Here is a 115343-nt window from a genome sequence, read left to right as displayed (position 1 = left end):
GAAGCTCAGCGGTGCCTTGAAGAGGCGGCTCCGCATCGCTGCATAAATGCGTGAACGGTCCACACCACTCACGTTGTGGGCACGCAATGCCAGGCGAAACGCCAGGTAAAAGCTCACACTGACGTTGAGGACGCCCAGCAAAGGAAGGGTGGCGACGGCCCACCAGAACGCACTTTGGTGAACGATGTCCCAGCCCAGTGCCGCAGTGGCCGCGCCCAACTGGCCCGAAGACAGTGTGACATGGCGCACATCCAGGCCCAACCCGAAAAACCCTGCAAACGCCGGAACCAGGCCAAGCATGAAGCCCAGCGAGATGTTGGCGGCAAAGCCCGACAGGTTGTTGCGCAGGAAGCTGGCCCAGCGCGCTGCGCGCTCCTTGCCCAGCCGGGCGGTGATGCGCGGGTTGTAGCGCACGGCCGAATCCAGCCGGTGCAGCACAAACCAGTTTTCGGTCCAGCCTGCGATGATGCTGGAGGCGAACAGCAGCACGCCCGTGAAAGCGGCGAACAGCAGCGATGGCCCCAGCAGATGCAAGGATTCGAGCACATGGCCGGCCTCGCTTGCGCTGATGGCGGGCGAGCCCTTGACCCAGGCGATCAGCAGCGCCAGGCCCAGAACCAGGGGGTACACCACGAGCACGTTGCCCAGCACGGCCGCGACCTGTGAGCGCACCAAGTGGGTCACCTCGTCCACAAAGGACTCGATGGCCTCGCCCGAAGCCAGCTCCTTGAGCTTGGCCGCCATGGCGGGCGCCGTCATGGCCGGCTGCTTGGTGGCCACGGTGAAATGCAGCAACTGCACCAGCACAAAGCTCACCGCATAGTTCACGCCCGCCCAGAAGCCGCTCCAGAACGCCGAGAGCGCCAGCGCATACAGCCCAAACTTGACCAGCGTGGTGATGGCCATCACGGCACCGCCGCCGGCGGCTTTTTTCACCATGGAGCGGTATTCGGCCGCCGTGCGCGTGATGTAGTGTTCGCCCGTTTCGGCGCTGCGCTCGGCCACCTTTGCGGCCAGCAGCGACGAATTGGATGCCAGCAGCGCCCGCAGGCTGCGCCGCTCCTGCCCCACCTCCACCAGATGCGCCAGAAGGCGGGCCGCGGTGACGGCGGGCTGGGGGGACAACAGGCAGTCGAGCAGCTCCCGCACCCGCAGGATGCGGGCACGCAGCTGGCGCAGCCGAAACACCAGATCCACGGAAATGCCGTTGTCCTCGAAGTGGGTGTACACGGTGGCCGCAGCGGCGCGGCAGGCTTCAAGGCGCTCGCGCAGGCGCTGGGCCGCCTCCAGCAGGCGGTCGGGCGTGCGCAGCGCGTGCAGCACTTCCACCCGCAGGCTCTCCACGTCGCGGATGAGCGCATGAAAGGGCTGCGCCTCGCGGGCTGATTCGCTCATGCGCAGGCGCAAGCCGGGCGCAAAGCCGGTCGAGAGGATCTGCCCTGCGCAGTAGGTGATGGCGTCGAGCAGGGCATGCTGCCAGCGGGATGCGCCTTGCGGGCTTTGCGGCGTCAGCAGGGCCGACAACCGATGCATGGTGGCTTCGTCCAGTGCGTAAAGCCACTGTGCATCAAAGGCGCTGGGCAGGGCTAGCACGAACAGTTCCGAGGCGTCGATGGTTTCCGGGCTGCGCGGCAGCAGTTTGTTGCGTATCCGCTCTGCCGCCTCGTTGAGAAGGGCTGTGCCCCTGGCGAAGCCAAAATCGGCCAGCAGCGTGGTGATGTCCACCGAGTCCACCAGTGCAGCCCACCAGGCTTGCAGTTTGAGCTGCACATCGGGGCGCGCCTCGACCGCATCCAGAAACAGCTGCACGCGCGCCGTGGCGCCCGGCACGGAATCGCCCGCGCCACGCACCCAGTTCAGCAGGTCGATCAGCCACACATGGCGCTGCGCCAGCCCGGCCTGCGGGTCCAGCGCCGCGAGCAGGCTTGCCAGGTCGGGGGCGGGCCGCGTCAATGCAGCACCCTTGCACTCATCGGCTGGCTGGAGGCGCCTGGGTGGGTCGCCTCCAGCACAAACAGGGGTATCGGGCAGCTGAACGGCTCACCGTCAACAGTTACGCAATGGAAGGTGCCATGCATGGTGCCGCTGGCGGTGCGCAGGCCGCATCCGCTGGTGTACTGGAACGACTGGCCCGGCTTGAGCAAAGGCTGCTGGCCCACCACGCCCAGGCCCTTGACTTCTTCGGTGTGGCCGCTGGCATCGCTGATGATCCAGTGGCGCGAGATCAGTTGCGCGGGCGCTTCGCCCGCATTCGTGATGGTGATGGTGTAGGCAAAGCGGTAGAGACCGGAGTCTGGCGAGGACTGCTCCGGTAGGTACTGCGGCTGTACTTTCACGTCAAACTGGTACTTGGACATAGATGCATGGTAACTGCGACAATTGCGCCATGAGCCGACCTTTTCGCATTGCCCCTTCGATCCTCTCTGCCGACTTTGCCCGCCTGGGCGAAGAAGTGCGCAACGTCATCGCCGCCGGTGCCGACTGGATTCACTTTGACGTGATGGACAACCATTACGTGCCCAATCTCACCTTTGGTCCCATGGTCTGCCAGGCGCTCAAGCCGCATGCCAGGACGGCCGCCGGGGTGGCAGTGCCGGTGGACGTGCACCTGATGATCCAGCCCGTGGATGCCCTGGCCGCCGCGTTTGCCGACGCGGGTGCCGATTTCATCAGCTTTCACCCCGATGCCTCGGGCCATGTGCACCGCAGCATCCAGGCCATCCGGAGCAAGGGCGTGAAGCCGGGTCTGGTGTTCAACCCGGCCGAGCCGCTGGATGTGCTGGACTGGGTGATTGACGATATCGACCTCATCCTGATCATGAGCGTCAACCCCGGCTTTGGCGGCCAGAGCTTTATTGACTCGGCGCTGCGCAAGATCGAAGCGGTGCGCAAGCGCATCGACGCCTGCGGCAAGGACATCCGCCTGGAGGTGGATGGCGGCATCAAGACCGACAACATCCGCCGCGTGGCCGATGCGGGCGCGGACACCTTTGTCGCGGGCAGTGCCATCTTCGGCAAGCCCGATTACCAAGGCGTGATCGACGCCATGCGCGCGCAGCTGGCCTGATCGCGCCACGGCCCTTCGCCGAGGGGCTCAAGGCGCCGGGTTCAGTTGCCGCTGCACATGCGCCAGCAGTCCGTCGCAGGCATCTTCCAGCAGGTCCAGCACATGCGCGAAGCCCTGTGCGTTGCCGTAGTAGGGGTCGGGCACCACAGGGCTGCTATTGCGCAGGCAGAACTCTGTCATGCGTCGCAAGCGATGGTGCTGTTCCGGGGGGCAACGGCGGCGCAGTTCCGCCAGGTTGTCATGGTCCATGGCCAGCAGCAGATCGAAGCGGAGGAAGTCGCCATCGGCGATCGGGCGCGACCGCAGATCGGCCAGCACATAGCCGCGCAGTAAAGCCTGGGCCTGCGCGCGCGGGTCGGGCGGCTCGCCCTGGTGGGCACTGTGGGTGCCGGCCGAATCGATGTGCACCTGGCCGGCCAGCCCGGCGCGCTCCACGCGTTGGCGAAACACGCCATGGGCCGTGGGGCTGCGGCAGATGTTGCCCATGCAGACGAAGAGAACAGCAAACTGGTCCATTGATCCAAGTATCGCCTCACCAGTGGATGCGGGCACGATGGCAGGGCTGGGCCTGCAAGGCGGGATGGCTGTGTGCCTTGTGTCGGGGGCGTGGCAAATTTCCCTGCGTGATTCATGAGGGGTATGCCATAAGATGGTTGAGCCGTATGCCTTCGTGTATGCAGCGCGGGTCATCCAGCAGCGCCGGGTTGATCCAGGGTGGTATCCATGTCTGCAGACAAACGGGAGACAAGCAAACCATGTTGATCCAGCCGGTGGTGTTGTCGGGCGGTTCGGGCACACGCCTGTGGCCGCTGTCGCGGGAAAAATATCCCAAACAATTGCTCGCGCTCATGGGCGAGGACTCGCTGCTGCAAGCAACGCTGCGCCGGTTTGACGGCGTGGCTGGTGCCGACAGCGCGCCACCGCTGGTGGTGTGCAACGAGGAATACCGCTTCGTGGTGGCAGAACAATTGCGACTGATTGGCAAGCCAGGCCGCATCGTGCTGGAGCCGGTGGGCCGCAATACCGCGCCGGCGCTCACGCTCGCGGCGCTGGCTGCGCAGTCCGACGGCGGCGACCCGGTGCTGCTGGTCATGCCTGCCGATCACGTCATTACCCAGCCCGCGGTGTTCCAGCAAGGCGTGCGCCATGCTGCCCGGCTGGCGCAGGAGGGCGCCATCGTCACTTTCGGGATCACCCCGGATCGACCCGAGACGGGCTACGGCTACATCCAGGCCGGCGCCATGCTGAACGAAGACGGTGCGCGCGCCATCGCCCGTTTTGTTGAAAAACCCGATCTCGCCACGGCCGAAGGCTACCTGCAAGCGGGCGATTACCTCTGGAACAGCGGGCTGTTTGTGTTGCGGGCCTCGGTCTGGTTGAAAGCGCTGGCGTTGTGCCGTCCCGACATCCTGGCCGCTTGTGAAGTGGCGTGGAAAAACGGCGCTGCCGACCTGTCGTTTCTGCGTGTGGATGCGGCGGCGTTTGCTGCCTGTCCGAGTGACTCTATTGACTATGCCGTGATGGAGCGTTTGGCCGGCGCGAAGGCAGTGGCCGGCCTGCCATCGGGTGTGGTGGTGCCGCTGTCGGCGGGCTGGTCCGATGTGGGTGCCTGGGATGCGCTCTGGCAAATCCTGCCCAAGGATGACGACGGCAACGTGGTGCAGGGGCGCACGCTGATGCAGGACAGCTCCAACACGCTGGCCCTGTCATCCGGGCGCCTGCTGGCTTGCGTGGGCGTGCAGGGGTTGGTCGTGGTGGAAACGCCCGACGCAGTGCTGGTGGCCGATCAGCGCCATACCCAGGATGTAAAAAAAATTGTCGATCGCCTCAAGCGCGATGGCCATACCGAGGGCTTGCTGCACCGCAAGGTGTACCGCCCCTGGGGCTGGTACGACGGCGTTGACGGGGGCGAGCGCTTTCAGGTCAAACGCATCATGGTCAAGCCCGGCGGCAAGCTGTCGCTGCAGATGCACCACCACCGTGCAGAACACTGGATTGTGGTGCGCGGCACTGCGCGCGTGACCAAGGGTGACGAGGTATTCCTGTTGTCCGAGAACCAGTCCACCTATATTCCCCTGGGCGTGACGCACCGCCTTGAAAATCCCGGCCAGGTCGATCTGGAGATGATCGAGGTCCAGTCCGGCGCCTATCTGGGTGAGGACGACATCGTGCGGTTTGAAGACCTGTATGGGCGCTGATTTTCGCGCTGGCCCGGCGCGCAGACACTATCTTTCATGACCACAGAGCGAAAGCCCCAACACATTCTTCTGACCGGCGCCGCCGGTTTCATCGGCAGCCATGTGGCCGAGCGCCTGCTGCAGCGCGGCGACCGGGTTCTGGGCCTGGACAACCTCAACGACTACTATGACCCCGCGCTCAAGCGGGCCAGGCTGCGGCGCCTCGAAGGGGCGCCGGGCTTTCGTTTCGTGCAGCGCGACCTGGCCGACCGCACGGGCATGGCCGAACTGTTCGCCGCCGAGCGCTTTGACAGCGTCATCCACCTGGCCGCCCAGGCCGGTGTGCGCTACAGCATTACCCATCCCCATGCCTATCTCGACGCCAACCTGACGGGCTTTGGCCATATCCTGGAAGGCTGCCGCGCCCAGGGTGTCGCGCACCTGGTGTATGCCTCCAGCTCCAGCGTCTATGGCGGCAACACCAAGATGCCGTTTGCTGAAACGGATGCGGTGGACCACCCCGTGAGCCTGTACGCCGCCACCAAGAAGGCCAACGAGCTCATGGCCCACACCTACAGCCACCTGTACGGATTCCCTACCACCGGGTTGCGCTTTTTCACGGTCTACGGCCCCTGGGGGCGGCCCGACATGGCCTACCACCTCTTCACCCGCGCCATCCTGGCCGGCGAGCCGATCGCGGTGTTCAACCACGGGGACATGCGGCGCGACTTCACCTACATCGACGACATCACCGAGGGCGTGCTGCGCGTGCTGGATCGGCCCGCCACGCCCGAGCGCGCGGGCGCTGCCCCTTACCGCGTGTTCAACATCGGCAACAGCGAGCCCGTGCAGTTGCTCGATTTCATCGGCTGCATTGAAAACGCGCTGGGCACAACGGCCATCAAGCAGCTGCTTCCCATGCAGCCGGGGGATGTGCCGGCCACCTATGCCAGCACCCAGGCATTGCAGGACTGGGTGGGGTTTGCGCCGTCCACGCCGCTGGCCGAAGGCATCGGGCGTTTCGTGCGCTGGTACCGCGCGTACTACGACCACACCTGACATTTTTCTGCCGATGGACGCGATGGGCTGCGTCCCGGAGATGCCCTGAAGGGTGGGCGCGGGTTGCCTGGCTGGATGGCGCGGTTGTCCGGCAATGGCGCCGCCACAACCCGCCGAATTCGCGTTGCCATAAATGCGTTTACGCGCGAGATTCGTCAGGGTATGCTGCATTGAGGTTGGGCCATATTGGCCATAGCCGTGCAAACGATATAAGGGGTTGCACCATGCAGAAATACGTTTCAGTGTTCCTGGGGGCTGCGGGCCGGGTTGTGGCAATGGCTGCGCTGGCAGCAGCGGTGGTTGGCTGTGCGGATATGCGCGCAGGGGATCATCCGGCCGCGCCGGTCAGGGCGTCCGCCCCCGATTACAACTACATCGTCGGGCCCGGCGATACGCTCAACATCATCGTGTGGCGAAACCCTGAACTGTCACAGATTGTGCCGGTTCGTCCTGATGGTCAGGTGTCTACGCCCTTGGTTGATGGGCTCGTCGCGCAAGGTAAAACCTCGGCGCAGATCGCTCGGGATGTGGAAAAGGAGCTGGGTAAATACGTGCGGGACCCAGTCGTCACTGTCATCGTGACGGGCTTCGTCGGCCCCTACAGCGAACAGATCCGCGTAGTGGGTGAGGCGGCCAAGCCGCAGTTCCTTCCCTACAAGCAAAAAATGACGGTCCTCGATGTGATGATTGCGGTAGGGGGGTTGACCGATTTTGCCGATGGCAACAGCGCTACGCTTGTACGTACGGCCGAGGGCAACAAGCGTTACACGGTGCGCCTGAATGATCTGGTCAAGCGCGGCGATATTGACGCCAATGTGGAAGTGCTTCCCGGCGATATTCTCATTATTCCCCAAGGGTGGTTTTGATTGGCCTGCGCAAGGATTGGTGGCTAGCAAGCGTCCTGCGGACTTGTTAAGGGGGAGTGAATGGATGAGTTTCTAGGCCAGATCACCACAACCGTTCGCGGCATGTGGATTTATCGCCGTCTGGCTATGCTGATCACTTGGTTGGTTGCTGCCGTGGGTGTGGGTGTGGTGCTCATGATGCCGGATCACTATCAGGCGTCGGCGCGCGTATTTGTAGACACACAGTCCATCTTGCGTCCGCTCATGACCGGCATTGCCGTGCAGCCGAACATCGAGCAGCAGGTCGCCATGCTCAGCCGCACTCTACTCAGTCGGCCTACCGTGGAGCGTCTGGTCCGCACCGTTGATCTCGATCTGGGCGCGCATTCCAAGGCAGCAAAAGATGCGGTGGTCGATACTGTGACCAAGTCCATCAGTATCCAGACCACCGGGCGAGACAATCTCTATACGCTGTCCTATCGCGACCAGAATCCCGAGAAAGCGCAGCGGGTCGTGCAGGCGCTTTTGACCATCTTCGTTGAATCCAGTCTGGGTGCTTCGCGCCAGGATTCGGACAGTGCGCGTCGCTTTCTCGATGAGCAGATCAAGAGCTACGAGGCCAAGCTCACAGACGCCGAAGGCCGCCTCAAAGCGTTCAAATTGCGAAACCTTGAGTTGCAATCGCAAAGTGGGCTGGATTCGGCCGGGCGGGCCGCAGAAATCGGCAACCTGCTAAGTCAGGCCAGGCTTGAGCTGCGCGAGGCTGAAAGTGCACGAGCGGCGGCGAGTCGTCAGTTGGAGATGCTGCGCGCGCAAACTGGACAGTCTCTCATCGGGTCTGCTGTTGGTATGCAGACGCCTGAGTTGGATGCGCGTCTTCATGAGCAAAAGCGCAATCTGGATACGCTGCTACAGCGCTACACCGACGAGCACCCAGATGTGGTCAATACACGCAGATTGATTGCGGAGCTTGAGGCACAAAAGCGCCGTGAAGTGGAGGAGCTGCGGCGTAAAGCGCAGGCAACGCAGGGATCGCCTGCAGTGGAAACCAATCCTGCGGTGGTGGAGCTCAATCGCATTTATTCGGCAGCCGAAGTTCAAGTGGCATCGCTGCGCGCGCGCGTCGTTGAATACGAGTCACGTGCCAAACATGTCCATGAGCAACTCAAGGTGGCTCCACAACTGGAGGCCGAATTGGCGCAGTTGAACCGGGACTATCAGATTAATCAGAAAAACTATGCCGATCTGGTGGCTCGCCGTGAATCGGCCATGATGTCGGGACAGTTGGAAAACACGTCCAGTGTGGCTGAATTTCGAGTCATCGACCCGCCGCGCGTTTCGCCCAAGCCTGTTGCTCCCAACCGGGTGCTGCTGATGCCAATCACCTTGCTGGCGGCCCTGGCCGCAGGGCTTGGAATGGCATTTCTCATGAGCCAGATTCGGCCAGTTTTCTTTGATGGCACTGCGTTGCGCCAGTTGACCCAACTGCCGTTGCTGGGCGTGGTGGAATTGATGCCCAGTGATGCGTTCCGTCAACGTGAATCGAGAAGCTTTAAGCGTTTCATCGCGGCCTTGCTTGCACTCGTTTTGCTCTATGCGGGTGGAATGCTTGCGTTGTCCTACTTGTCCGGCCTTTTGGGGTGACATGCAATCATGACAAGTTCCATTGAAAAAGCGGCCCAACGGCTAGAACAATTGCGAAAGGCGGGGGTGCCTGTGCCTGGTAGCGTGGTGCAGCCTGCCGAGTCCGTAGGGCCGGGCGCCGTGGCGCAGCCGGCACAAACAGTCGCGCCCGTAGAAGATGCCATCCTTGACGTGCGGCGGGGCGTGCCAACATCCAAGCTGGTTTCCAAGTCCGTACATATCGATCTGACGGCACTGGCTGCGGCGGGCTTTGTCACTCCCAATGCGCCGCGCTCAGCCATGACAGATCAGTTTCGCGTCATCAAACGGCCCCTCCTGGAAAATGCAACGGGCAAAGGAGCCTCGTTGGTGGCCAACGGCAACCTCATCATGGTCACCAGCGCATTGCCCGGTGAGGGAAAGACCTTTACAGCCATCAACCTGGCCATGAGTCTGGCCATGGAACTGAACCATACGGTGATGCTGGTCGATGCCGATGTCGCGCGCCAGTCCGTCATGAAGACAATGGGCCTGCTACCTGCACCCGGCTTGCTGGACTTGTTGCTGGATGAAAAGATCGGATTGCCCGATGTGCTGCTGCGCACCAATATTGACAATTTCACGCTGTTGCCCACGGGGCTGCCGAATCCGCGTGCGACGGAATTGCTGGCCAGTGATGCCATGGCAGGATTGCTCAACGACATGGGCAAGCGCTACCGGGATCGCATCCTCATTTTCGATTCCCCTCCATTGCTGCTGACCACGGAAGCGCGGGTGCTGGCCAGCCACATGGGCCAGATTGTCGTCGTCGTTCAGGCTGAAAAAACGCTCCAGTCCCAGGTTCAGGATGCCCTGACCACCATCGAGGCTTGCCCTATCAGGCTCATGGTGCTTAACCAGGCGCGCAGCCGGGGTTTGGGTGCATATGGCTATGGATATGGCCACGGGTATGGCTACGATCGGTTAGTCGGCGAGCCCAGCGCGGCCACTGCTGCGGTGTGACGGGAAAAAGGAGCGTCCGCGTGAACCGACCGTATCGCTATACCGCAAGTCCTTGCTTGGTTCGCTGGGCCTCGCTTGCTTTGGCAACTGCACCGGCGCTTCTTCCGGGCACCGTCACTGCACAACAAGACGATGTGCAGGCAGCACCGCGTCAACCCAGCATGGTATTTGAGCCGCGTATTTCGGTGCAGCACACCATTACCAGCAATGCACGGCTTGATGCCGCCAGTATCAGTGATCAGGTGACGGAGGTGAGTCCGGGGTTTCAGCTGATCAGCAATATGGCCCGGATCAAAGGGTTTGTCGATTATTCGCTGCACGACACTTACTACGCGCGGGAGTCACGGTTCAATGAGATTCGGCACAGCCTGAATGCCAGCGCTGTCGTAGAGGCGATCGAGCAGTGGGCTTTTGTCGATGTGGACGCCGTCGTCGCTTCGCAGCCCATATCGGCTTTTGGCGCGCCGGTGGATGGCTCACCCGCCAACGCCAACAGCTCGCAGACCTCGAGCTTTCGCCTCTCGCCCTATCTTCGCGGTCGCATGGGTAGCGTGGCCGACTATGAGGCGCGCTACAGCGTGCAAGACACCCGCACCAAGACGGACAGCCGCTCGGATGTCACCACGCAAGAATGGGTCCTGCGTCTGGGCAGCCAGGAAAGCGGGCGGGTTGTGGGCTGGTCCGTGGATGCCAGCGACCAGGTCGCCGATTATTCCCCGGGTCGGAGGATCAAAACCACCACGCTGCGTGCCCGGGTGAATGTAGCAGTGACGCCGCAAGTGCGGCTCACGGGGATTGGCGGAGCCGAATCCACCAACCAGCTTTCGCCGACACGCGAGTCGCACAGCATTACAGGTTTTGGTGCTGCGTGGCAGCCATCGGAGCGCACCCGGATGTCGTTTGAGCGGGAGAGCCGTTATTTTGGCGGCTCCCACAACGCAGCCATCGAGCACCGCACCGGGCGCACCGTCTGGCGCTACACCGATGTCAAGGCCGTCTCCAACGGGCTGGGCGCACAGTCGGCGTCGCTGGGGTCTTTGTTCGACCTGTTCGACGGCTTTTACACCCAGATCGAGCCAGACCCCGTCCGCCGCACACAACTCGTTCTGGCAGAAATTGAACGCCTGGGGCTGCCCGCCAACGTGCAGGTGTTCCAGGATTTCCTGCGCTCATCGAGCACCTTGCAGCGGGCGCAGCAACTGTCGCTGGCACTGTTGGGCCAGCGCAGTACCGTGACGCTGGCAGTTTCGCGTTCTGACAGCCGCGCACTCGGCGGTGCGCTCCAGCTGGGCGATGATTTCGATACCAACTCCCGCATCCGCCAGCGCGGCTGGAGCCTGTGGCTTGCCCATCGTCTCACGCCGAATTCATCGATCCATGCGAATTGGGGCGATCAGCGCAGCGCAGGCACTTTGCCGGGGTTGGAAACCCGGGTTCGCTCACTCGTATTGGGCTGGAATACGCTGCTGGCCCATCGCACCAGCGCAGGTCTTCAGATACGTCGCGTTGTATCGGACGGCCCCGCCAGCCCATATAGTGAATCGGCGATAGTCGGCACCATCACACACCGGTTTTGATCCATGTACGAAGCGTTCTATGGGTTGAACAGCAAACCCTTCCAACTCAATCCCGACCCCGGCTTCTATTTCAGCAGCAAGCAGCATCAGCGCGCACGCGCGTACCTGGAATACGGCGTGATGCGTTGTGAGGGCTTCATCGTGATTACGGGCGAGGTGGGGGCGGGTAAGACGACGATTGTGCGCGGCCTGATTGACAGTCTGGACCCCGGTACTGTTGTCGCGGCCCATCTGGTTAGCACGCAATTGAGTGCAGAAGACACGCTGCGACTGGTGGGCGCGGCGTTCGGGATCCCCGTGCGGGGCGTTTCCAAAGCAGACCTGTTGATGGCACTGGAAGCTTTCTTCGTTACCCAGACTCTGCAAGGAAAGCGTTGCCTGCTGATCGTCGATGAAGCGCAGAACCTTCAGCCGCAGGCGGTGGAAGAGCTGCGCATGCTGTCCAATTTCCAGAATGGCCAGTACGCACTGCTGCAGACTTTTCTGGTGGGCCAACCCGAGTTCCGTGAAATCTTGCAAAGCCCTGGCATGGTGCAATTGCGTCAGCGTGTGACAGCCACCTGCCATCTCGGCCCCCTGGAGGTTGACGAAACCCGCGAGTACATTCTGCATCGCTTGAAATGTGCTGGGGCCAGTGAAAATCCTACCTTCGATCCAGAAATATTCGACTGCATCTACCACTACACAGGCGGAATTCCCCGGCGCGTTAACACCTTGTTTGACCGCGTCCTGTTGCAGGGGTTTCTGACGGATCGGACGCACATTGACCTTGCACTGGTCAACGAGATCATTCAAGAAGTGCAAGCAGAAATGCTGGTGTCGCCCAAGGTTGCATCTCCTTGGCAGATGCCCCTGAGAGCGGCGGTGCGAGGCATCGCGCAGGAGGAGCCGCTGGACAGCGAGTTGGAGCCAGGGGCACTGGATTTGGATTTGAGTTTGGACAGTGCTCTGGCAGATAGCATGTCTCAGCAACTTGTACACGTGACGGCCGAGCAACTGAGCGCGCGTTTGCTGCGTATCGAACGCAGCGTTCTGCGCCAGGAGCGCGTGACCTTGGAAATCTTGATGAATCTGCAAAAGCTGGTGGTCGCAAGTCGTCGCCCGCGTTCTGACAGTGCCGCCGGCTAGAGCCTGGAGTCCATCGCCATGCCCAGCACGTCCTCCATCACCAACGCGCTGACCATCGACGTCGAGGATTACTTCCAGGTATCGGCTTTCGCCCCCTACATCGGACGCAGTGAGTGGGACCTGCGCGAATGCCGGGTGGAGCGCAACGTGGAGCGCATCCTGGCTTTGCTGGAAGAGCACAACACCCAGGCCACCTTCTTCACCTTGGGCTGGATCGCCGAGCGGTATCCGGCGCTGGTGCGCCGCATCGTGGACGGCGGCCATGAGCTGGCCAGCCATGGCTACGGCCATGAGCGGGTGAGCGACTTGTCGGAGGCGGCGTTCTTTGAGGACATCCACCGCGCCAAAGCATTGCTGGAAGATATTGCCGGGGTTCGGGTGCAGGGCTACCGAGCCCCCAGCTTTTCCATCGGCTCCGGCAATTTGTGGGCGCTGGACACGCTGCAGCGTGCCGGCTACCGCTACAGCTCCAGCATTTATCCCATCCGGCACGACCACTATGGCATGCCGGACGCACCACGGTTTGCCCACCAGGTGCGCGACGGCTTGATTGAGGTGCCGCCGACCACCCTGCGCATGTTCCACCGCAACTTGCCGTCCAGCGGCGGTGGCTACTTTCGCCTGCTTCCCTATGCGCTGTCGCGCTGGATGCTGCGCCAGGTCCATCGCCAGGACGGATCACCGGCCGTTTTTTACTTTCATCCCTGGGAAATGGATGTCGGGCAGCCGCGCGTGCAAGGCATCGGGTTCAAGACCCGCTTCAGGCATTACGTGAACATCGGCCGCATGGAGCAGCGGCTGGGGCATCTGCTGCAGGATTTTCATTGGGGCCGCATGGACCATATTTTTCTGTCCCCGCAAACGCCAGAGGTGGCCCGTGGCTGAAGTGGCCGCCACGCTCGCCATTCGCCGGCTCGATGCGCACAGCGCAGCCGACGCGGCGCGCTGGGACGCTTTTGTGCTGGGCTGTCCGCACGCCACGTTTTTCCACCGGGCGGGCTGGCAGGCATTGATCCGCGAGGTGTTCCGCCACGACACCTATTTTCTCTACGCCGAGGCCGGGGAAAGCATCCGGGGTGTGTTGCCGCTCGGGCATGTCAAGAGCCGCCTGTTCGGCAATGCCCTCACCAGCCTGCCTTTTGCCGTGTACGGCGGCGTTGCCGCGCTGGATGAGCAAGCCGCCGTGGCGCTGGAACGCGAGGCCGAGCAGCTGGCGCAGCGCCTGGGCGTGGACCACCTGGAGTTGCGCCATGTGCAGCGCCGCCACACCGACTGGCCGCTGCAAGACCTCTACGTCACTTTCCGCAAACCGATTGCGCCGACAGAAGAGGACAACCTGCTCGCCATCCCGCGCAAGCAGCGCGCCATGGTGCGCAAAGGCATCAAGAACGGGCTCACCTCCCATATCGACACCACGGTCGACCGCTTCTTCGCGCTGTATGCCGACAACGTGCACCGCCATGGCACGCCGGCCCTGCCCAAGGCCTATTTCAAAGGGCTGTGCCGGGTTTTCGGGCCGGACTGCGAAGTGCTCACCGTGTGCGCGCCCGATGGCCGCGCCATCAGCAGCGTGCTGAGTTTCTATTTCCGTGATGAAGTGCTGCCCTACTATGCCGGCGACGACGAGGCAGCACGCGACCTGGCTGCCAACGACTTCAAGTACTGGGAGCTCATGCGCCTGGCCTGCGCACGGGGCCTGAAGGTGTTCGACTATGGGCGCAGCAAGCAGGACACCGGCTCGTATGCGTTCAAGAAGAACTGGGGTTTTGAACCCACACCGCTGCACTACGAATACCGGCTGTACAAAAGCGACAGCGTGCCGCAGAACAACCCCGCGAATGCCAAGTACCGCCTGCTGATCGCCGCATGGAAGCGCATGCCCATTGGCCTTGCCAATTGGCTCGGGCCCAAAATCGTGCGCAACCTGGGCTGAATGCCACCAACGCATGACCACCATGGGCAACATTCTCTACCTGGTGCACCGACTGCCGTACCCCCCCAACAAGGGTGACAAGGTGCGTTCGTACCACCTGCTGCGCCACTTGCAGCAGCGCCACCGCGTGTTTCTGGGCACCTTCATCGACGACCCGGACGATGCGCAACACCTGCCCACGCTCCAGGCCATGTGCCCCGACCTGCATGTGGAGCGCATCCATGCACCCAGTGCCAAGGCCAGGAGCCTCAGCGGTCTGCTGGCGGGCGAGGCGCTCACGCTGGCCTACTACCGCAACGCCGGCATGCGGCGCTGGGTGGAGCAGACGAGCGCAGAACACAGCCTGCAGGCCTGCGTGGTTTTTTCCTCGGCCATGGCGCAATACGCGCAGCCGCTGCTGCCCAAGGTGCCCATGCTGGTGGACTTTGTCGATGTGGACTCCGCCAAATGGACCCAGTACGCCCCCGCGCACCGCTGGCCCTTGTCCATGCTGTACCGCCGCGAGGGCCGGCGCCTGCTCGCTTATGAGCGCGCAATGGCCTTGCTGGCGCGGCGCGCGTACTTCGTCACACCGAACGAAACCGCCTTGTTTTTGTCGCAGGCGCCGGAATGCGCGGGGCGCGTGCAGTCCATGGGCAACGGGGTGGATGCCGAGTTTTTCATGCCAGACCCCCTGCGGCCCAGCCCCTTCGCGGCGGGTGAGCAGGCCGTGGTGTTCACCGGCGCGATGGACTACTGGCCCAACATCGACGGCGCCAGCTGGTTCGTGGCCGACGTGCTGCCGCTGTTGCGCGCGCGCTGGCCGTTGGCGCGGTTTTACATCGTGGGCCGCAGCCCTTCTCCCCAGGTGCAAGCACTGGCCAGTGGGCAGGTGGTGGTCACTGGCACCGTGCCCGATGTGCGGCCCTATCTGCAATACGCCAGCGCGGTGGTGGCGCCCTTGCGCGTGGCGCGCGGCATTCAAAACAAGATTCTGGAGGCCATGGCCATGCAGCAGCCCGTGGTCACGGTCAGCAGCTGCGCCGACGCCATCGGCGCCACGGCAGGGCAGGGGCTGCTGCGTGCCGATACGCCGCAAGAGTTTGTCCAGGCCCTGCAGCCGCTGCTGGAGTCGCCTTACAACGCCGCCGCGCTGGGCCAGCAGGCCCGCCGCTACGTGGAGCACGAATGCAGCTGGCAGGCCCATCTGAGCGGTATCGACAGTGGCCTGGGCAGAGCGCCTGCCAATCCACCTGCCAACCCACCGGCCAACCCACCGGCCAATCAGCCCCACGCTGCCAGTGCATGAAAGTGCCCCCATGACAAGCCACCTTCAAGCCCTGCCCGTCCATTGGCGTCGGCCCCTGCTGGTGCTGGTGTTGCTGCTCGCAGCCATTGTGGTTGCGTACTGGCATTCGGCCTGGGGCATGGCGATGATCTGGGCGCGCTCCGACACCTATGCGCATGGCTTTGTCGTGCCCCTCATCTCGCTGTGGCTGGTGTGGCGCCAGCGCGCGGTGCTGGCGCCCATGGTTCCTCGCCCGGGGCGCCTGGCCTGGCTGCTCATGGCGGGCGCCGCGGCACTCTGGCTGGCGGGCGATCTGGTGGCCGTGAACGCTGCCACGCAGCTGGCGCTGGTCACGTTGATCGTGTTGTCGGTGCCTGCCGTGCTCGGTTGGCGCGTGGCCGGGGCGCTGGCTTTTCCTTTGGCTTTTTTGTTCTTTGCGGTACCGATCGGCGACTTTCTGCTACCGCGCCTGATGGAGTGGACGGCCGACTTCACCGTGATGGCGCTGCGTGCGAGCGGCATCCCGGTGTACCGTGAAGGCCTGCAATTCATCATCCCGTCGGGCGCATGGTCGGTGGTGGAGGCTTGCAGCGGCATTCGCTACCTCATCGCTTCCGTGACGGTGGGCTGCCTGTTCGCGTACCTCAGCTACCAAAGCACGCGCAAGCGCCTGGTGTTCGTTGGCGTGGCCATCCTGGTGCCGCTGCTTGCCAACTGGTTGCGCGCTTACATGATCGTCATGCTGGGGCACTATTCTGGCAACACCATCGCCACGGGGGTGGACCACCTCGTGTATGGGTGGTTGTTTTTTGGGCTCGTCATCGGCGTGATGTTCCTCATCGGTGCGCGCTGGGTAGACCCCCTGCCGCCACCGCCCAAGGCGATGGCTCCTGTTGGCCTGGCTGCAAAAAACGCCCCGCCCCGAACGGTTTGGCTTGCGTTGGCGCTGGTCTTTGCCGTGGTGCTGGCGCCGCATGGCGCGCTGGCGGTCATGGACCTGGGCACGCAGACAAGGCCTGTGCAAGTGGTCGAGCCCCTGGTCGCGGCCCCCTGGCGCGCCACGGCGCAGCCACCCAGCACCTGGCGGCCGGCGTTTGAACATGCCTCGGACACGCTGGACGCCGGTCTGATCGACGGTCAGAGCCAGCCGCTGGGCCTGCATGTCAGCTATTACCGCCAGCAAAACTACCAGCGCAAGCTGGTCAGCTCAGAGAACGTGCTGGTCAAGAGCCAGGACCCGATGTGGGCGCGGGTGGCTGGTGGCGCGGCCGATGCGCGGCTGCAGGGCCGGCCCCTGCGGGTCGACAGCGCCGTGCTGCGCCAGCACCAGCCCGGCATGGGCAACGCGGGCCAGCGCCTGCTGGCCTGGCGTTTCTATTGGGTTCACGGCGGCTTCACCGCCAGCGACTACGCGGGCAAGATACAGGGGGCGCTGGGGCGCATCGGCGGCTGGGGCGATGACGGGGCGCACATCGTGATCTACACGCCCCTGTCAGACGCGAAGGACGCCAAGGAGGCCGAGGTGGACGCTTCGGCGCGCCTGCAGTCCTATCTGGACAGCCAGGGCGGCGCACTGGTGGCGGCGCTCTTGCAAACGCGGGGGCGCGACTGACCATGTGCGGCATCTCCGGCCTCTTCGATACACAGGGAGCGCGCGCCTACTCGCGCGAACTGATTTCGCGCATCAACAATGTCCAGGCCCACCGCGGGCCCGACGAAGACGATGTGCACCTGGAGCCCGGCCTGGCACTGGGCCACCGGCGCCTGTCCGTCATCGACCTGGCCACCGGCAAGCAGCCCTTGTTCAATGAAAACGGCAGCGTGGGCATCGTCTTTAATGGCGAGATCTACAACTACCGCGCGCTGATGGCCGAGCTCAAGGCCCTGGGCTACCACTTCAAAACGCGCAGCGACACCGAAGTGATCGTGCACGCCTGGCAAGCCTGGGGCGCGGCCTGCCTGCACCGGCTGCGGGGCATGTTCGCTTTTGCCCTGTGGGACCGCAACCAGCAAACCCTGTTCCTTGCGCGCGACCGCATGGGCGTCAAGCCCATGCACTACGCGTGGTTGCCCGATGGCAGCTTCATCTTTGGCTCCGAGCTCAAAGTGCTGACTGCCCACCCCGGCTTTGTGCGCGACATTGACCCGCTGGCGGTGGAAGACTATTTCTCGTTCGGCTACGTGCCCGATCCGCGTTGCATCTACCGCCACGCCCACAAGCTGGCTGCGGCGCACAGCCTCACCCTGCGCCGGGGTGATGCGGCCCAGGCCCAGCCGGTACCGTATTGGGACGTGCATTTCAGCAATGACAACCCCATCGGCCTGGCCGATGCACAGGCCGAGCTGCGCGAGCGGGTGAAGGAATCGGTGCGGCTGCGCATGATCGCCGACGTGCCCCTGGGTGCCTTCCTCTCCGGCGGGGTGGATTCCAGCGCCGTGGTGGCCACCATGGCCGGACTGTCAGACACGCCTGTGCACACCTGCGCCATCGGCTTCGACGACCCGCGTTTCAACGAATCCGCCTTTGCCCAGCAGGTGGCCGACCGCTATCACACCGACCATCAGCTCGAAGTCGTCAGCAGCAACGACTTCGACCTCATCGACACGCTGGCCAGGCTGTACGACGAACCCTTTGCCGACAGCTCGGCCATCCCCACCTACCGCGTCTGCCAGATGGCGCGCAAGCATGTCACAGTGGCGCTGTCTGGCGACGGCGGCGACGAGAGTCTGGGCGGCTACCGGCGCTACCGCATGCACCAGGGCGAAGAGGCCGTGCGCAACTGCCTGCCGCAGGGCCTGCGCCGCCCGCTGTTTGGCGCGCTGGGGCAGATGTATCCCAAGGCCGACTGGGCGCCGCGCCCCTTGCGCGCCAAGACCACCTTGCAGGCCCTGGCCATGGACAGCGTGCAGGCCTATCACCACAGCATGTCGCACCTGCGGGCCGACCAGCGCCAGGCGCTGTTTTCGCCCGCCTTCCAGCGCAGCCTGGGCGGCTACAGTGCGCTCGACGTGTTCCGCCACCATGCCCGGCAGGCCCAGACCGACGACCCGCTGGCCCTGGTCCAGTACCTGGACTACAAGACCTGGCTGGTCGGCGACATCAACACCAAGGTCGATCGCGCCAGCATGGCGCACTCGCTCGAAGTGCGCGAGCCGCTGATGGACCACCCACTTGTTGAATGGCTGGCCACCCTGCCCAGCGCCCTGAAGATCCGTGGTGGCGAGGGCAAATACGTGCTGAAAAAAGCATTCGAGCCCTTGCTGTCGCACGACGTGCTGTACCGGCCCAAGATGGGGTTCTCGGTGCCCTTGGCCAGCTGGCTGCGGGGTCCGCTGGCGCAACGCATGCGCGATTCCGTGCTGAGCCCGCGCATGCTGGCATCGGGCTACTTCAATGCGGGCACGCTGCAAACCCTCGTCAACCAGCACCTGGGTGGGCAGCACGACCATTCGACGGCCTTGTGGATGCTCATCATGTTTGATGCGTTTTTGCGGCAAGCGCAGGAGCCCGTCCGGGCGGTTGTCACCAAAAACCCAACCGATGTGGTCGCCGCATGAGCAGCACACAGCGCCGCCGACGCATCGTTCATGTGGTGTACAGCTTCAGCGTGGGCGGGCTGGAAAACGTCATCGTGCAGCTGATCAACCGCCTGCCTGCGGACCGGTTTGAACATGTGGTGCTGTCGCTCACCACCATCAGCGATTTCAAGCACCGCATCACCCAGCCCGGCGTGCGCTTCATCGAGTTGCACAAGCCACCGGGCCACGCCGTGCGGCTCTATCCGCGCATCTATCAGCTGCTGCGTGGGCTCCAGCCCGATGTGGTGCACAGCTGCAACCTGGCCGCGCTCGAAGTCACGCCACTGGCGTGGCTGGCCCGCGTGCCGCTGCGCATCCATGCCGAGCACGGCTGGGACGCCCATGACCCGAAGGGCCAGAACCCGCGCTACCAGCGACTGCGCAAGTTCTACCAACCGTTTGTCAGCCACTACGTTGCCGTGTCGAAAGACCTGGACGACTACCTGGCGCAAGCCATCGGCGTGCCTGCCCGCCGCCGTTCGCTCATTGCCAACGGGGTGGACACCCACAACTTTGCACCGCCGCCCCAGGGGATGGCGCCCGCCGTGCCCGGTTGTCCCTTTGTGCCGGGCGAGCACTGGATGATCGGCACCGTGGGCCGATTGAAAACCGTCAAGAACCAGCCCTTGCTGGCCCGCGCTTTCGTGCGTTTGATGGAAATCCACCCCGAGGCTGCATCCCGCCTGCGCCTGGTCGTGGTGGGGGCGGGGCCGTTGCGGGCCGAGGTAGAGGCCACGCTCGCGCGGGCCCAGGTGCAGCATCTGGCGTGGCTGGCAGGCGCACGCGATGACGTGGCCGACATCTTGCGCATGCTGGGTTGTTTTGTGTTGCCCTCCCAGGCAGAAGGCACCTCCTGCACCCTGCAGGAAGCCATGGCCAGTGGCTTGCCGGTGGTCGCCACGGCGGTGGGTGGCACACCCGATGTGGTGGAAGACGGCATCACAGGGCTGCTCGTTCCTTCTGACGACGCCAATGCGATGGCACAAGCTTTGTGGAGCTTGTACACCGACCCGGCCACGGTCCGTCTTCTTGCACAGTCCGCGCGTCGGCAGGCGGTGAAAAAGTTGGGCATGGATGCGATGGTGCAGTCCTACGACCGACTGTTTTCCGGTCAGCAGCTGGGTGAGCCGGCGCACAGCGCTCCAGGTTATTCCGGACAGCCATGAAAATTCTCTACCACCACCGCACCGCTTCGAAAGATGGCCAATCCGTCCACATCGAAGAGATGATCGAAGCCCTGCGCAGCGAGGGGCATGAAGTGCGCGTGGTGGCGCCCGGAGCGCCTGAGCCCCATCCGGATACGGCGGCGCAAGGTGGTGGCCGCATGGGCGGCGACATGGGCTGGGTGCATCGCCTAAAGGCCTTGCTGCCCAAGGCCGCCTACGAGCTGATGGAGCTGGCCTACAACCTGGTGGCCTACCGCAAACTGATGACCGCCGCGCGCGAATTTCAGCCGCAGGTGATCTACGAGCGGTACAACCTGTTCCTGCTGGCCGGCCTCATGGTCAAAAAGCGCCTGGGTATTGCGCTGTTGCTGGAGGTGAACTCGCCGCTGGTGCTGGAGCGCTCGCAGCACAGCGGGGGCCTGGCTCTGCAGCGACTGGCGCGCTGGGCCGAGGGCACTGCATGGCGCGGTGCGGATGCCGTTTTACCTGTTACGCAGGTGCTGGCCGGCCATGTGCGTGCGCATGGCGTGCCGACAGAACGCATCCACGTTGTGTCCAACGGCATCAACCGCGCCCACTTTGCCGATGCGCCCCGGCCCGACGAGGCCAAGAGGCGCCTGGGCCTGCAGGGCCGGGTGGTGCTGGGCTTCACCGGCTTTGTACGCGACTGGCACGGCGTGGATCGGATCATCGACTGGATGGCCTCACCCCAGGCGCCACAAGACATGCACCTGCTGGTGGTGGGCGACGGCCCGGTGCGCGCTGCGCTGGAGGCGCAGGCGCAGCAGCTAGGCCTGGCCGAGCGCGTGACCTTCACGGGCGTGGTCCACCGCGAACAGGTGCCAGCCCATGTGGCGGCCTTCGATGTGGCGCTGCAGCCGGCCGTCACGCCCTATGCATCACCATTGAAGCTGATGGAATACCTGGTGCTGGGCAAGGCGGTGGTGGCCCCGGCCACGCCCAATCTGCTGGAAGTGCTGACCGACAACGTCAACGCCCTGATGTTCGAGCCCGCCCAGCCGGGCGCACTGGAAGGCGCACTCACACGCCTGTGCACCGACACAGCGCTGCGGCAGCGCCTGGCCCAAGGCGCTGCGGACACCATCGACCGGCTGGATCTGACCTGGATCGGCAACGCGCGGCGGGTGACCGCCCTGGTGAAGGCTGGCGCATGAAGGTCTTGTTGTTCTCTACGCTATACCCCAGCGCGGTGCGCCCCATCCACGGCATCTTCGTGGAGACGCGCTTGCGCGAGCTGCTCAAGACCGGCGAGGTGGAGGCCAAGGTAGTGGCGCCGGTGCCATGGTTTCCCTCCAAGGACCAGCGCTTCGGCGAGTATGCGCAGTTCGCAGCCACCCCGCCCGTGGAGCAGCGCAGCGGGGTGGAGGTGCACCACCCGCGCTACCTGCTGCTGCCCAAGGTGGGCATGAATCTCGCACCCTATGCCATGGCACTGGGGGCCTTGCCCACCATCCGCCGCCTGCAGCGCCAGGGCTTCGACTTCGATCTCATCGACGCCCACTACTACTATCCCGACGGTGCTGCCGCCGCGCTGCTGGCCAAGTGGATTGACAAGCCCTTTGTCGTGACGGCGCGTGGCACCGACCTGAACCTCATCCCGCAGTACCCCTTTCCACGCAAACTAATCCTGGAGACTGCCGCACAGGCCCGCGCATCCATTGGCGTGTGCCAGGCGCTCATGGACAAACTGGGCGAGCTGGGCGCCGACCGCACCAAGCTCCACACCCTGCGCAACGGTGTGGACCTGGAGCGCTTCGTGCCCGAAGACCGGGTCGAAGCCCGCCGGCGCCTGGGCCTGCCGGTCGAGGGGCGCTATCTGCTATCGGTGGGGCACCTGATCGAGCGCAAGGGTCACCACATTGCCATCGAGGCCCTGCCGCATTTGCCCGGGGTGACCTTGCTCATCGCCGGTGCCGGCCCAGAGGAGGCGGCTCTGAGAGATCTGGCCAGACGCGTTGGCGTGGCCGACCGCTTGCGCTGGGCCGGCGTGGTGCCGCAAACCGAGCTGAAGTGGTGGTACAGCGCGGCCGACGTGCTGGCCCTGTGCAGCAGCCGCGAGGGCTGGGCCAATGTGCTGCTGGAGGCCATGGCCTGCGGCACGCCGGTGATCGCCACCAACATCTGGGGCACGCCCGAGGTGGTGAGCACTCCAGCGGCCGGCGTGCTCATGGACCGCCGCGACGCTCAAGCCCTGGCTGCCGCCTGGGTGCAGTTGCACACCCAGTTGCCCACGCGAGAAGCCACCCGAGCCCATGCGCAGACTTTTTCGTGGGACGCGACAACGCAGGGGCAACTGCAGCTCTTTCAGAAGGTTGTCGATGCCACGGCCTGAGACACTGTCCATCTCTGCGCGGGAGCGCCTGCTGGCGTGGGCGCTGGTGCTGCTGTGTGTGGCGCTGCTGTTTGCGCAGGCACCCCATGGCGGGGCCTTTTATTGGAGCGATTCGCCGCGCCATGCCCTCAATGGTGTGTTCGTCATGGATCTGATCCGGGCCATGCCAGTAGATGACCCGACTGGCTACGCCTATCGCTACTACGCCCAATACCCGGCGCTCACGATCCTGTTCTATCCCCCGCTGTTCTACGCCATCAGTGCACCGTTTTACGCATTGTTCGGGGTTTCCCACGAAACGGCGCTGCTGGTGGTGGCGCTGCACTATCTGGCGCTGGGCCTGGGTTGCTGGCGCCTGGCGCGGTTTTGGCTGCCGGCTGCCCCGTCGCTCGCGTTTGCCGCGCTCGTACTCTGGTTGCCCGAGGTGGCCTTCTGGGGCCGGCAGGTGATGCTGGAGGTGCCCGCCTTTGCATTTTTGGTGTGGAGCGCGGTGGCTGTCATGGCCTATCTGCGCGGCGGGCCACCCAGGTGGCTGTACCTGGGGGCCGCGCTGCTGGTGCTGGGTATATACACCAAGATCAGCGTGGCCTACATGGGGGTGGTCTATGCGGCCTTGATCGCGCATCGCGATGGCTGGGCGGGTCTGCGCAATCGCCACCACTGGTGGGTGGCGGCCTTGGCCGTGGTCGGGTTGCTGCCCCTGGCCGTGCTCACGCTCAAGTTCGGTCAGGCCAACCTGCAGTCGGTTACCGGCGTGGCCGACGCCGTGGCCTCGCGCGCAAGCTGGCAGGGGTGGGTGTGGTATCTGCAGCAGATCCCCGCGCAGGTGGGCTGGCCGCTGACGATGCTGGCTCTGGCTGGTGCAAGCATGGCTGCATGGCGGCGCATGCCCGGCCTGGGTTTGTGGTGGTTGGGCTTCGCGGTGGGCTACCTGTTCTTCTCGTCCATCGATCTGAAGGAAGCCCGCCACAGCGTCTTCTTGCTGCCCTCGGTGGTCTTTTTTGCCGTGCTCTTGGTGCACTCCGTGGTGCCTCCCCGTCTGGGTGGCTGGGCTGTGGCCGCGCTGGCCGTGCTGGTGCTTGCCACCGCGGGCCTGTCCGTGTGGACGCGCCCGGTGTACTACGTGCAGGGCTATGCCCAGGCAGCTTCCGAGGTGGCCCGGCTGGCGCCGCGCGACAGCACGGTCATGTTCTCGGGCTATCGCGATGGCTCTTTTGTGTTCAACATGCGCGCAAGGGAAGATCGCCGCGACCTGCAAGTGATGCGGGCCGACAAGCTGTTGCTGGGTGTGGCCGTGCGGCGGGAGCTGGGCGTCGAGCAAAAGGGCCTGACCGAAGCCGAGATTGCCGAGGCCCTCAACGCCAACGGCGTGCACTACGTGGTGATGCAGCCCGGCTTCTGGACCGACCTGGAGGCCATGCAGCGCTTCGAGCGGGTGATGGCCAGCGACCAGTTTGAAGCGGTGGCGCGCATCGCCACCCCCGCCAACCACAAGGCGCACGAGACCGAACTGGTGATCTACCGGAACAAGGGGGCGGTGGTGTCCCGCCGGCAAGGCGCCGACATCGAACTGAAGATCATCAACCGGCGTATTTCTGCCGACTGAACGCGATTGGGGAAGACCATCAATGGAAGCATTTATTCTGGTGATCGACATGGGCGTCATGCTGTACCTGTGCTGGCGGCTGTTTCGCGGCAAGGGCGGGGAAAGCACCGACCTGGGTTTTCTGCGCTATGACGACGCTGACCGTCAGCGCTGAGCCACCGGCCCGACTTATTGGCGAAAAATCCCATGCGTGATTTGGCTTTTGCCCTGATGCTGCTGGCCGTATTGCCGCTGGCGCTGGCGCGTCCTTTCAATGCCTATCTGCTGTGGGGCTGGACAGGTTTGCTCGCACCGACCACATACTTCTACGGCTGGATGGTGGGCAACCGGGTCAACTTTGCTTGCGCTGTGCTCACCCTGGTGTTGCTGGCGCTCGGGCGGGTGCCCTGGCGCGACTACCAGCCCAACAAGGTGACGTGGCTCTACTTGTTGCTGGCGGCCCACGCCACTCTGGCCTTTTTACTGGCCTACCCTGGCAATCCCTATAACGACCAGTACTTTGAGTTCCTGATCAAAGGATTGCTGTTCTGTTTGGTCATGCCCTTCTTCGTGCGTGAGCGTGTGCATTTCCATGCCATGTTCATCGTCATTGCGCTGGGCCTGGGTATTCACGGCGTGCTCAACGGCCTCAAGACGGTGGCCTCGGGTGGCGGGCACAACATGATGGGCCCAGCAGGCACCATGCTGGCCGACCGCAACCACCTGTCCACCGCGCTGGCCCTGGTACTGCCGGTGCTCTTTTACCTGCAGACCTACACTGCCAATCGCCTCATGCGCCTGGTTTGCCTGGGCGCATTCTGCGTGGTGGTGCTCGCCATTCTGGGCGGTGGTTCGCGGGCCGGCTTCATTGCCGTGTCAGTGGTGGGGTTGTGGCTCATCCTCACCTCTCGGCGCAAAGGCATGGCGCTGGTGCTGGTGGCGGGTGCTGTCATTGCCTTCCTCGCGTTTGCGCCCGAAGACATCACCAGCCGCCTGACCACCATCAAAGAGGCAGACGAAGACAGCTCCTTCATAGGCCGCGTGATCGCCTGGAAAATCAGTTCGGCGATCGCCTTGGACAACCCGATTTTTGGTGGCGGGTTTCATGCCGTCCAGGTCCAGACCGTCTGGGATAGTTTCAAGATGTCCCCGGGGCTACTCGGATTCCTGAATCTGCCCATTCCGGAGTTTTCCGCCAAGGCCGCGCACAGTATTTACTTTGAAGTGATGGGCGATCTGGGCTTCGTGGGCTTGGGGCTTTATATGTTTATCCTGTTGCGGGCCCTCTGGGGCCGGCGGGTCATCAAGCGCATGACGGACCAACTGGGCGCACCATACCAATGGGCGCGCGACATGGCCGACATGCTCATGCTGGCGGTGCTGGCCTATATGGTGGGCGGCGCCTCGGTCAGCCTGGGTTACCTGGAGGTGATCTACATGGTTGTGATGCTGATGGAGCTGCTGCGCTTGCATGTGGCGCGTGCCCTTGTGCCTGCAGGCGAGGCGGCGGCACCAGGCCCTGGGAGATCAGCGTGATTTCCAGACTCCTCCTGCAATCCCTGTCCAAAGACAAGCTGTCGGTCTTCCTCTTTCACAAGGTGCCGCAGCAATGCGAACCGCTGGTGCCGGCCGACGTGAGCATGGTCCGCTTCGAGCATCTGCTGGATCACACTTTTTCTCAGTTGCAGGTGCTGCCGCTGGATGAGGCCATTGGCCGCCTGCAAACCGACACCTTGCCGCGCCGCGCCGCCTGCATCACCTTTGACGATGGCTACCCCGACTGGCTGACGGGCGCAGCCCCGGCTCTGCGCCAGCGCAACCTGCACGCCACCTTCTTCATCACCTCGGGCCAGTTCGATGGGGTGCCGCTATGGCACGAGCGTATCCTGGCGGCGGTGCGCCGCTTGCCCGGGCCGACGCTTGACCTGGGTATCCCCTTCCTGCCTGCGCAAGCCGTCTCATCGGTGGATGACCGGCGGCGCCAGGTGCAGAGGCTGGAACAAGAACTGAAGTACCTCACGCTCTACCGCCGCGAGCAGATCCTCAAGCAGCTCGAAGCCGAAGCCGGCGTACAGACGGCCGACGTGCCGGTGATGACCGAGGCACAGCTGCGCGATCTGCACAGCCAAGGCTTTGGCATTGGTGCACACACCGCGCTGCACCCCATCCTCGACTACTGCAATGCCGAGGAGGTCGAGCGCGAAATTGGTGGCGCCCGTGAGCGGCTGCAGGCCATCGTGGGCGGGGCGGTGAATGGCTTCGCCTATCCCAACGGTCGGCCATATGCCGACTTTTCGCGCCTGCATGTGGACGCCGTGAAGCGCGCGGGCTACCGCTACGCTGTCACCACCCACTGGGGCGTGGCCGGGGCGTCCACATCGCCCTTCCAGATCCCGCGTTTCACCCCTTGGGCCGAGCAAGATTGGCACGTGACCTACCAACTGTTGCGCAACCTGATGACGGAGCCGATGCAAGTGCCGGAGGTGGCTGTATGAGTCTTTCGAGAGCAATCAAGGACGTGATCCGGACAACGCTGTACAGGTCTGGTGCGCTGGGGGCTTGGCACCGGCGCCGCAACAAGCACGCGCTCACGGTGCTGATGTTTCACCGCGTGTTGCCCGCCGGTTCGGACGCGCTGGCGCAATCCGAGCGTGAGTTCGCCTTCAGTCTCGATGGCTTTCAAGAGACGTTGGACTTTGTCTCGCGCCACTACAACGTGGTCGACCTCGCCCAGGTGAAGGCGGTAATCGACGGCCGTGGACGGCTACCAGATTGCCCACTGTTGATTACGTTTGATGACGGCTGGCGAGACACCGTCGAATACGCCATGCCAGAACTGAAAAAGCGAAGTCTTCCTGGGGTGTTGTTTCTGGCGACAGAGGTGATTGACCTTGATCAGCCCCGATGGTGGCAGGATGCCGCGGGGGCCATTCTGGCAGACCCGGCGACAGCCCCAAAACTGCTTACCGCTCTTGGCATGTCAGAGGATGCGATGACTCAACCAGGGTTCAGCCAACATGTTGCAGCGAAATTGGCGGGCATGCCTGAGGTCGAAAGACGCCATGTCATTCATGAGGTGGATCCACGGGTTCTGGAAAAGATCGACGAGCGGCAAATGATGAACGTGGAGGATCTCAGTCGATGGACGGAGAATGGATTCGAATTGGGTGGTCATGGTCACACCCATTCTCCGATTGCCTACGCCAATGATCCTGAGGCTGAAGTCTCGGAATGCCGGGACCGCCTGCGGGCCTTGGGCCTGGATGTTCTGTCGCTGTCATACCCGCACGGCGTCAAGAGCGATGCATCGCGCGAACTCTTGAAAAACGCCAGATTCGATCTTGTGTTTGACAGCAATCCCTGCCTGGCGAATGTGTCAAGCCTTCAGCGCCTTCGGTTCGATTTGCCGAGAATTCATCTACCAGAAAATACGTGGACCACAAGAAACGGACGAATTGATCCTGCCAGGCTCGCCCTGTATTTGTTTCCCCGGTCTGTGATCTAGCATGGGCTTGCAGGTATCCCGCAAACGCTTCGACCAGTTGGGCGAGCGCGAATTGACCGCATGGATCGATTTGCTTCCTGCGGATGCCTTGTCAGCGAGACTGTTCATGCATCCTGAATTCTGCGAAACCGCTCACCGGGTCTTGGGGCCGGTTGAAGTCGTGGTGATCGAAGATCACGGACGTGTTGTCGGGATTGTGCCGCTGCATCGCGCCCCTGGATTGCGTGGCTGGATGCGAGGCTACACACAGGTCGCCCAGGATGTTTCCGACGGTTTCTGTTTCCCTGTCGAAGAGGCGTACCTAGACAGGGTTGCGCCTGCATTGGTGAAGGCCGGCGTGTGGTCTGGGTTCTTCACCCATTTTGCGATCGGAAAGTACATTCCACATTTGCAGGCGGGTGCCCCGACGAAAACCTATCTCGTGCGGCGCCAGAGCGGCAACCGGGACATGTGGGATGAACTCAAGGACCGCAGTCGAAAGTTCTGGAGTGACACGGAGCGATGTGCCCGCCGATTGAACGAGCTGCCCGGCGGATACGAATTTCACTGGCAAAGCCCGAACCTGGAGCGCGATCTGGAAGCCCTGATCGGTCTTAAGCTAGGTCAATATTCGCGGACAGGTATGCACGGGTCTGCGCTGTTTCGCGAGAGCATCAAAGAGTTCCTGAGAGCCCTGGCCTCAAAAAAACGGCTGAGTTTTCCGCGCCGTTGAACGTCCTTTATTGCGGCGATCAGCTTATCGCGGCTCACCTAGGGCTTCTCGGTTCCGGAAGATTGCATTACTGGTTTCCCGTCTATGAACCAACATACGCGAAATACTCGCCAGGAAAAATTCTGCTGTCTGAGGTGATGAAGCACTGTAGTTCGTTAGGCGGTGACGTGATCGACTTCGGCGAAGGTCACGCAGACTACAAAGAGGCCGCCGCCTGCGAGACGCACGAGCTGGCTAAGGTGGTGATGGCGCCGGGCGTGCGGGGAGCTTTGTCCATGCTGCCGCTTCGGTGGGCGTGGCGATTTTCCGGTTGAACATCGCATCCAATAGCCCCGCGCCCAGACGAAACGGCCTGTTCGACAAGTGATTACTTCACTCAGCGCTAATTTGACTATTTTCCCTCTGGTCAAAACGAGGGCTCGTCGGAGCGGGTAGGGCTGTGGCAACTGCTTTCGCGATTGCCTCCAGGTAACTGGTTTCAAGATGCTTGATTCTTGCGTCAAGTTGTTGCCGCTGAGTGGCTTGGCTATTGACGATTTGATCGATCAAGTTGTTGAGTTTTGAATAGTCCAGCGACTGGTTGTAAATGCAGAACTCTTCTCTCTCCAATAGCTTGAAAAATCCAAAGTGCTTGGCGTCATAGGCCAGGGCAATCGTTGGGATGCGCTGCGAACTTGCCATGATGCACGAATGAAGCATGCCACCGATGTGCAGATCCAGGCACCGGTAGTGGCTCAAGAGTGTATGCGTGTCCCCATCGCGCAGGGTCACATCAAGACCAGAGTCCCGCATTACTTCATAGACCAGCCTCTCAGAATCGTAGTGCAGGTAGTATTCAAACTTGGCATTTTTCGATTGTTGAAGCTTTCTGAGGAATTCGATGAATTCCTTGATGTTGCTGCGAATCCATTCGGTTGGCTCAATCCCGTGAAATGGGATGCTGAGTCCGATCCGAAGTTTGGTGTCTTGTCTTTGGATCGTAGGCTCACTAAATTGTTCCGAGAGGAAAAGTGCTGGATCTCCAATGATCGGAGTGTTGTAGTTGCCCAGTTGTCGAATGAATTTCTGCGATTGCTCGTCTCTCACGGTGATGGAGGAGCAAATGCCAAAAAGGGCCTCCAACACGGCACGAGAATCTGCTGTTAGGCTTGTGGCTTTGGAGTGGTCCCAGTCGAGCAATACATTAACGCCAATTCCGATGAGGGAAACTCTGCAACCTGATTTCTTGATTGCATCGTAATCGGAAAAAACTCGAGCAGGCAAATTCCCGGTTTTTTTTGGGTGAATGTAGCCGCTGCCCGCCACCATGACGATATCCTGATCGGTAAGCTTTAGTTCAGCCAGCTCTTCCCAATTGGCACGAACAATTGGTTTGGCGCATCCGATTTGACGCAGGCTCTCATGTACAGAATCGGAGATTGCAAGATCTCCCCTGTTGTACGTCCAACGCCTCTCGTAGTTCTTATAGTTTATTATCTCGGGGAAGCCGAATCTTATTGAAATTCGGTCTGCGACGAGGTGAAGATAATTTTTAATTTTGTTGAATTTATTCGGAATATCGGATGGTGCGCGTGATACAGCTCCATAGATAATGACTCGAGCGTCTTTGGAAGTTTTCATTTGAATTTCGTCTTGCGAGAGACTGGCGGGTGTATCTATGGGTTGGGTCTGATCTGATTTTTGAGCTATCTAATTTGAGTTTTGTGTGCTCAATTCCTGTGGGGTAGATAACTTATTTTGAGCTTGTCCTGAGGCATGGACGCGATTTTGAAGTGAATTTTGATATTGATGCCGTAAGAGGCATTGATCTTCTCAACCGCTGAGGCTTCCGTGAATGCTCCTATGGAGCCCTTGTTGTGTCTAGTGGCTACTGAGCCATTGGCTGGATTGGGCAAGTGCGGCAGTGCCAAATCCTTGGGCCCAGGGGTAATTTCCATGAGCGTGGGAGTAACTCCCCAGTGCTGGTGCCTCGCCTGTGGCGTGCTGAATTAATCCATTTCGCTCGGTTGATCTGAGAATTGCAAGTCTTGCGGCTTGAATTGATTTTTCCAGTGAGTTGGACGTTTTATCAATTCCTACTTTTTTTTCTTGGCGCTCGGTGGTGAGCGAAAGAATTATCATGCTTGTTGCAGACGAGTCTGCCCTGGATTTGATCAGGATAAATTCACTCCAATGGCCATCGGTGCGTTGATTTGTTATCAATGTCTGCAGAATGCGAAGGTGCCAGTCGGATATCTTCTCTGCGAAATAGGTGTCGGGCTTCATGCAGCTTTGGGCGGCAGCCATCGCAAGCATGTACCATCCGACTCCGCGGCCCCAGCCTAGATTGCCAAGTTTATTCGGGCCGCCAGCATAGTATCCATGGAATGGAAGGCCTGTTTCTGCGTCCATATTGTTTTTCCAATACAGCTCCAGTTGCTCCCTCAGGAGATCGCCTGCCTCAATAATGTTTAATGATTTGGCACACGCCCCTAGAAATGGGCAGATCATCCCAAGTGTGTCAACAAGAACCTCATCCCTGGTGGGTAAATAGAGAAAGGCCCCATTTGAGGCTCGCTTCATCTTCTTGAGCTGCGAAAAGGCATCCGTTGCAGCTTTGAGGTAGCGCTCTTCGCCAGTGAGTTCCCATAGTCTTACGACATGGGTGCACATTAAAAACTTGAAAGCGGTATTTAGGGGGTATTTCCACGCTCCAGAATGGTCTAGCTGTTTATCGATTGCCTTTTTTAGAATCTCCGCTTGTAGCGGCCTTTCTTTGGATTCAATTAGTAAAGGCCATAGAGATGCAGCAAGATACCAGTTCTCATAGGGAGAAACGACAGACAGCCTGTAGCTCAGTCGCCATCCAAGTGAGTTTAGTATTCTTTCCTTCGTCGAGGAAAGTATCGATTTGTTCTCGTAGGGGTTGCTGTTCGCTAAATTTGCGATCTTTTGAAGTCTCCCGTAGGCAAGCTGGGATGCTCCGGTCGCATTTTTTGCCTGGTTTCCTTGGTGGTGCATTTTGTTTTGTGAAATAGGTGCTCAATAATGGTGGCTCGATTTTCTTGTTATTGATTTTTGTTTCGAGTTGCGTATCCAAAGGTGATGGCTGAGCTGCAAAGGATCATGTAGATCAGGCTTCTAGTCATTTTGTGGCCGTTTGATAGCGACAGGATGAAACTTTTTTGAGCCACCCTCTTGTTGCCTCCCCAGTAATGGGCATATCCGTGCGTGAAATGGGCTTCGCCCAGTCTGCGCTTTATTTCATGCTCTGTTATGTCGTCGCCGGGGTGATAGCTCGCGCTCCATCGCAATGTTGCAACCTTGATCAGGTTGGCGAGGTGGTTTTCATCTGATAGCTTGTGCATCGCACTTGCGCCATGAATTCGATAAAGTGCGACAGGTCCGTTCAGTGAATGCATCTCTGAGATACGAGATGATTTCAGCCAGAAATCATAGTCTTCGCCTTGGCGCATTGATTCATCAAAGCCGCCAACTGCCTCATAAACACTCCTTCGAATGACTGCTGTGTTCATTCCCACCAAGAGCCCTTTAAGCAGCCGCGCATAGAGCCACCCCGACCGCTCTGGCTCTGCCGAGGTGAGGTGGTTCGCATCCTGTATAAGCGAGCTGGCCGGTGCAAACCCCCCATTGGGCAGGGCATGCCACCGAATGAACTTGCCAAAGACGACGCCTACATCCGGGTGCTCGTCAAAGTACCTGACCTGCGCCTGCAGTTTGCCGGGAAACCAGACGTCGTCGGCATCGAGAAAGGCGATCAACTCGCCACGCGACTGGGCCATGCCTGCATTGCGCGCACGCGAAACGCCAGTGCCCGTCAGGTGAATCACCTGGATGCGTTCGTCCTGGAGGGCGTATCTGTCGTAGTCGTCATCGGTGGAGCCGTCGTCGATCAGCAGCAACTCAAGGTCGGTGAACGATTGTTGCAGCACGCTGTCCAGGGCTTCCTGCAGGTAGTCCTTGCCATTGCGCACCGGGATGACGACGGAGACTCGTGGGTTGCTCATGGCTGCCTTGAGGGTATGGGCGACGGCATCATTTCTGTAAACCTTGTACTCCGTGCGATCGGGGCGGCCTAATGCTGCAAAGCGTTTGAGTGCAACCTGTTCCACGTAGAGCGGCACGGCGTCATGTCTTCTGCCTGTGCTGTAACAGGGTTTTCTGCATTCGCTTTAACTCGTCGGCCATGGGCAGCGAAAGCAGGAAGCAGCCAGCCAGGAATGCAGCCGCTGCACCAACACCCGTTATCAATATAGCCGCCCACGGGGCCAGGCCGAGGGGCAACGCACCGCGGATGCCCAGGCAAACGCCTCCCACCAGCAGTGCGTGCGCCAGCACAGGCAAGGTGCTCCGGGTCCATGTGGCCCATCCCAGGTTCAGGTGCCGCTCATGAATCCACAAGTTGTACGGCACGCTCAGCAATTGACCAAGTGCCATGGCCAGGGCGAAGGTGCCCAGGGTGCCGTCCATCAGCCACGCAGCGCACGCCACCTTGGTCACCACCAACAAGGCGTTGGGCCCGATAGCGGCATAAGGCTTGCCCACGCCGGTAAGGGCCGGGGCGCTGAGCGTAAACAAGCTGTTGATTGCATAGGCCAGGCAAAGCCACGGGATGGCGGGCACGGCCTGCAGCCACGCGCTGCCATACAGCAGACTCACGATGTCGTGCGCCAGCACCGCAATGGCGGCGAGTGCGGGCAGTATCAGCGCATTGATCAGCGATGTGGCTCGAAGGTATTCCCCGGCCACCGGTCCGTTGGCGTGGTGCACCTTGGCCATGTAGGGCAAGGCGAAGTAGTTGACGGTGGGCAGTAGGGCTGTGCTCACCATGTTCACGGTAGAGTTGGCGCGGCTGAACAGGCCCACTGCGGTGGGTGTCATCCACCGGCCGAGCAATATGTCGGGCAGGGCGCTGTCGGCGGCCTTCAACAGGGCCGTCAGCAGGTTGCCCAGGCCAAAGTGCACGATGCCCTTGAGTTGGTGGAAAGCCGGTAACCAGGGCAGGGGACGGGCTACCGCCCAGCGGGCCATGGCCCCGGTGACGAGGATGTTGATCAGGTTGGCCCAGGCCATGGTCATAGGGCCAAACCCATCCAGGGCCAGTCCCACCGAGGCTCCGAAATACACCACGGTGGTCACCGCGGTGATGCGTGCCGACTTCTCCACGGCCATCTCGCGCGAAATGATGGCCATGGGAATGGCCCCAAAGGGAATGAACACAAAGCCCAGGGCCAGCACCTGCACTACGGGCACAACCCGCGCCTCGTGGAAGAAGTACGCCCAGTAGGGTGCGCTCAGGTACATGGCCGCCGCCACGCTCCAGGAGGTGACCAGCAGCACGCCGAGCGCGTTGCGCAGGCTGTCGGAGGTCAGTTCCTTCTCGCGCCGGATGAACGCAGTGACGCCGAAGTCGCGAAACACATGGGCCACCGTCATGAGCACAGCGCTCATGGAAAAAATGCCGATATCTTGTGGGCTGAGCAGGCGTGCCAGCACGATGGTCAGTACAAAGTTGGCCGCCAGGGCCAAGTTGCTGACGATGAATTGCAGGGCGACTTTTTGGCGAACCGAGGACACGTGGGCAGTTTCCAAAGACCAGATGGGCCACCTGAGCGCTGCTCAGACAGCGAATGCTACAGGGTTAGTCTTGGCGCACACATCTTTTCCTGAGCCGATCGGTTTTGTCGCGAGAAAAATAGCGCACTCCACTTGCTTACTAGTTAAAGTGGCTCCCGTGCTCAAGACAACCCTTGTTGGGGCTGCCTCACGAGACTCGTGCAAGGCTGACTCCGTCAAGGTTGTGAACCCAGTTTTTAGCGCATCACACGTAGTGGCCTGTGCCACCTTGTTTGCGAGCGGGATGCGCTGACTCAACGCTAGGCAAGAAGATGGACAAACGGTCTACTGAATACCGACGAGGAATGGGCAACTGGGAGGCTTGGGGCGACGACGTTGCACCCATCTTTCGTGCCGCCGAAAAATGGGCGACGGCATTGTCGGGGGTGCAACGCCCGTGGCTCTGTTGGAACGTCGACTCGGACTGGTGTCTTTTGCAGCAGAGATTGGTGAAGAACGCTGGATGGACCCCAGTGGTGGGGTTTGACCCGAGGGTGGGGGTGCCAGAGCATGTGGTGCCGGGCGCGGTGGTGGTTGATTTCAACGCCGATCTGCAGTTGCCGGTGCTGTACCCGCACTTTCCCCTGGAGTTCGCCTTTTTGTTTGTGGACCGCATTGCTTTTTGGCACTCAGATCTCTTGCTGCCAGAGTTCAAGATGCGTGAGATGGCCAAGCTGTTCGCTGATCTTCCCGATGGCGCCACTGTGGCTGTCAGCACTGCTGGGTGGCGCGACCTCTTTTTCCTGAGCCACCGCCGTTATTGGGAGTTGATCGGTTGCACCACGCGTTCAGCTAGCCGTGATCAATACGAGAGGGGTTGTGGTTGGTGGCTCAATTTCCAGTCTCACCGAAATCGCTCGGTCAACTCAGATGATCCGCAGCTTTCTGATTACTACTGGGATCATGGAACCGGTATTTATTACTGGAAACGGCGCTATGGTGGCAAGGTCTTGGCTGTGAAGGAAAATGAATTTAGTGCAGGGCATTTTTCTCAGATCAAATTTGAAGGATACAAGCGGATATCTCCAAATAATGAGTTTCGTGATTTGTCTCGTGATTTGAATGGAAATTTTGAACTAAAAGCTTGTGCACAAAAAGTTGGCGTCGCACACTTGCTTGATGGTGTTGGAGTGATTAAATGAGTGTTCGGGTCTCTGTCGTCATTCCCACCTTCAATCGATCTGATGATATTGCTGCTCTGTTGATGGATATATCTGCTCAGAGTGAAAAAGACATAGAGGTTGTGGCTGTTGATGATGGTTCGGACGAGTCCCATCTTTTGCATTATCAGGAGTTGATGCGCAAACATGGCGAGCGTTTTCGCTTCATAGAGAAAGACCCCTCTGACAAAAGCAAGGGGCCGGGTGCTGCCAGAAACCGTGGAATGGTTGCTTCTCAAGGAAGATTCATTGCCTTTTGTGATGACGACGATCGCTGGATCAGAACAGATCACTTGGAAATTGCTTGCGATAGCATGGACGCATCCGGTGCTGATATGTTTTGGGCAGACCTGCAGACCCATCATGGTGACGAGGTGCTGAACCAAGGTATGTATGGAAGCTTCTCGATGCTAAGACGGCGGAGGGCTCCCGGTTTTCAAGATATATTTGAAGTGGATCACAATGCGCTGAGTCAATTTTTGAGGCACAGAATTATTTCCTGTGACTCGTTGGTTGTGAAGAAGGCATTGGTCGATGTATCTGGCCACTACTGGGAGCACCTTCGGTTTGCGGAGGACCACGATTTCTGTTTTCGCGTGGCAGACGCGTCCCGTAAAGCTTTGTATCGAAACGTGCCGACTGCCTCTGCTAATGTGAGCCAGCACGTGAGTGTGGCGCGATCGATTGATGCGCGCGATCGCTTGTTGTACGGGATCATGGCATTGAACCATGCTGAGGCGGTTTTGAGTGATGAGCGTCTGATAGCAACGGCTCGAGCAAATCGGAGTTGGAAGCTTTTGGAATTATCGGAAATTATGGCGTCGTCAAAAAACAAAGGCGCCGCGAGGCGCCTTGTTTGGGAAAGCTTTTTTGTTAAGCCTTCGCTTGCAGGAATGGCCCGGTGCTTGCGGACCATTTGGTAGTTTATTTATCGGGGAACGATTGCCCAGGTCGGATCGGCAGCCATAGCTGAATCCATTCCGCTGGTCAGTTGTTTCCACCTCGTGTAGGCCGAAGAGGCATTGATCACTCCTGCGTTGGTTGCAGCGCCAAGCATCCCCCTTGAGTAAGCTGCATAGCCATCCGCCGCATTGGGGGAACCCATGATGGCGAGATCTGAACTGCAGGTGACGCCTGGCCAGTTCCGCTGGAACAATTGTGCCCAGCTGTTGATTGTTTGGTTGTTGCTATCGAGGTCGTAGACGTCATACGCCGGGGCATAAGCGGTGCAATAACCCTCGCTCTGTTTGTTGAAGCGCTCGACCGTGAACCGCGTTATCCAGTTCAAGTAGGTCGCTGCATTGGGAACTTCATTCTCGACGAGTTGCGAAAGAACAATTGTGACAAAGTCATTCTGCCAAGGGCTCGTGACGTATGGTGCGCTTGTCTGCGGCATCATTCCCATGGGAGGAGCTTCTGGGCTTTGCGCGGCGTTTGGATAGTTCTGAACCAACCAGTCGACGTTGTATTGCAGCAGGTTGGAAAAATAGCCCCGCAGAGGGTGATTGTCGGGCGTAGCTCGTGTCGCCTCTCCTAGTGATCGAATACCCCAGGCGCGGCCTCTTACCTGCTCACTGTAAAAAATCCCTTTCTCCATCATCCGGTAACCGGGATTGCGAGCGGCCACATTCCAAGTTGCCCAGAACTGAATTTCGTCGAGATAAAAGGCATCACCGGTGATTAAGTAAGGTACGTATGCGAAAGATGCTTGGTGCGGCGTATCCGGCGTCCAAATGGTCGTTCCATTGACGACGGCGGGCAGCAAGGGCTCCGATGGTCCTTCGGTTGACAAGTTTACCTTCGGATATTTGCTGATTTCGATCGGGTTTTTTGTGCCTTCATCCCGATAGTGAGTGGGAGCCGCGGCTGCTGCGTCAGCATTGGCTAGCATGACTTCTCGTAGTCGCGAATCTTGATTCAAGAGGTACATCGCCGTCCATTGCGGGTAAGGACCAATTTCCATTCGTCCACCTGTCGTCGGGAAATAAGCCGTGAGCATCAGATTGGCCATCGGGCCTAAACTGGCTTGCTCAGCGCGGCGCTGTGTCAGGAGCGAATATTGCCTTTCTATGGCTGAGTCGGGAATAGTCAGACCCAAGTCGTAATTCCACACCGCCTTGCTCGCCATGAAGTAAGGCATGTTGTGCCGCACCCGGGCCTGCGGCTCGGCCGACGAACCCGTCCACAACACCTTGTGCCACCGCGCATGGTGGTAGTGGGTGAACTTGGGTTGGGTGTAGATGGTGCTGCCGTTGCGCTTCACAGCGAACGAATACGTGATGTTGCCGGGGTTGGCCGTCCAGGTGCGGGTGTTTTCCATCACCACGTCGGTGCGGATGCGCTGGCCGTTGTCCACCAGGCGGGTGTGCAGCCGGGCGCTCAGGTGCGGGTGCGGGGCGCCGGTGGCCTTGTCCTTCAAGGGCAGGGCCACGGTGTACTCGGTGGCCACGGCGCCAGCCAGGCGGCGCCCGGTGTTGTTGGCGATTTGCGTGGCCAGTTGGGTTTGGGGTTGTGCCACCAGCGTGGAGGTCACATTGCCGTTGGCGTCATACACCTGGGCTTCGAGTTCCAGGTTCCAGTCAGGGGCTGCGGGCACGCTGGGGGTGCTGCTGGTTTTGGCGCCTGGGAAGATGTTGATGATGCGTGCTTCGCCCGGCTGGACGTTGCTCAACTGGGCGCTGAGCACGGCGAAACGGGCGGAGCCGTCGCGGTGCGACGAGATCTCGTCGGTCTGCAGGGGAATGGTTGCTCCGCCTACCTGTGCCACAAGGCCTTGCGTTGTGTGCAACCAGTCGCCCGCCTTGAAGGGTTGACCAAAGGTGACTGGCAGGCTGGCCTGCGCCTGAGAACTGGTGGATGCCACCTCGACGCAGGTGATGGCACCGGCAGCGCAGCTGAATGGGGCTTTGGCAATCGGGGCCGGGGCCGGTGGTAGGGCTGGAGCTGGAGCTGGAGCTGGAGCTGGAGCTGGAGCTGGAGCTGGAGCTGGAGCTGGAGCTGGAGCTGGAGCTGGAGCTGGAGCTGGAGCTGGAGCTGGAACGATGCCCGGGGTTGAAATAATGCCCGGCGTTGCTGCAACTTGGGTGGACGTTGAAGACGATGGGCGCTGCCGTTGTCGCTGCAGTTCCAGTGCGGATTCTGACGCTTGCGCGGACTCGACTCCGACTGCAGCGCTGTCGCTGCCCCCCCCCGCACGCGGACAGGGTTACTAAAAGGAGCAGGCTTGTAATTCCGTTGCGACAATCGTGTCTGATTGTGGTGGGATGAGTGGGCTCGGTGATCATGTGAATTGGATCGTTCAATTGGAGGTTTTGCAGGAGTGGCGGCATAAGGTTTATGCCTATGCAGGGTGACGCCATGGAACCAGGTCGAAATGGCGGCGCGCCAGCAATAACTGGGTCGCGCAACATGTGGGGTTTGCGGGTATTGGTTACCGAAAATGCTCGTTTCGGCCTGCAGCAGACGATCGATTGTCCGAGAGGGTGCGATCTCAGACGAAACTGGTTGTCACAGCCAGAAATCGAGTTTTGCCTTGTTTTAGACTGTGGATGGGTGCTGTTCGAAGAACTTGAAAGAACCTTGAGCGCATGATGCCCAAAGCGAAAAACGTGTAGCACTCAACCCAGGTTAGGTGTGCGATTGGGTTGAATAAGTCAGCTAAAAAATCGCCATCTGCTTTAACAATGCTGCTACTGCATTTAACGCGGACATACACGCCGAAAGATGGGTATGAACTGCCCCACTCGCCTGCAACATCTTCAAACATATTTGTGTTAACTGGCTTGTGCGGGCCCGCGACCGGCGCAAGTTTGAATCGCTGCCAATGGCACCCTGCCGTGCCGGTTGGCGTTGTCCGCATTGCAATTCGCTGGAATGCTATGATTTAAATAGCTTTCGGCGCTTTATTGACGTGCGTTTTAGCCCATTTTCTTTATGATCTGTGGGGCTGCAGTGTGCAGAAAGAAAGCGGGATTTTTCGGGATATCTGCTACAACTTGCCTCACACAGTGAAGGAGGGGCGGATGGGGGATACATCGAACATGCCGTTGGTCGTGGACTTGGACGGCACCCTCACGCCCACCGACACCTTGCAGGAGTCATTGGTCCGCCTGCTCAGGCATTCTCCGATGAGCCTCCTGTGCCTGCCGCTGTGGCTGATGCGGGGCCGGGCAGGGTTCAAGGAGGCCATCTCAAAGCGCGTCACCATTGACGCCCAAAAAATCCCCTATTGCGCACCGTTGCTGGCGTATCTCCATGAGGAAAAATCCAGGGGCCGCCAGATCGTCCTTGCCACGGCGGCGCATCACACGACCGCCGAGGAGGTGTCCAGGCACCTTGGCATTTTTGACAAGGTGCTTGCCACCCACGCTGGAAACAACCTGAAGGGCCTGGCGAAACTCAAGGCGATCCAGGAAAACGTGGGCGGGGCTTTTGTGTATGCGGGCGATTCCAAGGCTGACCTTCCCATCTGGAAGCAGGCCCGGGCGGCGATCCTGGTGGGTGTGGCGCAACGCACGGCGGCGCAGGTGCGGTGCGAGGTGTCGATTGAACGCGAATACCCGAAGCTGAGCAGTGGCGTGGCCGTGTGGCTGCGGGCATTGCGGGTGCACCAATGGATCAAGAACCTGTTGCTTTTCGTGCCTCTGCTCACCACGTTCGCATTTGCCGACATCAACAAGCTGGGCAGCGTAGTGCTGGCCTTCTTGGCTTTTTCCTTCGCTGCATCAGCGACCTATATCGTCAACGACCTGTGGGACCTCGAAAGCGACCGTGCTCACCCCCGCAAGCGTCTGCGCCCTTTTGCCTGTGGCGCGCTGCCGATCCTGCATGGGCTCCTTGTGGCGGGCGTGGCTCTGGGGCTGTCGCTTGGGGTAGCCAGCGCGGTATCGCACGGCTTTTTGGGGATGCTGGTGACCTACCTGGTGTTGACCAGTCTCTACAGCTGGGTGATCAAGGAATACGTGTTGATGGACGTGCTCATGTTGTCGCTGCTCTACACCATTCGCATACTGGCGGGCTCCGTGGTGATCGGTGTGGTCATCAGTTCCTGGCTGCTGGCGTTTTCGGCCTTCCTGTTTCTGAGTCTGGCGTTGGTCAAGCGCTGTGCCGAGCTGGTGTCGTTGAACGAGGTCGGCGCGGGTGCTACCCGGGGACGCGACTACAGGGTCAGCGACCTGGTGGTGCTTTGGCCGCTAGGTGTTGGCGCTGCGCTTTGTGCCGTGGTGGTGTTCGGCCTGTTCATCAGCGCCCCCGAGACCCAGGCACGTTACGCCACCCCGAAAATGCTGTGGCTGGTGGCCATTGGGCTGGTGTATTGGATGGCCCGCCTGTGGGTCAAGACTTCACGCGGCGAGATGCACGACGATCCGGTTGTCTATGCCATCAAAGATCGGGGCAGCCGCCTAACGGTGATCGCCATGATTGGTGCAGCCATGGCTGCTTATTTTGTTACTTTGGAGCTTCAGCCATGAACACCTTTGCGATTGCCCTGTTGAGCGTCGCGCTGTCGGTGGCTGCGCAGTTCGCGCTGAAAGCCGGCATGTCAGACCAGGGGGTGCGGGAAGCAATGGCCCAGCCATATTCGCTGGGCAATATCGCGTCGGTGATTGCCAACAAGTATGTCTTGGGGGGCTTTCTGCTCTATGCCCTGGGGGCGGTCGTCTGGCTGGGCGTGCTGTCGAAATGGGACGTGAGCAAGGCCTACCCGCTTGTCGGGCTGGGGTTTGCATTGACTGTGGTGGTGGGGCTCATGGCGGGCGAGCAGGTTTCGCCGCTGCGGGTGGGTGGTGTGGTGTTGATCTGCGCAGGGGTTTTTTTGGTTGCACGCTCCTGAAAAATTGGCTCCCGCGCTTTGATGGGGCGGCATTGCAGATTCAACTTTCATGGCAATTTTGCTTTGCTCTTTTGCCCACGTTGTACGTGCAACTTGGCAAGTTGTGGCAGCCTGGTGCACTGTTTGCACGAGTGCGTTCAACCTGATGCCGTGGCTATGATGCATTTGTTGCATTCCCAAGTGGTATGGCTTTTTTTAAACAGGCGTCATGAAAATTACAGTAATCGGGACAGGGTATGTGGGGCTGGTCAGCGGGGCTTGCCTGGCTGAAGTCGGCAACGATGTTCTGTGTTTGGACCTCGACCTCGAGAAGATTCGCGTTCTGGAAGCAGGTGGCATCCCTATTTTCGAACCCGGCCTGCAGGACATGGTGCAGCGCAATGTGGCGGCTGGGCGCCTGCACTTCACCACCGATGTGGCGCGCGCCGTGCAGCACGGCACCATCCAGTTCATTGCGGTGGGCACGCCGCCTGATGAAGACGGCTCGGCCGACATGCAATATGTGCTGGCGGCGGCGCGCAACATTGGCCGCCTCATGACCGATTACAAGGTGGTGGTGGACAAGAGCACGGTGCCGGTGGGCACGGCCGACCAGGTGCACGCAGCCATTGCCGACGAACTGCGCCAGCGCGGCGTGCAGACGCCTTTCGCGGTGGTGTCCAACCCCGAGTTCCTCAAGGAAGGCGCGGCGGTGGAAGATTTCATGCGCCCCGACCGCATCATCGTGGGCGCGTCCGACGAGCAAGCCATTTTGCTCATGCGCGCACTCTATGCGCCGTTCCAGCGCAACCGCGAGCGCCTGATCGTGACCGACGCGCGCAGTGCCGAACTGACCAAATACGCCGCCAACGCCATGCTGGCAACGCGCATCAGCTTCATGAACGAGCTGGCCAACCTGGCGGAAAAACTGGGTGCCGACATTGAAATGGTGCGCCAGGGCATGGGCTCAGACCCGCGCATTGGCTATCACTTCCTGTACCCGGGCTGCGGCTACGGCGGCTCATGTTTTCCCAAGGACGTGAAAGCCCTTATCAAAACCGCGTCCGGCGAAGATGACCTGGACCTGAAAGTGCTTATGGCTGTGGAAGCGGCCAATGAGGCGCAAAAACACGTGCTCGGCCGCAAGATCAAGCAACGCCTGGGCGACGATCTCACGGGCCGGCATTTTGCTGTGTGGGGCCTGGCGTTCAAACCCAACACCGATGACATGCGCGAAGCTCCCAGCCTGGATCTGGTGGCCGACCTGCTGGCCGCCGGTGCCACGGTCACCGCTTACGATCCGGTGGCCATGCCCGAAGCGCAACGCGTGCTGGGTAACGAGCCACGCGTTCGCTATGCGCAGGCGCTCAACGATGCGTTGGTGGGGGCGGACGCGCTGGTTATCGTGACCGAATGGAAAGAGTTCCGTAGCCCGGACTTTGACCTCATCAAGGCACGGCTCAAACAACCACTCATTGTGGATGGCCGCAACCTGTACGACCCTGCGCTGGTGCGGAGTCAGGGGTTTGACTATCTGGCCATTGGCCGCTGAGCGAAGCAGGCAGGGCGGCGGCATGCCCGGCGACGTGTTCGAGACAGAGGCCTGGTTTGCCAATCTGCTGGCCCATGGTTTCGAGCGGCCCCCCCATCAGCACCGGGCCTGGCAGCTGCCTGCCGCGCCGTGCGGCGAAGCAGCCCACTTTCACTTGATGCAGCAACGGCCTGGCGGCCCACTGCTCGCTTTGGGCAATTACTACAGCGGTCTTTATGGTCCCGTGGGCTCGGCCGAAGCGGTGCATGGACTCTCGGCAACGCAGTGGCACGCCGCAGCCGAGGCCTTGCGACAGCTGCCCGGCAGCGCCGTGCTGCGGCTGCAGCCGCTGGATGCCGCCAGCCACTGGCTGCCCGCGCTGGAGGCCGGTCTTCGCACCGCCGGCTATTGGACCAGCCGGTACTTCGCCTTTGGCAACTGGTGCCAGCCCGTGCCCGCTGGCGGGTTCGCCCTCTACTGGGCCGACCGGCCTTCAGTCCTGCGGCACAGCGTGGAGCGCGGCCGGCGCCGCTTGCAGAAAGCTGGCGCCTGGCGCATCGATATCGTGACCGCTGGTGCGCCCGCGGATGCCGTTGCGCTCGACACTGCGTTGGCGGCTTACCAGGCTGTCTATGCCCAGAGCTGGAAGCAGCCCGAGCCATGCTCGGATTTCATGCCAGCCCTTGTCCGCCTGGCAGCGCGCAAGGGCTGGCTGCGGCTGGGCGTGCTGTGGCTCAACGATCAACCCCTGGCCGCGCAGGTCTGGCTGGTCTTTGGCGCCAAGGCCAACATCTACAAGCTGGCTTACGTGAAGGGGCAAGACAGGCTGTCCGCCGGCTCCGTGCTTACGGCGGCGCTGATGCAGCACGCCATGGATGTGGACAAGGTGCAGGAGGTGGACTACCTCAGCGGCGACGACACCTACAAGGCCGACTGGATGGCCCTGCGGCGCGAGCGTGTCGGGCTGGTGGCGTTTGACCGCAAGCGCCTGTCCGGACTTTGGGGCGCCGGGCGGCATGCGCTGGGGCTCGCGAAAAAACGCCTCATGGATTGAGGGTGGTGGGGCCGGGTACCAAGCCCGTTGTGCTGAGCGAAACGGAAAGAAAAGAGGGGTGCTTGGCACCCCTCCTTTTGTCACGGACTGTCTTGCCAAGGGCACCGACTCCCTCCGCTTGGATGGCTTTACTTCGTTGCATTTTTCCGGCGGCTGGCACCCAGGCCCAGCAAGGCAATGCTCAGCAGTGCGAGGCTGGTCGGCTCGGGAACCTGAAAACTGCCGCCTTCCAGTGCCAACCGGATCACCAAGTCGTCGTGGTTGTCGTCACCGCTGGCGCCACCGTCATCCAGGAAGAGCCAGGCAACCTGGCCTGAGCTGGGTGTGCCATCAGCCAAGTTAGTGTCGAAGGCGTTGCCGAGTGTGACGAAAAAGTTGGGCACAGCCTGCGAAACATCGCCGTTGTTGGCACCGTTAAAAAGAGTCGGTGCCCCGTTCATGCCTGTGAAGAAAAAGTTGAGCAAGCCAGAGGCTACGTTGGTCAGGTTGCAAGTCGATCCGACTTGGGCGCCGCCGGCAAGGATTGTGTTTCCGCCAGCATGGGTAAACCCGCAGGCGCCAAAAGTGAAGGAGTTGCTGTAGGTGCCTTCGCCGCCGAAAAACTGCACAGAAATGTTGGCGGGCCCACCGAACAGGTAGAGGTCGGCGTTGAACCAGCCTTGAACGGGTCCACTGCCAATGGCCCCGAGGTAGTCGTTGGTAGCGGCTCCACCGGGAATAGATCCGACGAACGCTGCATTGGCTGGTGCGGCAGCCAGCGCGGCCACTGCCAGTGCGCCTGCTGTCAGGGCTTTGCTAAAGAACTTCATATCGTGCTCCTTGGGTTCAAAGGGTGCTACAGATGACCGCTGGATTGCGGTGTGCACTGAGAAAGCATGTTGCATGCCAACTTAGAATTCCTAATAAAATCAACGATGTACAATGATTTTTATGCAGTTCAACGATTCGGCTGTAATAAATTTCGACGGTGTTTGCGAAGGGCGGTGGGTGTTGGTTGCGCGCTGCCGGAGCGGCTTTTGCCATCATGGTCGGTGCGCTGGGTCCGAACAGGGGGCATGCGTGCGCCTGCAGGTTGTCGGGGATGTGGTCCGCAGATGACAAGCCGTCATCGGTTCTCCCCCCGATGACGTGCTCAAGTGGATGGGTGTGCCGTCGATTCCAGCCAGTCCATTACCAGGGCTTGCACAGCGTGCTGTGACTGGGGCGCAGAGCAGGTGTGGTCGGCATGGGGGAGCATGTGCCGGGTGAGGGTGATTTTTTGAGCCCAGCCAGCCCAGCTCGCATGGCTGTTCGCGTGTTCTGCGAATTCCTGGGCTGTCAGGTCGCGCTCGCTCAGCAGCAGTAGGACAGGGGCTGGAAACGCCCGCCAGCCCTGCGCCATGCGCTCTTGAAATGTGAGTGGCTGCGCTGTGGTCTGGCGCATGGTGCGCAGGTTGTTCCACAGCCCGTGCAGCGCCCTCCAGCCCACACCGCCTTGCAACAGCTTGCGCCAGAAGCCGGGTTCCCGCAGGCGCTGGCGGTAGTAGTGCTTCACCTGCGCCCGTGCCAGGCCTGCTGCGGAGCGCACCCAGGGGTTGAGCAGCGCCAGCCCCGTCACGCGCGGGTCTTGCGTGGTCTGCACATAGAGCAGGCTGGCCGAGGCGCCGTCGCACAGGCCCCAGAGCACCGTGCGGTCCACGTTGGCGGCCTGCTGCATGGCACCAATGGCGGCGGCGATGTGGGGGGCGGTGTCTTCAAACGGCACAGGGTCGCCCGGGCTGTCGCCCATGCCGGGAAAATCAAAGCGCAGCACGGGGTAGCCGGCCGTGGCCAGGTGGCGCGCCAGTCGCACAAACTGCCGATGGCTGCCCACGCGGTACTGGGCGCCGCCCACCACAATGACCACGCCGGTGCGCTGCAGGGGTGTGCCGGACTCGGGCAGGCTGAGAATGCCCAGTATGTCGAAACCGTCGCCCGCGATGCGAAGGGGGTGTTCGGGGGGGGTCATGGCGGCGGCGTGCTGGCGAGTGGTGCAACGGGTGCAAGCGGTGCAAGTGCTGCCAGCGTGGCGTGGATCAAGTCCGGGGCGTCATCGGTGCCCACGGTTTGCCAGAAGGCCGGGCCGCTGACCGCCTGTGCCTGCACCTGCCAACCCGCTGCGCGCCAGGCGGTGAGGGGCTTGTCGGCGGCGGGGCTGAGCGCGGGGACTTCTTGTGTGGACACCTCCAACCACACCAATCGCCCTGGGTATGGAAGGGGCAGGGGTGGGGGCTGCAGGCGGGCTTCGCCCAGGCCGTGGGCCAGGGCGGGGCTCAGGGTGTAACCCGCAATGTCGATGGTCTGCCCCTGCGCCAGCGCCTGTGCGGGCTGCCGCTCGTCTGCAGGGTGGGCGCTCAGCCACTGGCCGGCGGTGCGCAGGCGCAAAAACTGCTGCAGCATTTGCTGGCCGCTGGCCACGGGTTGCCAGAACAGCAGGTGGGCCGGTTCGCTTTCGTTCTGCAGCAGGCGGGCCAGTTGCGCTGCGAGCAAGGCGCCCGAGCGCATGCCCCACAGCCACAGCGGGCCGCCGCAGTGCCCGGTCAGCCAGCGGTGGGTCTGTTGCGCGTCGCTCAGCCAGGCGGGCCAGGTGGCGTCGGCAAAGTCGCCTGCGCTGTCGCCGCAGCCCAGCAGGTCGATTTGCAGCACGCCGAAGCCGGCGCTCGCCAGCGCCCGCGCCTGCCGTGCGACCACGCGCCGCGTGCAGTTGAGTTCTTCGGCAAACGGGTGCAGATAAAGCACGCAACCCCGCCGGGCATCACCCTGCGCAGGATGGAACAGGCAAAAGCGCTGCCCGGCGCCAGTTGGCAGGAAGAAGGCTTGCGGCAAGGCGGTGCGCCCGGGAAGGCTCATGTGTCTTGCCGGGCCAGCGCCTGCTCCACCAGATCGCTCAGGCTGCCCACGGTGGCGAATACCGAGCCATTGACATCATCGTCGTTGAAGGTGATGCCGAGGTGGTTCTCCAGCCCGGTGAGGAGGGCCAGCACCGCCATGGAGTCGAGCTCGGGCAGGGCGCCGAGCAAGGGGGTGTCACGCGTGAAACCAGCGGCGCGGCCTTGCAGGTGGAGTGCGCCGTCGAGCACGTGAAGGACTTGTTCTGTCAGGTTCATGGCGGGTACCGTGGTGTGGCGGAGCAGTGGATGGATTCTAGGAGCCTGTCGGACTTGGGGCGTCGAAAGCGAAAATCGGCCCCAGCGAGGACAGTTTTTGCCGGATTTGCAGCCCCATAGCCCGGCTATGGGGCAAAAAGACGGTGAAAAATGGACCGCTGAGGCCGATTTGCAGCCGACGTTCCCCAAGTCCGACAGGCTCCTGGGGACTGTCGCGTGCCGCAACCCACTGCGCTGCATGGCGATGGCTTACCATGCGCCCCATGCCCCACGCGCCGGATTTCCACAGCGGAGTGCCCCCCGTTTTGCTGCACGAGCTGCCGGCCCGGGCCGCCGCTTGCTGGCCGGGTCATCAGGCCGTGACGGTGGAGGGGCGGCATTGGTCGTATGCCGACCTGCAGTCGCAGCTGGAGCGCTGCGCGTCAGGCCTGCGGGCCCTGGGGCTGGAGCGCGGCGCGCGCGTGGCGGTGTACCTGGAAAAGCGCGTGGAAACCGTGGTGGCCAGCTTTGCAGCGCCCGCTGCGGGCGGCGTGCTGGTGCCGGTGAACCCCCTGCTGAAGGCGGCGCAGGTGGCGCACATTCTGCAAGACGCACAAGCGCAGGTGCTGGTGACCACTGCCGCGCGGCTGGCGGCAGTGGCCCCGGTGTTGGCAAACTGCCCCGGGCTGCGGCAGGTGGTGTTGTGCGACGGGGACGCTCAGGCCACGCCGGGCGCATGGCCTGCCCGCCTGACCTTGCACGCCTGGCCTGAGGTGCTGGCCAGCGAACCGGCCGCGTTGCCCGCCTTGCTGGATACCGATGTGGCGGTGATTTTTTACACCTCGGGCAGCACGGGCCAGCCCAAGGGGGTGGTGCTGTCGCACCGCAATCTGGTGGCCGGGGCCACCAGCGTGGCGGGCTACCTGCACAACCGCGCCGACGACACCTTGCTGGCCGTGCTGCCGCTGTCGTTCGATGCCGGATTCAGCCAGCTCACCACGGCCTTTCTGGTCGGCGCGCGCGTGGTGCTGCTCAACTACCTGTTGCCGCGCGATGTGTTGCAGGCCATGGTGCGCGAACGGGTCACGGGACTGACGGCGGTGCCGCCGCTGTACATGCAGCTGGCGGCGCTGGACTGGCCTGCCGGTGCTACGCAACATTTGCGCTATTGGGCCAACACCGGCGGGCGCCTGCCCCGGGCTACGCTGCAGCGCTTGCGCGACCTGGCGCCAGCGGCTGCGCCCTATCTGATGTACGGACTGACCGAGGCGTTTCGCTCCACCTACCTGCCGCCCGACGAGGTGGACCGGCGGCCCGATTCGATCGGGCGCGCGATACCGAACGCCGAGGTGCGCGTGCTGCGCGAAGACGGCAGCGAATGCGCGGTGGACGAGCCCGGCGAGCTGGTGCACCGCGGCCCGCTGGTGGCTTTGGGGTATTGGCGGCGGCCCGACGAAACCGCGCACCGCTTCAAGCCCTGGCCGCCGGCCTTGCTGCCAGCGGGTGGCGACTGGCGGGCACCCGAGCGGGCAGTGTACTCGGGCGACACCGTGCGCCGCGACGCCGACGGGTTTTTGTATTTCGTGGGCCGGCGCGATGAAATGATCAAGACCTCGGGCTACCGCGTCAGCCCGACCGAGGTGGAAGAGGTGCTGTATGCCAGTGGCCTGGTGGCCGAAGCGCTGGTGCACGCGGTGCCCCATGATGCGCTGGGCAGTGCCATCTGCGCGGCGCTGCTGGCGTCGCCCACGGCCAGCGGCAAGCCCGATGAAGACAGCGCGGCCCTTCTGGCGCATTGCCGTGAGCACTTGCCGGCGTTCATGCTGCCCAAAGAACTGAACTGGGTGACCCAGCCGCTGCCGCGCAGCCCCAATGGCAAGCTGGACCGCCAACGCTGGATGCAGGAATATGGATCGCTTCGACACCTCCCGCGATGAACTGCAGGTCGGCGGCCTGCCGCTGTCCTTGCTGGCCGAGCGGGTCGGCCAGACGCCGTTCTACGCATACGACCGCGCCCTGATCGCTGCGCGCATCCATGCGGTGCGCCAGGTGCTTCCGCCAGGCGTGCGCCTGCACTATGCCATCAAGGCCAATCCCATGCCGGCGCTGGTGGGCTGGGTGCGCACGCTGGTCGATGGCATGGATGTGGCTTCGGCGGGTGAACTCAAGTTGGCGCTGGACGCTGGCGCGGATGCGGCGTCCATCGGTTTCGCCGGGCCGGGCAAACGCGAGGCCGAGCTGCGCCAGGCCGTGGCCTCGGGGGTGCTGCTGCATGTGGAGTCGGCGCGCGAGTTGCGGGCATTGGCCGATGCCGCGCAGGCGCTGGGGCGGCCAGCGCGCGTGGCATTGCGCATCAATCCGGATTTTGAGCTGCGCGGCGCTGGCATGCACATGGGCGGCGGGCCCAAGCCCTTCGGGATTGACGCCGAACAGGTGCCGGCCCTGTTGCGCGGCATGGCCCACGATGGCCTGGCGTTCGAAGGTTTTCATGTGTACCCCGGCTCGCAGAACCTGCGGAGCGAAGTCATTGCAGAGAGCCTGCACCGATCACTCGATCTGGTGCTGCGCCTGGCGCACGATGCCCCCGCACCCGTGCGCCACGTCAACCTGGGGGGCGGCTGGGGCATACCGTATTTTCCGGGTGAACAGGCGCTGGACCTGGCTCCCGTGGCCGACGCCCTGGCGCAGGTGCAGAGTGATCTGGCGCGTGCGCAACCTGCGGCGCGGCTGGTGCTGGAACTCGGGCGTTATCTGGTGGGCGAGGCGGGCATTTATGTGGCGCGGGTGATTGACCGAAAGGTGTCGCGTGGGCAGGTGTTTCTGGTGACCGATGGTGGCATGCACCAGCATTTGGCTGCCTCGGGCAATTTTGGCCAGGTGATCCGGCGCAACTACCCGGTGGTGATTGGCAACCGGTTGCAGTCGCCCGAACGCGAAACCGCCTGTGTAGTGGGGCCGCTGTGCACCCCGCTGGATGTGCTGGCCGACCGGATGGAGCTGGCCGTGGCGCAGCCCGGTGACCTGGTGGTGGTGTTCCAGTCCGGGGCCTATGGCGCAACAGCCAGTCCGCAGGCCTTTCTGGGGCACCCGCCGTGTCCCGAAGTGCTGGTGTAAACGCCGGCAGCCAAGCGTCCGCCGCAGTCCGGGCGGGCGTGCCGGGCTTGTGCGGCTTGTTGTTCACGGCAGCCGCCTTGGCTGGCGCTCTGTGGCACCCGGTGGCTCCGGCGCTCGCCGTGCTGGTGCTGGTGAGCGTGGTCGCCTGGGCCACACGGCGGCCTGTCGATCTGTGGTTCATGCTGCCGGCCTTGCTGCCCGTGGCCAGTTTCACACCCTGGACGGGCTGGTGGTTGGTGGACGAATCCGACCTTCTGATACTGGCTGCCATGGGCGGCGCCTGCCTGCGCTGGAGCCTGGATGCAGGGGGCAAGCCGGCAGCGGCGTTCAGCCGGACGCCGCGCAGCATGGCGTGGGTGTACGTGGTCATGCCGGTGCTGCTGCTGATGGGGGTGTGGCGCGGGTTGGACGATGCGCGTGGCGCCGCGCCATGGGCCGCGTTGCTGGCGGACCTGTGGGCCCAAGGCGTCTATGGGGACTACGATTTGCCGGGCAATACGCTGCGGGTGGCCAAGAGCATGGTGTGGGGGCTGCTGCTGATGCCCGTGCTGTACCGGTATGGTCAAGGTGCGCCCCTGCGGCTGGCGCGCGGCATGGTCTTTGGGCTTTTCTGGGTCTGCACTGCGGTGGCGTGGGAGCGCGGCATTTATGTGGGCGCCCTGGATTTTAGTGACCACGCTCGCATTACCGCCTGGTTCTGGGAGATGCATGTCGGTGGCGGCGCCATCGACGTTTACCTGGCGCTGGCGGTGCCGTTTGCCTGGTGGGCGGCATGGACAGCACCGCACGGCTGGCGCTGGTGCGCGGCGGGGGCGCTGGTGTTGCTGGCCATCTATGCGGTGCTCATGACGTATTCGCGCGGTGTCTATCTGACCGTGGCGCTCGCCTTGATTGCGCTGGCTGCGTTGGCGCACCAATACCGCCTCGTTGCGCCCGATGGTTCTGTATGGCACCGTCGGGCGATGGCGGGCTTGGTGCTTGCGTTGGTGGCGGAGACGCTGGGCGTTTTCATGGGCGGCAGCTTCATGCCGGATCGCCTGGGCCGATCAAATGCTGACCTCTACCACCGTTTCGCCCATTGGCAGCGCGGTGTTGACTTGTTGAAGACGCCAAGTCAGTGGGCCCTTGGGCTGGGCGTGGGAAGGTTGCCTGCGCACTACAGCACGCAGACCCCTGAGGGCGGACTGCCCGGCCAGGTGCGCTGGGTGCGCAGTGCTGAGGGCCGCACCCAGGTGTGGCTTTCGGGGCCCGCACAACCGGGGGTCAAGGGCGAGCTTGCGCTCACACAACGTGTGGCTTTGGCGCCTGGGGGTGCGTACCGGGTTCGCCTGCGTGGGCAGGTGCAGTCGCCTGCGCGGCTGTTGGTTCAGTTGTGTGAGCAGCATCTGCTGTATGCCTTTGAGTGCCAGGCGCAAACGCCCCGTGTGCTTGCGTCCAGCGCTGCCGCTGGCGGCTGGACAGAGCTGCAATTGCACGGCCCCGCTTTGGCGTCCACCGGTACCCGCTCTGCCTGGAGAGAGGGTGTGCTGTCGATCACGGTGCTGCAAGCGAAGACGCCTGTGCGCCTGGATTCGGTGGAACTGATCGATCCACAGGGCCGGCAGGTACTCAAAAATCCGGCTTTTGCGCAAGGGCCGCGCTACTGGAGCAGCATCGCCCAGGCGAACTTCCTGCCCTGGCACATGGACAACCTGTATCTGGAGTTGTTGATCGAACGCGGACTGCTGGGCCTGGCGGCGCTTGCCGCCTTGGCCACATGCGCGCTGGTGATGACCGCCCAGGGGGTTGCACGCCAAAAACCCCTGGCCCTGATAGTGGGAATCGCTATATCGTCCGCCCTTTTGATAGGTGCGGTAATAAGTGTTATTGAAATTCCACGTGTATCCACTATGCTTTGGCTGTTGCTTGCCGTATCGCCATTGGTCCGCGATGACTAGCGGGGGGTGAATGCAGATTGTTATTGATCTGCGGGGATTTGCCTCTCAAGTAGAGGGTTGTCAAGCAAATTTTTGCCACATCAGGGACTGGTGATGGCATAAACGTTTTGTTTCATAAATTGCCAAATGTGGGTGATTTTTGATCCGTATTTTTCGCGCCCGAGACTCGGGCGCGGCAGGAGAAAACAATGATCAAGATTTCCAGTCATTATTTTCACCGGCGGACCATTTTGCAAATCATGGTTTATGCGGTTCTGATTGTTGGCACGCTGATTGTTTTATTGACGATGCAGGCGGGAACGGGCATGTTCAATGCCTCCGCCATTCTGTCGGGTGTCATCCGGGGGGGGCTTGATGGCCATCGGAATTCTCACGGTGAATTTCGCACTCGGCTTGTACGAGCACCCCTCTCAACTGACCGTGGGCCAGGTCCGGGCGCGGGCGGTTTTGTCTTTGCTGCTGTCCATGGCCATTGCCGGTGGCATCTTGTTCCTGTTGCCTCTGCAGTCCCCATCCCAGAATGAGCAGGCCCTGATCGCATTGCTGATTGTTCTCAGCGGCATGTTGATTATTCGGTTGTTCGGCGGTGAAATATTTCCTGCTTCCTACACACGCCAGCGCGTTCTGGTTTTTGGTACCGGCCCGCGTGCTGGTGTCGTGGGCCAATCGTTGCAGGAAAATGATCCACACATTGAGTTGGTGGGGTATTTTTCCAGCTCCAATGAAAAGGAGGCCGCAGTTTCTGCGCTGAAAGTCATTTCCCCGGGGCAAACGCTGACCGATGCAGTGAAAAAGCACCGTATCGATAAAATCGTGGTAGCCCTCAATGAACGCCGAGGGGGGAGCATGCCAATGCGTGAATTGCTTGATTGCAAGGTCAATGGCATTCAGGTTGTTGATATTGCCACCCATTTTGAGCAGTTTCTGGGGCAGATTCACCTGGATGCCGTTTCAGCCGGGTGGCTGATTTTTGGCGACGGTTTCAAGCAGGGGGTGGTGCGTTCCATTGTCAAATGGATGTTTGACATTATTGGATCGATTGTTTTGCTGGTGATTGCATCGCCCGTGATGCTGGTCACTGCACTCATGATTTTTCTTGAAAGTGGCGGGCCCGTTCTCTACCGTCAAGAGCGCGTCGGGCGCAATGGCCGGATTTTCAATGTGATCAAGTTCCGCAGCATGCGAACCGACGCTGAAAAAGACGGTACGCCCCGCTGGGCCAGTGCCGACGATGCGCGGGTTACGCGCGTTGGAAAAATCATTCGCAAATTGCGCATCGACGAACTCCCCCAATTGTTTTGTGTGCTCAAGGGGGACATGAGCCTGGTGGGCCCTCGGCCGGAGCGGCCCTATTTCGTGGACCGCCTCACGCTCGAGATTCCCTACTATGCCTTGCGGCACGGCATCAAACCCGGCTTGACCGGCTGGGCCCAGGTGCGCTACCACTATGGCGCGTCCATCAAAGATACACAGCACAAATTGCAATACGACCTTTACTACGTCAAAAACCATTCATGGTTTCTTGACCTGGTGATCCTGTTCGAAACGGTGGGCGTAGTCCTGACGGGCAAAGGCGCGCAGTAAAACGGGTCTGCCCGCCCATCACCATGAACAACAGTGACAACCTGCTGGTTTACTGGGGCTGGGCCATGGCTGCGGGCGCCTACGCTTTGTTGTCTCTGCGCCTGTTCCGCCAGGAATATCTGCGTGCGCCAGTCAATCGCATTGGCGTTGCAACGCTTGCCGCAGCGCTGCTGACCGTGGTCTGGAGTGGTTTCAGCCTGCTAGCGCTGACCGTGAACGGCGCGTGGTGGCTGGGTGCGCAGTCGGCCGACATGCTGCGCTACCTCAGCTGGGGTGTCTTTGTCGCCCTATTCTTCAAGCCCAACGCCGGTGTGGTGCAAGGGCCGTGGTATCGCTGGTTGCCCGGTCTGGCAGCTGCGGGATTACTGGGCGTACCCGCGCTGGTTGTGATCGTTCACATGCTGGCTGGGGCGAAGGGCCACATTTTCATCATGGTGTTGTTGGCGCTCGGCGGGTTGGTGCTGGTGGAGCAGTTGTTCCGCAATCTCCCCGAGGATTCGCTGTGGAGCGCCAAGCCGGTGTGCCTCGGGCTGGCGGGCACCTTCGTGTTCGATCTGTACCTGTTTTCCCAGGGCGTGCTGTTTCGGGGCCTGGACCCTGACGCCCTGACTGCGAGGCCATTCGTGCACGCGCTGATGGTGCCACTGCTGCTGCTGGCCACCACGCGGCATCGCAACTGGATTGCCAAGATACGCGTTTCGCGCAAGGTCGTTTTCCACTCTGCGACGCTGTTGCTGGTGGGGCTTTATCTGCTCTTCATCGCGGGTGTGGGCTATTACGTTCGCTATTTTGGCGGCGATTGGGGCGGCGCCCTGCAATTGGGGATGGTTTTCGTGGGATCGGTGCTGGCGCTGGCGCTGGCGCTTTCAGGCGCGTTGCGGGCCAGGTTGCGGGTGTTTCTGGGCAAGCATTTCTTTCGCTACCGCTTTGATTACCGCGAAGAATGGTTGAAGTTCACCGCCACGCTGTCAAGCCAGGCCCACCCCCAAGAAGCGGGGCAGAACGTGGTGCGGGGCCTTGCCGACATGCTGGAGAGCCCCGCAGGTGCCTTGTGGCTGCTGCGCCCGGACGACGACCAGTACCGGCAGGCGGCCCGGTGGAATCTGGCCGCGACTACACAGACCGTTGACAAGGATGCCGAGCTGCCCGCGTTCATGCGGTCCACCGGGTGGGTGGTCAATCTGGAGGAGTTCCGCGCTTCGCCCGGCCGCTACCGCGGTTTGCGCTTGCCCGAGTGGCTGGCAGAGTATCCGCAGGCCTGGCTGCTGGTCCCGCTGTGGCAAGGCAAGGATTTGCTGGGGTTTGTGCTGCTGGCCAGTCCGCGCACGGTGGTGGAGGTCAATTGGGAGGTCACCGATCTGCTCAAGACAGCCGGACGCCAAGCCGCGAGCTTTCTGGCGCAGATTCAGGCCACCGAAGCCTTGCTGGAGTCGCGCAAGTTCGAGGCGTTCAACCGCATGTCGGCCTTCGTGGTGCACGATCTGAAAAACATCGTCGCCCAGCTGTCGCTCATGGTCAAAAACGCCAAGCGACTGCAGGACAACCCCGAGTTCCAGGCCGACATGCTGATGACGGTAGAGAACTCGCTCGATCGCATGCGCCAGTTGATGCTGCAATTGCGCGGAGGCGCCGCGTCCGGCGATGCGTCGGTGGGCGTGGATCTGTGCAAGATTGCTGAACGGCTGACAGCCAATGCCTTGTGTCGCGGGCGCATCGTGCAGCTGGATGCCTCGCCACAGGTTTTTACCCGTGGACAGGCCGACCGATTGGAGCGCATCATCGGGCACCTGGTGCACAACGCCTTCGACGCGACGGACACCGATGGCCGGGTGTGGATGAAAGTGGATCGTTTCGGCAGCCATGCCCGCATCGAAGTGGGTGATGAGGGCCAGGGAATGACCGAAGAGTTTGTCCAGACGCGCTTGTTCAAGCCGTTTCAGACCACCAAAGAGGCCGGCATGGGAATTGGCACTTACGAGAGTTTTCAGTACGTGCAGGAGCTCGGCGGCAAGGTTTCTGTGGACAGCCAGGTCGGCAAGGGAACCGTGGTGCGTCTCCTGCTTCCCTTGTTTGAAATCGGTCGTGATTTCGGATTACAGCCACGGGAGGAGGCATGAGCCCGGACAAGTTGCAGCCCCTGCTGGTGGTCGAGGATGACTTGGCGCTGCAAAAGCAGATCAAGTGGTCGCTGGATCGTTTTGAATCCGTCACCGCCGATGATCGCGAAAGTGCTATGACGCAGTTGCGTCGGCATGCCCCCGCGGTGGTGACCATGGACCTGGGCTTGCCCCCTGATGCCGACTCGGTCTCCGAAGGGTTCAAGCTGCTAGAGCAAATTTTGAGCGTCGATCCTGACACCAAGGTGATCGTGCTCACCGGACAGAACGACCAGTCCAACGCGCTCAAGGCCGTGGCCATGGGTGCTTACGATTTCCTGGCCAAGCCGTTTGAGCCTGAAGTGCTCAACCTGACCGTGGAGCGTGCCTTCCGGCTGCACCATTTGCAATCCGAGAACAAACGGCTGCGGGCGATGCAGATGCCCGACACGCTCGCCGGCTTGCTGACGCGCGACCCGCAGATGCTGCGCATTTGCCGCACCATCGAAAAAGTCGCCAACACCAATGCCTCCGTCATGCTGCTGGGCGAAAGCGGCACGGGCAAGGAGGTGCTGGCGCGCGGCCTGCACCAGCTGTCCAATCGCAAGGACGGCAAATTTGTTGCCATCAACTGCGCCGCCATTCCTGAAAACTTGCTGGAGAGTGAGCTTTTTGGCTACGAAAAAGGGGCCTTCACGGGCGCTGCCAAGACCACGCCGGGCAAGATCGAGACCGCGCACGCTGGCACGCTCATGCTCGATGAAATCGGGGATATGCCTATGCCACTGCAAGCCAAACTGCTGCGATTCTTGCAGGAGCGTGTGGTCGAGCGCCTGGGCGGTCGCCAGGAAATCGCCGTCGATGTGCGCATTGTGTGCGCGACCCACCAGAACCTGACGCAGTGCGTCAAGGAAGGGCGGTTTCGCGAAGACCTCTACTACCGCTTGGCAGAAATCGTGGTGGAGATCCCGCCCCTGCGTGCGCGGGTGGGCGACGCCGCACTGCTGGCCCACGCCTTCGTGCGCCGATTTGGCCAGGAGCACCGCCGCAACCTGGCGCTGGCCGATGATGCGCTGCGCGCCATCGAGGCGCACCCCTGGCCGGGCAATATCCGCGAGCTGGAGAACTGCATCAAGCGCGCCACCATCATGGCCGATGGCAACCAGATTACCGCCGACGATGTCGGTCTTGCGGGCGCTGCCAACGCCGAAGGCGATCGGTCCCTCGACCTGCGCGTGACGCGCGAGGCGGCCGAGCAGCGGGCGGTGCTTGCGGCGCTTGCCCGGGCCGACGGCACGGTGGCCAAGGCCGCCGACCTGCTCGGTGTCAGCCGCCCCACTTTGTACGACCTGATGCATCGCCTGGGCATCAAGCTCTGAACAATTTTGCCTGGAGAACGACCATGAAGGCTCCCATTTCCCGTTCCCTCATTCCTGCCGCCACGCTTGTCGTGGCCTTGCTGGTGTCGGCATGCGGTAGCGACAATCCCGATGCGCTGTTGGCGTCGGCGCAGGACTACCTGAACCGCAATGACGTGCCTGCGGCCATCATCCAGCTCAAGAATGTCTTGAAGGACCGCCCGGATTCCGCCAAGGCGCGCCTTTTGCTGGGTCAGGCCTTGCAGGCCACCGGTGATATAGCGGGTGCTGAAACCGAGTTCAGGAAGGCGCAGGATGTGGGCGCAGCCCCTGATGAAGTGATTCCGCAACTGGCCCAAGCCTTGTTGCTGGGAAGGCAGTACAGCAAGATCACGACCGACTATGACGGCCTGCAACTGGCCAGTGCCCCAGCGCAGGCCAGTCTCAAAACCATCGTGGCCACTGCCTGGCAGCGCCAGGGCCAGGAAGACAAGTTCCGCGCCAGCATCGACCAGGCGCTCAAGGCCAAGGCCGACCATGTGCCCGCGCTCATCGAGTTGGCCCGCGCCAGTGCCCAGCGCGGCGATATCGAGGGGGCCCTGGCAGGTCTGGACAAGATCCCCGGGCAGTCTGCAGGCGCCGATGAGGCGCTCAAACTGCGCGGTGATTTGCTGCTGTATGGTCAGCGCGACATGGATGGGGCGATGGCGGCATACCGGCAGGCGCTTCAGGTCAATCCCTCTTACCTGGAGGGGCAGGCTGCCGTCGTTCAGCTGCTGCTGCTCCAGGGCAAGACCGATGTCGCCGCCGAAACCCTGCAGGGGCTGGCAAAGGCGGCGCCTGGCAAGCCGCAGACCTTGTATTTGCAGGCGATGCTGGCATACGCCAAAAATGACCTCAAGGCGGCGCAGGAACACGCGCAGAAGCTGTTGAGTCTCACGCCCGAAAATTTTCGCGCGCTCGAATTGGCTGGCATGACGGAGCTGCGTCTGGGCGCGAACGTGCAGGCAGAAGCTTTGCTCGCCAAGGCCTTGCAGTTGGAAGCTGGGCTGCCGATGGCTCGGCGTGGTTTGGTGACGGCTTATGTGCGCCAGGGCCGCCTCGACAAGGCCATGTCCGCACTGCCTGCGGACGTCGAGCGCAACGAGCGCGACCCCGGCATGATGGCGCTGGCCGGGCAGGTGTACATGCTCCATGGCGATGTGGACCGTGCACAACGCTACTTCGCGCGAGCGTCCAGCCTCGATCCTAAAGACCCCGCCAAGCGCACATCGCTGGCGGTCAGCCGTCTGGCATCGGGGCAGGACGATGCTGCGCTGGGTGAATTGCAGAGCATTGCGGCCTCGGATGACGGGGTGGTGGCAGACATGGCCCTGATCAATGCACTGCTGCAGCAGCGCAAGGTCGATCAGGCCCTGAAAGCCATCGATGCGCTGGAGAAAAAGCGGCCTGCAGACGTATTGCCTGTGTTCTTGCGTGGCCGTGCCCTGTTGCTCAAGCGCGATGCCGCCGGGGCGCGCAAGGCCATGGAAAGGGTTCTCGAGATCGACCCCAACTATTTTCCCGCGGTGGGTGTGCTGGCGATGCTTGATAACGCCGACAAGCGGCCAGACGATGCGCGTGCGCGGCTGGAGGCTGCCATCAAGCGCCAGCCAGGCAACGTTCAGGCGCATCTGGCCTTGGTGGAGTTGCGCCAGGCCAATGGCGCGGACAAGACAGAAATCGCGACGCTCTTGCGCAAGGCAGTAGAGGCGGCGCCCAGTAGCCCCGTCCCGCGCCTGCTTCTTGCCGAGCACCATTTGCGCAACAGCGAACCCAAAGAGGCGCTGGTTCTTGCGCAGCAGGCGGTGTCCGCACTGCCTGACAACGTGCAATTGCTTGATGTCTTGGGGCGCGCGCAGTCGGCCAATGGTGAGCACAACCAGGCGCAGGCCAGCTTCAACCGCATGGCGGCGCTGCAGCCGCAGTCTTCCGTGCCCTACTTGCGCATGGCCAGCGCCAACCTGATCGCCGGGGACCGTGACGCTGCCGGTCAGAATCTGCGCAAGGCGCTAGAGATTGAGCCCAATTCATTGCAGGCCCAGCAAGGCCAAGTCAGTCTGGCCATGGCGGCGCAGAAGCCCGGCGATGCCCTGGCCATCAGCCGCGCCGTGCAAAAGCAAAGGCCCAAGGAGCAGGTGGGCTATGTGCTCGAAGGCGAGATTCACGCTGCAGGCAAGGCCTGGGATAAAGCCGCCGACGCTTTGCGCGCGGGGCTCAAGCAGGTGGCCAGCCCGGAGCTGGCAGTGCGGCTGCATGACGTGCTGCTGTCGGCTGGAAAGAAGCCCGAAGCCGATCGCTGGGCGGCTGAATGGCTGCGAACCCAGCCCAAGGATGCGGCTTTTCCCTTCTATCTGGGAAACCGGGCGCTGACCCTTAACGAGTTGCCTGAAAGCCTGCGCCAGTTTGAACGGGTGGTGGCGATTCAGCCCAACAACGCGGCTGCCCTGAACAATCTGGCCTGGCTCAAAGGCCAGGTTGGCCGCGACGGCGCACTGGCCGATGCCGAGCGCGCCAATGCGTTGGCACCCAATCAGCCGGCGTTCATGGACACCTGGGCCATGTTGCTGTCTGCCGCCAACCAGCATGAGCGGGCGGTGGAAATGCAGAAAAAGGTGGTTCAGCTGCAGCCGCAGGTTTTGGAATTCAAGCTGAATCTTGCCAAGATCCAGATCAAGGCAGGCAACAAGGATGCTGCCCGTGCATTGCTCGATGAGCTCAGCGCTGCAGGAGATCGGTTTTCTGCCCAGGCGGAGGTGGATCGGCTTAAGAAAACGCTTTGAGGTCTGGCCATGAATGTGCGGTCCATACCATGGGAGCATCGGTTGATGCGGCCATGGGCCGAGCCAGGCACCTTGCGCAGTTTTTTAGGATGCGGACTTTGCATGCGCCGGATGTGCGAATTCCCCGATTGCCTCGTGAAAGCGATATTGCCGGCGAGACCAGCGGATTTCTTGGGAGAGCACGATGAAAAAAACCGAAACAACGCCGACACTGTCTGGCGCTACGCCAGATGGAAATGCACAAGGTGTCAGCCGCCGACAGATTGTGCGTGCGGGCCTGGGTGCCGCGCCCGTGGTGGCCGCGCTCAAGAGCAATACCGTTCTGGCTGGCGCAGTGGGCGGCGGCCAGGGCAATGGAGTGACCACATCGGCCTTTGCGTCGTTGCAGGCCAACCAGGGGCGGGTCAGTAATGCTCGCTACAAGACCGACTGCATCGTTCGCACGCCGGCAGAGTGGAAGCTCAAGCAAAGCGAGTTCAAGAAAAAGAAGTTCCAGGAGTGCGGCTTCGCAGCCAACCCCGAAGGCAGATTTGGACGCCGCGTGACGCTGGAGGATGTGCTGGACTACGAGGGCCATGACCGTGACACGGTGTTGGCCCGCTATGTGGTGGCGGCGTATCTGACAGCGCTTGAGTTCCACGATGATCGTGACGTGCTGGCGCTCACCACCTCGCAGTGCAATGCCATCTGGAGCGGGCGCGGCAACTGGATTCCGTTTGCTGGTGCCCTGTGGGACTATGCACAAACCATCGCCTACTTTGAAACCATCTACAGTGCTCGCCGTTTCGGCTGATGCCGCCCCGGTGCAGCCCGCGCATGCTGTGCGCTGGCATTGCCCACGGCGCGCAGACTATCTGCTGCAGCTGTGGCCCGATGGCGCGGTGGTGTACGACGAAGCCAGTGGCGATATCCATGCTCTCAGCCCCATTGCGGGCGAGCTGCTGCAGCAGGTGCTCGCTGTGCCACAGTCTTGTTCCGAAAATCTGGCCCAGGCGCTGCTGGGTGAGCAGCCCACTGCGCAAGATGTGCGCGGGGTGGACAAGCTGTTGCAAGATTTTGAATTTTTGGGTTTTATCGAACCCTGCGGCGCGTGAGCACGCAGGGTCTGCTGTCTTCCCTGTCCAGATCCCAACTGGATAGGCTGTTGGGCGGCGAAGGCCTGGGCATCGTGGTTCCACCGTTTGTGGTGCGGGTGCGCAGCCCCATCTCCGTTGTGGCCGATGGCCTCGAGCGTCTTTATTCAGACCATCCCTTGGCCACCCAGGACGGGGCGGTGTTCTATGACTTCCATGTGGCAGTCGAGGTACGCCGCACATGGTTTCTACCGCAGTGCATTTTTGCGCTGGACGGGCGCCAGCCGTTCACACCGCTGGCGCTGGGTGAAGCGTTCGCGCTGTTCGAGTGGGGACTGAACTGGTGCGTGACCAGCCACTGCCACCAGTGGATCAGCCTGCACGCAGCCGTGCTGGAACGGGGCGGGCGCGCCGTGGTGTTGCCGGCCCCGCCGGGTGCGGGCAAAAGCACGCTGTGCGCAGCCCTCATGCTCCACGGCTGGCGCCTGTTGTCCGATGAGTTGACGCTGCTGGAACCCGTCAGTGGCCTGGTCGTGCCGTCGCCACGACCCATCAGCCTCAAAAATGCCTCCATCGATGTGATCCGTGAGCGCAATCCGGGCTGCGTGCTGGGGCCGGTGGCGCGCGATACGCAAAAAGGCACGGTCGCGCACCTCAAGGTGCTGCCAGAGAACCTGGCGCGTGCCAACGAGCGCGCCCTGCCGGCCTGGGTGGTTTTTCCCCGGTACGAGCGCGGCGCGGCGCTGCAGGTGCAGCCGCGCGCCAAGGCCACTACCGTGGTGGAGCTCGCGCGCAACAGCTTCAACCAGCATGTGCATGGCCGCGCAGGCTTCAAGGCCCTGGTGCGGCTGGCCGATGCCTGCGACAGCTTCGACCTGCGTTATAGCCAGCTTGACCAGGCGCTGGCCTGGTTTGATGCGCTGGAGCCACCATCTCCAGCGAGGTTTGCCTGATGCAGGACAACGCCATGCAGCCGCTGTTGACCCTGCTGGGCCCGTCGCCGCAGCCGCAGCGGCTGAGCTTGGCTGAATGGGATCTTGTGGTGCGGCAGGCGCGCCGCGCCAATGTGCTGGCCCGTATCGCCGCCCTGGTGCAGGCCCATGGCAAGTGGAATGCCGTGGCCCCTGCGCCGCGCCAGCATCTGGCCTCTGCGCTGGCCCTGGCCACGCGCCAGCAGCGTGAGCTGCGCTTCGAGGTGGCGCAAATAGCGCGCGCCCTGCAGCCAACGGGCCTGCCCGTGGTGCTGCTCAAAGGCGGCGCCTACGCCCTGGCGGGCCTGCAGGCATCGCTGGGGCGCATGGTGTCGGACGTGGATATTCTGGTGCCGCGTGAGCGCCTGGTCGACGTGGAAACGGCGTTGATGATGGCCGGCTGGGTGCAGACCAACCATGATGCCTACGACCAGCACTACTACCGCACCTGGATGCACGAGCTGCCGCCGATGCGGCACCTGCAGCGTGGCACGGTGCTGGACGTGCACCATGCTCTGGTGCCTGCCACCGCCCGGGTCCGGCCCAGCACGCAGCGTCTGTTGCAGGCGGCGCAGGCGCTGCCCGGTCAGCCGGGCGTGTGCGTGCTTGCACCGGCGGACATGTTGCTGCACAGCGCGGCCCACCTGTTCCACGAAAGCGACTTTGCGCAAGGATTCCGGGGCGTGGTGGACATCGACGCCCTGTTGCGCGAGTTTTCCGCAGTGCCCGGCTTCTGGCCGGACCTGCTGGAGCGCGCGGCGGTGCTGGGCCTGCAGTGGCCGCTGCACCACGCGCTGCGTTATGCGCAGGCCATCACGCAAACACCTGTGCCGGCCAGTACCATGGCAGCGCTGGCGCCGGGCGTGGGCCAGCAGGCCTGGCAGCATCGCTTGCGCGACGCCCTGTATTTGCGCACACTGCGGCCCGACCACGCCTCCACCGCGGACGCGTGGACACCGCTGGCGCGCGGCTTGCTCTACCTGAACGGCCACCGCCTGCGCATGCCATTGCACCTGTTGCTGCCGCACTTGTTGCGCAAGGCGCTGGGCGGGCTGCTTCCCAAGGAAAAACCATGAACCACAAACGTTGGTGGGTGCGCTGGGCACTTGTTTTTTTGTTGCACGCGGCATGGAGCAGCAGCACCCTGGCGCAACTGCCGGACGCTATCGAGCGGATCAAACCCGCCGTCGTGCTGGTGGGCACCTACCGCGCCACGGATACGCCGCGGTTTCGCTATGTAGGCACCGGCTTTGTGGTGGGCGACGGCTTGCGCGTGGTGACCAACGCCCACGTTACAGCCGCCATCGGCAATGTGGGTGCCGATGGGCCGGCCCTGGTCGTGCAACTGCGCGCAGGGGCGAGCGCGTGGGCCATGCGCCAGGCGCGGGTGCTGGAGACGGTTCACGAGCACGATCTCGCCCTGCTGGAAATCGACGGGCCGGCCGCACCGGCGCTGAACGTGGTGGCGTCCGAGCCGGTGCGCGAGGGGGACGAGCTGGCCTTCATGGGCTTTCCCATCGGCGGGGTGCTGGGATTTTCCAGCGTCACGCACCGCGCCACCGTCTCGTCCATCACCACCATGGCCCTGCCCAGCCCGACAGGCCAGCAGCTCAGCGAGCGTGCCATCCGCAGCCTGCGCGCCGGGCCTTTGCAGGTGTTCCAGCTCGACGCCACGGCTTACCCGGGCAACAGTGGCGGCCCCTTGTTTGATCCGCGCAGTGGCACGGTGCTCGGCGTCATCAACATGGTGCTGATCAAGAGCACGCGCGAATCGGCCATGAGCCAGCCCTCGGGCATTTCCTACGCGATTCCAAGCCGCTACGTGCTGGAGTTGATGTCGCGGCACCGGTAGATGCGGGCGCGCTGTGTGTTGGTGCAACATGCCATGCCGCTCAGGTGCAGCGCAGTAACATCCGGCGCATCGTTGTGAACCCTGCTGGCCCATGCTGAACTTGAAGTCTTCTGAATCGAACCTTGCTCCCCTGGCCGCCGTCATCATCGACCTCGACGGCACGATGGTGGATACCCTGGGCGACTTCGCCGAGGCCCTCAACCGCATGCTGAGCGACCTGGCGCTGCCGGCGATTGCCGCACCGGCCATCGAGCAGATGGTGGGCAAGGGTTCCGAACATTTGTTGCATTCAGTGTTAAATCACGTGCTAGCGCAATCTGGTAAAGCGCCAGCAGCTATCGAAATAGAAGCGCTCTACGCCCGTGCCTGGCCCAGCTACCAGCAGCACTACCTGGCCATCAACGGCGACTACGCGCAGGTTTATCCCGGCGTGGTGGAGGGCCTGCAGGCACTGCGCGATGCTGGCCTGCGGCTGGCGTGCCTGACCAACAAACCGATCTCGTTTGCGGTGCCGTTGCTGCGCGCCAAGGGGCTGGACGGTTATTTTGAGCAGGTTTTCGGGGGCGACAGTTTCGAGAGAAAGAAGCCCGACCCGTTGCCGCTTTGGAAAACCTGTGAGGCCTTGCAGACCGACCCCGCCCGCACGTTGATGGTGGGCGATTCATCCAACGACGCGCAGGCCGCTCGCGCCGCCGGCTGCCCCGTGGTGCTGGTCACCTATGGCTACAACCACGGCCTGCCGGTGCAGGGGGTGGATGCGGACGGCTACGTGGAATCGCTGGCGTTGCTGCGGGTTTGATCCTTCCGCTTGTCGCACGCCTGTGGCGATGCCGTACTGCCCGCCGTTGCTGCGCCTGCGCGCATCCGCGAATCCGTGCTCAGGCCGGCTTGCCCAGCAAGGCGTCCTTGAGCTTCCAGTCGGCGGGCGCATTGCCCAGCCAGATACCCATCAGCGCATTGAAGAACTCGGGTTCCTTGAAGGGCTCGCCCTGGGGCTTTCCCTTGACGGTGATGACCGTGCCCGTGCCGGGAATCCAGTCGATCATGAACTGCTCGCCAGCCTGCAGCTTCTTGTGCTCGGAGAAGATCTGGCTCATGCGCAGCACCCCAGGGATCAGCTTGGAGAACGCGGCCCGGTCCATGTTGTCTTCCATTCCGCGCGAAAACAGCTTGCCCAACTCGGCGGAATCGATCTCGCGCAGCATGGTGATACTCAGGCGCTTGGGGCCGCGCACGCCCGTTACTTCCTGCGCTGTCGATGCCTTCTTTTCGAGGTACAGCCCGGCTGTGTAGACCTTGAAGACGGCCTTGTAGCGCACACCCGCGCCATTGAGTTGGAGAGTGCTGCCATTCACGACGCTCGTTTCTTCGTATTTCACGTCGGCCACGGTAACGGGCTGGGCCACTGCGCTGGTCGCCAACACGAGAGCCCCGGCAAACAGGGCGCATCGAGGGAAGAAATTCATGCAGGACTCCTGAATCAGAACGATCGTTCGTTTCTGATTTTTGCAAGAATCGTTCACTGCTACCACAGGGTTTTCGCGCGGTTTTGCCATGCGCAGGGGCGTGGCGCCACCCAACGGGCCACAGACCTTTGCTACACTTTGGCCATGTTCATACACCACGTGTTCATCACAGGTTGCAGCGACCGGGGAGCCTGGCCCTGGCGCACGCCTGTCTTGTTGAACGCCTGAAGGCACCTGGAACCTCCAGCGTGCACCCGTGGCCCCGCCGGGGCCTGTCGAATGAACAGCGGCGCTTTGCACACTTAGCACCATGCGCTGCCTCAGCTGGGAGCTCTCCCCCGTGATCACGGAACTTGAATTCAAAAGCCTGGCCGGCGAAGGCTACAACCGCATTCCGCTCATGGTGCAAGCCTTTGCGGATCTGGAAACCCCGCTCTCGCTGTACCTGAAACTTGCGCACAGCAAGGATGGCGGCAAGCACAGCTTTTTGCTGGAATCGGTGGTGGGCGGCGAGCGGTTTGGCCGCTACAGCTTCATTGGATTACCCGCGCGCACCTTGCTGCGTGCCAGCGGTTTTGGGGCCGATGCGCGCACCGAGGTGGTCACCGACGGCCAGGTGGTGGAAACCGCGCGGGGCAACCCGCTGGATTTCATCGAGGCCTACCAGAAGCGCTTCAAGGTGGCCTTGCGCCCGGGCCTGCCGCGTTTTTGCGGCGGCCTGGCGGGCTACTTTGGTTATGACACGGTGCGCTACATCGAGAAGAAGCTCGAAACCACCTGCCCGCCCGATGCGCTGGAAACGCCCGACATCCTTTTGCTGCAGTGCGAGGAGCTGGCGGTCATCGACAACCTCTCGGGCAAGCTCTACCTCATCGTCTATGCCGACCCGGCGCAGCCCGAAGCCTATGGCAAGGCCAAAAAGCGCCTGCGCGAGCTCAAGGACCAGCTCAAGTATTCGGTGAGCGCCCCCCTGATCAAGGCCACGGAAAGCCACCCCGCGCAGCGCAGCTTTGCCAAGGCCGACTACCTGGCGGCCGTGGGCCGTGCGAAAGAGCTCATCGCTGCCGGTGATTTCATGCAGGTGCAGGTGGGCCAGCGCATCCATAAGCGCTACACGGAAAGCCCCCTGAGCCTGTACCGCGCGCTGCGTTCGCTGAACCCTTCGCCGTACATGTATTTCTACAATTTCGGCGATTTCCATGTGGTGGGGGCCAGCCCCGAAATCTTGGTGCGCCAGGAGCAGACCGATGCGGGCACCAAGGTCACCATCCGGCCGCTGGCCGGCACGCGCCCGCGCGGTGCCACGCCCGAGAAGGACAAGGCTGCCGAGGTGGAGCTCATCAACGACCCCAAGGAGCGGGCCGAGCATGTGATGCTGATCGACCTGGCGCGCAACGACATCGGGCGCATCGCCCAGACGGGCACGGTCAAGGTGACCGAGGCCTTTGTGGTCGAGCGCTACAGCCATGTGATGCACATCGTGAGCAACGTCGAAGGCCTGCTGAACGAGGGCATGACCAGCATGGATGTGCTCAAGGCCACCTTCCCCGCAGGCACCCTCACGGGCGCGCCCAAGGTGCATGCCATGGAGCTGATCGATCAGCTCGAACCCGTCAAGCGCGGGGTGTACGGCGGCGCCTGCGGTTACCTGAGCTACGCGGGCGACATGGACGTGGCCATTGCGATCCGCACCGGCATCATCAAGGACGGCACGCTGTATGTGCAGGCCGCCGCGGGTGTGGTGGCCGACTCGGTGCCCGAGCTGGAGTGGAAGGAAACCGAACACAAGGCGCGCGCCCTGATGCGCGCCGCCGAACTTGTCGAGGAGGGGCTGGAATGACCCAGGCCATCAACAACGTGCAGCATTGCACCACCATGGACGATGTGCGCCGCCACATCGATGCGCTGGACGACGTGCTGGTGCCTTTGCTGGTAACGCGCGGCGGCTACATGACCCAGGCCGCGCGCATCAAGCAGGATGCGTCGCAGGTGCGTGACGAAGAACGCATCCAGGCCATCGTGGACCGCGTGCGCGCCCGCACCCAGATCGAGGGCGGCGAGCCCGACGTGATGGAGGCCATCTACCGCAGCATGATGGAGGCCTACATCGCCCATGAACACCGCGAGTTCGCGCGCCTGCGCCCAACCGCCACGCAGGAGGGGTGAGGCCATGAAACTTTTGATGGTCGATAACTACGATTGAGGTCTACTGGCGTCTATCAACCTCCATGGAACAACTCTAAGTCTATGTTTTTAAAGGGTTGATCGTCCATCGAGCGATTCTGAAAGCTGGACAAATCCAGTGCTCATGTGTGTAATGGAGTGTGTAACGGGCCAAACTGGAGGCGTTATACACATGGCACTCACAGCACTCAATCTTCTCTCGGCGCGCAAAGTGGAAACGGCGCAGCCCAGGCCCAAGGTGTACCAACTCCGGGACGGAGGCAGCCTCTTTTTGCGCGTTCAGCCCAACGGCTCCAAGCTCTGGTGGTACCGCTACCGGCTGGGCGGCGCTGAACAGGTGTACTCAATCGGGGTGTACCCAAAGGTCACGCTGGAGGCAGCCCGTGCGGAACGGGACCGGGCAAAGGCGTTGGTCAAGAAGGGCCTCGACCCCATCGTGGAGAAAAAGGCGGCGATCGCCCTCCAGGCCGACACATACGAACGCACGTTCGAGACCGTTGCTCGGGAGTGGATCGTCAGCAATGCTCACTGGAGCGAGTACTACACCAACCAGGTCACCAGCTACCTTGAGAAGGATGTTTTCCCCCGGATTGGCAAGTTGCCGATCAGCAGCATCAGGGCTCCACATCTGCGCCCCATCATCAAGGATGTGGCGGCTCGTGGCGCGAAGACTGTGGCGATCCTCATCCGCCAGTGGTGTGGGCAAATCTTCAGTTATGCGGCTGCCCAAGGTCTCTGCGAATACGATCCTGCCGCCTTGCTCAAGGGACTGGTCAAGCGCCCTCAGGTCCGCCACAACCCTCCGTTGACATGGGCAGAGATCCCGGACTTTCTCAATCGTGTGGACAACGAAGGGGGTTACCAGACGACAGTCCTCGCCCTCAAGCTGATGGCTTTGACCTACGTGCGCACCGTAGAACTGCGCAAGGCCTCCTGGGAAGAGTTCGACCTGGACAACGCCATGTGGTCGATTCCGTCCGAGCGCATGAAGATGCGACGCCCCCATCTGGTTCCCCTGTCACGGCAGGCGGTGGCCGCTCTTAGGGAACTACATGCTCTAACTGGCGGCGGCAAAGTATTGTTCCCGAGCTACAGAAAGCCGGGACAAGTGATGTCGGCAACGACGCTCAATCAAGCACTCAAGCGCATGGGTTATGGCGGACGGTTTTCGTCCCATGGCTTCCGCTCGACCGCAACGACGATCCTTGGACTGTTGGGATATCCGGAGAAGCGGGTCGATCTTCAACTCGCTCATTCCAAAAAGAGCAAGGACTCATCGCGCGCGCCCTACGATCACACGAAGTTTGTGGAGTCCCGCAAGGTAATCATGCAGGACTGGGCTGACATCCTTGACTCATTGCAGGCAGGGAAACCCGTTGAAGGGGTCACGAAGGCGTTTGGCCCCATGTCGAAGCGTAGAACGGCGCTGCTCCGTGTCATAGAGCGCGAGTGATGTCTGCTGCTTGGCGAGTGGAATGCCTAATGCACGTGTAGCACCTTGAACTGAAGACGCAGAACGAGGACATTGGCACTCGACTAGGTTGGAGCATTCTTGGCGACCTGCAGTGCTCTGCGCTCGAACCGCTCTGAAACAACGTCGGCTTGTCCGCAGGGCCGCTGCAGGTGGGTCACGATCTCGTAGGGTCCGTCAGACAGCGGCCGTGTGTGAATGCCCCATCCCTGCGCATGCTCAATGCGCGATTGCGCGGATACCCCGACGCCGTAGCCGGCAGCGACCCATAGCGCGATCATCTCGAAGGAAGAGACACGCTGAATGTTCTGTTGACTCACCGCGGGAAGAGAAGGCAGCCGCTGATCCAGCAAAGGGCAATTCTCTGCAGGCCAGCGAAAGACGGAGTAGTCCAACAGTTCGGCGATCGTGAGCTTCGCCTGGTCAAGTAAGGGAAAGCGCAACGGCATGGCGACGGCCATGTTCTCGGTCCATAGAGGTTGGCTTTTCAGCGACGGATCGCTCGATCCTTCAAGCGTCATGCCCGCGTCGTAGCGGCCTTCCCGAAGTCCCGCAATCAAATCATCGGCTGTGACCTCATGAAACGAAATGGTGACTTCCGGCTCTTCCGCACGCTGCAACGCAAGCAATGCCGAAAGATGCGATGACGGTACGCCAGGCGCTATGGCAAGCCTGAAATTGGAAAAGGAAAACTGGCTGGTGGCGTCGTGCATGAGAGCCCCCACAAAGCGATCGGATCAAAAAGGCGAGCCACCATGATAGCCAAAAGAGATATCTTTAACGTGGTTAAATTCGGTCGATTGATCGACGCTTCTGGTGATGCAGAAGCGCAGCGTTCAACCGGGCCGCCCCCCTGGCACAACCACCTATGAAGCCGAGCCGGCACTGGCCTTCGGCCAAGCGGTGCGTGCTGCCCGCTTGGCGCAGGGAGTCGCTCAGGATGAATTCGCGTCCATGGCTGGTATAGCTCGCTCGCATATGGGCAAGATCGAGCGTGGGGAGCACATGCCCACGCTCGCATTGATACTGAAAATCTCCGCTGCCCTCAGCATAAGTGCGGCAGAGCTGATGAGTGCAACGGAACGCAATCTTCGTGCCGATGCCCAATCTTAAGTGGTGCGGTCCGTTGCGTCAGTCGCTCGAAGGGTCCCGGAGGCGGTCGATAAATCGCACCAGCGAAGCCGATGAGTTGCTGCTTTCGAGTCGAAGCAGGTAGGTGGTGATCACGGCTGTATCCAGCGCCAATGGACGGATCACCACGTCCGGTCGCTGGCTGACCGGAATCTTGGTCGCCGTCATGAAGCCCACGCCGTAGCCGGCACCGACCAAGGTGAGCATCATGTCCAGCGAGGAAACCTCCTCAACGACATTCAGTTTGTGTTCCTGGGTCTGCAGGAGGCGCGCCAACTCGCGGCAGTAGCCTTCGCACACCTGGGGATCGCACAGGACAAGAGGATGCCCCCGGAGTTCATGGAGTGGAACCTCCTTGTGGACGAGCAGTGCGTGCCGGGCTGGCAAGGCGACCACCAGCGGGTCCTGCCAGATAGGTTCGGCGACGATGCCATCACCGACGTCGGCGGTATGAGCGAATCCGATGCAGAAGTCGCCCGAGCGCAGGCCGCGCAACTGCTCGGCCAAAGGCACTTCGGACATCCGTATCTCGATCTCGGGTTCTTCGGCACGGCAACGGGCTAGAAACGCCGACAGCCGGGGATCGAGCGCGCCGTCGGATACGGCGATGCGCAGGCTGCCTCGCAAGCCCGCCGCGACAGCCTTGACGTTCTCGCGGGCCTGCTCCAGGACGGTGAATAGCCGGCGAGTGTCCTGCAGGAACACGGCACCCGCAGCGGTCAGTCGGGTGCCCCGGCGGTCCCGGTCGAAGAGCACAGCGCCTAACTCGTCCTCAAGCTCCTTGATGGCGCGGGACAGAGGAGGTTGCTCAATGTGAAGACGCTCAGCCGCCCGTGTGAAATGAAGTTCTTCGGCCAAAACGATAAAGCAACGCAGGTGCCGCAGTTCCATGAGCAATGTTCCTATTCAGGCGCTGACGACCTCCTTCTGTTTGCTCCACGCGATGCAGGTTGAAAACTTCTTTTAAGCGATGTTTTTTCATATGTTCTTGAGCATGAGATGTAGGCGTTCAACTTTTCCAAACGAGAGGCCGGGCTGTGTTTGACCGAGCATTCAAGAGCCCTGTTTATCCACGGCGCTAAGGTTCAATCTTTACAATGTCCCCAATGCCTTGTACGTATGCGAGTGCATAGGCCATCTCTCCAGAGGTTTGCGCATGCAAAAACATCAATGGTTGTCCGCGTGTTATCTCGTCACCTAAGCGCACCTGCAATTGAATCCCTGCGGCTGGACTCTCAGGCGCACCGGCCAATTTGGCTAAACGAGAAAGCTTACGGTTGTCGATGTGTACTGCTCGGCCTGAAGTGGTTGCCAAAAGCGGTTCGACATAGAGAGCTTGGGGCGGCTCACGAAATCCCCCCTGAGCCGCGCAGATTCTCTGAAATTTTTCCCACGCGCGGCCACTGCTGATCGTCTCATGAGCCAACCGAAGTCCCTCCCCTTCTTTGGCGACGCCGCCAAGCTCAAGCACCGCGCCCGCCACCAACGCCACGCGGTCACATAGGTCTTGCGGCGCATCCGCCTCGTTGCGCAATACGGCCAACACGTCGCGCGCCTCCAACGCCGGGCCGATACCTCTGCCGACAGGCTGATTCCCGTCTGTAAACAGGCAACGCAATACAAGGCCAAATGACGCGGCGACTTCCGAAAGGTGATGCGCAAGATGCTCGGCAGTTTCCCGGCTGCGGACTTTTGCGGTTGGCCCAACCGGAATATCGATCACGATGTGGGTCGCCCCTGCTGCAATCTTCTTGGATAACACCGAGGCAATCAGTTGTCCTTGCGTGTCGATATCCAGTTCACGCTCAATACGCACGAAGATGTCGTCCGCGGGGCTGAGGTGCATCGCGCCGCCCCACGCCACGCATCCACCCTCTTTCTCCACGACCTTTCTGAGCGTATCCAGGTCCAGGTCTACAGGAGCCAGCGTTTCCATGGTGTCCGCGGTGCCAGCGGGAGAGGTGATGGCGCGTGATGAGGTCTTGGGCATCACCAATCCATTGGCTGCGGCGATGGCAACCACCAACGGCGTGGTGCGATTTCCCGGTAATCCGCCCACGCAATGCTTGTCCACAACAATCGGAGCCTGCCATTGCAGGTGATCCCCGACATCGACCATCGCACGGGTGAGATGGATGGTCTCTTGCATATCCAGAGGCAGTACCGCCGTTGCGGTCAGGAAGGCCGAAAGTGCGACATCGGTATAGCGACCATCGACCACATCACGGACGATCGCCTGCAACTCCGTCGTTTGCAGTCGGTGGCCGTGAATTCGCGCACGCACGGCCGACAACGATTCGAGCAGCGGAGGATGCCGAACCTGCACAAGATCGCCCTCATGAATGTCCAGGGCATCCCAGGCGGCCTCGGACAGAGCGATCTGTCCGGTTTTGAGCAGATCGCTGTCGATTTGGTACAGTAGCGCTTGCACAGTGCGGTCGCCGGCAATGATCAGTACCTGTGACCGCGGTGCCAGCCCTTCGGCACGGCAGACATGGCAATCGGTACGCATCAAGACGACGGGTTGATGCTGGGCATGCAGTCGCATGCGCAATGCTTGCAAGGCGGGTGTCTGGGGCGTGATGCGGGCACTCACAGGGCGAACTCCTGGTTTTGCATGGGCACCGATGCGTGCCAATTGAGTTCGCGCTGGATACGTTCGCGCAGCGCCTCAGAGGCATCAGATTCACCGTGAACAATGAACACTCTTTCCGGCGCCTTGGTAAAGCCGCGCAGCCATCGCATCAGCTCATCGCTGTCGGCATGAGCCGACAACATCGCAAGCTCGGCGACCTCTGCCTTGATCGGCATCCAGCGTCCATGGATCTTGACTTCGCGAGCGCCCTCAAGCAGCTTGCGCCCGCGCGTACCTGCTGCTTGGAATCCAGAGAACAGCAGCGTGTTCTGATGGCTACCGCCAAACGCTTCTATGTGATGCAGCACGCGGCCGCCGGTGGCCATGCCGCTGGCGGAAATAATCACCTTGGGGTATCGATTCGCCGATAGCGCCTTGGACTCTTCAACGTCGCGCACGTATGTGACTTCTGAGAATGCCGTCTCGAAATCGTGTTGAGCGAGCTTGTGGTCGTCGGCATGGCGGTGCAGCAGCGCAGTTGCGCTGGTGGCCATGGGACTGTCCAGATAGACGGGCACGTTGCGGAGCCGACCGCGCTGTCGCAACAGCCATAGGTCATAGATCAACGACTGCGCGCGTCCTACGGCAAAAGCGGGAATCACTACGGTGCCTCCGCGGCGAGTCGTACGCTCGATGATGTCGCCTAGCGCTTCGACGGCATCGGAACGGTCATGATGACGATTGCCATAGGTGGACTCGATGATGATGTAGTCCGCTTCCGTGACGGGTTCAGGATCAGGCATGACCGCATCGTCATAGCGGCCCAGGTCGCCGGAGAACACCAAACGCTTGCCGCCGATGTCGATCTGCGCCGTCGCCGCTCCAAGAATGTGGCCGGCCCTGCGTAGAACCAGGCGTGCACCGCCCGGCAATACCGTCTCCTGATGCAGTGGCACGGGCTTGAACTGCAAGAGCGTGCGTTCGGCATCTCGGACCCGATACAGGGCAAGGGCTGGCTTGTGCTTGGAAAATCCCTTCCGGTTGGCGAACTCGGCATCCTTCTCCTGCAACCAAGCACTGTCGAGCAGGATGAGTTCGGCGACGTCCCGTGTGGCTGGCGTCGAGAAAATCTTCCCGCGGAACCCGTTCAGCACCAATCGGGGGAGATATCCACAATGATCCAGGTGCGCGTGCGTCAGTACAACCGCATCGATGTCCTTGGACTCAACGACAAGATGCTGCCAGTTCAGCTCGCGCAGGTTCTTCAGTCCTTGGAAAAGTCCGCAGTCGATCAGGATGCGGGTACTGCCATATGTGATCAGGTGTTTGGAGCCGGTGACGGTACCGGCACCGCCCAGGCTGGTCAGTGAGAGCATGAAGTTGTCTCCTCGCTTGTTGGTGGGTTGTGAAATCAGGAGCTGGCGCGGTCACTGCGGACCGTGTCAGAACCACTTGAAATTCACGCGTCGGTCGCGGCAGCAGCAGCCTGCGAACTGTTCCAGCCGGTCACTTGCGCAGCGGCATAGATGGCATCCACCCAGGTGCATCGATTGGCGATCAGCATTCCAGCCACATCGAGGGTGCCGCCGTGGTTGATGTAGCCCAAAGCCCGCGTCTTCGAAGGGCCGCTGTCAATGCGGCGAAGCACGCCCAGCATCGGCTCAGGGCGGGTATGGCTTATCAACACGCGCGGCAGGTGAGGCGGGAAGAGCGCTTGCAGGGATTCGTCACCGAGCACGAAGGCGGCCTCAAGTTCGTCTCGCGGAATGCGTAGACGGCCGGGCTCGACCACCACGGTGATGCACGACGCAAGCCCATGGTGCTCCAGGCGGGCATGGGCTTTGAGCGCTTCCTCCAACTGGTAGGCGCCAATCGCTACGAATTGCAGTTGTGCGGTGGACGGATCGCCGGCTACATGGGCTGCTCCATGCTCGATCAGCGATTGAGCCGCGGCGGCACTGAAGTGATTCGGCGTGTCGCGCTTGGAGACCACCACACAAGCCACTTGGCCGCGGCTGGCGTAGACCGCTCGCAACGCGGCGCACGCCGTGTTTTCATCCACCGGGAACAACACGCGTGCGGTGTCCGACATCTCCCCCAGCAATGCTTCGCCAATGGTCGGGTCCTGGTGTGACTGCTCGTTCTTGCTGTTCTCCCAGGTGTGGGATGTGACGATCAGCGGGACGGAGATCCAGCCTGGCGGCTGGCCCAGCTCCTTCTGCCGACGCGCGAAGATGATCTCCTGGCGCATCAATCCAAGCATCTTGACCGCGAATGCCTCGTAGCTGACGATCAGGTTCAGCCCCCCTTTGTTGGCGAGGGCGGCGGCCGCAACGGCTTCTTCATTGAGTGCGGTGACCACCGAGCCATCCGTCGATTCCGGGACGCCGGGTTCGGGCACGTTGACGCGGTGCTTGAGCAGCGCCAGAGTGGCCCCCATCTTGTTGCTGGCCAGTTCGTCGGGATTGCCGATCCGGATGCGCAACTGTGGATTTGCCTGCACCAGCTCCACGAACCAACGGTCCAGTGCGGACATGGCGCTGCCCGATACCTCCGTTGGCGCCCAGGCCGGCATCGGCAGATGAGGGCTCGCTGGATGGCGTAGGGCCATGGGGTGCTCGCTTTCGCGCGAGCGCTGGCTCTGGCCGTGATTCGCAAGGACGGTGAGCGCGTTTTCCAGTTCGCTCTCGGGCACGAACAGCGCCGCAGCCCCTGCGTTGAAGGCCTCGCGTGCCTGCGCATCCTCGCGCGGATTGCCGTTCAGCGGCAGGTTGTGGGCGGCATTGGTCGCCGCGCCCGGGAAGCCAAAACCTTTCTCCGTCTCGGCGATCACGTAGGGCAGCTTGACCGGATAGCGCCGATCCGAGCGTGCGGCGAAGGCGCTCAGCGTGTCTTCGGCTTCAACAATGGCCCATGCGATCGCCATCGGATCACGTCCATCAACGATGACGGGATCGAAGCCGTTGTGGCGCAGATCTTCGGCCAGCCAGGTAGCGCCACCTTCCTGCACGATCTGGGTGCGCTGCTCGATGCGCCGTCCGTTGAGAATCATGACCGGGATGGCGAAGCCGCAGTCCTCGGCGCGCCACCAGCGCGGCGCCCAGTCCGAGCCACGGTGTTCCTCGAAAGCGCCATCACTGAGGAATGCCACCAGGCTTTCTCCCGGCAACGGCGTGTGCACATACTGCAGCCCGGCGAACCCCAGATAGCCGCCTTCGGAGATCGCGCCGGCCGTGTTCGGCCCGGCATGGCTACCCAGCGGTACCGCGGGCCGACCCTGCTTATCGATGGCATAGGAGTAGAAGTCCGCGATCAAACGCGACAGGCCCGCCTCGCTGCGGTCGTAGCGTCCACGCTGGGCGGCGGATACATCGCCGGTCAGTGCGTTCACCGCCTCGATCGCGGCCACGCAGTGCCCCTGCCCCATGAGCCAGCCGCGTGTCGTCCCGGTCAGCGCGTTGGCCAACAGATAACCCACGAAGGCTGGCACCATGTTGAGCGAGCCGCCGGTGTGGCCTTCGGGCGTTTGTTTGAAATCATCGGAGCCCAGTGGGCAGCCGCTTCGGTCGATGCGCCGGGCATAGGTCATATGCGCCACTACGCTCATGGCCGTGCAGGCCACCCGGTCGGCTGCAGCCAGCAGCGCATGGGCCGAGGCTTCGTCTGCTATACGCCTTTGCGCGACCAGACGTTGCACTAGGGCCTGCATACGTTCGATGGTTTCAGACCTGTGCGCGATGGGCCCGTAACCAGCACGCCAATCGATTGCGAGGTTAGCCTGAGAGGGCATTTCGGGTTCCTTGAAAATAGCGGGATAGGTGGAAGATCAGGTTCGCGGATCGGTCTGGCCGCTGGAAAGCGCGCCGGCAATCAGCGAAGCAAGACCAATGCGGTTGCTCGGATGCGGTACCGTGTCGGTGGATGTGATCCGGGCAAACAACGGTGTCAATAGGGTCCAGGCATCCTCGGCGAACAGGGCATGCACCACTACGCACTCCGGCTTGCGCATTCCTTGCTCGGCGAGCTTGCGCGCCGCGACGGCGAGCGTGCGGCCTGATGATGCGATGTCGTCCACAAGCACCGGCGTTCTGCCGCGCCAGATCGACAGGTCGGGAACATCGATGTCCACGCTGCGATCGCCATGGCGTGTCTTGCGAAGCACAGCGTGCGGTACGCCGATGCGGGACGCGATGGCGCCGGCCCACTGCTCGCTTTCCTCGTCGGGGCCCACGATCAAAGGTTCTTCGACATGATTCGCGATCCAGTCGGCCAGCAGTGGTGCGGCATGCAAGGTGATGGTGGGGATCGTGTAGACCGCTGATAGTGTCGGATAGCGGTGCAGATGCGGATCCACCGTGAGCAGCTTGTCGAAGGTCGATGAGACCAGACGTGCGAAGGACCGCGACGTCACGCTTTCTCCGTCATGGAATCGCTTGTCCTGGCGCATGTAGGCCAGATACGGTGCGATCAGGTTCACCTCTTGCGCGCCAAGTTCGCGCGCCGCGTCAGCGGCAAAAGCCAGAAGCAGGAACTGCGGATCAGGATGGGCCAGCGTGCAAATCACATCCACGATCCGATCGGCAGGTTCGCCATGCAACCGGACATAGCTCTCGCCATCGGGGAATCGGCGCGTTTCGATGCGGCCGGCTTCGCTGCCGCATGCCTGCGCGATGCCGCGGGCCAGATCTTCATTGCCGGGTAGGGCCAGGGTGAGTCGTTGCATCCATTTATCTCCTTATTTGTTGTCCTTGGTCTCTTATCGAGCGCGGGTGCCTTATCGTTCAGCTCGCTGTGTTCACCTTGCCAACTGGCTAATGACGACGGCATTGGCAGTACTGCGTCGACGTGGTAGCTCCACAAGCAACCCGGCTCTTGTCATGAACAGCAACAGAGTGGCTTGCATGGCGTTCAAGGAATCGATCTGCATCAGAATCGCCGTCCTACGGTGATCGTTCCGTAGACCGGGATTTCCTTTTGTCCACGAAATTCGCGGGTGCGGTGGTAGCGGGCTATCGCGATGCGCCAGTTGCCCTGAGTCATCGCGATGCCATAGCCCACATCGGCCACGAATGGCCGTTTATCAACACTATGACTGGACTTGAACGTATTGCCGTCCAACGTGATGTCGTGCAAAACCCAGCGACCGTCGAGTGCCACGAACAGGTGCCCGTTCCAGTTGCTGCCAGCGGTCTTACGCACGGGCGAGGTGTTTTCTCCAGCCGGGCGCAGCGGTGCGGTGCCTAAGTCGTCCGGCAGGCGTAGGCCATAGCGCAGTTCTCCGCCGACATTCGCGTAGGTGGCGAAATTGCCCAAGCTGCCGCCCCAGTGGCGGGTCAGATCCCAACCCCAACCGCTGACGTTTTCTTGCCTGATGACTCGTGTTCGGCGTTCGTGGAGCAACTGCAGCACGGGTTCGTCGCGCAGTTGATGTCTCCAGCCATTGAATCTGTCCACTCCGACGGTGTCATGCCACCAGTTCTGGACTTGCCTGGCCTGGGAGGAGGGCCCCACCACCCCCACGCGGAGTTGCGAAGTGCGCAGCGTATCGCCCCGCCTCGCGTTATAGCCAAGGCTCAACATCAAGGCGCCCGCGAAAGGACGATCATCCTTGATGAGATCGCTGCGCGTTTTGTCGTTCGGGGTGTACATCATCTGCCCGAAGCCGATGGTCATGTTCTGTTCGTCGAAGCCTTGGGGTTGGAGCATCGTGAGAAAGCGATTCAGCCCACGGACGAGACGCGGTAGACAAGGGTCATCGCTATAGTCCACGAGGTTGGGGGAAACCCAACTGGCGAGAAACCCGTTGGAGTACCCTTGGTCTTGTCCAATGCCGCCGAACATGTCGTTGTCGATCCGCAGATTGAGCGTTCCCGTTGAGCGCAGCGGGTTGTCCTGGTGGCAGGACTGGGCCTGTGCGGAGGCGCTCAGCAATAGCAGCAGCAAGGGGGCTGCGACTTTCAGCCTCCATTCAGTTTGGTCGGTGGACTGAACCTTCGTCACGCTGGCGTGCCACCCTGCCCAGGGGTTGCAGTCGCAATGACCGATTGGGGCTGGCGCACCAGCATCACCGGAACTGGTGCGATGCGAGCGAGCTGCTCTGCATCGCTTCCCATCAGCAGCCTGTCCACGCCCCGGCGTCCGTGAGTACCCAACACCACCAACTCGCATTGAGTGGTCAGTGCCTGCTGAGCGATGAGCACCGAGACGCGCTCGCCCTTGCTTTCCAGAAGGACGGTCTCAACCGCCAGGCCTTCCTGCCTCAGCCGCAGCGCCGCCTCGTCCAGCAGCTTCTGCCCGGCCGCCAGGAAGCCCGGCCTCACTTCTTCAATATAGATCCTCGGCCTCTCGAAGCCGTTGCTGTGCTTCATCTCCTCGATGACGTGCAGCAAGACGATGGTTGCGCCATTCAGGCGTGCCAGCACCGCAGCGTGGTGGAGCGCCAAATCGGCAGTAGGACTTCCGTCGAGCGGAACCAGGATTCTTGAGTACATGAATGTCTCCAGTTATCAGAGTAGAACGGGATGACGAACAGATATTGCGTATACCGTGTCGCAATAGCGGACGCGGGATACGCTTATTCAGTTGCGTACATATTCCCCTGGGGCGTCGCAAACAGTGGGGTATCCACTGGATTCAGCACCTATGAGCGGAGGCGCAACAACATCACCGGAACGCTCTCGCAGCCACGCCGACCATGCGGGCCACCAGGAATCCGGATGCGTCTGCATCGTCGCTTGCCACTCATCCGGCGCCATGTATCCATCACCGGCCGCGCGGGTATGGATTTGATATTGGCGCTTACCTCGGCCGGGCTCGCTCACGATGCCGCCGTTGTGTCCTCCAGTGGTCAGCACGAAAGTCAGCTCGGCCGAAGACAGGAGATGCAGCTTGTAAACCGAGCGCCAAGGCGCAATATGATCCGAGGCAGTGCCGACGCAAAACACCGGCACAGCGATGTCTCCCACTGAAACGGGGCGACCCGTGACGGGATAACGCCCCGCGCTGAGATCGTTATTCAGGTAAAGGCGTCGGAGATACTGCGAATGCATCTTCGCGGGCAGGCGAGTCCCATCGGCATTCCAAGCCATCAGGTCGGTCATTGGCCGGCGATCGCCCAATAGGTATTCGTCAATCATGCGAGACCATATGAGATCGTAGGAGCGCAGTAGCTGAAAAGCTCCGCTCATCTGGTCGGAGGTCAAATAACCGGTTTGAGCCATGCTGGCTTCCAACAGCGCCACTTGACTCTCGTTGATGAAAAGACTCAGCTCGCCCGGTTCGCTGAAGTCCGTCTGTGCGGCAAGCAGGCTTACCGACACCAGCCGCGTATCGCCATCACGCGCCATGGCTGAAGCACCAATGGCCAGTAGCGTTCCGCCCAGGCAATAACCAGCCGCGTGGACTCCATGCCCGGGGACAACGGAAGTCACAGCGTCCAGCGCTGCATGCAGGCCGAACTCCAGGTACTCATCCATGCCCAAATCTCGATCCTCAGCATCCGGATTTCTTCAGGAGATGCAAAAAACCGTATGCCCTTGCGCAACCAGATACCGTATCAGCGAGTTATGCGGTGACAGATCCAGTACGTAGTACTTCATGATCCAGGCAGGAATGATCATGATCGGTTCGGGATGGACTTTCTCGGTAGTGGGCGTGTACTGAATCAGTTCGATCAGTCGATTTCTCAGAACGACTTTTCCTTCCGTGACCGCTACGTCGCGCCCAACGACGAAGTTCTCCGTTCCCGCGGGAGGCTGGCCGGATAGTTGCCGACGCAAGTCGTCGAGAAAGTTGGACGTCCCCCGCGCTAGATTGGCGCCTTGCTCTGCGATGGTTCTTTTCAGGACAACGGGGTTGAAAACCGCAGCGTTGGCGGGCGAAAGCATTTCCAGCCACTGTTTGGCGCCAAACGCCAGCAGGCGTTGGTGTTTCGGATCCACTCCCCACACCCCCTGCGTGGCCTGCTCCCACCATTTGGTCTGATTGACGAATGAACTGCGGAAAAGGTCGTAGGGCCATTGATCCCATGCAGGATCGTTGAAGCGGCGGTCATTGACAGGTGACCGGTCAGGAGCGGTGGCTCCCCGGTTCGGGTTGGCCCGATTCTTCTTCAATACGGCCATCCATTGCTCGGACAGGGAGGCTGCAAACGCCAAAAGCTCGGCTTGCTTGCCAGGACTGTTTGCTAAATGGCTCGCCCAGTCCACCCACGCGAGCAACGATGTCTCCGGCGAAATAGACGACCAAGCCTGTGCCCAAGCGACATGGGCATCCCCATCCAACTTCGGATTGATGGCTGAGTCGATATTGCCGTTCTTTTTATTCGTCAAAGCGTATTACCTCTATTTCTGCACAAGTAGAAAGAGCCCCTTGCTTGAAAACGGGAGTCGATTGCGATTTCCTGGGCGACGACGCCTCGCCAGCGCGTCAGCGATGTATCCATCTGCCAGCTCGCTCCGCTGTTTCGCTTCGCCTAACCGGCCATCAGGCTGATTACCAGTGCGTTCGCAATATCGATGACGAACCCACATACCAGGGGCACCACAATGAACGCCTCGCGTGCCGCACCATGCTCCCGAGTCACCGCCGTCATGTTGGCGATGGCAGTGGCGGTAGATCCCAGCGCAATACCGCCGAAACCCGCGCACACCACGGCGGCTTGGTAATCCTTGCCCATTGCCCGAAAAACAATCAGCAAAACGAATGCGATGACCAGGGCAATCTGCACCAGCATCGCCGCCGTGATGAAGGCAAGCACGGGCTGCAGTTCCCAGAGCCTGAGTCCCATCAGCGCCATGGTCAGAAACAGGCCCAGTGAGATATCGGAGACCAGGGCAATGCCTGGCTGCATGCTCGGCCAGTTCCATAGACGTCCGCCCCCACTCGGCCTCATCCAGTCGGCCACCATGCGCAGGAGAATCCCGGCCAGCAGGCAGCCCACAAAGGCGGGCAGCGTGACGGGGGTACGCGCTACCAAGGCATTGATTCCGTATCCCAGCATCAAGGCCAAGTTGAGCCAGAGCAATGCCAGCAGCACGCCGTAGTAGTCCAGGCGGGCATGCTGCTCATTGCTGTGCAGCGTGCCAATTTCCAGGGCGCTGTCTCCGGCTTGAAGCCGATGCCTGCGCATGAGCAGGCTTGCGATCGGGCCGCCGATGGTGCAGGCCGCGATCAGGCCGATCATGTTCGCTGCCAATCCCAGTTCCTGCGCTTGCGCAATGCCGAGGTTTTGAACGAAGTGATCGGACCAGGCCAAGGTGGTGCCCACGCCTCCGGTCAGGGAAATCGATCCCACCATCAGCCCGGCGCGCGGATCCAGGCCGAAGGCGCGTGCCATCTCCATCCCGGCCAGGTTCTGCAGCACCATGAACCCGATGGCCAACCCCGACAGGATCAGCAAGGGCCGCCCACCATGGCGCAGCGTGCGGGCGTCGGTACCCAGGCCAATGGCCGCAAAGAAGTACAGCAGCAGCGCGTCACGCGCTTCGAGATCGAAACTGACGACGATCCCCGCACCGTAGTACAGGGCGAAGACAACCAGGGCGCAGGCCAGGCCGCCCACCAGGGATTCCGGGATGCTGTATCGACGCAAGATGCCCCAACGCGCAACCAGGCCCTTGCCCACGAACAACAGCACGATGGCGAGCGTGAATCCATGGAAGGCATCGATCGTCATCGCGCCTTCTCCCTGTCCAGGCAGGACAGTGCGTGGCTGGCGGCTATCCACTCTTCGTTGGTGGGCTCGACCGCCACGATGACCTGGCTGTGGTCGCTGGAAATCTTCGCCGCGTGGCGGGCGTTGGCGTCGGTATCCAGGGCAATGCCCAGAAAGCCCAGCGCCGCACAGATGCGCTCGCGAATGAACGCATTGTGTTCACCGACACCCGCCGTGAACACCAACATGTCCAGACCGCCCAGCACGGCGACCAGGGCCCCGATCTCGCGCACGATGCGTCGCACGTAAAGGGCCAGTGCCAAGCGCGCTCGCTCCCCCGTTTCGCCTGCATCGTTCTCGTGCCCGACAATGACGCGCGGCTCGGCCGAGATTCCCGAAACGCCGAGCAGGCCGGACTCGTGATAGAGGACGCGCCCCACTTGCTCCAGTGAGAGCTTCTCGACTTCCATCAGGTAGAGCACCGCACCCGGATCGAGCGCGCCGGTGCGGGTGCCCATCATCAGGCCGTCAAGCGCGGAGAAGCCCATGGTGGTGGCCACGCTTTTGAGTCCTTGCATGGCGCACAGACTGGCGCCACTGCCCAAGTGGGCAACGACGGTGCGCCCGCACGCGGCGTCGCCATGGCGTTCGGGCAAGGCCACTGCCATGTACTCATACGACAGGCCGTGAAACCCGTACCGACGCAGACCGCGCTCCCATGCGGCATAGGGCAACGGCAGGATCTTCTCGACCTGGGGCAAAGTGTGGTGGAAGGCCGTGTCGAAGCAAGCCATCTGTGGCAGATCTGGCTGCTCCCGCAGCAGGATCTCCACGGCTTCGAGCGCGAATGGCTGGTGCAGCGGGGCCAGAGGAATGTAGCCCTTGAGGTCGGCCAGGACATTTGCGTCCAGGCGCACGGGCATGGAGTATTTGCTGCCGCCGTGGACGATACGGTGGGCGACCGTACCTACGTGGCGGCCGTCGAGCCGCCGGCTGACACGATCGCGGATGAGGCGCAGTGCGGCGCGATACGGATGTGCCGTGTCCAGTTCGATCGAGAACGGCGCAACTCCGGTCTCTCCGAAATCCGGATCGGCACCGCCGATCCCCTGCACCTTGCCATTCCACAATGCCTGGCGAGGCAGTGGCGTGGCCGAGGGATCGAACACCGCAAACTTGATGCTGGATGAACCGCAGTTCAGTACAAGGATCAGTCCGTGCCCGGGGCGTCCGGAGCGGGCCGTGGTCGCATCCATCATGTCGTCCTCTTTTTGCCCGGCCCCGGTGACGTCGCCACGGTGTGCGGGTATGCCTGCACTCTCATCGTCGTCAGATTCAGCGTGCCGTGTAGCCGCCGTCCGCGATGAGCTGGGTGCCCGCAAAGAAGCTGCTTCCTTCCGATAGCAAAAACGCCACGGCATGGGCGATTTCGTCCGGGGTCCCCAGACGGCCGATCGGATGCAGGTCAACGGCCTTCTGGAGGGCCGATTCATCCAGGAAATCCAGGATGGGCGTACGCACGTAACCGGGATGAATCGAATTGATCCGGATTCCCTTGGACGCATAGGCCAGTCCTGCCGAGCGGGTCAGCCCGGTCACGCCATGTTTGGCTGCGACGTACGCAGGGTTCGCTGCGTCGCCCACCACCCCCAGGATGGAGGAGACGTTGACGATGGCGCCGCCTCCCGAGCGCAGGATGGCGGGAATCTGATGGCGCAGGCCATAGAACACGCCGTTCAGGTTGACATCGATCACCCGGCGCCAGGCGGCAGGGTCCAGTTCTCCCGCCGGGCTCTGGTCGCCACCGATACCGGCGTTGTTGACGGCAAAATGAAGGTCGCCGAACGTATCGACCGCGCAGGCCACGGCAGCCTGGACCTCATCGATGCATGCCACGTCGGCCACGTTGGCCACGGCGTGGCCGCCCTCGGCGTTGATGAGGCTGGTGACGCGCTGCGCATTGTCGGCGCTGACATCGGAGACGACGACATTCAGGCCGTTGCTTGCAAGCAGCCGGGCAATGGCCTCGCCAATGCCAGACCCTGCACCGGTGACCAGGGCTACGCGGCCAGAGAATGAGTACTGCATGGTGTTTCCTCCAAAGGGGTGGATTAAAAAGAGGGGGTTAATAAGTTGCCGATAAGTCGGCTCAAGGGGGTGACAGCCGATAGTGGTGGGCCAGCATCAGTGCGATCGCGCATGAGGCGATGCGTGTATCACGCGAGTCGGCGCGGCTGGTCAGAATGACTGGCACCTTGGCTCCAAGAACGATCCCGGCGCTGGCTGCGCCGCCCATGAAGATCAACTGCTTGGCAAGCATGTTGCCGCTCTCCAGGTCAGGCACGACGAGGATGTCAGCTTGCCCGGCGACCTCGGAAACGATCCCCTTGATACGCGCAGCGGCGATGGAGACGGCGTTGTCGAAGGCCAGCGGCCCGTCGAGCAGGCCGCCAGTGATCTGGCCGCGATCGGCCATCTTGCACAGCGCCGCAGCGTCCAGCGTGGCCGCCATCGTCGGGCTGACCGTCTCGACCGCGGCCAGGATCGCGACCTTGGGTTCGCGCACGCCGATCACCTGTGCCAGCTCGATGGCGTTGCGGATGATGTCTGCCTTCTGTTCCAGATTCGGGGCGATATTGATCGCCGCATCGGTGACGATGAACGGGCGCGGATAGGCCGGTGTCTGCAACAGGAAGCAATGGCTGACCCGGCGCTTGGTGCGCAACCCCGCTGCTGCCGAAACCAGCGCGGACATCAGTTCGTCGGTGTGCAGGCTCCCTTTCATCAGGGCTTCGACTTCACCTGCGGCTGCCAAGGCGACGGCTTGCTGCGCAGCGGCGTGGCTGTGCGGGACGTCCACAATGGCGACGTCGGCCAGATCCAGCCCGGCCTCGGTGGCGACTGCTTCGAGCCGCCCTCGTGGCCCGACCAGCACCGGCTCGATCAACCCCGCGTGGCGCGCTTCGAGCGCAGCGGACAGGCTGGGGACATCGCACGGATGGGCGACGGCTACCCGAATCGGTTGCAAGTGCGCGACATGCGCCAGCAGGTGCTGCAGGCCTGTGCGGCCCTGCGCATCCGGATGGATTTCCGGCAACGCCGTGCGCGTTCTTTCAATGCGCTCAGTGGGCGCTACGACCTCTACCTGGCCTTGGAAAATCGCCACCCCCTCCTGGCTGGTGCAGGTGCAGTCCAGCGTGACGTGATGGGTGGCCGTGTCTTTGCTGCTCACCTGCATCTGCACGGTCAGCCTGTCGCCGGGCCGAACGGCTCCGAGCAAGCGCAGGTTCTGGCTGACATATTGGGTTCCAGGCCCCGGCAGGCGTGTTCCCAGCACAGCCGAGATCAGGGCGTTTGCACAAATGGCCTCCGTGGTGCCCCGCGAGGGCGAAGACACCGAAGATTCCGGATCCACATCGCCCGATTGCAGCGCGAACATGTGGATGTCTTGCGGCGAAAACGCGCGTTCGAGGCTGGCGCTGTCGCCGATGGCGATCTCGTCGAAGGTGCGGTTGCGCAGAACCTGCAATGCGTCGGCGGCGCCATCGACCGGTGCGGAGGACGTCGTCATTTGCCTTTCCCTCGCCGTGTTTGACTTGTCCGCGGGGCGGCTGGCGTCTTGGACACAGTTTTCTGCGTAGCAGTTTTCTTCTGAGGCGCCTTAGGCTTTGGAGAGGATGTCTTGGAGGTCGTGTTTATGGCCGGAGCGGAGGTGTCACTGGCGGAGCTCGGCATGGCTGGCGCCGCATTCGCATCCTCGACCGCAGCGGATGTGCCACTGGCAGAGCGTGGCATGGCGGTTGTCGACTTCGCGTCCACGACCGTAGCGGAGGTATCAGTGGCGGGACTTATCACGGCGGGCGCCGAAGCCGCCTGCGCTTGGCGCTCGGCCTGCTCGAACAAGGTAGAAACCTGTTCCAGCCTGGTTTGTTCTTGTGCGGACAGCACACCGCCGCTGCCAATCACTTGCACGATCATTCCCGCCACCTGGCGGATGTCATCAGGCGCTATGCCGTTGAGCAATCCGGGGATGGCGGACACCGTGGCGTCCTCGTCGAGCCTCATGAGCAAAGCCTGCCGACGAACGAGGTGGCGAAAGACCTGCATGTCGAAGTCGTTTGCCAAATGGGGGCGCGCGAGTTCTTTTGCGTGCCGGAAGTGCCGCCCGTCGGCCTCGCCACGCGCGGCCAGCACAAAGAACAGCGCCCGTATGGAGGCTTCGGCGAGCCCGCCGCTGTGAATATCCGCTTCGAGCCGTGTCAACTCTTGCGCCAGATACTGGCGATGCTCGGGCGTCTCGCTGGGACGGGGTCGCGGCGGTGCATCGTCGTGCAGGCTCTGTCCAGTCATGGCCTGCACCAGCGGCAGGCTGTACAGCGTGTCAAACGCCTGTGCGTAGATCTGGTCGCGGCAATCACGGAATTGATCCAGCATCTGTTCGACGGCGGTGGAAAACTGCGCCTGCAGTTGCAGGAAAGGGTTGGCCTCGGAGACGGGCTGACGATGGTCGCGCACGTGTTGCGCAGCCTCATGTACTGCGGCGGCGAGCGGATGCCTGTCAGACCACAATTCATAGCCCATGCGCAGCGGATGCAGCGGCTCCAGCCACTTCGCACCCTGGTCCGTGACCAGGGCACGCATCCATGGCTGCACGAAGCTGCGGTAGCAAGCCAGGTTGACCTCGGAGATCCGCGCAACGGCGGCGAACCGGCGATCGTTCTCAGGGTCGGGACGGACGATCTCACGGACTTCATCGATGCTGCTGCGGCGAATCCGCGTCAGGAAGACGTCACTGGTTGGGTCTCCTTCCTGCACTGGGTCGGGATGCTCATCGATTTGCATGTGGTGAATGCCTGCCGGCAGCACGTCGATGATGTCGATGTTCGCAGCGAACTCCTGGTGCTCTTTACGCCCGACGCTGCCGGAGACGAAGATTCCCAGATGTCCGATGCTGTCATGGGTAGCGTAGACGATGGTCTGGTCATGTCCCAGCACGTCCAGGTCGTTGCGGTACAGGTCGGTGATCCAGCCCAGGGCCTGGGGCGGTGGCGTGATGTTGTCCCCATAGGAGCAGAACACCAGGATCGGCGAGCGAATATTGCGCAGGTCGATGCGCACGCCATCAGACGTCACCAGCTGCGCCGTACTCAGTTTGTTGCCGATGAACAGGTTATCGACGATGTACTGTATTTCCACATCGTTCAGGAACACGTGGCCGCCCCAGTACTTCTCGAATTGCAAGTGGCGCGGGCCTTCCGTGTCGACCTTGGCGTACAGGTTGTACTGTTTGCTCCACAGCGTATTGGCCGGGTCCAGGTTCTCGAAGTTCTGTACCAGCCAGGCGCCGTCGAACCGACCGGCGCCCAGATCGCCGGTCAATGCCGTCAACCAACTACCGCCGGTCAGGCCGCCTGCATAGCGCATCGGCATGTCGCCCGCCCAGTACGACAGCGGCGCGCCGGCGACGATGATCGGTCCGAACAGTTCGGGCCAGACGGCAGCTGCCATCAGGATCTGCCAGCCCGCCTGGCAATTGCCGATGACCGCAGGCTTGCCGCGGCTGTCGGGGTGCAGCTCGCCGACCTTGCGCACGAAGGCCGCTTCGGCGCGCATGACGTCCTCGACGGTCTGGCCGGGAACGGGATCGGGCAGAAAGCCTACGAAGTAGCAGGGATGGCCAGCCTTGAGGGCCGCGCCGACCTCGCTATCGGGTTTGAAGCCGCCGATGCCTGGGCCGTGGCCCGCGCGTGGATCGACCACCACGAACGGTCGCTTGTGGGGATCGCTCGGCGTGTCGGCTGGCGGCAGGATACGTACGAGGCCATAGTTGACCGGCTGCGGAAGGTCCAGCCCGGACATGATGACCTCAGAGGCGAAGTCGAGTACGTTCGGCGTCTGCTCCTGCAAATGCTCCTGGTACTGGTTGCCGCGTTGGCGGCGAACGTCGGCATACAGAATGGACCGCTGCCAGGCATCCACTGCATACTCGTTTGCCATCGCCGATAGTCGCAACGGGTCCCACAGCAACTGCCCCCAAGCGGCCGTTGGTGATGTCGTGGTGTCTTGATTCATGGCGATGGGCACTCCGTCTATGATGAAACTGAAAAATTGAATGAAAAGGGGCCGCAGGCACATCGTCTTGCCGGCCCTTCCTCACTCAGTACATGTGCTGGCCACCATTCATCGACACGTTGCTGCCGGTCATGAACCCCGCAGACTCACTGGCGATGAATGCAACCAGTGCGGCGATTTCCTCAGGCCGTCCCAGACGACCCACGGGAATACCGGCAGTCACTTGCTTGACCACTTCCTCCGACATGCTCGTCACCATCTTCGTATCCAGATACCCCGGCGAGACGGTGTTGACTGTCACACCCTTGCGCGCCACCTCTTGCGCAAGGGCTTTAGTGAAGCCATGCATGCCGGCTTTTGCGGCGGAGTAGTTGGTCTGGCCGAACTGCCCCTTGGAGCCGTTGATCGAGGAGATGTTGACGATCCTGCCCCAGCCGCGTTCGAGCATGCCGTCGATGAATGGCCGGGTGACGTTGAAAACGGAGTCGAGATTGACCCGCAGGACCGCATCCCAATCGGCGTAGCTCAGCTTGCGGAACGTAGCATCACGCGTGATGCCCGCGTTGTTGACCAGAATGTCGATGTGGTGACCGTCTGCTTGAATGAGGCCGGCCAGCTCCTGGCAGGAGGCATGGTCGGCCACATCCGCGCCGTAGGCGGCGAAGTCGTAACCTTCGCCGGCTTGGGTTTTCAGCCACGCGCCAATGCTGGCATTGCCCGGCGAATGGACGATGAGCACGGTATGGCCCGCATCGTGCAAGGCCCGGGCGATGGCTTCGCCCAGGCCGCCGCTGCCGCCGGTGACCAGTGCAGTGCGTTGCTCAGCCGGCATTGCGACCACCTGTCTTGGCTGGTGCGTCCTTGTCCTGTGCCTTGGCCCACACCGCTCCCCATTGCTTGAAAATATCCTGGAACGGCAATATCGCATCTGCCTGGCCTACGGCCTGCGTGACCGATTTCTGCCAGTCCTGAATGGCTTGCTGCAGGCCTTGGGTGAAGGTGGTCTGATTCTTGATTGCGACTTGCGTTAGTGCCTGCGCGCCACCCATCTGGTGCTGAAACTGACGCCAGAAGGCCTGCGCGGGCAGCGTGGCCAACTCCTGCCAGTTCTGGGCCTTGAGCAGGCTTTCGATCTCAGTGCCGGACTCGGCAATGTTTTCGCTGCCCGCGCGCGTGGCGTTCTCCAGCCATTGCTGGCCGTTTTCCTGCATCAGGCGTTGGATGCGCAGCTGCAGTTCCAGGTTCGCCTTGAAGAGATTGAGAGGGATGGTTTCATTGCTCATGGTCAAACTCCTTGCTTGGGTTGAAATGCCCACTCGGGCGGTAAAACGATCAGGCCATCTGGCCGATGGTTTTGCGAAAGCGTGCTAACGACAGGAAAAACAGCACCGTTCCGATCAGGGCCAGCGCCAGGAAGGGCTGCCATACCGTCTCCAGGCCCGCGCCCCGGTAAAGGATGGCCTGACTCAGTTCCACGAAATGCGTGGTGGGCGCGATCAGCATGATGTTCTGCACGATCTCGGGCATGCTTTCGCGCGGCGTGGTGCCACCCGACAGCATCTGCAGCGGCATGATGGTAAGCATCATCAACATGCCGAACTGCGGCATGTTGCGCGCCAGGGTGGCGATGAAGATGCCCATCGAGGTGGTGGCGAACAGACTGAGCGCCGCGCCGGCGAAGAACAGCGCAATGGAGCCCTCGATGGGCACGCCCAGGACGCCGCGCACCATGAGATTGAGCGACAGAAAGGAGGCGATCAGCACGACCAGGGCCATCGACCAGATCTTGGAAAGCATGATCTGCGCGGGCGTGACCGGCATCACCAGCAGGTGCTCGATGGTGCCGTGCTCGCGCTCCCGGATCAGCGCCGCGCCAGTCAGGATGATGGACAGCAGCGTGATGTGGTTGATGATCTGAACCACCGAGCCGAACCAGGCCTTGTCTAGCGATGGATTGAAACGCGCACGCAATGCGAGATCCACAGGCAGTGGCTCAGCCCCGCGATAGCGCTTGACGAACTCATTGACCTCGCCGATGGCGATCTGCTGAATGTAGCCGCTGCCCGTGAATGCCTGGCTCATGCGGGTAGCGTCAACGTTGAGCTGCAACGCAGGCGAGCGCCGGGCCAGCACGTCGCGCTGGAAGTTGGGCGGAATGACCAGGGCAAAGGTGTACTGCCCGGCATCCATGCCCGGATCCACCCTTCCATAGTCGATCATGGCCGGTGGCGTGAACTGCGGCGGGTAGAACGCCGAGGCAATCCGCTGGGAGAGCGCCGAATTGTCTTCGTCGACGATGGCGATGGGGGCGTTGTGCAGCGTCTCCGGCATGGACGTGGCCGAGGTGTAGACCGACGCGGTGAACACATAGACGATGAGCACAAGCATCATCGGATCGCGCCAAAGACTCCACAGCTCCTTGACACCAAGGTCGTAGATGTTGGCCAGGTTTCTTCTGCGCATCTCAACGCTCCTGCTTCTTGAGTAGCAAAACAGCCACGCCGAGAATGACCGGAACCGAAATGAGCATCGACCACAGCGGCCCCGTCAGGTCGGCCAGGCCGAGTGATTTGTTGAACACGCCACGGCTGATGGAGATCATGTGCGTGGCGGGGTAGATCTCGCCGATGAACTTGCTGGAGCCTTCGAGCGAGGACACTGGATCGATCAGGCCGGCGAACTGGGTGGCCGGGATCAGGGTACCGATCATGGCAAAGAACATGGCCGCGATCTGGCTACGCGTGACGGCCGAGGCCAGCAGCCCCATGCCGGTCGCAGCGAAGGAGAAGATCAGCGCGGCCAGCGACAGGGTGAAGAAGCTGCCCGTGACCGGCACACCGAAGACGGTGACCGCGAGCAGGCTCATCAGCAGGAAGTTCACCATGGCCAGACCGACATAGGGCAGTTGCTTGCCAAGCAGGAACTCGATGCGCGTGACCGGCGTCACGTAGAGATTGGTGATCGAGCCCGTCTCCTTCTCGCGCACCACCGCCAGCGCGGTCAGCATGGCCGGCAGCATGAGCAGCAGCAGAGGGATCACCGCCGGCACCATGGCCGGCAGGCTCTTGACATCGGGGTTGTAGCGAAAGCGTGTCTCGACGCTCGCATTTCCTGCGGCGCTGGCACCGCTGCGTTCGCTGGCCTGTACGAGCAGCCAGTGCTGGTGCATGCCCTGAACGTAGCCCTGGACGGTTTCCGCGCGTTGCGGCATGGCGCCGTCGATCCAGGCACCTATCTGCACGTTCTGGCCTCGCAACACATCGCGAGAGAAGCCAGGGGGGATCTCAATGGCCAGCGACAGTTCGCCGTTGCGCATACGCCGGTCGAGGTCCTCGTAGTCGATGATCGGCGCGTGCTCGGTGAAGTAGCGCGATCCGGCCAAGTTCAGCGTGTAGTTCTGGCTAAGCGTGGTCTGGTCGCGATCGAGCACCGCATAGCTCAGGTCCTCGACGTCCATGGTGATGCCGAAGCCGATCACGAACATCAGCAGCAGCGAACCGCCCAGCGCCAGCGTGGCGCGTACCGGGTCCCGCTGCAATTCCAGCGTCTCGCGCCACAGATAGCTGAACATTCGCTGCAGACTGAAACCGCCAGAGCCGTGCCCGCCGTGTTCAGCGGGTACCGCGGATGGCTGCTCCTCGTGATTGTCGGCCTCAGGCTGGCTGGGCGGGGCGGCTGTGCCTCCCTCGGCTTCGAGGAGGTAGCCGATGAAGGCCTCTTCAAGGGTTTTGGCGCCGCGTTTCTCGACCAGCCTGGCGGGCACGTCGCTGTCGAGCACCTTGCCGGCATGCATCATCGACATGCGGTCGCAGCGTTCGGCCTCGTTCATAAAGTGAGTGGAAATGAAGACCGTCACCCGGTCGCGCCGCGACAATTCAATAAGCAGCCGCCAGAACGCATCACGCGCCACCGGGTCGACGCCGGAGGTCGGCTCGTCCAGAATCAGCAGCTCGGGCTTGTGCACCATGGCAACGGCCAGCGACAGGCGCTGGCGTATGCCCAGCGGCAGACTGGCCGGCAGGCTGTCGATGACGTCCACCAGCCCGAAGCGCTCCACCATCTCGTCCACGCGGCCCGGAATATCGTTCGGGGACACACTGAAGAGCTTGGCGTGCAACTCCAGGTTCTGGCGTACCGTGATTTCGCTGTAGAGCGAGAACGCTTGGGACATGTAGCCGACGCGGCGGCGGGTGCCCAGATCATGCGGGTTCACTTCATGGCCGAACAGCCAGGCCCGACCCTCGCTCGCCGGCAACAGGCCGGTAAGCATCTTCATCGTCGTGGACTTGCCGCACCCGTTGGAGCCGAGGAAGCCGAAGATTTCACCGCGCCGGATGCGGAAGGACACGCTATCGACGGCAACGAAGTCGCCAAAGCGCATGGTCAGCCCCTCGGCCTCGATGGCGATATCGTCCGCGCCGCCATCCGACAAGGGGGGAATGACTACCGCTTGGTGTCCGCGCTTTTTCTCTTCCGGGAGCAGGCGGATGAATGCCTCTTCCAGGTTCGGGCTGCCTGTTCTTGCCAGCAATTCCTTCGGCGTGCCGGTGGCGAGAACCTTGCCGTCGTCGATGGCGGCCAGCCAGTCGAAGCGCTGGGCCTCATCCATGTAGGCCGTGGCCACAATCACGCTCATGCCGGGGCGATCGGCGCGGATACGCTCAATCAGATCCCAGAACTGCGCGCGCGCCAGCGGGTCCACGCCAGTCGTCGGCTCATCGAGAATCAGAAAATCCGGGTCATGAATCAGCGCGCAGCACAGGCCGAGTTTTTGCTTCATGCCCCCGGACAGCTTGCCTGCCGGGCGCTCCAGGAATTTGAACAGGCCAGTGGCCTGGGTCAGCTCATCGATGCGCTGGCGGCGCTCGGGCGCGTCATGGCCGAACAGCCGCGCGAAGAATTGCAGATTCTCCTCGACCGAGAGCGTCGGATACAGGTTCTTGCCCAACCCCTGCGGCATGTAGGCGATGCGCGGGCACACCAGCTTGCGGTGGGCCTTGCTGGCCATGTCGCCACCGAGCACCTCGACCGTGCCTTCCTGGATGATGCGCACACCGGCCAGCAACGAGAGCAGGCTGGACTTACCCACGCCGTCGGGGCCGATCAGACCGACCATCCGTCCAGCGGGGATGTCCAGGTCAATGCCATCCAAGGCAATGACGTCGCGGTAGCGCAGTCTTACCTGGCGGACACTTGCAACGGTCGCGAGCTGCGCGCTGTGGCTCATACCTTACTCCGGCACACGAACGGAGAGGTTCTGAGGCCACTCGGCCTTGGCGTCGAGCTTGACCCAGGCTACGCCGGGCAGACCGGTCTTGACCTGGTTCAGGTGCTCACGCAGCAGCTCCTGCGAGATCTGTGCGCGCACGCGAAACATCAGCTTTTGTCGCTCACTGGCGGTTTCCACCGTCTTGGGGGTGAACTGCGCTGCGCTGGCGACGAAGGAAACGGTGGCTGGAATCACATACTCGGGCGCGGCATCCAGAATGATGCGAACCTCCGAACCCAGCGCAACGCGGCCGGCCACGGTTTCGGGCAGGAAGAAGGTGATGTACACGTCCGACAGATCAAGGAGGTTCAAGACACGTCCGCCCGCTCCAAGCACCTCGCCGGGTTGCGCGACACGCACCTGAACCCGTCCGTCGCGCGGAGACCGCAGTTCGCTGTCGCGGATGTCGGCTTCGATGCGGCTGATACTGGCCGTAGCGGCGGACACGCTGGACTGCGCGCCGACAAGCTGCGCCCTGGCGGCTTCGACCGCGGCGCGGGCAGCGGCGGCCTGTGCCTTGCTGGCCGCGAGGGTCGCCTGGGCGCCCCGTACGCGCGCCCGGTCATCGTCCAGTTCCTGGATCGAGGCGGCTCCCTCACTCGACAGCGTGCTGGAGCGTGTCAGGCGCCGTTGCGCGGCGTCCAGTTCCGACTCGCGCTGACCAACCAGAGCCAAGGCGGCAGTCACGTCGGCTTCACGCAGCGCCACCTGTGCCTGCGCCGCGGTCACCGAATGCTCAGCCTGCTGACGCATGGCCAGGGCCTCGTCGCGCTGCGCTTCCAGCGTTTCCAGCCGCATCTTGGCCAGTGGCTGGCCGGCTGTGACGAAATCGCCTTCACGCACCAGGATGTCTTCGATGCGGCCGGGAAGCTTGGTGGCCACGTCGATCTCGGTGGCTTCGATGCGGCCATTGCCGTTGACGAATCCTTCGCCCGGGCCGCTGTCGGTAAACCTCGTCCAGCTCCACCAGGCCAGCGCGGCAACAACCGCTGCAGCGAAAGCGACCAGGAGTTTTTTCTTGAGAGAGGGGGAGACAGTCATGGGTTCGGCGTGCCTTAACGGGTTGATGGGGTGGAAGCGGGAGTCGAGGCCGCACCCTGTGCCTCGCCGGCTGCGGCGAGGGTGCCGCCGCCGAGCGCGGCATACAGCGCCACTTGGCTGGACAGCAGCGCGCGGCGCGCCTGTACCAGTTGTTGCTGGGCTCCCAGCAGATCGCGTTGGGCATCCAGCACTTCCAAGAAGGCGGCCGAGCCGTTGTCGTAGCGCAACTTGGCCAGGCGTGCGCGTTCGCTTTGCGCTTCCAGGTTGGCTCTCTGGATCGTCAACTGCTCAGCCAGCCAGTGCTTTGCGCTCAGCGCATCGGCCACCTCGCGGAAGGCCGATTGAATGGTTTTTTCGTATCCGGCGACGGCGATGTCGCGGCGCACTTCGCTCAGCTCCAGATTGGCGCGGCGGCGCCCGCCATCGAAGATGGGCAGCGACAGGGTGGGCATGAAGGTCCAGGCGCGACTGCCGGAATCGAACAAGCCATTCAAGTCGGAGCTGGCCGTGCCGAAGCTGCCGGTCAGCGCAATGCGCGGCAAGAACGCCGCGCGGGCCGCGCCGATGTGGGCATTGCTGGCACGCAATTGGTGTTCGGCGGAAATGATGTCCGGGCGACTGACCAGCAGCTCCGAAGGCAGACCGGCCCGCAGCTCAGCCAGAACCGTCGTTTCATCGAAGGGTGCCTTGGCGGGCAGCGGGCCGGGATCAGCGCCTACCAGCAGTGCCAGGGCGTGCAGTTGCGTGGTGCGAGCTTGCTCAAGCTGCGTCAGCAGCGCCTGAGCTTGGTTCAGCAGGGTCTGGACCTGTGTGAGATCCAGCTTCGAGGTCGAGCCGACTTCGACGCGGCGCCGGAAAATGCGATAGGACTCCTCGCGGGTGGTCACGGTTTGCCGTGCGATCGCCACGCGTTCGTCGATCTCGCGCAGGCCAAGATAGCCGTCTGCCACCTGGGCGATCAGCGCCAAATGGACGGCCTGGCGAGCCGCGTCGGAAGCCAGCCAAGTTTGCAGGGCGGCGTCTTCCAGGTTGCGGATCCGACCCCACAGATCCAGTTCCCAGGTGGTCAAACCCACCTCGGCCCGGTACTCGCCGCCCACCTGCGATCGGCCCGACATGTTCAGGTCGCCAGGGACGCGCGCGCGTCCACCTTGGGCGCCCACGCCCATGGCAGGAAAACGATCCGAGCGCTGAATGCGGAATGTGGCGCTGGCTTCCTCGACGCGCAGCGCGGCCACGCGCAGGTCGCGGTTGTTTTCCAGCGCGGTCTCGATGAGGCGTTGCAGCAGGGGGTCGGTGAAGTACGCCTGCCAGGCAAGCTCTCCCGCGTGGGCGCCGTCGGTGCCTGATCCAAGATGCGCGGGCCAGGCTTCGGGCACGGGCAATGGCGGGGTGTCTGGCGCCGGAGCGAGCGACATGCAGCCGGTCAAGACGACGGCGCTCAGGGCCAACGAGGCAGCGCGCAATCTGAACGCAGGAAACAACGGGGAAGTTGGGAGCATGGTCACGTTCCGTACAGGTATCGGGCTGAAGAGGGTCTGGTCGCAGAGGAGGGAATGGCTGCCACCCGCGCAATGCGGGGTTCGTGGCTGGTGTCCGCAGGCCCTACTTTCTTGCTTGCAAGTGCTGTCAAGCCCACTTCATCTCCTTGTTGATATGTGCATCCCCGTGTTCCCCGGCTGGTTGATAGGGCGCTCTTCCTGTGTCGTAACCCGATGTGCCAGGTTCACTCGCGCCCTGTGTTGATCTGCATTGTGAAATCTGAAAACAAACGACTGGACGATTATTTTCAATTATACGTTACAATCCAAGAACCGCAATCAGCGGGCTCGTCGGTCATTGACGCAGGTCAATTCGAGCTGCCGGCTTGGGTTCAAGGAAGGCCCTGATTCTTGGTAGAGCCGGTGACAGGCCCATGGGAACACCCCTCAGATCTTTGAACAGAGCCTTTGAATGCCACCCAAGAAAGATGACGCGCCAGACAACAAGCGCCGCTACCTGTCCTCTGCCGCCAGGAAAGAGGAAATACTCGACGCGGCCCTGGTCGAATTCGCGGATCGGACATACAACGCAGTGTCGATGGAGCGCCTGGCGGAATGCGCGGGCTTGTCCAAGGCTGGCATCTATGCCCACTTCAAAAGCAAGGAAGAAATTTTTCACGCCTTGCTCGAACGTACGACGAAGCAGATTTGTGATTTCCAGGGCTGGCTCCCGGATGAGGATCTGACGTTGCCAGAGCTGGTAGATGTCTACCTGGATCGCCTGTACGCGACCTTCAGCTCCCCTGCCACGATGTCGATCTACCGGCTGCTTCTGGCCGAAAGCGCCAGAACACCAGAGCTGGTGCAGCGTTGGCACAACGAAGTTGCGCACGGACTGAAAGAGCGGGCGCAGACCATCATCCACCGCAACATACGCCGAGGCGTCATTCGCCCAGGCGTCTTGACCGAACACTTCTTCCCGTTGGCGCTCGCGCCCGCAGTGCTGTGGCTGAGTTCCTCGATGCTGTCCAAGGGCAGTCCTTCCATCTCGCTGGTGCAGTTACGGGATGCGCACCGGCAACTGTTGCTTGAGCTTTTGCAGCCTCAATGAGCGGAGTGATGCACATAGTCCTGCGCGCCCTTGCAGGCTTGGCGATCGGCTTTGTGGTACTGCTGCTGACTGTGTGGGGTGCGCTGGCTCTGTGGCATCAGATGCCGGGACCTTCGGTGGTGCGATGGTTCGTCATTGCCATGTGGTCTACGTTGGGTGTGACCGTTGTCTTGTCGCGGGCGGGCTTGCTTGGGCGGCGCAATCGCAACATCGCCGGATTCGCATTTGTGATCGCAGCCGCCTCCCTGCTCATGTGGTGGGGGACGCTGCAGCCGTCACACCAGCGTGTATGGGCTGACGATGTCGCCCAGTTGCTGGAGGCCAGGATCGACGGCAACCATGTTCACCTGAATAATGTGCGCAACTTCCAGTGGCGCAGCGAAACCGACTACACCCCGCAGTGGGAGAGCCGCACATACGACCTGGATCGTCTGCGCAGCGCCGACTTGGTGCTTTCCTACTGGATGGGGCCGCACATCGCCCACACCCTGGTGTCGTTCGGCTTCGATGGCGGTGAACGCGTGGTGTTCTCGCTGGAAATTCGCAAGGAACGCCATGAGTCCTTCTCGGCGGTAGGAGGATTCTTCCGTCAGTTCGAGCAGATCCTGGTAGCCGCCGATGAGCGAGACATTGTGCGTACGCGCAGCAACGCGCGAGGCGAAGATGTTTATCTCTATCGCTTGCAGATGAATCAGGCGAGTGCCCGCGCGTTGTTTCTGGAGTTTCTGAACGCGGCCAATGAACTGCGGCAGAAACCGCGCTTTTACAACACGTTAACCAGTAACTGCACGACCATCGTATTCGAGCTGGCCCGGGTCATTGCGCCCGCATTGCCAATGGACTATCGCCTGCTGCTGTCTGGATATTTTGCGCGGTACGTCTACGACATGCATGGATTGACGCCTGGCTATCGTTACGATGAATTGCAGGCACTGGGGCATATCAACGAACGTGCCCTTGCTTCCGATGTGTCAGAGGATGACTTCTCGATGTCGATTCGACAAGGTGTGCCAGGCATCCCTGCCAACGAGGTGAATCCATGAGGTTCCCGCAGGCCTGCCTTCTCATTACATGCGCCGCTCTTGCTCCGCTGCTGCTGGGGGGCTGCTCGATCCTGCGCGAGTTCGGCCCAGTGGTTGAAGTTCATACGCTACCTACCAGGGAGGCCATCGAACTCAAGCGCGGCGACATCCTGACACGTGGCAAGCTCAGCGATGCGACTGTCCAGACCATCAGGGTGGCGGCATTGGATGAGCAGGCATGCGCAAAGCCGATCTCCTCGGAGTGCGCGGAGGCCTTGGCTACCGTGACGGGGGTTGCCACGGATAGACGCCTGGCTGCACTGTCCGAACTATGGCTGGCGCAGGCTCAGGCCATGAAGCCCGGTTCAGCGCAGCAAGCCGCCTGGCTTGAGACGATTCGCTATGCCTATGCTTATCTGTTCCTTGGTGACCATACTCCGGGAGAGCGGGCCTTCGAGGATCGCCAGACCCAAGTGCGGGATTGGTATAACTATGCCGTCGAGCATGCGGCCACCGGCATGTTCGAAGTTCGGCAACAAATGCCGACGCAGTTGTCCGACCAGACCAGTTGGAACATTGCAGGCTGGGAACTGAAGCTGGATATGCGCGGCGCGCGCTTACCGGGCAGTACGGCGGTGCCAGCCGAACTCCTGCCAGCCTCGTCCCTGTCTTTCCGTGGATTGCGTAGCCTCTACCGGCGCGACGGCTTTGGCGCCGAGCTTGTGGCGGTCATTCCGGACGAGTCCCTGAGCGCCGCCCCAACTCGGGGTGGTCGCCCAGCGGCAAAACATGATCAGCAACCGCTGCCCTGGAGCGAGATGCCCGCGCCGTCCATGACGGTTCTGCTGCATCCCGACGGAGACAACTTGGACAGCGTGCTGCATGCTCGTACAGCCCGTCTGACGGTGCATGACCCCTATGTGGAATCGGCCATTATGCTGCGCGGCCAACGTGTGCCGCTGGCGGCCAATTTCACGGCCGGCTATGGCGTATGGCTGGCCCGTGCCAATTTCAACCGCCAGTCGCTGCGCAGCCTGCTCGGGCGCGAGGGTGGCATCGACCGCCCGCACGTCTACTTGATGCAGCCCTACGATCCGAACAGGCGGATCATCGTCATGCTGCACGGACTGGCCAGCAGCCCGGAAGCCTGGGTGGAACTCGCCAACGAAATCTTGGGCGATGAGGCGCTGCGCCAGCATTACCAAATCTGGCAGGTCTACTACCCGACCAATATGCCGATCGCATTGAACCACGCGATGATTCGCAGAGCGCTCGGGGATACGCTGGCGCATTTCGATCCTTCCGGCCAGGCGCCGGCATCGTCCGACCTTGTACTGGTGGGGCATAGCATGGGCGGGGTCATCGCGCGGTTGATGGTGTCGTCAACCGACCAGTCGCTGGTGCAGCTGGCTGCGGATCGCAGTCGGCTGACGCCGCAGCAGATCAAACGCATAGATCCGATGTTGCGTTTCGAGCCCTTCCCGAATGTCAGCAGTGCCATCTTCATCGCGGCGCCTCATCGGGGCACATCGGTCGCGGGTGGACGCCTGGGGCGCTGGATGGCGGGATTTATCCGCTTTCCCATTACGGTGCTCGAAGAACTCGCCCATACACTGGCACCCAATGCGGCCGCCAGCAGCCGTGAAAGCCTGGCAGCCATTCCCAATAGCGTGAACAATCTCGACGAAAACGATCCGTTCGTGCGTACGGCGGCGGGCTTTCCCATCTCATCCCAGGTGCGCTATCACTCGATCGTGGCCCAAGCCAATTCCGAAGTGGCCCTCGATGATTCCGATGACGGTCTTGTGCCTTATCGCAGCGCACATCTTCCCGGCGCACAGTCCGAGAAAGTCATTATTTCGGGGCACAGCGTGCAACAGAGCGCGGCCGCGATACTGGAGATCCAGCGTATTCTGAGAGAGGACATGGCTCTGCGGGAAGCGCATTTACAGCCATAGACAACTGCCATCTGCTGTGCGCGGCCGAGCTGATTTCGGATTTCGTATGGGCGTAATGCATTCATCTGAATGCGCAAAGAGCATCAGACTTACTGTTGCCCGCTCGACGCTGGCACAGTGGGTCGGTGCGTGCGGCGCGCAACTGCAGCCGATGGTAAAGGCGCTGGATGACGAACTGCGTCGCCACGTGGTGCTGCACGCCCACGAGACGCCGATGCTCAAGCCCAAGCATCTTGGCGACGGCAAGGCGTACCCAACGTGATCCGCCGTCTGGCGGCGACCCAGCCCATGCTCGACAAAATCGTCGGCCACCAACGCCACATCGCTCAGGCCTACGGCATATCGATGGAGCATGCGCGCTGGCTGTTGACCACCGTGGCGTTCCACTGCCTTGCCGTGGCCGACACGGTGTACTCGGTCGCCGAACGGGAACCCGTCGTGGATGCAGACCGTGCGACGGAGGAAGCCGAGATGGAGGCCGAACTCAACAGGGCATGCACGCACTCATTGTTGGCATGCTGGCCTTGATGGATGCTGATGGCCTTTCAGGAGATAGTTGATCGTCGTTCTCGTTTGTGGGGGTTGAATGGAAATCCAGGGATGCCGTAATTGAGGAGCCTGGACGGCGTATCGTTCAGGAACAAACACGCACGGGCGGCCAGGCCCTGCCGTGGCTCGACATGACGGCCTTCCTGCGCGGGGCCATCGACCTTGCGCTAGACAACCATGCCAATGCGCCACGCAGCAATACGCAATGGGTGTTCTTCGACCGTGGCCTGATCGACGCGGCGGCAGCACCCCAGGCACTGGACGGCACTACTATTCTGGACACGATTGCCCAGTCGCATCGCTACCACTCGCGCATCTTTCTGGCCCCGCCGTGGCCTGAAATCTATGTGCAGGACGAAGAACGCCGTCACAGCATGGATGAAGCGCGGGCTGAATTCGAGCGGCTTCAGCGCACCTATCCAGCGCTGGGCTATGCGGTATCGCGGTTGCCCAAGATCAGAGTGGCGCAACGCGCTGACTTTGTGCTGGACACCTTGGCTAGCCGCTAACCTACCAAGGCGAACTCTACCGTATCTCACCGCCACGTAGGACTCCATGCTCAAATCTCTTGCGTAACTCTGAGATAAGGATTGTTGGGTGGTACTGCATCGAACAACCAATTCGCATCGATCAGCAAATACCCATGCAGCTTCCGGGACTTGCGCGGCCCGGTGACTTCACAGATCCAGATGTTCAAGCCGCTGTCGTGCTTTCGATGCAACCCCAGTTTCTCAAAGCGCTTCTGCACCCACTGCCAATCCGGCATCTTGTCCTGCCGTGCCAGCGTGCCGACATGAGGGTGCTCCTGGACGTAGCGCTGGAACACACCTGGGCTGACCAAGTAGGCCGTGTCATTCACGGAATGCACGAGCGCTTTTGCGTCGTTGATGATGAGCCGGCGCGAAGCAATTCCCTGTTTCAGCCACATCATGAAATGTTCGCCTGACGGGGGCGCTGCTGTTAGGGGTGGTTTAGCAGTAGATGGTGGTGGCGAAGGAAGCACTGCGGCAGTCGCTGGCATAGGAGTGCTGGGGTCTGCGGGGTAGCTTCTCTGTGCGACCGGCTCCACATCCTGCTCGGCACCAGGCGAGCCGCTCGTGCTCACCATTGCCAGCATGTCCTCCATGACATCGGACACGGGCTGGGCCTTAGGCGGTGAGGCGGTGACGGTACTACTGCCTTCCCAAGATGGAAGTTTCTGACCGTTCGGGGCTGCCTTCGCCATGGCCGCAGGCGGCATTTTCGGCGCCTCGGCGTCGTTTTCGGCGACTGCCGCGTCGATCGCTACCGTGCCTGCAAAAGGCGTCGGTCGCTCGCCAGATTCCCAGATCAGCGCAGGAGCGAGGCGCAACAGGGTGAACGAGTGGGACCAGCCGGTGGAACTGGTTATGGTCGCGCGCCAAATAGCCTTGCCGTCGGGCGCCGGCTGCAACATGCCGTGATCCTGGAGGACGTTGAACACCGCGGTGTTGTTCGCAGGGATGCCATCGACGCCTTGGGACAGCAGGTGCGCACGCAGTTTGTCCGAGACCGTTTTGCTCACCAGCCACAGGGCATCGTCGGTGAGCCAGCCATCGGAGGCTTCCGGCTGGTTCAGTTTCAACTGTTCCTTGAGCAGGTAGCGCAACCCGTCGAGCAGCTTGCGCTGCAGCGCGTGCTTGGGCGCAGCCATGGCGCGGGCCGGATCGCCGCCCAGCTCCTGGGCCACCGAGGCCCGGTCTGCCTGCACGACAAGTTCGCCCAGTACGCCGGCGTGCTCGTACTGCCCGGCCAGGACGTAGAGCAGTGGTGCCCACAGGGACGGATAGCCGCTGAGCCAGTCCAGGGCCTCACGGTCGAGCAGTTGGTGGTAGAGCAAACCTGTCGCGGCGCTGTGCAGGCGGTACTCGCGATCGTCGCGGTAGCGGAATCGGTATGGCTGGCGCAGCGGGCCGTGCCAAGGGTGCCAGATGCTGCCGTCGGCCAGCTCGACGTGCAGATCGACGGCGATCTTGCCGATGTCGTGCAGCAGCGCGGCGTAGGCGACGGCGGCGGTCCAGGCTTCGGACTGTGCCGCTTGGTCTTCGGGGCTGGCGCCGATGGGCAGCAGATGGGACTGCCGCAGTTTCAGACTGTAGGCGACGATTTCGAGGCCGTGGTCGAGCATGCCGCCCAGATAGGCATGGTGATGCGCCTCGGAGGCCGGGAAGGCCTGGACCAGCTCGGCGTAGCGTTCCAGGGGCGCTCGGTACAGCGTGGCGAATTGCCTGCGCGACAGCGAGGTGCGCTGCCAAATGTGCTCCAGCAGCTTCTGCCGGCGCGGGGTGGCCAGCAGCGATGCGGCCGACTCGGGCCGCATCAACCCTTTCGGGAGGACGGTGGCGGGTGCTGGCGGTGGCGCGCCGGCGACCGGGGGCCGTTTTCGCTGGAACAGGGAGAGCATGCGGGTGTCCTGTGGCGGGCCGACCGGGAGGCCTTTTTGCCTTTTCGAGGTAGGGCCTTTCCCCTTGCACCCCATTCCCTTGCCGTTTCGGCCCTTTGGCCTTTAACCGTTTCGGTATAGCGGGGCCTGGGTTGCGGTTCCAGCGTCAATGTGGAACCCGCACGAATGGATTGCGCGGCGACCAGCCGCTGGCCTCGGCCTATGCTGCGGAGACGCTGTTTTCGCCAGGTAGGTTGCTCTCTAGGCGTCAAAGTTGACAAATGCGACAAAGGCGACTAGAGTAAGTCCTGTCTCAAACCTACCTGGGAGATGACCATGCCCACCGCCATTGAATTCATTGCCGACCGTCTGCCGCGTGTCACCGTGGAGGATGTGCGCCGCTTCGCGGATACCGTCGAAATCCGGGATGCGCCGGCTTTCGCGGCCGAGTTGCAGGCGTTCATTCACGAGCGCGTGGAGGCGGTAAAGCTGCCAGCCAACCTCGAAGGTGAAACGGTGGAGCACGCCTTGAAGCGTAAGACGGCTGCGCTGCGCGCTGAGACGCGCTGGGCGCCGACTGAAACCGACGTCCAGCGAGGCCGCGCCGTGCTGCTGGAAACCTTCAACCAGCCGCACAACCTGCCGCCCGCGGAGTACGCCAAGCTGGCGGACAAGTCGCGCCAGCAGATCTACAAGGACATCCTCGCCCGTCGGCTGCTGGCGCTGAACGTGGGGCCGCGAGGCCAGAAACTGCCCGACTGGCAGCTCGACCCGGTGAAGCAGCAGTTGACCCAAACCGTGCTTCAGGAGGTCGAGGGCATCGACCCTTGGACGATCTACCGCGCACTGTCCGAACCGCTCGAAGGTTTGGGCGGCCGCTCGCCAGTGGATGCGGTGACGCATGGCACGATCGACGACGTGGCCGAGGCCGTGTTCAACGTGCTGGGCGTTCAGGTGCATTGAAGCGAGATCGCCATGAGCCACGAGCTGCCTTCGTTCCTGATCGATGCCGGTGAGCTGCTCCAGCATGTGAGCCGCGTCGTCTATCGGGGCAGCCCGCTGTACTATGGCCGCAGCAGCACCAATCGCTACGATGACCCGGCCCAGGCCTACGGGGTGCTCTACCTGGGGCGCGACCTGCCCACGGCGCTGATGGAGTCGGTGTTTCATAAGCACCAGTGGCTTGCGGACACGAAGCGCTCGATCGCGCTGAAAGAAGTCCAGAGCCGGATGGTGCGCGCAGTGGGCGTGATGGACGACGTGCTTCTGGCCGACCTCACGGCGCCGGGCGTCATGGCGGGCTACTTCGGCCTGAACCTGGAGCAGTTGGCCAGCCGCGACTACACGCACACGCAGCAGGTGTCGGCCCAGGTGCATGCGATGCTTGGAGATGACGGCCAGGTGCTGTTCGACGGGGTGCTCTATCCGTCGCGCAACAACTATCCCGCCAAGAGCATCGCGCTGTTCGAGCGTGCCAGCGCGAAGGTCAGTGTCATCGAGGACATCGATCTCGTTGACCATGTGGACTGGCCGCGTTTCGTTGCTACATACCGCATCGGCGTGGAGCCCGACCCTGGCCCGTTGGAACCGGATGACGAAGCGTCCTGAAGCAGCAAGAGAACACATTGAAGCCCTAAACAGAATGAAATGGACCAAACTGAAATAGGCATCCCTCAGCAGTAGGAGACGACCATGAACACCACGACTCGCACCAGCACCGCAGAACGCCTCGGCCGCGCCTTTGGCCGCGGATGGCGTGCCTACGCGCGCTGTGAACGGCGGGCGTCGAACTGGTTGGTTTCCAAGGGCATGCCGACGGCTGGAGCCACCGCGCTCGTGTGGATGGTTAAGCTGGCTGCGCTCGGGGTGCTGCTGTACACCACCTTCTGGCTGGCCCTGGTGATGGTGTGCGTCATGGTGGTTGCCTGGATGGCCCGCAACACCGACTTGGGCGAGGAGTTGCCCGAGCCAGAGTGGCGAAACGGACCAGCAGGATTCGGCCTATACACCTACGACGGTTTCCGCATTGATCCTCATGTCGAGGACGACTAGCAGCGATCACTTCTTCGACACTGCATTGATCGCAATGCTTCCTCCCCTTCCGCCAGCAGCCTTGGCATCTCCGGTGGCTCCTGCGAGGCCTTGCAACACGTTGCCGGCACGAACGCCCGCCCAAGCCAAGGCCATGATCCAGAACGTAGGCAGTACGATGAACATCGTGCCCGTGACAAACATCAGGAGCATGTCTCCGAAGGCGTTGTTCAGCCCCACCAGCGGGTCGAAGTTGGTGTGCGGCCGATTCCAGCCGAACCCCCAGCCATAGAGCGCATCCAGGATCGTCGAATCGATCCAGCGCGCAAGCTGAAACCAGAAGTCCGTGAAGAAGAGCGCGAACTGCACGACGCTGACGGTAACGACCGTCTTCAGATCGTAGGTGCCTACGACCAGCACAAGCGGGATGCAGATGACCAGCGCCATCTTGAGCAAGGCGAGGACCATGGGCAGAGACTGTCTCACGACGTCCATGGCGGGAAACGCGGCAATCGCGCCGACGGCCATCCCAACGTCTCCCGTGGCCCGCGTCACGATGTTCGGCAAGGTCTTGTCGATCTGGCCGCCATAGTCCGTATAGACGCTACCCTGGTTCAATTTCTGTTGCCGCGGTGACGCGATGGCGCGGATCACCGAGTCGTCCACCTCGGCCCTGCTCAGGAACCCGGCCCAGCCTGCCAGGCGATTCAACAGGTTCGGGTCCACCTGTCCCAGCAGGCGTGCCCGCAGGCCATTGCCGCCATCGGCCCACCACTGCCTGCAGGTCGGGTAGCCGCCACCGCTGCCCACCTGTGCAAGCCCCGCATCGCGGGTGCTGTCGTAGGGCCAGTCGTCGCGCGGCGTGCTTGAGCGGTAGGTGTCGTAGTAGCCGCCCGTGCCCGTGAAAAACCTCGACCCTATCCAGGTCACGTCGTGCATCTGCTGCTCATCAAGCTGAGGGCGCTGCATGAACAATTTGGCCCGCGCAGGCCCATAGCAATCCCGCGAGAAATCCGCTACTTCCTGAGCCAGTACCGGGTCGTCAATGCGGGTCGCGTCGATCTCCATGCGCATCTGCCGCAGGTCCGTGCCGCATGGGATCGCCGCCACCGAGGCGCTCGTGACGGCGCGCGAGAGCGCGTGCATGAAAGCCCACCAGACCGGCACCTTCGCCGACTGGTTGTTGATGGTGCTGAAGGACTGCGACCAGCCGGTATCCGTGGGCTGCGGCACGCTGACCTGGCACTGGGCCGAGCGCGAGCTGTCGTACTGGATGGTGTTGAGGTCCACGTCGATGAACGGGATGCCAGCGAACATCACCACCACGATGGCGACGAAGACCCGGTTCTCGATGCGCGCAGCCGAGAGCACGCCCTTGTTGCCTTCGTCGGCACCTTCCGCACGGGCCTTCAACCACTCCTGCACGATGATGGCGACGAACGGCAGCGCGAATACTCCGCTCGACACCAGCACCGCCCAGATGCCGTTGTTGACGATCCAGGACACCAGCGTCAGGTAGTACTCCAGGTAGTCGGTCGTAAAAAGCGTCATGGCGCGGCTCCCTCTTCAGCTCTGCATCAGCAGGCTGGCTTCCAGCGCCACGATGGCGACGACGCCGGCGATCTCGCTGCGCACCAGGCGTCGCCGCGCTTGCGCGTCTTCCTCGCGGGCCAGCAGCCGGCGGCGCATCCAGACCCAGCCATAGACCGTCGCGCCGTACAGGCACAGCCGCCACACCAGGAAGTAGCCCGCGCTGGCAGCCAGCCACCGCTCCCAGCCGGCAACGCTGCCGACGAGGTAGATGCCGACGAGATTGGCGCCCACGGCCGCGGCGATGATGACCACCGCCAGGAGCAGCGCCTTTGCCGCGCGCCGGCTGAAAAGCCAGCGCGGGCGCAGCCAGGCCGCGTTCATGGCGTGCCTCCCGGGTTGCCCCGCTGCAACCGATCGAGGCGGTCGGGCACCGGGTCGCCTTCGTAGATGCCGCGCGAGCCGGCCGCGCGCGTCCCGTGGCGCTGGATGATGGCCATGGGCGAGTTGTTCGCCAGTTCGCGCCGCAGTTCAAGTTCGGTCTTGAGGTTGCGGATCTCCTGATCGAGCGTGTCGCTCTCGTGGTTCACGGCCTCGACCGCCAACTGGTTGGCCGCCACGTTGGGTTCCTTCTTGCCGGTCAGCAGGGTCCGCTGGAGCAGCAATGCCTTCTCCAGCACGGACGACAACGCGACCTCGGACGCGAGACGTCGCGCCAGCAGGTCTTGGTCTGGCTCGTCGCGCAGCGCCTCGATGACGCCGCGTGTAATGGGCAGCGAGGTGCTGCCGGCTGCATGCAGGTTCTCGAACGTCGTGTTGCGCGTCCCAGAGACCAGTTCCTGCAAGGCCTCCAGCTTGGTCTCGTACTCCTCCTGGATCAGCGGCGTCAGCCCGACGCCAGGCACGGTCTCGGTCTTGGTGCAGGAATCACACGTGCGCTGTACCTGTTCCCCGAGAACCCGCGTCGCCCATTCGGTCGCCTGCTGCGGCGACGTCCAGGTCTGGCAGGACAGGCTCGCGCAACTGGCGGGCGCGATGGAGGACGTGTCAGTCACGCTGCGCCCGTTGACCAGGTTGTAGCCCGCCCGCGTCACGTCACCGACCACCCGGATGGCCGACTGGCCCGCGCCGCCGGCATTGCTGCCGCCCACCCAGGGCACGCCGTCGTTGCCGCGGCGCGTCTCGGCCTGCTCGATCGCCGATACGGCATCCGTGCTCGACACCGCATCGCGCAGCGCCATGCCTTCCGCCATCTGGCTCCATCCGAGCTGGCCGCCCGCCGTCTCGGCCATCTTCTCGGCCATCGCGCGACACGTCAGCTTGGAGCGGTCGAAATCCAGCCTCGCCTGCAGCACACCATTGGTCAGCAGGTTGTACAGCCCCGGATCGGCACGCTGGATGATCAGCGCCGGCAGCGATGCCACGGCACTGGTCGCGCTCTGGATCACGTTGCTCATGATCTGCTGGAACCCATTCGTGATCCCATTGAGCTGATTGCGCAGCGTGGTCTGGATGCTCATGTCGCCGCAGATGAGGTTGCTGTTCCAACCCAGGCCGACCCCGATCGAACGCATGCCAGCGGCGCGGCCCATGGACACCGCACTGCCACCGCCGATCGAGTACATGACCTCATCGCCGATGACGGGGCCGCTGGTCTGGAAGCCGGCCTGCGCCCACGCGAGGCCACAGACCAGGGCGAGCGCGCCGGCTAGCGCCGTGGGGCGCAGCGGGCGGCGAACCTTGGCGGATGGGTTCATCAGTTCAGGACGCTTCATCGCCGTACCCTCAATAGAAATCGACGCTGCCGAGGAACACCTGGCCCCGGCGTTCGCAGCACGCATAGGGCCGCCACAACGCCCAGGCGTAGTCGCCTTGTTGGGCCTGTGTCAGGAAGCCGTTGCGCGGGAAGACCGTGCAGGACGAGGACAGGACGGGCGTGAGTTCCTGCCACTTGCCGGTCGAGGCATCGCCCTCCATCAGCGCGCCGGCCGGCCAGTAGCCATCGCGGGAGTTGGCGAGCAGCGGCTGATAGACGTGGATCTGCCCGCGGCGCGTGACCACATCGCCGGCCCGTTGGGCCACCACGGCACCGGCCTTGTGGTCGTCCGTCTGGTGCAGGAAGCCGCCGCGCGGATAGACGTTGCCCCAGAGGTTCAGGGTCGAGCGCGCGCCGACCTCGCGCATGCCCGGGATCAATGCCTCCGGGTACACCATCTCCGGTACGTTGTAGCGCCAGGCCGGCGTGTCCAGCGTACTGAGCAGGTACGGCATGAAGGCCGTGCCTGCGCCCTCGCAGAAATAGCCCGAGGACGAGACGAACTGGTTGAACACCTCGACGCCGGGGTGGCCGATGACGTCCGCGTTCTTGAACTTCGCGAGATTGTTTTCGTGATCTTCATTGGTGGTGCCGTCCCCGCCGGCCTGGGCCGAAGGGTTGGGCGTGCTCATGGCGCGCACTTCGACCCAGGGGTTCTCGCCGGTGTTCGAGTAGGACGAAACCACCGCATCGGGGATGTAGTACCTGACCTTGACGGACGTGCGCACCGTGCAGCCGGTCCAGGTGCAGTAGAGCCAGTAGCAGATACCCACCACCCGGTACTCCAGGCAATCGGGCGAAGCCACTGAACCCACGATGGTCGCCGTGTTCAGGGCGTAGCTGCCCGTGGCGCTGAGCAGCAGCACGGAGGTGACGGCAGCCCGCATGCGGCGCAGAAGGTCGAATGAGCGGATCACGGTTCGGCCCTCCGGTGCTGTTCGATGCGCGCGATGGCGCGGGCCACGTCAGGCTCGCCATAGACCACGTAGCGCTGATCCACCACGACAGCCGGAATGGTGGTGATGCCCAGGCTCCATGCGTCGGCAACGCCCTGGTATGCGGTGGCGATGCGACGCTGGAGGTCAGCGCCCCCCTGGCTCAGCCGGCGCTTCACGATGGCTGTTGCCTGTCCGGGATCGGCGGGCAGCGCCGCAGAAAGCTCCGCTTCGATCCGGGGCGCTTCATCCAGCTCGATCAGCTGCTCGCCACCCATGGTCCTGACCGGGTGACGGCTGTCGGTGATGACCACCACATCGGCGGCGAAGCTGGCCGGGCTGAACACGGCCAGGGAAGCCGGCAGCGCAACGGCCAGGCCAAGGGTTCGCCAGCCCGATGCGAACCTGGATGAAGATGCTGGCATGTCGAGCGCCCCCAAGAGTTGTCAAGGGCCATAGTCAAACGCCGAACGCCATGCGGCCCCAACAAACAATGCGCATCGCGGACTGCCCGCATACCTGCTTGTCTTGCGCCAATGAAAAGCGGAGGCCGAAGCCTCCGCGTGGATCAAGGAGCCGGTGCCATTGCTACAGCAGGCCGGATTCCGCAAAGGAGAACGGGGCACCCTGGCCGACGATGATGTGGTCCAGTACCCGCACATCGATGAGCGCCAGCGCGGCTTGCAGTTGCTGGGTCAGCATGCGATCCGCGCTGGACGGCTCGGAGACGCCCGAAGGATGCTGGTGGGCGAAGACCACCGCGGCGGCATTCAACTCCAGCACACGCTGCACGACGACACGCGGATAGACCGAAGTCGCGTTGATCGTGCCCCTGAACAGCGGCTCGTAGGCCAGCACCTGGTGCAGGCTGTCCAGGAACACAGCGGCGAATATCTCATTGGGCTCAGCGACCAGTTTCAGACGCAGGTAGTCCCGTACAGCGGCCGGTTGGCTGAGGCACGGTCCAGCTTTGAAGACCCGTCTCTCCAGCAGCACGATGGCTTGCTGGATGATCCAGTCCTCGTGTTGGGCAGCGATGGCGGAAAGCGACTCCAGGCAGGAGTCATTGACGGCGAAAGACATGGCGAACCTCCAGACGGTGAGATCGGAGGGCACTCGCCCTGGGAGGGCAAGCCCTCCTGGGGAACGAACAAGGTGCATCCATCACCGCGGCAGCGGTGATCGTTCGCGGCCAGGATGCGAGGCGAACGGGGTTGTGGTCAGCGCAGCGGACTGCGCCGTAGCCTTGAAGACCGGGGCTACCTGGGCATGTCGCCGACGACGTCGGCAGGCATTTCCGATGTGGGTGTGGCGGCGGGATCGCCGGCCGCGAGCATGTCCATGGCCGACAGCAAGGCATCGCCCTCGATCGGGCCCTGCAGCAGGATCGCCTTGCCGGTTTCGCGATCGTGCAGCCGCAGCGACGGCGTGGCGGTCACGCCGCTGTTCGTGGCTTCCGCAGTTTGGGTACGAATCGCCGCGTCGGGCCGCTCGCTCGCAATGCACTGTTCGATGGCTGGCGTCAGGGCGGGGTGGCGCAGGTCTTCGGGCAAGCCCTGGCCGTCGCTGTGTGTGTGGACATAGACCCACTCGACAGCCTGCCAGAAGGCGGGATGGCCGCCGGCTTCGCCCGCGCATTCCACCAAGCGCGCTTCGGCGGACGCGGCCGGCTCATGCGCGGCCAACGGCAGGTGGTGCCATTGCAAGGCCACGTCCGCATTGCCGGCTACCCAACGCTTGAGGACAGGGAAATAGGACCGGCAGAACGGGCATTCGAGGTCCGCGTAGAGCGTCAGCGTGAAACGACCTGCCGGGTTGCCCATCTGCCAAGGAGGCCCGGCCACCTGCGTCTCGCTGACAGGCGCCGAGGTTTGGGGCGTGGACTCGCCTGGCGAACGGGACACGAGCCAGATCAGCAGCAGCGCAACCAGCACTGCGCCTAACGCCCATGGCCAGCGGGCCCGCCAGCGCCGACGGCGGAACGCCTGGACCTGCATCGGAATGGATGAGCGTTTCTGTTCCATGGCGTTCTCCGGTGCACGGCAGATTCAGGGCAGGGCCAGGGCCGGCGACTCGATGCCGCGTGCCCGGTCGATCTTCTCGGCCACCTTGAAGGCGGCATCCAACTCGCTGACGCCGTGCTGCTGCATGAGCTGGTAGCGCTCGGCCTTCTCTTCGGGTTCGGTCTGCGCGAGCGCGAGATACAGGCTCGGCGGCACGGCGCGGAAGAGCACCTCCATGCTCTTGGAGAGGATGACGCCCTCGGTGAACTTGCCCGCTTCCTTGCGTGCCGAAAGCATCAGCGCCTTCTGCGCCGGCGAGAGTTCGCGGAATCGTGCGATCTTCTCCACCTCGTCCGGCGGCATCGACAGGCAGATCCACCACTCGATCATGTTGAGCATGGGCTCTGCGGCGCGCGGCAGATCGTCGATGTTTTGCGTCGCCAGCCAGAACCAGGCGCCCAACTTGCGCCACATTTTTGTAATTTTCACGACATACGGCGCGAGCAGCGGGTTCTTCGTGATGATGTGGCCTTCGTCGGTCACGTTGATGATCGGGCGGCCGAGATACTGGTCACGCTCCGCGATGTTGTTCACCGTGCTGATGAGGCTGATGTACGCGATCGAGAGCTGCGCGTTGTAGCCCTCACGGGCATAGGTCGCGAGATCCACCAGCGTGATGTCGGCCTCGGGCCACGGCGTGCCGTCGCGGTCGAACATCTCGCCGTCCGTGCCTTGGCAGAACATGTCCATCGCGTCCGCCATCTCCAGCAGCCGCACGCGCCGCATCTCGGGCAACGTCGGGTCCTGGCCGCGGGTGCGCAGCGCATTGCGCACGTCGCGCGTGAGCACCGTGCGCTTCTCGGCCACGCAGTGCTCGGCGGCGTCGAGGATGCACTGGCGGATCAGCGAGCGGTCGGCGCGCGTCATCCTGGCTTCCTCCTTGTCCTCGCCGCCAGTGATCATCAGCCGCGCCGTGATCTCCAGTTCGCCCAGCACGTCGCGCTGTTCGTCCGCCTCCATGGCTGAGGCATCGGGTGGCAGGTCTTCGTCCAGCGCATCGGCATCGAGCGTTTGCACATCGCTGGGCGTTTCGATCAGCCGGCGCGCGTCGGCGAACGGCGCTAGGCTGATGCCCGATCCGGGGGCCAGCTTGACCCGATTCACGGTCAGGCCCAGGCGCCTGGCGAAGTCGCTGAACAAGCCGAAGCTATTGCCGGCTTCCACGATGAAGAGGCGCGGCCGATAAATGGCCGTGACCTGGTTCAGCAGATTGTTGAGCGTGGCCGATTTGCCGGAACCCGTCGGGCCGAACAGGAACAGGTGGGCGTTCATCTGCCGGTCCAGGCGATTGAGCGGATCGAAGGTGATCGGCCCGCCGCCGCGGTTGAACATCGTGATGCCTGGATGCCCCGTACCCTGGGCACGGCCCCACACCGGCGACAGGTTTGCCGCGTGCTGGGCGAACATCAGTTGCGTGTACCACCGGCGCCGATCCTTGCCGGGGTTGTAGCAGCACGGCAGCCAGCGCAGGTAGCTGTTGAGCGGCGCCACCTCATCATCCTCTCGCACCGGCTGCAAACCAGCGTTGAGCATCACGTTCGCCAGGTCCAGGCCGCGCCGATCCAGTTCCGCCTCGTCGCGCCCGCGCAGGTAGAACGCCAGCGTGCCCCGGTAGAGCTTGTGCGCGCTGCCGATCAGCGAGCGGGCTTCATGCACGTCCTTGAGCGTCTGCTCCGACGCCAGCGTCTCGCCCACGGCCTTCTTCGCCAGGTGGTTCAGATCCGATTCCAGGACATCCTGGGGCGTGGCAACCATCGTGAGACAAAGCAAGGTGTCTTCCGGCATCTGGTCGAACAGCGTGTTGATCGCATCGCCCTTGCGGGTCTCGCCGGTTAGATGTCCCGTGCCGGGCGGCATGCGCAGCCGGTCGGTGATCAGCACACGGTGCGGCATGCCGTCGAAGTACCAGGTGCCGTGCTCCACGTCGGAGCGTGGCTGGCCGAAGAACAGCCGCTGGCTGAAATCCCGCCCGCTCGCCAGTTCGATCTCGCCGGCCTCAGTCTCGTCCGGGTAGCGCGCCAGTGCGTAGAAGCGCTCCCGGTCCTCTGTACTGGGCCCGAGCATCGCGGGGCGCGGATTGAGCCACCGCAGCAGCCAGTCGTGGACGTCGGCTGCGACCATGCGCCGTGCCTGGATGCCGGCGTTCGCCAGCCCGCCACACAGGCGGTCGCAGACGATGTTCAGCATCTGCTCGGGCGTCTGGCCGCGGCGGCTTGCCTGCCCGGTGGCACGTCGATAGACCACCATGCGCACGCGCCGCGTCTGCCCGCGCCAGCGCAGCCGCGTGACCACCGTGTCCTCGAACAGGCCGCCGGGCTTGGCCACCGCACGCAGATGGTGGCCGAAGAAGCGCAGGTAGAACTCGGTGAACGCTGTCCCGCGGGCACGTGGCTGCACGTAGTCACGCAGGGTCTGCATGTACTGGTCGAAACTCGGCTCGTCCTGGGCATAGAGCTGGAGCACCCAGGGGTTCTCGTCCAGCTCATCGAAGCTGTCCTGCAGCGCGTTCTCCAAGGCGTCGCGGGCGTGGGCAAGCCAGCCCGGTTCCCGGCCCTCGGTCCCCAGCGGCACCAGCTCGAAGAAGGCCGCCACCGATTGGCCGTCCTCCAGCAACATGGACCTTGACTCGGGCAAGAACTCGACCCAGGGCAGCAGTTCCACGAAGGACGGTGCGACCTCGTACAGCGCCTGCTCGTCGGCCTCCGTCGCCGGTTTGCGGCCCCGGACTGCCGAGCCGGGTTCGGGGATGCCGGCTTGGCGCAAGGCCTCAATGTGGCGCTGCCAGCCGTCCGGCTGCTCGTCATCACCAGCGCCGGATGCGGCCAGCTTCAGCGCGGCCGGCTTAGGCCAGGGAAGTTTCCAGCGCATCAGTAGTCCTCCACGCGCTCACCCGGCATCGCGTACTGAATGCGCTGGTACAGCGGGAAGACGGTCGTGTAGCCGGGCACCGGCACGGGATCGGTGCCGGCCAGGTGCGGGTACACGTACATCACGAGATCGGGATTGGGCAGGCGCTGGAACTGGCGATGGACCTCGTTGCGCGCGGTGCGCGTGTAGCGCATCTGCTCGGCAGGTGCGGCCTGCATATCGGCGTCGGTCAGCGGCCGACGCAGGCTCTGGCGCGCATCGAGCAGTTGGCCGCCGGCGTTCCGTCCGGCTGCGCCACCGCCGTCCCCGGCCTCCTGCTGCCAGATGTCCATCATCGTGCGGTCACCGTGGGTCAGCAGCTTTTCCTTGCTGGTGGCGCAGCCGGCGAGCGCCGCGACGGCGAGGACCAGCGCCAGGCCACGGGCCAAGCTATTCAAGTTCGAGAGCATGGCTTTCTCCTGTGCGGTGATCGACCTTGCGGCCTTCGGGATCGAAGTCGATGGCGAGCGGCTTTTCGAGGTGGACGGCGACCTTCGCGCCGGGCTGGACATAGACGGCGGCGAACGCTTGGCCGTAGAGCTTGTTGACCCAGGCCGACATGTCCCGCACGCCGCCCGCCAGAATCTGGCCGACCGCCTCCTGGCCGCTGATGCCCACGGTGCCGATGGAGCCGTCCGAGCCGACATAGGACATGCGGCCGCTGTCGCTCTCGATGAGCGAGGCCACGCCGGCACCGGCCGCGGTGATCAGGGCCTGCGAGCCGAGGTACTGCTGGGCGTTGCTGCGCCGCTCGCCGCTGACGCAAGGAATGCCGTGGGGATCGCTGATCCAGCCCAAGCCATCGCGCTGCTGGTTGTTCTGCTGGTTGCCCTCGCGGTCTTCGGGGATCGTGCGGATCGTGCCGTCGTTGAACACGAACGTGATGCTGCGCACCTGGCCGCGCACGCACGAAAGCGTCCAGTCGCCCGAGGCGGTGCCGCTGAACACGGCGCCGGCCACATCGGGAATGTCGATGCCATTCGCCGTCAGGTTGTCCGGCCCGACCAGGACTT

At 62.4% G+C, this 115343-nt stretch carries 98 protein-coding genes and 2 pseudogenes (2 of these 100 only partly in view); 56 read left to right on the top strand and 44 right to left on the bottom strand.

The window, feature by feature from the left end:
• A protein-coding gene (locus CCX87_RS17405) for a site-specific recombinase (protein ID WP_087747855.1) crosses the window boundary here: on the bottom strand, positions 1–1953 show its 5' portion. It extends 27 nt beyond the left edge of the window; 1953 of the gene's 1980 nt are visible here — the first part of the coding sequence; it begins with the start codon at positions 1951–1953; its stop codon lies beyond the left edge, outside the window.
• Positions 1950–2357 (bottom strand): Co2+/Mg2+ efflux protein ApaG, encoded by a 408-nt coding sequence (apaG, locus tag CCX87_RS17400; RefSeq protein WP_087747854.1) that lies wholly within the window; start codon positions 2355–2357, stop codon positions 1950–1952. The genes CCX87_RS17405 and apaG overlap by 4 nt, the downstream gene beginning before the upstream one ends.
• Before the next feature lie 29 nt (positions 2358–2386).
• On the opposite strand from apaG, the gene rpe reads away from it, so the two are divergent.
• The gene (rpe, locus tag CCX87_RS17395; protein ID WP_087748452.1) at positions 2387–3067 is read left to right on the top strand and encodes a ribulose-phosphate 3-epimerase; all 681 of its coding nucleotides are present in this window, start codon (positions 2387–2389) and stop codon (positions 3065–3067) included.
• Positions 3068–3094: 27 nt separating this feature from the next.
• Here rpe and CCX87_RS17390 read toward each other — a convergent pair whose 3' ends face one another.
• Complete coding sequence (locus CCX87_RS17390; protein WP_087747853.1) at positions 3095–3583, bottom strand: low molecular weight protein-tyrosine-phosphatase; 489 nt, start codon at positions 3581–3583, stop codon at positions 3095–3097.
• Between the two features lie 239 nt (positions 3584–3822).
• Here CCX87_RS17390 and CCX87_RS17385 point away from each other — a divergent pair, with 239 nt between their 5' ends.
• From CCX87_RS17385 to CCX87_RS17285, 22 genes are all read left to right on the top strand, one after another.
• A complete protein-coding gene (locus CCX87_RS17385) occupies positions 3823–5265 on the top strand; it encodes a mannose-1-phosphate guanylyltransferase/mannose-6-phosphate isomerase (RefSeq protein WP_087747852.1) in 1443 nt (480 codons plus the stop codon).
• 36 nt (positions 5266–5301) lie between these two features.
• A complete protein-coding gene (locus CCX87_RS17380; RefSeq protein ID WP_087747851.1) occupies positions 5302–6303 on the top strand; it encodes an NAD-dependent epimerase in 1002 nt (333 codons plus the stop codon).
• Between the two features lie 224 nt (positions 6304–6527).
• The gene (locus CCX87_RS17375; RefSeq protein ID WP_087747850.1) at positions 6528–7169 is read left to right on the top strand and encodes an XrtA/PEP-CTERM system exopolysaccharide export protein; all 642 of its coding nucleotides are present in this window, start codon (positions 6528–6530) and stop codon (positions 7167–7169) included.
• 60 nt (positions 7170–7229) lie between these two features.
• Positions 7230–8792 carry an XrtA system polysaccharide chain length determinant gene (locus CCX87_RS17370; RefSeq protein ID WP_087747849.1) on the top strand — a complete coding sequence of 521 codons (1563 nt, stop codon included), beginning with the start codon at positions 7230–7232 and terminating at the stop codon, positions 8790–8792.
• 9 nt (positions 8793–8801) lie between these two features.
• The gene (locus tag CCX87_RS17365) at positions 8802–9773 is read left to right on the top strand and encodes an XrtA-associated tyrosine autokinase (protein ID WP_087747848.1); all 972 of its coding nucleotides are present in this window, start codon (positions 8802–8804) and stop codon (positions 9771–9773) included.
• 20 nt (positions 9774–9793) lie between these two features.
• On the top strand, positions 9794–11350 hold the full coding sequence (locus CCX87_RS17360) for a TIGR03016 family PEP-CTERM system-associated outer membrane protein (RefSeq protein WP_232476433.1): 1557 nt from the start codon (positions 9794–9796) through the stop codon (positions 11348–11350).
• A gap of 3 nt (positions 11351–11353) precedes the next feature.
• Positions 11354–12478 carry an XrtA/PEP-CTERM system-associated ATPase gene (locus CCX87_RS17355; protein WP_087747846.1) on the top strand — a complete coding sequence of 375 codons (1125 nt, stop codon included), beginning with the start codon at positions 11354–11356 and terminating at the stop codon, positions 12476–12478.
• 18 nt (positions 12479–12496) lie between these two features.
• Positions 12497–13363, top strand: coding sequence for an XrtA system polysaccharide deacetylase (locus tag CCX87_RS17350; RefSeq protein ID WP_087747845.1), 867 nt, complete (start codon positions 12497–12499; stop codon positions 13361–13363).
• Positions 13356–14411 (top strand): FemAB family XrtA/PEP-CTERM system-associated protein, encoded by a 1056-nt coding sequence (locus tag CCX87_RS17345; protein ID WP_087747844.1) that lies wholly within the window; start codon positions 13356–13358, stop codon positions 14409–14411. Before CCX87_RS17350 ends, CCX87_RS17345 begins: the two co-directional genes overlap by 8 nt.
• 13 nt (positions 14412–14424) lie before the next feature.
• Positions 14425–15699 carry a TIGR03087 family PEP-CTERM/XrtA system glycosyltransferase gene (locus CCX87_RS17340; protein WP_369825243.1) on the top strand — a complete coding sequence of 425 codons (1275 nt, stop codon included), beginning with the start codon at positions 14425–14427 and terminating at the stop codon, positions 15697–15699.
• Positions 15700–15709: 10 nt separating this feature from the next.
• Complete coding sequence (xrtA, locus tag CCX87_RS17335) at positions 15710–17290, top strand: exosortase A (protein ID WP_087747843.1); 1581 nt, start codon at positions 15710–15712, stop codon at positions 17288–17290.
• Between the two features lie 2 nt (positions 17291–17292).
• Positions 17293–19236, top strand: coding sequence for an XrtA/PEP-CTERM system amidotransferase (locus CCX87_RS17330; RefSeq protein WP_087747842.1), 1944 nt, complete (start codon positions 17293–17295; stop codon positions 19234–19236).
• On the top strand, positions 19233–20423 hold the full coding sequence (locus CCX87_RS17325) for a TIGR03088 family PEP-CTERM/XrtA system glycosyltransferase (protein ID WP_087747841.1): 1191 nt from the start codon (positions 19233–19235) through the stop codon (positions 20421–20423). Before CCX87_RS17330 ends, CCX87_RS17325 begins: the two co-directional genes overlap by 4 nt.
• Positions 20420–21598 carry a glycosyltransferase family 4 protein gene (locus CCX87_RS17320; RefSeq protein ID WP_087747840.1) on the top strand — a complete coding sequence of 393 codons (1179 nt, stop codon included), beginning with the start codon at positions 20420–20422 and terminating at the stop codon, positions 21596–21598. Before CCX87_RS17325 ends, CCX87_RS17320 begins: the two co-directional genes overlap by 4 nt.
• Positions 21595–22776 (top strand): glycosyltransferase family 4 protein, encoded by a 1182-nt coding sequence (locus CCX87_RS17315; RefSeq protein WP_087747839.1) that lies wholly within the window; start codon positions 21595–21597, stop codon positions 22774–22776. The genes CCX87_RS17320 and CCX87_RS17315 overlap by 4 nt, the downstream gene beginning before the upstream one ends.
• A complete protein-coding gene (locus tag CCX87_RS17310; RefSeq protein ID WP_087747838.1) occupies positions 22763–24382 on the top strand; it encodes an ArnT family glycosyltransferase in 1620 nt (539 codons plus the stop codon). The genes CCX87_RS17315 and CCX87_RS17310 overlap by 14 nt, the downstream gene beginning before the upstream one ends.
• A gap of 22 nt (positions 24383–24404) precedes the next feature.
• Positions 24405–24536 (top strand): hypothetical protein, encoded by a 132-nt coding sequence (locus CCX87_RS21520; protein ID WP_255378692.1) that lies wholly within the window; start codon positions 24405–24407, stop codon positions 24534–24536.
• Between the two features lie 32 nt (positions 24537–24568).
• The gene (locus CCX87_RS17305; protein WP_087747837.1) at positions 24569–25897 is read left to right on the top strand and encodes a putative O-glycosylation ligase, exosortase A system-associated; all 1329 of its coding nucleotides are present in this window, start codon (positions 24569–24571) and stop codon (positions 25895–25897) included.
• Complete coding sequence (locus tag CCX87_RS17300; protein WP_087747836.1) at positions 25894–26856, top strand: polysaccharide deacetylase family protein; 963 nt, start codon at positions 25894–25896, stop codon at positions 26854–26856. Before CCX87_RS17305 ends, CCX87_RS17300 begins: the two co-directional genes overlap by 4 nt.
• Positions 26853–27866: a polysaccharide deacetylase family protein gene (locus CCX87_RS17295; protein ID WP_087747835.1), complete on the top strand. Its 1014-nt coding sequence runs from the start codon at positions 26853–26855 to the stop codon at positions 27864–27866. The genes CCX87_RS17300 and CCX87_RS17295 overlap by 4 nt, the downstream gene beginning before the upstream one ends.
• A 1-nt stretch (position 27867) precedes the next feature.
• On the top strand, positions 27868–28578 hold the full coding sequence (locus tag CCX87_RS17290; protein WP_087747834.1) for a hypothetical protein: 711 nt from the start codon (positions 27868–27870) through the stop codon (positions 28576–28578).
• Positions 28575–28892, top strand: coding sequence for a GNAT family N-acetyltransferase (locus tag CCX87_RS17285; RefSeq protein WP_157667142.1), 318 nt, complete (start codon positions 28575–28577; stop codon positions 28890–28892). The genes CCX87_RS17290 and CCX87_RS17285 overlap by 4 nt, the downstream gene beginning before the upstream one ends.
• A 58-nt stretch (positions 28893–28950) precedes the next feature.
• Here the strand turns inward: CCX87_RS17285 and CCX87_RS17280 are convergent, their stop codons facing one another.
• From CCX87_RS17280 to CCX87_RS17265, 4 genes are all read right to left on the bottom strand, one after another.
• Entirely contained in the window at positions 28951–30198 is a 1248-nt protein-coding gene (locus tag CCX87_RS17280; protein ID WP_087747832.1) for a polysaccharide pyruvyl transferase family protein, read from the bottom strand.
• 240 nt (positions 30199–30438) lie between these two features.
• Positions 30439–31578 (bottom strand): glycoside hydrolase family 88 protein, encoded by a 1140-nt coding sequence (locus CCX87_RS17275; protein ID WP_087747831.1) that lies wholly within the window; start codon positions 31576–31578, stop codon positions 30439–30441.
• A 47-nt stretch (positions 31579–31625) separates the two neighbouring features.
• Positions 31626–32702, bottom strand: a complete 1077-nt coding sequence (locus tag CCX87_RS17270) for a glycosyltransferase family 2 protein (protein WP_232476432.1) — start codon at positions 32700–32702, stop codon at positions 31626–31628.
• Positions 32703–32706: 4 nt separating this feature from the next.
• Complete coding sequence (locus CCX87_RS17265; protein ID WP_232476431.1) at positions 32707–34155, bottom strand: oligosaccharide flippase family protein; 1449 nt, start codon at positions 34153–34155, stop codon at positions 32707–32709.
• Positions 34156–34466: 311 nt separating this feature from the next.
• Here CCX87_RS17265 and CCX87_RS17260 point away from each other — a divergent pair, with 311 nt between their 5' ends.
• Together CCX87_RS17260 and CCX87_RS17255 are read left to right on the top strand one after the other, a co-directional pair.
• A complete protein-coding gene (locus tag CCX87_RS17260) occupies positions 34467–35336 on the top strand; it encodes a hypothetical protein (protein WP_143218341.1) in 870 nt (289 codons plus the stop codon).
• Complete coding sequence (locus tag CCX87_RS17255; RefSeq protein WP_087747829.1) at positions 35333–36277, top strand: glycosyltransferase family 2 protein; 945 nt, start codon at positions 35333–35335, stop codon at positions 36275–36277. Before CCX87_RS17260 ends, CCX87_RS17255 begins: the two co-directional genes overlap by 4 nt.
• A 5-nt stretch (positions 36278–36282) precedes the next feature.
• Here CCX87_RS17255 and CCX87_RS17250 read toward each other — a convergent pair whose 3' ends face one another.
• A complete protein-coding gene (locus CCX87_RS17250) occupies positions 36283–38217 on the bottom strand; it encodes a hypothetical protein (RefSeq protein WP_232476430.1) in 1935 nt (644 codons plus the stop codon).
• A 35-nt stretch (positions 38218–38252) separates the two neighbouring features.
• Here CCX87_RS17250 and CCX87_RS21150 point away from each other — a divergent pair, with 35 nt between their 5' ends.
• The 5 genes from CCX87_RS21150 (at position 38253) to CCX87_RS17225 (ending at position 43751) form a co-directional block, all read left to right on the top strand.
• Positions 38253–38414 (top strand): hypothetical protein, encoded by a 162-nt coding sequence (locus CCX87_RS21150; protein ID WP_198314731.1) that lies wholly within the window; start codon positions 38253–38255, stop codon positions 38412–38414.
• 893 nt (positions 38415–39307) lie between these two features.
• The gene (locus CCX87_RS17240; RefSeq protein WP_442857475.1) at positions 39308–40825 is read left to right on the top strand and encodes a UbiA family prenyltransferase; all 1518 of its coding nucleotides are present in this window, start codon (positions 39308–39310) and stop codon (positions 40823–40825) included.
• On the top strand, positions 40822–41187 hold the full coding sequence (locus tag CCX87_RS17235; protein ID WP_087747827.1) for a hypothetical protein: 366 nt from the start codon (positions 40822–40824) through the stop codon (positions 41185–41187). The genes CCX87_RS17240 and CCX87_RS17235 overlap by 4 nt, the downstream gene beginning before the upstream one ends.
• A gap of 208 nt (positions 41188–41395) precedes the next feature.
• Positions 41396–42718, top strand: a complete 1323-nt coding sequence (locus CCX87_RS17230) for a UDP-glucose dehydrogenase family protein (RefSeq protein ID WP_087747826.1) — start codon at positions 41396–41398, stop codon at positions 42716–42718.
• A gap of 22 nt (positions 42719–42740) precedes the next feature.
• Positions 42741–43751 (top strand): GNAT family N-acetyltransferase, encoded by a 1011-nt coding sequence (locus CCX87_RS17225; RefSeq protein WP_232476429.1) that lies wholly within the window; start codon positions 42741–42743, stop codon positions 43749–43751.
• Between the two features lie 128 nt (positions 43752–43879).
• Here CCX87_RS17225 and CCX87_RS17220 read toward each other — a convergent pair whose 3' ends face one another.
• The 4 genes from CCX87_RS17220 to CCX87_RS17205 all read right to left on the bottom strand — a co-directional run bounded on the left by CCX87_RS17220 (position 43880) and on the right by CCX87_RS17205 (position 46876).
• Positions 43880–44560 carry a PEP-CTERM sorting domain-containing protein gene (locus CCX87_RS17220; RefSeq protein WP_157667141.1) on the bottom strand — a complete coding sequence of 227 codons (681 nt, stop codon included), beginning with the start codon at positions 44558–44560 and terminating at the stop codon, positions 43880–43882.
• Between the two features lie 323 nt (positions 44561–44883).
• A complete protein-coding gene (locus tag CCX87_RS17215) occupies positions 44884–45738 on the bottom strand; it encodes a hydrolase 1, exosortase A system-associated (RefSeq protein ID WP_087747824.1) in 855 nt (284 codons plus the stop codon).
• A complete protein-coding gene (locus tag CCX87_RS17210; RefSeq protein WP_087747823.1) occupies positions 45735–46619 on the bottom strand; it encodes a hydrolase 2, exosortase A system-associated in 885 nt (294 codons plus the stop codon). The genes CCX87_RS17215 and CCX87_RS17210 overlap by 4 nt, the downstream gene beginning before the upstream one ends.
• Positions 46616–46876, bottom strand: coding sequence for an acyl carrier protein (locus CCX87_RS17205; RefSeq protein ID WP_087747822.1), 261 nt, complete (start codon positions 46874–46876; stop codon positions 46616–46618). The genes CCX87_RS17210 and CCX87_RS17205 overlap by 4 nt, the downstream gene beginning before the upstream one ends.
• A 254-nt stretch (positions 46877–47130) precedes the next feature.
• Between CCX87_RS17205 and CCX87_RS17200 the strand changes: the two genes are divergently transcribed.
• The 13 genes from CCX87_RS17200 (at position 47131) to gph (ending at position 64461) form a co-directional block, all read left to right on the top strand.
• On the top strand, positions 47131–48792 hold the full coding sequence (locus CCX87_RS17200; RefSeq protein WP_087747821.1) for an acyl-CoA ligase (AMP-forming), exosortase A system-associated: 1662 nt from the start codon (positions 47131–47133) through the stop codon (positions 48790–48792).
• Positions 48764–49969, top strand: coding sequence for a pyridoxal-dependent decarboxylase, exosortase A system-associated (locus CCX87_RS17195; RefSeq protein WP_087747820.1), 1206 nt, complete (start codon positions 48764–48766; stop codon positions 49967–49969). Before CCX87_RS17200 ends, CCX87_RS17195 begins: the two co-directional genes overlap by 29 nt.
• Positions 49948–51906, top strand: a complete 1959-nt coding sequence (locus CCX87_RS17190; RefSeq protein WP_143218342.1) for a hypothetical protein — start codon at positions 49948–49950, stop codon at positions 51904–51906. Before CCX87_RS17195 ends, CCX87_RS17190 begins: the two co-directional genes overlap by 22 nt.
• A gap of 375 nt (positions 51907–52281) precedes the next feature.
• Complete coding sequence (locus CCX87_RS17185) at positions 52282–53490, top strand: TIGR03013 family XrtA/PEP-CTERM system glycosyltransferase (protein ID WP_232476428.1); 1209 nt, start codon at positions 52282–52284, stop codon at positions 53488–53490.
• A gap of 23 nt (positions 53491–53513) precedes the next feature.
• Positions 53514–55607 (top strand): XrtA/PEP-CTERM system histidine kinase PrsK, encoded by a 2094-nt coding sequence (gene prsK / locus CCX87_RS17180; RefSeq protein WP_087747818.1) that lies wholly within the window; start codon positions 53514–53516, stop codon positions 55605–55607.
• Positions 55604–56965, top strand: coding sequence for a PEP-CTERM-box response regulator transcription factor (gene prsR, locus CCX87_RS17175; RefSeq protein WP_087747817.1), 1362 nt, complete (start codon positions 55604–55606; stop codon positions 56963–56965). Before prsK ends, prsR begins: the two co-directional genes overlap by 4 nt.
• Positions 56966–56988: 23 nt before the next feature.
• The gene (gene prsT / locus CCX87_RS17170) at positions 56989–59766 is read left to right on the top strand and encodes an XrtA/PEP-CTERM system TPR-repeat protein PrsT (protein ID WP_087747816.1); all 2778 of its coding nucleotides are present in this window, start codon (positions 56989–56991) and stop codon (positions 59764–59766) included.
• Positions 59767–59950: 184 nt separating this feature from the next.
• Entirely contained in the window at positions 59951–60559 is a 609-nt protein-coding gene (locus CCX87_RS20955) for a hypothetical protein (protein ID WP_157667140.1), read from the top strand.
• The gene (locus CCX87_RS17165) at positions 60525–60860 is read left to right on the top strand and encodes an HPr-rel-A system PqqD family peptide chaperone (RefSeq protein WP_157667139.1); all 336 of its coding nucleotides are present in this window, start codon (positions 60525–60527) and stop codon (positions 60858–60860) included. The genes CCX87_RS20955 and CCX87_RS17165 overlap by 35 nt, the downstream gene beginning before the upstream one ends.
• Positions 60857–61792, top strand: coding sequence for an HprK-related kinase A (locus CCX87_RS17160; RefSeq protein WP_198314730.1), 936 nt, complete (start codon positions 60857–60859; stop codon positions 61790–61792). Before CCX87_RS17165 ends, CCX87_RS17160 begins: the two co-directional genes overlap by 4 nt.
• A 14-nt stretch (positions 61793–61806) precedes the next feature.
• Entirely contained in the window at positions 61807–62886 is a 1080-nt protein-coding gene (locus CCX87_RS17155; RefSeq protein WP_198314729.1) for a nucleotidyltransferase domain-containing protein, read from the top strand.
• Positions 62883–63662 carry a S1C family serine protease gene (locus CCX87_RS17150; RefSeq protein ID WP_087747813.1) on the top strand — a complete coding sequence of 260 codons (780 nt, stop codon included), beginning with the start codon at positions 62883–62885 and terminating at the stop codon, positions 63660–63662. The genes CCX87_RS17155 and CCX87_RS17150 overlap by 4 nt, the downstream gene beginning before the upstream one ends.
• Before the next feature lie 91 nt (positions 63663–63753).
• Positions 63754–64461, top strand: coding sequence for a phosphoglycolate phosphatase (gph, locus tag CCX87_RS17145; RefSeq protein ID WP_087747812.1), 708 nt, complete (start codon positions 63754–63756; stop codon positions 64459–64461).
• 79 nt (positions 64462–64540) lie between these two features.
• Here the strand turns inward: gph and CCX87_RS17140 are convergent, their stop codons facing one another.
• Positions 64541–65128 carry a chalcone isomerase family protein gene (locus CCX87_RS17140; RefSeq protein ID WP_087747811.1) on the bottom strand — a complete coding sequence of 196 codons (588 nt, stop codon included), beginning with the start codon at positions 65126–65128 and terminating at the stop codon, positions 64541–64543.
• A gap of 340 nt (positions 65129–65468) precedes the next feature.
• Between CCX87_RS17140 and trpE the strand changes: the two genes are divergently transcribed.
• The 3 genes from trpE to CCX87_RS17125 all read left to right on the top strand — a co-directional run bounded on the left by trpE (position 65469) and on the right by CCX87_RS17125 (position 68765).
• A complete protein-coding gene (gene trpE, locus CCX87_RS17135) occupies positions 65469–66968 on the top strand; it encodes an anthranilate synthase component I (protein WP_087748440.1) in 1500 nt (499 codons plus the stop codon).
• Entirely contained in the window at positions 66965–67294 is a 330-nt protein-coding gene (locus CCX87_RS17130) for a chorismate mutase (RefSeq protein ID WP_087747810.1), read from the top strand. The genes trpE and CCX87_RS17130 overlap by 4 nt, the downstream gene beginning before the upstream one ends.
• 190 nt (positions 67295–67484) lie before the next feature.
• Positions 67485–68765, top strand: coding sequence for a tyrosine-type recombinase/integrase (locus CCX87_RS17125; RefSeq protein ID WP_003060765.1), 1281 nt, complete (start codon positions 67485–67487; stop codon positions 68763–68765).
• Between the two features lie 83 nt (positions 68766–68848).
• Here the strand turns inward: CCX87_RS17125 and CCX87_RS17120 are convergent, their stop codons facing one another.
• Positions 68849–69496: a substrate-binding domain-containing protein gene (locus CCX87_RS17120; protein ID WP_020307796.1), complete on the bottom strand. Its 648-nt coding sequence runs from the start codon at positions 69494–69496 to the stop codon at positions 68849–68851.
• 106 nt (positions 69497–69602) lie between these two features.
• Between CCX87_RS17120 and CCX87_RS17115 the strand changes: the two genes are divergently transcribed.
• Entirely contained in the window at positions 69603–69896 is a 294-nt protein-coding gene (locus tag CCX87_RS17115; protein ID WP_003050003.1) for a helix-turn-helix domain-containing protein, read from the top strand.
• Between the two features lie 18 nt (positions 69897–69914).
• Here the strand turns inward: CCX87_RS17115 and CCX87_RS17110 are convergent, their stop codons facing one another.
• The 19 genes and pseudogenes from CCX87_RS17110 to CCX87_RS17020 all read right to left on the bottom strand — a co-directional run bounded on the left by CCX87_RS17110 (position 69915) and on the right by CCX87_RS17020 (position 96028).
• Positions 69915–70805, bottom strand: a complete 891-nt coding sequence (locus CCX87_RS17110; protein ID WP_003050005.1) for a LysR family transcriptional regulator — start codon at positions 70803–70805, stop codon at positions 69915–69917.
• A gap of 187 nt (positions 70806–70992) precedes the next feature.
• Positions 70993–72510, bottom strand: coding sequence for a thymidine phosphorylase family protein (locus tag CCX87_RS17105; RefSeq protein ID WP_020307800.1), 1518 nt, complete (start codon positions 72508–72510; stop codon positions 70993–70995).
• A complete protein-coding gene (locus CCX87_RS17100) occupies positions 72507–73865 on the bottom strand; it encodes an MBL fold metallo-hydrolase RNA specificity domain-containing protein (protein ID WP_020307801.1) in 1359 nt (452 codons plus the stop codon). Before CCX87_RS17100 ends, CCX87_RS17105 begins: the two co-directional genes overlap by 4 nt.
• Before the next feature lie 83 nt (positions 73866–73948).
• A complete protein-coding gene (locus tag CCX87_RS17095; protein WP_087747809.1) occupies positions 73949–76279 on the bottom strand; it encodes a xylulose 5-phosphate 3-epimerase in 2331 nt (776 codons plus the stop codon).
• A 36-nt stretch (positions 76280–76315) separates the two neighbouring features.
• Entirely contained in the window at positions 76316–77212 is an 897-nt protein-coding gene (locus tag CCX87_RS17090; protein ID WP_087747808.1) for a ribose-phosphate pyrophosphokinase, read from the bottom strand.
• 203 nt (positions 77213–77415) lie between these two features.
• On the bottom strand, positions 77416–78489 hold the full coding sequence (locus CCX87_RS17085; RefSeq protein WP_018715726.1) for a lipid A deacylase LpxR family protein: 1074 nt from the start codon (positions 78487–78489) through the stop codon (positions 77416–77418).
• Complete coding sequence (locus CCX87_RS17080; protein WP_018715727.1) at positions 78486–78980, bottom strand: universal stress protein; 495 nt, start codon at positions 78978–78980, stop codon at positions 78486–78488. Before CCX87_RS17080 ends, CCX87_RS17085 begins: the two co-directional genes overlap by 4 nt.
• A gap of 87 nt (positions 78981–79067) precedes the next feature.
• A pseudogene (locus CCX87_RS17075) lies at positions 79068–80819 on the bottom strand (PHA/PHB synthase family protein).
• 143 nt (positions 80820–80962) lie between these two features.
• Positions 80963–82165 carry a sodium/glutamate symporter gene (gltS, locus tag CCX87_RS17070; protein WP_068679683.1) on the bottom strand — a complete coding sequence of 401 codons (1203 nt, stop codon included), beginning with the start codon at positions 82163–82165 and terminating at the stop codon, positions 80963–80965.
• Entirely contained in the window at positions 82162–83403 is a 1242-nt protein-coding gene (locus tag CCX87_RS17065; protein ID WP_087748439.1) for an acetate/propionate family kinase, read from the bottom strand. Before CCX87_RS17065 ends, gltS begins: the two co-directional genes overlap by 4 nt.
• Before the next feature lie 76 nt (positions 83404–83479).
• Complete coding sequence (locus CCX87_RS17060; RefSeq protein ID WP_087747807.1) at positions 83480–84232, bottom strand: SDR family NAD(P)-dependent oxidoreductase; 753 nt, start codon at positions 84230–84232, stop codon at positions 83480–83482.
• Between the two features lie 61 nt (positions 84233–84293).
• The gene (locus CCX87_RS17055) at positions 84294–85715 is read right to left on the bottom strand and encodes a bifunctional enoyl-CoA hydratase/phosphate acetyltransferase (RefSeq protein ID WP_054667833.1); all 1422 of its coding nucleotides are present in this window, start codon (positions 85713–85715) and stop codon (positions 84294–84296) included.
• Positions 85712–88216: a DUF3141 domain-containing protein gene (locus tag CCX87_RS17050; RefSeq protein ID WP_087748437.1), complete on the bottom strand. Its 2505-nt coding sequence runs from the start codon at positions 88214–88216 to the stop codon at positions 85712–85714. The genes CCX87_RS17055 and CCX87_RS17050 overlap by 4 nt, the downstream gene beginning before the upstream one ends.
• Before the next feature lie 85 nt (positions 88217–88301).
• Entirely contained in the window at positions 88302–89048 is a 747-nt protein-coding gene (phbB, locus tag CCX87_RS17045; RefSeq protein ID WP_068679679.1) for an acetoacetyl-CoA reductase, read from the bottom strand.
• The gene (locus tag CCX87_RS17040) at positions 89038–89499 is read right to left on the bottom strand and encodes a phasin family protein (RefSeq protein ID WP_087747806.1); all 462 of its coding nucleotides are present in this window, start codon (positions 89497–89499) and stop codon (positions 89038–89040) included. The genes phbB and CCX87_RS17040 overlap by 11 nt, the downstream gene beginning before the upstream one ends.
• A 49-nt stretch (positions 89500–89548) precedes the next feature.
• The gene (locus tag CCX87_RS17035) at positions 89549–90679 is read right to left on the bottom strand and encodes an ABC transporter permease (RefSeq protein ID WP_087747805.1); all 1131 of its coding nucleotides are present in this window, start codon (positions 90677–90679) and stop codon (positions 89549–89551) included.
• 1 nt (position 90680) lies between these two features.
• Complete coding sequence (gene rbbA / locus CCX87_RS17030; RefSeq protein ID WP_087747804.1) at positions 90681–93443, bottom strand: ribosome-associated ATPase/putative transporter RbbA; 2763 nt, start codon at positions 93441–93443, stop codon at positions 90681–90683.
• A 3-nt stretch (positions 93444–93446) separates the two neighbouring features.
• Positions 93447–94526 carry an HlyD family secretion protein gene (locus CCX87_RS17025; protein WP_054667827.1) on the bottom strand — a complete coding sequence of 360 codons (1080 nt, stop codon included), beginning with the start codon at positions 94524–94526 and terminating at the stop codon, positions 93447–93449.
• Between the two features lie 14 nt (positions 94527–94540).
• The gene (locus CCX87_RS17020; RefSeq protein ID WP_054667826.1) at positions 94541–96028 is read right to left on the bottom strand and encodes an efflux transporter outer membrane subunit; all 1488 of its coding nucleotides are present in this window, start codon (positions 96026–96028) and stop codon (positions 94541–94543) included.
• Positions 96029–96479: 451 nt separating this feature from the next.
• Here CCX87_RS17020 and CCX87_RS17015 point away from each other — a divergent pair, with 451 nt between their 5' ends.
• From CCX87_RS17015 to CCX87_RS16990, 6 genes and pseudogenes are all read left to right on the top strand, one after another.
• Positions 96480–97118, top strand: coding sequence for a TetR/AcrR family transcriptional regulator (locus CCX87_RS17015; RefSeq protein ID WP_087747803.1), 639 nt, complete (start codon positions 96480–96482; stop codon positions 97116–97118).
• Positions 97119–97126: 8 nt separating this feature from the next.
• Positions 97127–98161 (top strand): Lnb N-terminal periplasmic domain-containing protein, encoded by a 1035-nt coding sequence (locus tag CCX87_RS17010; protein WP_068679670.1) that lies wholly within the window; start codon positions 97127–97129, stop codon positions 98159–98161.
• Positions 98158–100098 (top strand): esterase/lipase family protein, encoded by a 1941-nt coding sequence (locus CCX87_RS17005; RefSeq protein WP_087747802.1) that lies wholly within the window; start codon positions 98158–98160, stop codon positions 100096–100098. Before CCX87_RS17010 ends, CCX87_RS17005 begins: the two co-directional genes overlap by 4 nt.
• A gap of 46 nt (positions 100099–100144) precedes the next feature.
• Positions 100145–100324 (top strand): annotated as a pseudogene (locus tag CCX87_RS17000) (IS66 family transposase); the annotation flags it as partial.
• 32 nt (positions 100325–100356) lie between these two features.
• The gene (locus CCX87_RS16995) at positions 100357–100626 is read left to right on the top strand and encodes a hypothetical protein (protein ID WP_003050070.1); all 270 of its coding nucleotides are present in this window, start codon (positions 100357–100359) and stop codon (positions 100624–100626) included.
• Positions 100627–100673: 47 nt separating this feature from the next.
• Positions 100674–101156 (top strand): AAA family ATPase, encoded by a 483-nt coding sequence (locus tag CCX87_RS16990; protein ID WP_013520789.1) that lies wholly within the window; start codon positions 100674–100676, stop codon positions 101154–101156.
• A gap of 50 nt (positions 101157–101206) precedes the next feature.
• Here CCX87_RS16990 and mobH read toward each other — a convergent pair whose 3' ends face one another.
• On the bottom strand, positions 101207–103069 hold the full coding sequence (mobH, locus tag CCX87_RS16985) for a MobH family relaxase (RefSeq protein ID WP_003050081.1): 1863 nt from the start codon (positions 103067–103069) through the stop codon (positions 101207–101209).
• 315 nt (positions 103070–103384) lie between these two features.
• On the opposite strand from mobH, the gene CCX87_RS16980 reads away from it, so the two are divergent.
• The 3 genes from CCX87_RS16980 (at position 103385) to CCX87_RS16970 (ending at position 105100) form a co-directional block, all read left to right on the top strand.
• Complete coding sequence (locus tag CCX87_RS16980) at positions 103385–104011, top strand: hypothetical protein (protein WP_003050085.1); 627 nt, start codon at positions 103385–103387, stop codon at positions 104009–104011.
• A 12-nt stretch (positions 104012–104023) separates the two neighbouring features.
• A complete protein-coding gene (locus tag CCX87_RS16975) occupies positions 104024–104656 on the top strand; it encodes an RES family NAD+ phosphorylase (protein WP_003050087.1) in 633 nt (210 codons plus the stop codon).
• 84 nt (positions 104657–104740) lie between these two features.
• Positions 104741–105100, top strand: coding sequence for a DUF3742 family protein (locus CCX87_RS16970; RefSeq protein ID WP_003050090.1), 360 nt, complete (start codon positions 104741–104743; stop codon positions 105098–105100).
• Between the two features lie 6 nt (positions 105101–105106).
• Here CCX87_RS16970 and CCX87_RS16965 read toward each other — a convergent pair whose 3' ends face one another.
• The 10 genes from CCX87_RS16965 to CCX87_RS16920 all read right to left on the bottom strand — a co-directional run.
• The gene (locus CCX87_RS16965; protein WP_087747801.1) at positions 105107–106630 is read right to left on the bottom strand and encodes a conjugal transfer protein TraG N-terminal domain-containing protein; all 1524 of its coding nucleotides are present in this window, start codon (positions 106628–106630) and stop codon (positions 105107–105109) included.
• 15 nt (positions 106631–106645) lie between these two features.
• The gene (locus CCX87_RS16960) at positions 106646–106993 is read right to left on the bottom strand and encodes a hypothetical protein (RefSeq protein WP_003050094.1); all 348 of its coding nucleotides are present in this window, start codon (positions 106991–106993) and stop codon (positions 106646–106648) included.
• Positions 106990–108384 carry an integrating conjugative element protein gene (locus CCX87_RS16955; RefSeq protein ID WP_003050095.1) on the bottom strand — a complete coding sequence of 465 codons (1395 nt, stop codon included), beginning with the start codon at positions 108382–108384 and terminating at the stop codon, positions 106990–106992. The genes CCX87_RS16960 and CCX87_RS16955 overlap by 4 nt, the downstream gene beginning before the upstream one ends.
• A gap of 10 nt (positions 108385–108394) precedes the next feature.
• Positions 108395–109342 (bottom strand): TIGR03756 family integrating conjugative element protein, encoded by a 948-nt coding sequence (locus CCX87_RS16950; protein WP_087747800.1) that lies wholly within the window; start codon positions 109340–109342, stop codon positions 108395–108397.
• Complete coding sequence (locus tag CCX87_RS16945; RefSeq protein WP_087747799.1) at positions 109339–109785, bottom strand: TIGR03757 family integrating conjugative element protein; 447 nt, start codon at positions 109783–109785, stop codon at positions 109339–109341. The genes CCX87_RS16950 and CCX87_RS16945 overlap by 4 nt, the downstream gene beginning before the upstream one ends.
• Positions 109786–109948: 163 nt before the next feature.
• Complete coding sequence (locus CCX87_RS16940; protein WP_003050103.1) at positions 109949–110443, bottom strand: JAB domain-containing protein; 495 nt, start codon at positions 110441–110443, stop codon at positions 109949–109951.
• A 176-nt stretch (positions 110444–110619) separates the two neighbouring features.
• Complete coding sequence (locus CCX87_RS16935; protein ID WP_003050104.1) at positions 110620–111384, bottom strand: DsbA family protein; 765 nt, start codon at positions 111382–111384, stop codon at positions 110620–110622.
• Positions 111385–111408: 24 nt separating this feature from the next.
• Positions 111409–114291 (bottom strand): conjugative transfer ATPase, encoded by a 2883-nt coding sequence (locus CCX87_RS16930; RefSeq protein ID WP_003050106.1) that lies wholly within the window; start codon positions 114289–114291, stop codon positions 111409–111411.
• Positions 114291–114740 carry a TIGR03751 family conjugal transfer lipoprotein gene (locus CCX87_RS16925; RefSeq protein ID WP_003050109.1) on the bottom strand — a complete coding sequence of 150 codons (450 nt, stop codon included), beginning with the start codon at positions 114738–114740 and terminating at the stop codon, positions 114291–114293. Before CCX87_RS16925 ends, CCX87_RS16930 begins: the two co-directional genes overlap by 1 nt.
• A protein-coding gene (locus CCX87_RS16920) for a TIGR03752 family integrating conjugative element protein (RefSeq protein ID WP_003050111.1) crosses the window boundary here: on the bottom strand, positions 114721–115343 show its 3' end. It continues 796 nt past the right edge of the window; 623 of the gene's 1419 nt are visible here — the last part of the coding sequence; the start codon falls outside the window, past its right edge — the gene reads right to left on this strand; the stop codon is at positions 114721–114723. The genes CCX87_RS16925 and CCX87_RS16920 overlap by 20 nt, the downstream gene beginning before the upstream one ends.

Origin of the sequence: Acidovorax sp. T1 (assembly GCF_002176815.1) — a bacterium.
In the GTDB taxonomy this organism is placed as follows: domain Bacteria; phylum Pseudomonadota; class Gammaproteobacteria; order Burkholderiales; family Burkholderiaceae_C; genus Acidovorax.
The sequence above is the reverse complement of the archived record's forward strand: the minus strand, read 5'-3'. Positions and strand labels throughout refer to the sequence as shown.

What these genes read in the sequence shown, in the direction of transcription:
- CCX87_RS17295 (WP_087747835.1), top strand. Translation starts at nt 26,853, where the DNA reads ATGAGTCTTTCGAGAGCAATCAAGGACGTGATCCGGACAACGCTGTAC.
- CCX87_RS17215 (WP_087747824.1), bottom strand. Translation starts at nt 45,738, where the DNA reads ATGACCCCCCCCGAACACCCCCTTCGCATCGCGGGCGACGGTTTCGAC.
- CCX87_RS20955 (WP_157667140.1), top strand. Translation starts at nt 59,951, where the DNA reads ATGAAAAAAACCGAAACAACGCCGACACTGTCTGGCGCTACGCCAGAT.
- CCX87_RS17225 (WP_232476429.1), top strand. Translation starts at nt 42,741, where the DNA reads ATGCCCGGCGACGTGTTCGAGACAGAGGCCTGGTTTGCCAATCTGCTG.
- gltS (WP_068679683.1), bottom strand. Translation starts at nt 82,165, where the DNA reads ATGACGATCGATGCCTTCCATGGATTCACGCTCGCCATCGTGCTGTTG.
- CCX87_RS16955 (WP_003050095.1), bottom strand. Translation starts at nt 108,384, where the DNA reads ATGAAGCGTCCTGAACTGATGAACCCATCCGCCAAGGTTCGCCGCCCG.
- CCX87_RS16945 (WP_087747799.1), bottom strand. Translation starts at nt 109,785, where the DNA reads ATGCCAGCATCTTCATCCAGGTTCGCATCGGGCTGGCGAACCCTTGGC.
- xrtA (WP_087747843.1), top strand. Translation starts at nt 15,710, where the DNA reads ATGACAAGCCACCTTCAAGCCCTGCCCGTCCATTGGCGTCGGCCCCTG.
- CCX87_RS17005 (WP_087747802.1), top strand. Translation starts at nt 98,158, where the DNA reads ATGAGGTTCCCGCAGGCCTGCCTTCTCATTACATGCGCCGCTCTTGCT.
- CCX87_RS17375 (WP_087747850.1), top strand. Translation starts at nt 6,528, where the DNA reads ATGCAGAAATACGTTTCAGTGTTCCTGGGGGCTGCGGGCCGGGTTGTG.
- CCX87_RS16970 (WP_003050090.1), top strand. Translation starts at nt 104,741, where the DNA reads ATGAACACCACGACTCGCACCAGCACCGCAGAACGCCTCGGCCGCGCC.
- CCX87_RS17010 (WP_068679670.1), top strand. Translation starts at nt 97,127, where the DNA reads ATGCACATAGTCCTGCGCGCCCTTGCAGGCTTGGCGATCGGCTTTGTG.
- CCX87_RS17025 (WP_054667827.1), bottom strand. Translation starts at nt 94,526, where the DNA reads ATGACTGTCTCCCCCTCTCTCAAGAAAAAACTCCTGGTCGCTTTCGCT.
- CCX87_RS17130 (WP_087747810.1), top strand. Translation starts at nt 66,965, where the DNA reads ATGACCCAGGCCATCAACAACGTGCAGCATTGCACCACCATGGACGAT.
- CCX87_RS17275 (WP_087747831.1), bottom strand. Translation starts at nt 31,578, where the DNA reads ATGCACCACCAAGGAAACCAGGCAAAAAATGCGACCGGAGCATCCCAG.
- CCX87_RS17235 (WP_087747827.1), top strand. Translation starts at nt 40,822, where the DNA reads ATGAACACCTTTGCGATTGCCCTGTTGAGCGTCGCGCTGTCGGTGGCT.
- CCX87_RS17220 (WP_157667141.1), bottom strand. Translation starts at nt 44,560, where the DNA reads ATGAAGTTCTTTAGCAAAGCCCTGACAGCAGGCGCACTGGCAGTGGCC.
- CCX87_RS17315 (WP_087747839.1), top strand. Translation starts at nt 21,595, where the DNA reads ATGAAGGTCTTGTTGTTCTCTACGCTATACCCCAGCGCGGTGCGCCCC.
- CCX87_RS16975 (WP_003050087.1), top strand. Translation starts at nt 104,024, where the DNA reads ATGAGCCACGAGCTGCCTTCGTTCCTGATCGATGCCGGTGAGCTGCTC.
- CCX87_RS17230 (WP_087747826.1), top strand. Translation starts at nt 41,396, where the DNA reads ATGAAAATTACAGTAATCGGGACAGGGTATGTGGGGCTGGTCAGCGGG.
- CCX87_RS16980 (WP_003050085.1), top strand. Translation starts at nt 103,385, where the DNA reads ATGCCCACCGCCATTGAATTCATTGCCGACCGTCTGCCGCGTGTCACC.
- CCX87_RS17080 (WP_018715727.1), bottom strand. Translation starts at nt 78,980, where the DNA reads ATGTACTCAAGAATCCTGGTTCCGCTCGACGGAAGTCCTACTGCCGAT.
- CCX87_RS17365 (WP_087747848.1), top strand. Translation starts at nt 8,802, where the DNA reads ATGACAAGTTCCATTGAAAAAGCGGCCCAACGGCTAGAACAATTGCGA.
- apaG (WP_087747854.1), bottom strand. Translation starts at nt 2,357, where the DNA reads ATGTCCAAGTACCAGTTTGACGTGAAAGTACAGCCGCAGTACCTACCG.
- CCX87_RS16935 (WP_003050104.1), bottom strand. Translation starts at nt 111,384, where the DNA reads ATGGAACAGAAACGCTCATCCATTCCGATGCAGGTCCAGGCGTTCCGC.
- CCX87_RS17035 (WP_087747805.1), bottom strand. Translation starts at nt 90,679, where the DNA reads ATGCGCAGAAGAAACCTGGCCAACATCTACGACCTTGGTGTCAAGGAG.
- CCX87_RS17155 (WP_198314729.1), top strand. Translation starts at nt 61,807, where the DNA reads ATGCAGCCGCTGTTGACCCTGCTGGGCCCGTCGCCGCAGCCGCAGCGG.
- CCX87_RS17205 (WP_087747822.1), bottom strand. Translation starts at nt 46,876, where the DNA reads ATGAACCTGACAGAACAAGTCCTTCACGTGCTCGACGGCGCACTCCAC.
- prsK (WP_087747818.1), top strand. Translation starts at nt 53,514, where the DNA reads ATGAACAACAGTGACAACCTGCTGGTTTACTGGGGCTGGGCCATGGCT.
- rpe (WP_087748452.1), top strand. Translation starts at nt 2,387, where the DNA reads ATGAGCCGACCTTTTCGCATTGCCCCTTCGATCCTCTCTGCCGACTTT.
- CCX87_RS17095 (WP_087747809.1), bottom strand. Translation starts at nt 76,279, where the DNA reads ATGCCCTCTCAGGCTAACCTCGCAATCGATTGGCGTGCTGGTTACGGG.
- CCX87_RS17385 (WP_087747852.1), top strand. Translation starts at nt 3,823, where the DNA reads ATGTTGATCCAGCCGGTGGTGTTGTCGGGCGGTTCGGGCACACGCCTG.
- CCX87_RS16960 (WP_003050094.1), bottom strand. Translation starts at nt 106,993, where the DNA reads ATGAACGCGGCCTGGCTGCGCCCGCGCTGGCTTTTCAGCCGGCGCGCG.
- prsT (WP_087747816.1), top strand. Translation starts at nt 56,989, where the DNA reads ATGAAGGCTCCCATTTCCCGTTCCCTCATTCCTGCCGCCACGCTTGTC.
- CCX87_RS17040 (WP_087747806.1), bottom strand. Translation starts at nt 89,499, where the DNA reads ATGAGCAATGAAACCATCCCTCTCAATCTCTTCAAGGCGAACCTGGAA.
- gph (WP_087747812.1), top strand. Translation starts at nt 63,754, where the DNA reads ATGCTGAACTTGAAGTCTTCTGAATCGAACCTTGCTCCCCTGGCCGCC.
- CCX87_RS16925 (WP_003050109.1), bottom strand. Translation starts at nt 114,740, where the DNA reads ATGCTCTCGAACTTGAATAGCTTGGCCCGTGGCCTGGCGCTGGTCCTC.
- CCX87_RS17210 (WP_087747823.1), bottom strand. Translation starts at nt 46,619, where the DNA reads ATGAGCCTTCCCGGGCGCACCGCCTTGCCGCAAGCCTTCTTCCTGCCA.
- CCX87_RS17340 (WP_369825243.1), top strand. Translation starts at nt 14,425, where the DNA reads ATGACCACCATGGGCAACATTCTCTACCTGGTGCACCGACTGCCGTAC.
- CCX87_RS17115 (WP_003050003.1), top strand. Translation starts at nt 69,603, where the DNA reads ATGCAGAAGCGCAGCGTTCAACCGGGCCGCCCCCCTGGCACAACCACC.
- mobH (WP_003050081.1), bottom strand. Translation starts at nt 103,069, where the DNA reads ATGCTCTCCCTGTTCCAGCGAAAACGGCCCCCGGTCGCCGGCGCGCCA.
- CCX87_RS17320 (WP_087747840.1), top strand. Translation starts at nt 20,420, where the DNA reads ATGAAAATTCTCTACCACCACCGCACCGCTTCGAAAGATGGCCAATCC.
- CCX87_RS17310 (WP_087747838.1), top strand. Translation starts at nt 22,763, where the DNA reads ATGCCACGGCCTGAGACACTGTCCATCTCTGCGCGGGAGCGCCTGCTG.
- phbB (WP_068679679.1), bottom strand. Translation starts at nt 89,048, where the DNA reads ATGCCGGCTGAGCAACGCACTGCACTGGTCACCGGCGGCAGCGGCGGC.
- CCX87_RS17380 (WP_087747851.1), top strand. Translation starts at nt 5,302, where the DNA reads ATGACCACAGAGCGAAAGCCCCAACACATTCTTCTGACCGGCGCCGCC.
- CCX87_RS17355 (WP_087747846.1), top strand. Translation starts at nt 11,354, where the DNA reads ATGTACGAAGCGTTCTATGGGTTGAACAGCAAACCCTTCCAACTCAAT.
- CCX87_RS17110 (WP_003050005.1), bottom strand. Translation starts at nt 70,805, where the DNA reads ATGGAACTGCGGCACCTGCGTTGCTTTATCGTTTTGGCCGAAGAACTT.
- CCX87_RS17125 (WP_003060765.1), top strand. Translation starts at nt 67,485, where the DNA reads ATGGCACTCACAGCACTCAATCTTCTCTCGGCGCGCAAAGTGGAAACG.
- CCX87_RS17260 (WP_143218341.1), top strand. Translation starts at nt 34,467, where the DNA reads ATGGACAAACGGTCTACTGAATACCGACGAGGAATGGGCAACTGGGAG.
- CCX87_RS21150 (WP_198314731.1), top strand. Translation starts at nt 38,253, where the DNA reads ATGGGGCTTTGGCAATCGGGGCCGGGGCCGGTGGTAGGGCTGGAGCTG.
- CCX87_RS17060 (WP_087747807.1), bottom strand. Translation starts at nt 84,232, where the DNA reads ATGCAGTACTCATTCTCTGGCCGCGTAGCCCTGGTCACCGGTGCAGGG.
- CCX87_RS17195 (WP_087747820.1), top strand. Translation starts at nt 48,764, where the DNA reads ATGGATCGCTTCGACACCTCCCGCGATGAACTGCAGGTCGGCGGCCTG.
- CCX87_RS17390 (WP_087747853.1), bottom strand. Translation starts at nt 3,583, where the DNA reads ATGGACCAGTTTGCTGTTCTCTTCGTCTGCATGGGCAACATCTGCCGC.
- CCX87_RS17090 (WP_087747808.1), bottom strand. Translation starts at nt 77,212, where the DNA reads ATGCAACGACTCACCCTGGCCCTACCCGGCAATGAAGATCTGGCCCGC.
- CCX87_RS17305 (WP_087747837.1), top strand. Translation starts at nt 24,569, where the DNA reads ATGCGTGATTTGGCTTTTGCCCTGATGCTGCTGGCCGTATTGCCGCTG.
- CCX87_RS17050 (WP_087748437.1), bottom strand. Translation starts at nt 88,216, where the DNA reads ATGAATCAAGACACCACGACATCACCAACGGCCGCTTGGGGGCAGTTG.
- CCX87_RS17100 (WP_020307801.1), bottom strand. Translation starts at nt 73,865, where the DNA reads ATGCTCTCACTGACCAGCCTGGGCGGTGCCGGTACCGTCACCGGCTCC.
- CCX87_RS17255 (WP_087747829.1), top strand. Translation starts at nt 35,333, where the DNA reads ATGAGTGTTCGGGTCTCTGTCGTCATTCCCACCTTCAATCGATCTGAT.
- CCX87_RS17370 (WP_087747849.1), top strand. Translation starts at nt 7,230, where the DNA reads ATGGATGAGTTTCTAGGCCAGATCACCACAACCGTTCGCGGCATGTGG.
- CCX87_RS17150 (WP_087747813.1), top strand. Translation starts at nt 62,883, where the DNA reads ATGAACCACAAACGTTGGTGGGTGCGCTGGGCACTTGTTTTTTTGTTG.
- CCX87_RS17330 (WP_087747842.1), top strand. Translation starts at nt 17,293, where the DNA reads ATGTGCGGCATCTCCGGCCTCTTCGATACACAGGGAGCGCGCGCCTAC.
- CCX87_RS17020 (WP_054667826.1), bottom strand. Translation starts at nt 96,028, where the DNA reads ATGCTCCCAACTTCCCCGTTGTTTCCTGCGTTCAGATTGCGCGCTGCC.
- CCX87_RS17200 (WP_087747821.1), top strand. Translation starts at nt 47,131, where the DNA reads ATGCGCCCCATGCCCCACGCGCCGGATTTCCACAGCGGAGTGCCCCCC.
- CCX87_RS17350 (WP_087747845.1), top strand. Translation starts at nt 12,497, where the DNA reads ATGCCCAGCACGTCCTCCATCACCAACGCGCTGACCATCGACGTCGAG.
- CCX87_RS17290 (WP_087747834.1), top strand. Translation starts at nt 27,868, where the DNA reads ATGGGCTTGCAGGTATCCCGCAAACGCTTCGACCAGTTGGGCGAGCGC.
- CCX87_RS17055 (WP_054667833.1), bottom strand. Translation starts at nt 85,715, where the DNA reads ATGACGACGTCCTCCGCACCGGTCGATGGCGCCGCCGACGCATTGCAG.
- rbbA (WP_087747804.1), bottom strand. Translation starts at nt 93,443, where the DNA reads ATGAGCCACAGCGCGCAGCTCGCGACCGTTGCAAGTGTCCGCCAGGTA.
- CCX87_RS17065 (WP_087748439.1), bottom strand. Translation starts at nt 83,403, where the DNA reads ATGATGGATGCGACCACGGCCCGCTCCGGACGCCCCGGGCACGGACTG.
- CCX87_RS16930 (WP_003050106.1), bottom strand. Translation starts at nt 114,291, where the DNA reads ATGCGCTGGAAACTTCCCTGGCCTAAGCCGGCCGCGCTGAAGCTGGCC.
- CCX87_RS16965 (WP_087747801.1), bottom strand. Translation starts at nt 106,630, where the DNA reads ATGACGCTTTTTACGACCGACTACCTGGAGTACTACCTGACGCTGGTG.
- prsR (WP_087747817.1), top strand. Translation starts at nt 55,604, where the DNA reads ATGAGCCCGGACAAGTTGCAGCCCCTGCTGGTGGTCGAGGATGACTTG.
- CCX87_RS17015 (WP_087747803.1), top strand. Translation starts at nt 96,480, where the DNA reads ATGCCACCCAAGAAAGATGACGCGCCAGACAACAAGCGCCGCTACCTG.
- CCX87_RS17280 (WP_087747832.1), bottom strand. Translation starts at nt 30,198, where the DNA reads ATGAAAACTTCCAAAGACGCTCGAGTCATTATCTATGGAGCTGTATCA.
- CCX87_RS17120 (WP_020307796.1), bottom strand. Translation starts at nt 69,496, where the DNA reads ATGCACGACGCCACCAGCCAGTTTTCCTTTTCCAATTTCAGGCTTGCC.
- CCX87_RS17325 (WP_087747841.1), top strand. Translation starts at nt 19,233, where the DNA reads ATGAGCAGCACACAGCGCCGCCGACGCATCGTTCATGTGGTGTACAGC.
- CCX87_RS21520 (WP_255378692.1), top strand. Translation starts at nt 24,405, where the DNA reads ATGGAAGCATTTATTCTGGTGATCGACATGGGCGTCATGCTGTACCTG.
- CCX87_RS16940 (WP_003050103.1), bottom strand. Translation starts at nt 110,443, where the DNA reads ATGTCTTTCGCCGTCAATGACTCCTGCCTGGAGTCGCTTTCCGCCATC.
- CCX87_RS17140 (WP_087747811.1), bottom strand. Translation starts at nt 65,128, where the DNA reads ATGAATTTCTTCCCTCGATGCGCCCTGTTTGCCGGGGCTCTCGTGTTG.